General features: G+C 62.8%; 102 protein-coding genes, 1 tRNA gene and 2 riboswitches (2 of these 105 cut by a window edge). Of the genes, 72 read left to right on the forward strand and 31 right to left on the reverse strand.

Annotated elements, in window-relative coordinates:
- Together PQR08_RS13675 and mgrA are read right to left on the reverse strand one after the other, a co-directional pair.
- Nucleotides 1-730 carry the 5' portion of a ferredoxin--NADP reductase gene (locus tag PQR08_RS13675; RefSeq protein ID WP_371880410.1) on the reverse strand. Its footprint begins 41 nt before the window's first position, so the window shows 730 of its 771 coding nt (coding positions 1-730); its start codon is at nucleotides 728-730; its stop codon lies beyond the left edge, outside the window.
- Nucleotides 731-1,213: 483 nt separating this feature from the next.
- Nucleotides 1,214-2,257: an L-glyceraldehyde 3-phosphate reductase gene (mgrA, locus tag PQR08_RS13680; protein ID WP_408161466.1), complete on the reverse strand. Its 1,044-nt coding sequence runs from the start codon at nucleotides 2,255-2,257 to the stop codon at nucleotides 1,214-1,216.
- Between the two features lie 222 nt (nucleotides 2,258-2,479).
- Between mgrA and PQR08_RS13685 the strand changes: the two genes are divergently transcribed.
- Nucleotides 2,480-3,277, forward strand: coding sequence for a mechanosensitive ion channel family protein (locus PQR08_RS13685; RefSeq protein ID WP_408161468.1), 798 nt, complete (start codon nucleotides 2,480-2,482; stop codon nucleotides 3,275-3,277).
- Between the two features lie 64 nt (nucleotides 3,278-3,341).
- Entirely contained in the window at nucleotides 3,342-3,545 is a 204-nt protein-coding gene (locus tag PQR08_RS13690; RefSeq protein WP_035499468.1) for a DUF3185 family protein, read from the forward strand.
- Between the two features lie 3 nt (nucleotides 3,546-3,548).
- Here the strand turns inward: PQR08_RS13690 and PQR08_RS13695 are convergent, their stop codons facing one another.
- Nucleotides 3,549-4,325 (reverse strand): phytanoyl-CoA dioxygenase family protein, encoded by a 777-nt coding sequence (locus tag PQR08_RS13695; protein ID WP_408161470.1) that lies wholly within the window; start codon nucleotides 4,323-4,325, stop codon nucleotides 3,549-3,551.
- A 313-nt stretch (nucleotides 4,326-4,638) separates the two neighbouring features.
- Between PQR08_RS13695 and PQR08_RS13700 the strand changes: the two genes are divergently transcribed.
- Nucleotides 4,639-4,989, forward strand: coding sequence for a hypothetical protein (locus PQR08_RS13700; protein ID WP_187608136.1), 351 nt, complete (start codon nucleotides 4,639-4,641; stop codon nucleotides 4,987-4,989).
- A gap of 5 nt (nucleotides 4,990-4,994) precedes the next feature.
- Here the strand turns inward: PQR08_RS13700 and PQR08_RS13705 are convergent, their stop codons facing one another.
- The gene (locus tag PQR08_RS13705; RefSeq protein WP_408161472.1) at nucleotides 4,995-6,110 is read right to left on the reverse strand and encodes an alkene reductase; all 1,116 of its coding nucleotides are present in this window, start codon (nucleotides 6,108-6,110) and stop codon (nucleotides 4,995-4,997) included.
- A gap of 124 nt (nucleotides 6,111-6,234) precedes the next feature.
- Nucleotides 6,235-7,422 carry a methionine adenosyltransferase gene (gene metK, locus PQR08_RS13710; protein WP_106853978.1) on the reverse strand — a complete coding sequence of 396 codons (1,188 nt, stop codon included), beginning with the start codon at nucleotides 7,420-7,422 and terminating at the stop codon, nucleotides 6,235-6,237.
- Between the two features lie 276 nt (nucleotides 7,423-7,698).
- Here metK and PQR08_RS13715 point away from each other — a divergent pair, with 276 nt between their 5' ends.
- From PQR08_RS13715 to PQR08_RS13770, 12 genes are all read left to right on the forward strand, one after another.
- Complete coding sequence (locus PQR08_RS13715; RefSeq protein ID WP_187608134.1) at nucleotides 7,699-8,583, forward strand: lipid A biosynthesis lauroyl acyltransferase; 885 nt, start codon at nucleotides 7,699-7,701, stop codon at nucleotides 8,581-8,583.
- A 50-nt stretch (nucleotides 8,584-8,633) separates the two neighbouring features.
- The gene (dapF, locus tag PQR08_RS13720) at nucleotides 8,634-9,506 is read left to right on the forward strand and encodes a diaminopimelate epimerase (RefSeq protein WP_408161474.1); all 873 of its coding nucleotides are present in this window, start codon (nucleotides 8,634-8,636) and stop codon (nucleotides 9,504-9,506) included.
- A gap of 15 nt (nucleotides 9,507-9,521) precedes the next feature.
- Entirely contained in the window at nucleotides 9,522-10,241 is a 720-nt protein-coding gene (locus PQR08_RS13725; protein WP_408161476.1) for a DUF484 family protein, read from the forward strand.
- A 2-nt stretch (nucleotides 10,242-10,243) separates the two neighbouring features.
- Entirely contained in the window at nucleotides 10,244-11,203 is a 960-nt protein-coding gene (gene xerC / locus PQR08_RS13730) for a tyrosine recombinase XerC (RefSeq protein ID WP_250482820.1), read from the forward strand.
- A 37-nt stretch (nucleotides 11,204-11,240) separates the two neighbouring features.
- The gene (locus tag PQR08_RS13735; protein WP_408161478.1) at nucleotides 11,241-12,440 is read left to right on the forward strand and encodes a class I SAM-dependent rRNA methyltransferase; all 1,200 of its coding nucleotides are present in this window, start codon (nucleotides 11,241-11,243) and stop codon (nucleotides 12,438-12,440) included.
- A gap of 121 nt (nucleotides 12,441-12,561) precedes the next feature.
- Entirely contained in the window at nucleotides 12,562-13,641 is a 1,080-nt protein-coding gene (locus tag PQR08_RS13740; RefSeq protein ID WP_408161480.1) for a CobW family GTP-binding protein, read from the forward strand.
- A 565-nt stretch (nucleotides 13,642-14,206) separates the two neighbouring features.
- Nucleotides 14,207-14,623, forward strand: coding sequence for an RNA polymerase-binding protein DksA (gene dksA, locus PQR08_RS13745; protein WP_035499449.1), 417 nt, complete (start codon nucleotides 14,207-14,209; stop codon nucleotides 14,621-14,623).
- A gap of 374 nt (nucleotides 14,624-14,997) precedes the next feature.
- A complete protein-coding gene (gene hslV, locus PQR08_RS13750) occupies nucleotides 14,998-15,534 on the forward strand; it encodes an ATP-dependent protease subunit HslV (protein ID WP_187608129.1) in 537 nt (178 codons plus the stop codon).
- A 12-nt stretch (nucleotides 15,535-15,546) separates the two neighbouring features.
- Nucleotides 15,547-16,887, forward strand: coding sequence for an ATP-dependent protease ATPase subunit HslU (hslU, locus tag PQR08_RS13755; protein WP_187608128.1), 1,341 nt, complete (start codon nucleotides 15,547-15,549; stop codon nucleotides 16,885-16,887).
- A 323-nt stretch (nucleotides 16,888-17,210) separates the two neighbouring features.
- A complete protein-coding gene (gene ada / locus PQR08_RS13760) occupies nucleotides 17,211-18,284 on the forward strand; it encodes a bifunctional DNA-binding transcriptional regulator/O6-methylguanine-DNA methyltransferase Ada (RefSeq protein WP_408161483.1) in 1,074 nt (357 codons plus the stop codon).
- Nucleotides 18,285-18,509: 225 nt separating this feature from the next.
- Nucleotides 18,510-20,129 (forward strand): glutamate--cysteine ligase, encoded by a 1,620-nt coding sequence (gene gshA, locus PQR08_RS13765; protein ID WP_408161485.1) that lies wholly within the window; start codon nucleotides 18,510-18,512, stop codon nucleotides 20,127-20,129.
- A gap of 152 nt (nucleotides 20,130-20,281) precedes the next feature.
- Nucleotides 20,282-20,803, forward strand: a complete 522-nt coding sequence (locus PQR08_RS13770; RefSeq protein WP_187608125.1) for a hypothetical protein — start codon at nucleotides 20,282-20,284, stop codon at nucleotides 20,801-20,803.
- Between the two features lie 9 nt (nucleotides 20,804-20,812).
- Here the strand turns inward: PQR08_RS13770 and PQR08_RS13775 are convergent, their stop codons facing one another.
- Nucleotides 20,813-22,375: a DHA2 family efflux MFS transporter permease subunit gene (locus PQR08_RS13775; RefSeq protein WP_408161487.1), complete on the reverse strand. Its 1,563-nt coding sequence runs from the start codon at nucleotides 22,373-22,375 to the stop codon at nucleotides 20,813-20,815.
- 124 nt (nucleotides 22,376-22,499) lie between these two features.
- Nucleotides 22,500-22,994, reverse strand: a complete 495-nt coding sequence (locus PQR08_RS13780; protein WP_250482812.1) for a MarR family winged helix-turn-helix transcriptional regulator — start codon at nucleotides 22,992-22,994, stop codon at nucleotides 22,500-22,502.
- Nucleotides 22,995-23,200: 206 nt separating this feature from the next.
- Here PQR08_RS13780 and PQR08_RS13785 point away from each other — a divergent pair, with 206 nt between their 5' ends.
- Nucleotides 23,201-23,482: a hypothetical protein gene (locus PQR08_RS13785; RefSeq protein WP_408161490.1), complete on the forward strand. Its 282-nt coding sequence runs from the start codon at nucleotides 23,201-23,203 to the stop codon at nucleotides 23,480-23,482.
- A 185-nt stretch (nucleotides 23,483-23,667) separates the two neighbouring features.
- A complete protein-coding gene (locus PQR08_RS13790; RefSeq protein ID WP_408161492.1) occupies nucleotides 23,668-25,212 on the forward strand; it encodes an efflux transporter outer membrane subunit in 1,545 nt (514 codons plus the stop codon).
- A gap of 3 nt (nucleotides 25,213-25,215) precedes the next feature.
- Here PQR08_RS13790 and PQR08_RS13795 read toward each other — a convergent pair whose 3' ends face one another.
- The 12 genes from PQR08_RS13795 to gspD all read right to left on the reverse strand — a co-directional run bounded on the left by PQR08_RS13795 (nucleotide 25,216) and on the right by gspD (nucleotide 36,680).
- Nucleotides 25,216-25,995 carry a type II secretion system protein N gene (locus tag PQR08_RS13795; protein WP_187608120.1) on the reverse strand — a complete coding sequence of 260 codons (780 nt, stop codon included), beginning with the start codon at nucleotides 25,993-25,995 and terminating at the stop codon, nucleotides 25,216-25,218.
- Nucleotides 25,992-26,495: a type II secretion system protein M gene (locus PQR08_RS13800; RefSeq protein ID WP_187608119.1), complete on the reverse strand. Its 504-nt coding sequence runs from the start codon at nucleotides 26,493-26,495 to the stop codon at nucleotides 25,992-25,994. The genes PQR08_RS13795 and PQR08_RS13800 overlap by 4 nt, the downstream gene beginning before the upstream one ends.
- On the reverse strand, nucleotides 26,492-27,838 hold the full coding sequence (gspL, locus tag PQR08_RS13805; protein WP_238285964.1) for a type II secretion system protein GspL: 1,347 nt from the start codon (nucleotides 27,836-27,838) through the stop codon (nucleotides 26,492-26,494). Before gspL ends, PQR08_RS13800 begins: the two co-directional genes overlap by 4 nt.
- A gap of 36 nt (nucleotides 27,839-27,874) precedes the next feature.
- A complete protein-coding gene (gspK, locus tag PQR08_RS13810; protein ID WP_187608117.1) occupies nucleotides 27,875-28,993 on the reverse strand; it encodes a type II secretion system minor pseudopilin GspK in 1,119 nt (372 codons plus the stop codon).
- Nucleotides 28,990-29,664, reverse strand: coding sequence for a PulJ/GspJ family protein (locus PQR08_RS13815; RefSeq protein ID WP_187608116.1), 675 nt, complete (start codon nucleotides 29,662-29,664; stop codon nucleotides 28,990-28,992). Before PQR08_RS13815 ends, gspK begins: the two co-directional genes overlap by 4 nt.
- Nucleotides 29,642-30,028, reverse strand: coding sequence for a type II secretion system minor pseudopilin GspI (gspI, locus tag PQR08_RS13820; protein WP_408161495.1), 387 nt, complete (start codon nucleotides 30,026-30,028; stop codon nucleotides 29,642-29,644). Before gspI ends, PQR08_RS13815 begins: the two co-directional genes overlap by 23 nt.
- Nucleotides 30,028-30,501 (reverse strand): GspH/FimT family pseudopilin, encoded by a 474-nt coding sequence (locus PQR08_RS13825; RefSeq protein WP_408161497.1) that lies wholly within the window; start codon nucleotides 30,499-30,501, stop codon nucleotides 30,028-30,030. The genes gspI and PQR08_RS13825 overlap by 1 nt, the downstream gene beginning before the upstream one ends.
- Nucleotides 30,502-30,530: 29 nt before the next feature.
- The gene (gspG, locus tag PQR08_RS13830) at nucleotides 30,531-31,001 is read right to left on the reverse strand and encodes a type II secretion system major pseudopilin GspG (protein WP_035499417.1); all 471 of its coding nucleotides are present in this window, start codon (nucleotides 30,999-31,001) and stop codon (nucleotides 30,531-30,533) included.
- 157 nt (nucleotides 31,002-31,158) lie between these two features.
- Entirely contained in the window at nucleotides 31,159-31,572 is a 414-nt protein-coding gene (locus PQR08_RS13835) for a general secretion pathway protein GspC (protein WP_187608113.1), read from the reverse strand.
- Entirely contained in the window at nucleotides 31,572-32,789 is a 1,218-nt protein-coding gene (gspF, locus tag PQR08_RS13840) for a type II secretion system inner membrane protein GspF (RefSeq protein WP_035499414.1), read from the reverse strand. The genes PQR08_RS13835 and gspF overlap by 1 nt, the downstream gene beginning before the upstream one ends.
- Nucleotides 32,790-32,793: 4 nt before the next feature.
- Nucleotides 32,794-34,281: a type II secretion system ATPase GspE gene (gene gspE, locus PQR08_RS13845; protein WP_035499413.1), complete on the reverse strand. Its 1,488-nt coding sequence runs from the start codon at nucleotides 34,279-34,281 to the stop codon at nucleotides 32,794-32,796.
- Nucleotides 34,278-36,680: a type II secretion system secretin GspD gene (gene gspD, locus PQR08_RS13850; RefSeq protein WP_238285985.1), complete on the reverse strand. Its 2,403-nt coding sequence runs from the start codon at nucleotides 36,678-36,680 to the stop codon at nucleotides 34,278-34,280. The genes gspE and gspD overlap by 4 nt, the downstream gene beginning before the upstream one ends.
- Nucleotides 36,681-37,283: 603 nt before the next feature.
- Between gspD and PQR08_RS13855 the strand changes: the two genes are divergently transcribed.
- Together PQR08_RS13855 and PQR08_RS13860 are read left to right on the forward strand one after the other, a co-directional pair.
- Nucleotides 37,284-37,727: a lytic transglycosylase domain-containing protein gene (locus PQR08_RS13855; protein ID WP_035499410.1), complete on the forward strand. Its 444-nt coding sequence runs from the start codon at nucleotides 37,284-37,286 to the stop codon at nucleotides 37,725-37,727.
- Nucleotides 37,728-37,865: 138 nt separating this feature from the next.
- The gene (locus PQR08_RS13860; protein WP_408161501.1) at nucleotides 37,866-39,134 is read left to right on the forward strand and encodes a GTP-binding protein; all 1,269 of its coding nucleotides are present in this window, start codon (nucleotides 37,866-37,868) and stop codon (nucleotides 39,132-39,134) included.
- Nucleotides 39,135-39,244: 110 nt separating this feature from the next.
- Here PQR08_RS13860 and PQR08_RS13865 read toward each other — a convergent pair whose 3' ends face one another.
- Complete coding sequence (locus PQR08_RS13865; protein WP_008352404.1) at nucleotides 39,245-39,523, reverse strand: HU family DNA-binding protein; 279 nt, start codon at nucleotides 39,521-39,523, stop codon at nucleotides 39,245-39,247.
- Nucleotides 39,524-39,820: 297 nt separating this feature from the next.
- Here PQR08_RS13865 and PQR08_RS13870 point away from each other — a divergent pair, with 297 nt between their 5' ends.
- From PQR08_RS13870 to PQR08_RS13905, 8 genes are all read left to right on the forward strand, one after another.
- The gene (locus tag PQR08_RS13870; protein ID WP_408161503.1) at nucleotides 39,821-40,843 is read left to right on the forward strand and encodes a VTT domain-containing protein; all 1,023 of its coding nucleotides are present in this window, start codon (nucleotides 39,821-39,823) and stop codon (nucleotides 40,841-40,843) included.
- Nucleotides 40,844-40,861: 18 nt separating this feature from the next.
- Nucleotides 40,862-42,664, forward strand: coding sequence for an FAD-dependent 5-carboxymethylaminomethyl-2-thiouridine(34) oxidoreductase MnmC1 (gene mnmC1, locus PQR08_RS13875; protein WP_408161505.1), 1,803 nt, complete (start codon nucleotides 40,862-40,864; stop codon nucleotides 42,662-42,664).
- 821 nt (nucleotides 42,665-43,485) lie between these two features.
- Entirely contained in the window at nucleotides 43,486-44,688 is a 1,203-nt protein-coding gene (locus PQR08_RS13880; RefSeq protein WP_035499403.1) for a cation:proton antiporter, read from the forward strand.
- A gap of 42 nt (nucleotides 44,689-44,730) precedes the next feature.
- Entirely contained in the window at nucleotides 44,731-45,843 is a 1,113-nt protein-coding gene (locus PQR08_RS13885; protein WP_187608108.1) for a YbdK family carboxylate-amine ligase, read from the forward strand.
- 729 nt (nucleotides 45,844-46,572) lie between these two features.
- On the forward strand, nucleotides 46,573-47,217 hold the full coding sequence (locus tag PQR08_RS13890; RefSeq protein WP_035499399.1) for a MarR family winged helix-turn-helix transcriptional regulator: 645 nt from the start codon (nucleotides 46,573-46,575) through the stop codon (nucleotides 47,215-47,217).
- A gap of 134 nt (nucleotides 47,218-47,351) precedes the next feature.
- Complete coding sequence (locus PQR08_RS13895; protein WP_408161508.1) at nucleotides 47,352-48,077, forward strand: glutamine amidotransferase; 726 nt, start codon at nucleotides 47,352-47,354, stop codon at nucleotides 48,075-48,077.
- Between the two features lie 110 nt (nucleotides 48,078-48,187).
- Nucleotides 48,188-49,300, forward strand: coding sequence for an NADH:flavin oxidoreductase/NADH oxidase (locus PQR08_RS13900; RefSeq protein ID WP_250482794.1), 1,113 nt, complete (start codon nucleotides 48,188-48,190; stop codon nucleotides 49,298-49,300).
- 180 nt (nucleotides 49,301-49,480) lie between these two features.
- Nucleotides 49,481-49,945 (forward strand): SET domain-containing protein, encoded by a 465-nt coding sequence (locus tag PQR08_RS13905; protein ID WP_187608105.1) that lies wholly within the window; start codon nucleotides 49,481-49,483, stop codon nucleotides 49,943-49,945.
- Between the two features lie 54 nt (nucleotides 49,946-49,999).
- On the opposite strand, the gene PQR08_RS13910 is transcribed toward PQR08_RS13905, so the two are convergent.
- Nucleotides 50,000-51,454: a sensor histidine kinase gene (locus PQR08_RS13910; protein WP_408161594.1), complete on the reverse strand. Its 1,455-nt coding sequence runs from the start codon at nucleotides 51,452-51,454 to the stop codon at nucleotides 50,000-50,002.
- An 80-nt stretch (nucleotides 51,455-51,534) separates the two neighbouring features.
- Nucleotides 51,535-52,221 carry a response regulator transcription factor gene (locus PQR08_RS13915; RefSeq protein WP_035499390.1) on the reverse strand — a complete coding sequence of 229 codons (687 nt, stop codon included), beginning with the start codon at nucleotides 52,219-52,221 and terminating at the stop codon, nucleotides 51,535-51,537.
- Nucleotides 52,222-52,400: 179 nt separating this feature from the next.
- On the opposite strand from PQR08_RS13915, the gene PQR08_RS13920 reads away from it, so the two are divergent.
- Complete coding sequence (locus PQR08_RS13920) at nucleotides 52,401-52,631, forward strand: DUF3717 domain-containing protein (protein ID WP_187608229.1); 231 nt, start codon at nucleotides 52,401-52,403, stop codon at nucleotides 52,629-52,631.
- 249 nt (nucleotides 52,632-52,880) lie between these two features.
- Nucleotides 52,881-53,384, forward strand: a complete 504-nt coding sequence (locus PQR08_RS13925) for an Lrp/AsnC family transcriptional regulator (protein ID WP_187608104.1) — start codon at nucleotides 52,881-52,883, stop codon at nucleotides 53,382-53,384.
- Here the strand turns inward: PQR08_RS13925 and PQR08_RS13930 are convergent.
- A complete protein-coding gene (locus PQR08_RS13930; RefSeq protein WP_187608103.1) occupies nucleotides 53,342-53,872 on the reverse strand; it encodes a class IV adenylate cyclase in 531 nt (176 codons plus the stop codon). The genes PQR08_RS13925 and PQR08_RS13930 overlap by 43 nt on opposite strands.
- A gap of 116 nt (nucleotides 53,873-53,988) precedes the next feature.
- A complete protein-coding gene (locus PQR08_RS13935; protein WP_187608102.1) occupies nucleotides 53,989-54,891 on the reverse strand; it encodes a LysR family transcriptional regulator in 903 nt (300 codons plus the stop codon).
- Nucleotides 54,892-54,996: 105 nt separating this feature from the next.
- On the opposite strand from PQR08_RS13935, the gene PQR08_RS13940 reads away from it, so the two are divergent.
- From PQR08_RS13940 to PQR08_RS14075, 28 genes are all read left to right on the forward strand, one after another.
- On the forward strand, nucleotides 54,997-56,520 hold the full coding sequence (locus tag PQR08_RS13940; RefSeq protein ID WP_187608101.1) for a CoA-acylating methylmalonate-semialdehyde dehydrogenase: 1,524 nt from the start codon (nucleotides 54,997-54,999) through the stop codon (nucleotides 56,518-56,520).
- 46 nt (nucleotides 56,521-56,566) lie between these two features.
- On the forward strand, nucleotides 56,567-58,243 hold the full coding sequence (locus PQR08_RS13945; protein WP_408161512.1) for a GMC family oxidoreductase: 1,677 nt from the start codon (nucleotides 56,567-56,569) through the stop codon (nucleotides 58,241-58,243).
- Nucleotides 58,244-58,616: 373 nt separating this feature from the next.
- Nucleotides 58,617-59,396, forward strand: coding sequence for an ABC transporter ATP-binding protein (locus PQR08_RS13950; RefSeq protein ID WP_035499379.1), 780 nt, complete (start codon nucleotides 58,617-58,619; stop codon nucleotides 59,394-59,396).
- Complete coding sequence (locus tag PQR08_RS13955; protein WP_187608098.1) at nucleotides 59,393-60,154, forward strand: ABC transporter ATP-binding protein; 762 nt, start codon at nucleotides 59,393-59,395, stop codon at nucleotides 60,152-60,154. Before PQR08_RS13950 ends, PQR08_RS13955 begins: the two co-directional genes overlap by 4 nt.
- Before the next feature lie 75 nt (nucleotides 60,155-60,229).
- A complete protein-coding gene (locus PQR08_RS13960) occupies nucleotides 60,230-61,450 on the forward strand; it encodes an ABC transporter substrate-binding protein (protein WP_035499375.1) in 1,221 nt (406 codons plus the stop codon).
- 93 nt (nucleotides 61,451-61,543) lie between these two features.
- Entirely contained in the window at nucleotides 61,544-62,428 is an 885-nt protein-coding gene (locus PQR08_RS13965; RefSeq protein ID WP_035499373.1) for a branched-chain amino acid ABC transporter permease, read from the forward strand.
- A complete protein-coding gene (locus PQR08_RS13970) occupies nucleotides 62,428-63,399 on the forward strand; it encodes a branched-chain amino acid ABC transporter permease (RefSeq protein ID WP_238210491.1) in 972 nt (323 codons plus the stop codon). The genes PQR08_RS13965 and PQR08_RS13970 overlap by 1 nt, the downstream gene beginning before the upstream one ends.
- Nucleotides 63,400-63,875: 476 nt before the next feature.
- Entirely contained in the window at nucleotides 63,876-65,054 is a 1,179-nt protein-coding gene (locus tag PQR08_RS13975) for an ABC transporter substrate-binding protein (RefSeq protein WP_408161515.1), read from the forward strand.
- Between the two features lie 277 nt (nucleotides 65,055-65,331).
- Nucleotides 65,332-66,504 carry an ABC transporter substrate-binding protein gene (locus PQR08_RS13980; protein WP_408161517.1) on the forward strand — a complete coding sequence of 391 codons (1,173 nt, stop codon included), beginning with the start codon at nucleotides 65,332-65,334 and terminating at the stop codon, nucleotides 66,502-66,504.
- Nucleotides 66,505-66,650: 146 nt separating this feature from the next.
- Nucleotides 66,651-67,706, forward strand: a complete 1,056-nt coding sequence (locus tag PQR08_RS13985) for a branched-chain amino acid ABC transporter permease (protein WP_035499368.1) — start codon at nucleotides 66,651-66,653, stop codon at nucleotides 67,704-67,706.
- A 4-nt stretch (nucleotides 67,707-67,710) separates the two neighbouring features.
- Nucleotides 67,711-69,483: a branched-chain amino acid ABC transporter ATP-binding protein/permease gene (locus tag PQR08_RS13990; protein ID WP_408161519.1), complete on the forward strand. Its 1,773-nt coding sequence runs from the start codon at nucleotides 67,711-67,713 to the stop codon at nucleotides 69,481-69,483.
- Nucleotides 69,483-70,250, forward strand: a complete 768-nt coding sequence (locus tag PQR08_RS13995) for an ABC transporter ATP-binding protein (RefSeq protein WP_408161521.1) — start codon at nucleotides 69,483-69,485, stop codon at nucleotides 70,248-70,250. The genes PQR08_RS13990 and PQR08_RS13995 overlap by 1 nt, the downstream gene beginning before the upstream one ends.
- Before the next feature lie 156 nt (nucleotides 70,251-70,406).
- Nucleotides 70,407-72,371, forward strand: a complete 1,965-nt coding sequence (gene mnmG / locus PQR08_RS14000) for a tRNA uridine-5-carboxymethylaminomethyl(34) synthesis enzyme MnmG (RefSeq protein WP_408161523.1) — start codon at nucleotides 70,407-70,409, stop codon at nucleotides 72,369-72,371.
- Nucleotides 72,368-73,033, forward strand: a complete 666-nt coding sequence (rsmG, locus tag PQR08_RS14005) for a 16S rRNA (guanine(527)-N(7))-methyltransferase RsmG (protein WP_408161525.1) — start codon at nucleotides 72,368-72,370, stop codon at nucleotides 73,031-73,033. The genes mnmG and rsmG overlap by 4 nt, the downstream gene beginning before the upstream one ends.
- Nucleotides 73,034-73,113: 80 nt before the next feature.
- Entirely contained in the window at nucleotides 73,114-73,893 is a 780-nt protein-coding gene (locus PQR08_RS14010) for a ParA family protein (protein ID WP_238209372.1), read from the forward strand.
- 46 nt (nucleotides 73,894-73,939) lie between these two features.
- Nucleotides 73,940-74,842: a ParB/RepB/Spo0J family partition protein gene (locus PQR08_RS14015; protein ID WP_035499361.1), complete on the forward strand. Its 903-nt coding sequence runs from the start codon at nucleotides 73,940-73,942 to the stop codon at nucleotides 74,840-74,842.
- Nucleotides 74,843-74,854: 12 nt separating this feature from the next.
- Complete coding sequence (locus PQR08_RS14020) at nucleotides 74,855-75,991, forward strand: SLC13 family permease (protein WP_408161528.1); 1,137 nt, start codon at nucleotides 74,855-74,857, stop codon at nucleotides 75,989-75,991.
- A gap of 210 nt (nucleotides 75,992-76,201) precedes the next feature.
- A complete protein-coding gene (locus PQR08_RS14025) occupies nucleotides 76,202-76,747 on the forward strand; it encodes an ATP synthase subunit I (RefSeq protein WP_029672587.1) in 546 nt (181 codons plus the stop codon).
- A gap of 177 nt (nucleotides 76,748-76,924) precedes the next feature.
- Nucleotides 76,925-77,776 carry a F0F1 ATP synthase subunit A gene (atpB, locus tag PQR08_RS14030; protein WP_187608089.1) on the forward strand — a complete coding sequence of 284 codons (852 nt, stop codon included), beginning with the start codon at nucleotides 76,925-76,927 and terminating at the stop codon, nucleotides 77,774-77,776.
- A gap of 89 nt (nucleotides 77,777-77,865) precedes the next feature.
- A complete protein-coding gene (atpE, locus tag PQR08_RS14035; RefSeq protein ID WP_007180033.1) occupies nucleotides 77,866-78,135 on the forward strand; it encodes a F0F1 ATP synthase subunit C in 270 nt (89 codons plus the stop codon).
- A gap of 133 nt (nucleotides 78,136-78,268) precedes the next feature.
- Entirely contained in the window at nucleotides 78,269-78,739 is a 471-nt protein-coding gene (locus PQR08_RS14040; RefSeq protein ID WP_029672469.1) for a F0F1 ATP synthase subunit B, read from the forward strand.
- Between the two features lie 2 nt (nucleotides 78,740-78,741).
- A complete protein-coding gene (locus PQR08_RS14045) occupies nucleotides 78,742-79,284 on the forward strand; it encodes a F0F1 ATP synthase subunit delta (protein WP_187608088.1) in 543 nt (180 codons plus the stop codon).
- A 56-nt stretch (nucleotides 79,285-79,340) separates the two neighbouring features.
- A complete protein-coding gene (gene atpA / locus PQR08_RS14050; protein WP_035499351.1) occupies nucleotides 79,341-80,882 on the forward strand; it encodes a F0F1 ATP synthase subunit alpha in 1,542 nt (513 codons plus the stop codon).
- 64 nt (nucleotides 80,883-80,946) lie between these two features.
- Nucleotides 80,947-81,831 carry a F0F1 ATP synthase subunit gamma gene (gene atpG, locus PQR08_RS14055; RefSeq protein WP_187608087.1) on the forward strand — a complete coding sequence of 295 codons (885 nt, stop codon included), beginning with the start codon at nucleotides 80,947-80,949 and terminating at the stop codon, nucleotides 81,829-81,831.
- 44 nt (nucleotides 81,832-81,875) lie between these two features.
- Nucleotides 81,876-83,270, forward strand: a complete 1,395-nt coding sequence (gene atpD / locus PQR08_RS14060; protein ID WP_222946708.1) for a F0F1 ATP synthase subunit beta — start codon at nucleotides 81,876-81,878, stop codon at nucleotides 83,268-83,270.
- Nucleotides 83,271-83,345: 75 nt separating this feature from the next.
- A complete protein-coding gene (locus PQR08_RS14065) occupies nucleotides 83,346-83,771 on the forward strand; it encodes a F0F1 ATP synthase subunit epsilon (RefSeq protein ID WP_029672474.1) in 426 nt (141 codons plus the stop codon).
- Nucleotides 83,772-84,048: 277 nt separating this feature from the next.
- Nucleotides 84,049-85,779: an AMP-binding protein gene (locus PQR08_RS14070; RefSeq protein WP_408161532.1), complete on the forward strand. Its 1,731-nt coding sequence runs from the start codon at nucleotides 84,049-84,051 to the stop codon at nucleotides 85,777-85,779.
- 619 nt (nucleotides 85,780-86,398) lie between these two features.
- On the forward strand, nucleotides 86,399-87,346 hold the full coding sequence (locus tag PQR08_RS14075; RefSeq protein ID WP_408161534.1) for an alpha/beta hydrolase: 948 nt from the start codon (nucleotides 86,399-86,401) through the stop codon (nucleotides 87,344-87,346).
- Nucleotides 87,347-87,349: 3 nt separating this feature from the next.
- On the opposite strand, the gene PQR08_RS14080 is transcribed toward PQR08_RS14075, so the two are convergent.
- Nucleotides 87,350-88,189, reverse strand: coding sequence for a transporter substrate-binding domain-containing protein (locus PQR08_RS14080; protein ID WP_187608084.1), 840 nt, complete (start codon nucleotides 88,187-88,189; stop codon nucleotides 87,350-87,352).
- A gap of 183 nt (nucleotides 88,190-88,372) precedes the next feature.
- On the opposite strand from PQR08_RS14080, the gene hemE reads away from it, so the two are divergent.
- The 4 genes from hemE to PQR08_RS14100 all read left to right on the forward strand — a co-directional run bounded on the left by hemE (nucleotide 88,373) and on the right by PQR08_RS14100 (nucleotide 97,832).
- Nucleotides 88,373-89,470: a uroporphyrinogen decarboxylase gene (gene hemE, locus PQR08_RS14085; RefSeq protein ID WP_408161536.1), complete on the forward strand. Its 1,098-nt coding sequence runs from the start codon at nucleotides 88,373-88,375 to the stop codon at nucleotides 89,468-89,470.
- Nucleotides 89,471-89,931: 461 nt separating this feature from the next.
- Nucleotides 89,932-92,178: a primosomal protein N' gene (locus tag PQR08_RS14090; RefSeq protein ID WP_408161538.1), complete on the forward strand. Its 2,247-nt coding sequence runs from the start codon at nucleotides 89,932-89,934 to the stop codon at nucleotides 92,176-92,178.
- A 472-nt stretch (nucleotides 92,179-92,650) separates the two neighbouring features.
- Nucleotides 92,651-96,583 (forward strand): trifunctional transcriptional regulator/proline dehydrogenase/L-glutamate gamma-semialdehyde dehydrogenase, encoded by a 3,933-nt coding sequence (putA, locus tag PQR08_RS14095; protein WP_408161540.1) that lies wholly within the window; start codon nucleotides 92,651-92,653, stop codon nucleotides 96,581-96,583.
- 100 nt (nucleotides 96,584-96,683) lie between these two features.
- Nucleotides 96,684-97,832 (forward strand): branched-chain amino acid ABC transporter substrate-binding protein, encoded by a 1,149-nt coding sequence (locus PQR08_RS14100; protein ID WP_187608080.1) that lies wholly within the window; start codon nucleotides 96,684-96,686, stop codon nucleotides 97,830-97,832.
- 41 nt (nucleotides 97,833-97,873) lie between these two features.
- Here PQR08_RS14100 and PQR08_RS14105 read toward each other — a convergent pair whose 3' ends face one another.
- The 3 genes from PQR08_RS14105 to PQR08_RS14115 all read right to left on the reverse strand — a co-directional run bounded on the left by PQR08_RS14105 (nucleotide 97,874) and on the right by PQR08_RS14115 (nucleotide 100,464).
- Nucleotides 97,874-98,413: a cytochrome b/b6 domain-containing protein gene (locus PQR08_RS14105; protein WP_408161542.1), complete on the reverse strand. Its 540-nt coding sequence runs from the start codon at nucleotides 98,411-98,413 to the stop codon at nucleotides 97,874-97,876.
- 2 nt (nucleotides 98,414-98,415) lie between these two features.
- Complete coding sequence (locus tag PQR08_RS14110) at nucleotides 98,416-98,679, reverse strand: PepSY domain-containing protein (protein WP_035499328.1); 264 nt, start codon at nucleotides 98,677-98,679, stop codon at nucleotides 98,416-98,418.
- Nucleotides 98,680-98,757: 78 nt separating this feature from the next.
- On the reverse strand, nucleotides 98,758-100,464 hold the full coding sequence (locus PQR08_RS14115; RefSeq protein ID WP_408161544.1) for a thiamine pyrophosphate-binding protein: 1,707 nt from the start codon (nucleotides 100,462-100,464) through the stop codon (nucleotides 98,758-98,760).
- A 311-nt stretch (nucleotides 100,465-100,775) separates the two neighbouring features.
- Here PQR08_RS14115 and flhF point away from each other — a divergent pair, with 311 nt between their 5' ends.
- Genes flhF through PQR08_RS14130 form a run of 3 tightly spaced genes read left to right on the forward strand, consistent with a single transcriptional unit; the run spans nucleotide 100,776 to nucleotide 104,238 of the window.
- Nucleotides 100,776-102,578 (forward strand): flagellar biosynthesis GTPase FlhF, encoded by a 1,803-nt coding sequence (gene flhF, locus PQR08_RS14120; protein WP_238209361.1) that lies wholly within the window; start codon nucleotides 100,776-100,778, stop codon nucleotides 102,576-102,578.
- Nucleotides 102,571-103,488, forward strand: coding sequence for a MinD/ParA family ATP-binding protein (locus tag PQR08_RS14125; RefSeq protein ID WP_187608076.1), 918 nt, complete (start codon nucleotides 102,571-102,573; stop codon nucleotides 103,486-103,488). Before flhF ends, PQR08_RS14125 begins: the two co-directional genes overlap by 8 nt.
- Before the next feature lie 15 nt (nucleotides 103,489-103,503).
- A complete protein-coding gene (locus PQR08_RS14130; protein ID WP_187608075.1) occupies nucleotides 103,504-104,238 on the forward strand; it encodes an RNA polymerase sigma factor FliA in 735 nt (244 codons plus the stop codon).
- 1 nt (nucleotide 104,239) lies between these two features.
- Here the strand turns inward: PQR08_RS14130 and PQR08_RS14135 are convergent, their stop codons facing one another.
- The gene (locus PQR08_RS14135; protein ID WP_408161546.1) at nucleotides 104,240-105,334 is read right to left on the reverse strand and encodes a diguanylate cyclase; all 1,095 of its coding nucleotides are present in this window, start codon (nucleotides 105,332-105,334) and stop codon (nucleotides 104,240-104,242) included.
- Between the two features lie 191 nt (nucleotides 105,335-105,525).
- On the opposite strand from PQR08_RS14135, the gene PQR08_RS14140 reads away from it, so the two are divergent.
- The gene (locus PQR08_RS14140; protein ID WP_238209359.1) at nucleotides 105,526-106,527 is read left to right on the forward strand and encodes a Rieske 2Fe-2S domain-containing protein; all 1,002 of its coding nucleotides are present in this window, start codon (nucleotides 105,526-105,528) and stop codon (nucleotides 106,525-106,527) included.
- 21 nt (nucleotides 106,528-106,548) lie between these two features.
- Here PQR08_RS14140 and PQR08_RS14145 read toward each other — a convergent pair.
- Nucleotides 106,549-106,624, reverse strand: a tRNA-Arg gene (locus PQR08_RS14145).
- A 291-nt stretch (nucleotides 106,625-106,915) separates the two neighbouring features.
- Between PQR08_RS14145 and PQR08_RS14150 the strand changes: the two genes are divergently transcribed.
- On the forward strand, nucleotides 106,916-107,806 hold the full coding sequence (locus PQR08_RS14150) for a c-type cytochrome (RefSeq protein WP_408161549.1): 891 nt from the start codon (nucleotides 106,916-106,918) through the stop codon (nucleotides 107,804-107,806).
- Between the two features lie 84 nt (nucleotides 107,807-107,890).
- Here PQR08_RS14150 and PQR08_RS14155 read toward each other — a convergent pair whose 3' ends face one another.
- Nucleotides 107,891-109,978: a UvrD-helicase domain-containing protein gene (locus tag PQR08_RS14155; RefSeq protein WP_408161551.1), complete on the reverse strand. Its 2,088-nt coding sequence runs from the start codon at nucleotides 109,976-109,978 to the stop codon at nucleotides 107,891-107,893.
- A gap of 146 nt (nucleotides 109,979-110,124) precedes the next feature.
- Between PQR08_RS14155 and PQR08_RS14160 the strand changes: the two genes are divergently transcribed.
- The 6 genes from PQR08_RS14160 to gcvT all read left to right on the forward strand — a co-directional run.
- Nucleotides 110,125-111,171 (forward strand): oxidoreductase, encoded by a 1,047-nt coding sequence (locus tag PQR08_RS14160; RefSeq protein WP_408161553.1) that lies wholly within the window; start codon nucleotides 110,125-110,127, stop codon nucleotides 111,169-111,171.
- Nucleotides 111,172-111,466: 295 nt separating this feature from the next.
- Nucleotides 111,467-111,898 carry a hypothetical protein gene (locus tag PQR08_RS14165; protein WP_408161555.1) on the forward strand — a complete coding sequence of 144 codons (432 nt, stop codon included), beginning with the start codon at nucleotides 111,467-111,469 and terminating at the stop codon, nucleotides 111,896-111,898.
- Nucleotides 111,899-111,906: 8 nt separating this feature from the next.
- Nucleotides 111,907-112,533, forward strand: coding sequence for a hypothetical protein (locus tag PQR08_RS14170; protein ID WP_408161557.1), 627 nt, complete (start codon nucleotides 111,907-111,909; stop codon nucleotides 112,531-112,533).
- Nucleotides 112,534-112,536: 3 nt separating this feature from the next.
- Entirely contained in the window at nucleotides 112,537-113,067 is a 531-nt protein-coding gene (locus tag PQR08_RS14175; protein WP_408161559.1) for an OmpA/MotB family protein, read from the forward strand.
- Between the two features lie 157 nt (nucleotides 113,068-113,224).
- On the forward strand, nucleotides 113,225-114,088 hold the full coding sequence (locus tag PQR08_RS14180; RefSeq protein ID WP_408161561.1) for an HNH endonuclease: 864 nt from the start codon (nucleotides 113,225-113,227) through the stop codon (nucleotides 114,086-114,088).
- Between the two features lie 173 nt (nucleotides 114,089-114,261).
- Nucleotides 114,262-114,364: riboswitch (glycine riboswitch) on the forward strand.
- A gap of 10 nt (nucleotides 114,365-114,374) precedes the next feature.
- Nucleotides 114,375-114,504, forward strand: a riboswitch (glycine riboswitch).
- 117 nt (nucleotides 114,505-114,621) lie between these two features.
- Nucleotides 114,622-115,343 carry the 5' portion of a glycine cleavage system aminomethyltransferase GcvT gene (gcvT, locus tag PQR08_RS14185; protein ID WP_408161563.1) on the forward strand. 403 nt of this gene lie beyond the right edge of the window, so the window shows 722 of its 1,125 coding nt (coding positions 1-722); it begins with the start codon at nucleotides 114,622-114,624; the stop codon falls past the right edge of the window.

The following is a 115,343-nucleotide window of genomic DNA, read 5'->3' on the forward strand; positions in this document are numbered from 1 at the left end:
GGTTGTTACTGCCTTCCTGGAAGCCCATCGAGTCGAGCAACTCGCGGGTGTCGCGGAGCATGTGCGGGCTGCCGCAGAGCATCACGCGATCGTTTTCGATCGAGAACGGCTCGAGCGCGAGATCGGCGAACAGTTTCTTCGTCTCGATCAGATCGGTGATGCGGCCGCGGTTCGCGAATTCTTCGCGCGTGACCGTCGGGTAATACACGAGCTTCTCGGAGACGATTTCGCCGATATGCTCGTGCGCCGGAAGGTGCTCGGTGATGAAATCCTTGTACGCGAGTTCATCGACGAAACGGCAGGTGTGCGTCAGCACGATCTTTTCGTAGCGGTCGTAGACGTCCGGATCCTTGATGATCGACATGAACGGCGCGAGGCCGGTGCCGGTCGACAGCAGCCACAGCGTCCTGCCGGGGAGCAGGTTGTCGGCGACGAGCGTGCCCGTCGGCTTCTTGCCGATCAGCACCGAATCGCCCACTTTCAAATGTTGCAGGCGCGAGGTGAGCGGGCCGTCGGGAACCTTGATGCTCAGAAATTCGAGATGCTCTTCGTAGTTCGCGCTCGCGAGGCTGTAGGCGCGCAGAAGCGGTTTGCCCTCGACTTCGAGACCCACCATCGTGAACTGGCCGTTCTCAAAGCGGAACGAGCTGTCGCGGGTGCAGGTGAAACTGAAAAGCGTGTCGGTCCAGTGGTGGACGCTCAGAACGGTTTGAGAATTAAGGTTGCTCATGGCTTCTTGAACTGTGCTCTAACTGTGCGAAAGCGGTGACGCTCTGACGCTCGCGGCTGATTGCAGCCGATGCCACGCCGGGCCGGCGTCGAACATAAAGGGCGCTACGAGGGCGCTGCGCTGCCCGAACAGGACGATCGAATGGTGAAGGTTGCCGATTTGACCCGAAACCCGAGATTCGAAGACAGCGTTTCACGCCGCGCCATGCGTGAAGATCGCGCAAAAAACCAGACAGCCCGGCGCAATCGGCTATTTTAACCCGATAGTCGTTTCGCGGTCCGAACGTCGTTTCGGCGGCAAAGGCGCGCACGTGCGCCTCGTGGGCGAACGTGCGTGCTGAAGAAATGCGCTTTCGGCTGGCTGCGCGGACGGCGGCCTGAATTGGCTGCGATCGCAATCGCTGCCGACAAGCCGCCGAGCCCGCATGATAGCAACGGATGCCGTCCTATCCCGAAATACCCTTCTGCCGAAAGGCTCGGCGCGTCAGACGCGTTGATCCGTCGAAGGCTTTTCCCACAGGTTGATGCCGCCTTCCTGCGCGTGCTGGTCGATCTCCGCGAGCTCTTCCTTCGTGAACTCGAGGTTCTTCAGCGCGCCGACGTTCTCCGCGACCTGTTCCGGCCGGCTCGCACCGATCAGCACCGAGGTGACGCGTCCGCCGCGCAGCGCCCACGCGAGCGCCATCTGGGCGAGGCTCTGGCCGCGCTTCTGGGCGAGCTCGTCGAGCTTGCGCACGTGCGCGAGGTTCGCGTCACTCAGATGCTCCTGCTTGAGCGAGCCGCCGCCCGGCTTGTTCACGCGTGCGTCCTGCGGCACGCCGTTCAGGTATTTGCTCGTCAGCAGGCCTTGCGCGAGCGGCGTGAACGCGATGCTGCCGGCACCGACATCGTCGAGCGTGTCGAGCAGTTCCTCCTCGATCCACCGGTTCAGCATGTTGTACGACGGCTGATGGATCAGGAGCGGCACCTTGTGCTCGGCGAGCAGCTTGGCCATTTCACGCGTCTTCGTCGCCGAATACGACGAGATGCCGACGTAGAGCGCCTTGCCCGAATGCACGGCGGTCGCGAGGGCGCCGGCGGTTTCTTCGAGCGGCGTGTCGGCGTCGAAGCGGTGCGAGTAGAAAATATCGACGTAATCGAGGCCCATGCGCTTCAGGCTCTGGTCCAGGCTCGCGAGCACGTATTTGCGCGAACCGCCGCCCTGACCGTACGGACCGGGCCACATATCCCAGCCCGCTTTCGACGAAATCAGCAATTCGTCGCGATACGGCCGGAAGTCGTCCTTGAAAATGCGCCCGAAGTTCGCCTCTGCGCTGCCGTACGGCGGGCCGTAGTTGTTCGCGAGATCGAAATGGGTGACGCCGAGATCGAACGCGGCGCGAAGAATGTCGCGTTGCGTGGAGATCGGCGTGGTATCGCCGAAGTTATGCCACAAACCGAGCGACAACGCGGGCAACTTCAACCCGCTCTTGCCGCAGGTGCGGTATTGCATCTGCGTATATCGCTCGGACGCTGCTTCGTAGGCCATGACGGATTTCCTCTGCGGATTGCTAATTGATCGGACGGCGACCGACAGGAAACGAGCACTCGCCCGCGCCCTGCCAAGGGCGTCAATGGTAAGCCAATCGGGGCTGAGCGCGCACGGCACGCGCCGCGGCCCCTCAATTCGGCATCGGCCGGATGATCAGTAAGGGGAACGATCCAACGCAAATCCGGACCAATGCAGATTCTTTTGCAAGGAGCCTGACCCATGGATTCGATCGACCGACTGCGCCCCGCCTACGATTCCTTTACCGCCATCGCCGTGACTTACGGCATCGACATCTTGTTGGCGCTGCTGATTCTCGCGGTGGGATGGTGGATTTCGAACACGGTCGCGAACGCCATGCGTCGCGCGCTCGCCCGCACCAATGTCGACGCCACGCTCACGCCGGTGCTGGCCAGTCTGGCGATGTGGGCGATCCGCGTCGTCGCCATCGTCGCGGCGCTCGGCAAATTCGGCATCGCCGCGGCCAGCATCCTGACCGTGCTCGGCGCCGCCGGCCTCGCCATCGGCCTCGCGCTGCAAGGCACGCTGCAGAACATCGCGGCCGGTCTGATGCTTCTGCTGCTGCGACCGTTTCGCGTGGGCGATTACATCGAAGGCGTCGGCACGACGGCGGGCACGGTCAACGAGATCGGACTCTTCACGACGCGCCTCACGAAAGCCGACGGCATCGTCATGTTCGTGCCGAACAGCCTCATCTGGGCGAACGCCATCACGAACTACAGCGCGAACGATCGCCGTCGCGTCGTCATCAATTTTCAGGCGCAGCATGGGCTGAAGGTCGAGCACGTGCTCGCGGAATTGCGCAGCCTGATGAGCGAAGATTCGCGCATCGTGCAGGACGTGCCGTCGGCGCCGTGGGTCGCGGTCACCGATTACACGGACACCGGCGTCAAGTACAACCTCGGCGCGTGGACGAACAGAAGCGATCATCAGTACGTGATGGCCGATCTGCTGCGCAAGATCCAGCCATACACGCGCGAGGAAGCGCAAGCCGCCTGAGCGCAGTGGACGCGCCCGCGCAGACCCGCTAACCTGACGCGCCCTCAAGTTACGAGAACATGATATGACCCGAGCGATTTCCGTTGCGCTGCTTGTCGGCGGCGTCGTGCTGCTGTATTTCGGCGGCCAGTCGTTTCATTCGCTCTCCAACGACGTCGCACGCTTCTTCACCGGCTCGCCCACGAACAAGACCATCTGGCTGATCGCGGGCGGGATCGTCGCGTCGCTCGCGGGGCTGATCGGCCTCGCGATTCCTTCGAAGCGCTGACCTTCAGACCAGCGCCACTTCCGGTTTCGATGCCGAGCGCGTGCCGGGCAACGCCACGTTGCTCGCGCCGCGATACGTGAACACGAGCGAGAACTTCACCTGATCGGTCAGGTTCTTGCCCGCCGAGTGCAGTGTGTTGCAGTGAAAGAAGACGACATCCCCCGGTTCCAGTTCGGGCGACACCGCCGTGCGGATCAGCGCGGCGTTCTCGGGCAGATCGGAGCGGAAGAACTTGGCTTCGTCGAAACGATCGGACGTGAAAGGCAGCTTGTGCGAGGTCGGCACGAACCACAGCGCGCCGTTATCCACCGTTTCGTCGCCGAGTGCGACCCACGCTGACACCAGATCGTCGCGCTCGAACGCCCAGTAACGCACATCGCGATGCCAGCCGGTCAGACTGCCGTACGCCGGATGCTTCGTCATCATGCAGTTGTGATGCGCGCGCGACAGATACGGCGTCTCGCCGAAGTACAGCTCCATCCATCCGCGCACGTCGGGCGACGTTGCGAATTCCGCGAAGAGCGGATGCCGCACATAGGCGTCCAGAAGACGGCGCACCGTATGGCCGCCCGGCGCGTCCTTCGAATCGGGCGCACCGGGATATTTCAGATCGGCCTCGAACTCCAGCGGCGCGGCAGCCTCGGCGAGCTGCTGACGCGCCACCTCGCGCATCGCGTCGCAACGTTCTTTCGTGACGAGCCCCTTCACGATCACGTAGCCTTTTTCGCGCAACTCGCGCACTTGTTCCTTTTTCGATTTCAATGCGTTTTGTTCTGACATTTCAGTTCTTGCCTCCAACGGCTTTCGATTTTATTCATGCCGTCGACGCTATACCTAGAATTGGGGCGAATACGACGATTGTAAATCCGGCAGCGCGCGAAGGCCCGTGCGGCAATGCATCGGCTGATTTTTATCAGCAGACGCTTCATAAAACGGCAGGGAAAACGCGGACTTACCCGGGTAATAAAGGTCTTGTACATTGGGCGCGTCATTTCGGTGCAACTAAGCAAACGCCGTTGAATCGAAGCCTTGAACGCTAATTTTGAGACGACTATCGTCGAGTTTGCTTCCACGCAACCGACCTTCCGCTGACATGAACCACCGAATCGCTATTGGCCTGACTCGCGTTGCCTCGCGAGCGGCGCGCCCTGCCCGCCGCGGCATGATCCGCGCGTTGCGCCATCACTCCGCACGCACGCAGGTGCTTGCCGAGCAATTGAAAAACGTGCATCCGGTCGACGGCATCCGGTCGTGGTTCCGTGGTTTCTTTTTCAATTTGCGCGTGCGCGCTGCTTCGCGCCGGGTGTCGTTGCGTGCGCTGCTGCGCCGTCCGGTGCAGTTGCGCGCCCCATCGCCCAAACCGAAGGCCGCCGCGCTGACGAGCCGCCGTCCGCGTCGCGTGTCGGCGAGCAGCGCCGGCTGGTACGCGTTCGCTGCGCGCTGACGCGCTCAACCGGATTTGGCGTCGTCGAGTGACGGATAGTCGGTGTAGCCTTTTTCGCCGCCGCCGTAGAACGTCGCTTCGTCGGGCGTGTTGAGCGGCGCGTTTGCGGCGAAGCGCTCGACCAGATCCGGATTGGCGATATACGCGCGACCGAAAGCCACGGCATCGGCATCGCCTCGTTCGATGCGCGCGTTCGCTTCCTCCGCCGTGTACTCGCCACAGACGATGATCGCGCCGTCGTAAGCCTTGCGCAGCGCGCGGCGATAGTCTTCCGAAAGCGGCGCGCCGCCGATCCAGTCGCCTTCCGCCAGATGCAGGTACGCGATGCCGATGCGCTTCAACTCCTGCGCCAGATACAGCGATGAAGCCTCGCCTTCATCGTCCTGCAGATCGAATCCCGTGAAGTTCGGCGAAATGCGAATGCTCACGCGATTCGCGCCCATCACGCCGGCCACCGCCTCCAGCACATCGACGACCAACCGCACGCGATTTTCGATGCCGCCGCCGTAATCATCCGTGCGCCGGTTGGTGCCCGTCGCCATGAACTGATGCAGCAGATAGCCATTGGCCGCGTGCACCTCGATCATGTCGAAGCCGGCACGTTGCGCGCGATGCGCGGCATCGACGAACTGCAGCACGATGCCCGGTAGCTCGTCGGTTTCGAGCGCGCGCGGGTCGTCGGCGTCGGTCATCGCGTATGAGCCGTCATCGTTTTTCACGAACACCTGCGTATTGCGCGCGCGGATTGCGGATGGTGCGACAGGCGGCGCGCCGCCTTCCTGAAGCGATCGATGCGACACGCGCCCCACATGCCAGAACTGCGACGCGATGCGTCCGTGCCGCGCGTGAACGGCACCCACGACGGACTTCCATCCGGCTTCCTGCGCATCCGAATAGATGCCTGGCGTCGCGAAATAACCCTGACCTTGCCGCGAAACCTGCGTCGCCTCGGTGACGATGAGTCCCGCACTCGCGCGCTGCGCGTAATAGTGCGCGTTCATTTCGGACGGCACGTCGCCCGGCTGCGACGCGCGGTTGCGCGTGAGCGGCGCCATCACGACGCGATTCGGCAGCTGAAGATTGCCGATGGAGACAGGTGAGAGAAGCGTGTCGTACGGCATGGCGGTTCCATCGGCGGCGGTGATATTGCCCGAGGATCACGCAAAAATCGCGCCGCGAAGGCGCAAAAAAAACCGGCGAGCGCGATGCTCGCCGGTTCTTGTCCCGCCCGTTCAGCGAATGGCGTTACGCCACGCTTGCGACCGGTTCCGTGCCTGCCGCTTCCGCCAGGATGAGCGCTTTGTCTGCGGCTTCCCACGTGAATTCCGGCTCTTCGCGGCCGAAGTGGCCGTATGCCGCCGTCTTTTCGTAGATCGGGCGCAGCAGATCGAGCATCTGGATGATGCCCTTCGGACGCAGATCGAAATGTTCCTGAACGAGCTTCGTGATCTCGGCATCCGACACGCGGCCCGTGCCGAACGTATTCACCATCACGGAAGTCGGACGCGCGACGCCGATCGCGTACGACACCTGAATCAGCGCGCGCGATGCGAGCCCGGCCGCGACGATGTTCTTCGCGACATACCGGCCCGCATAAGCCGCCGAGCGGTCGACCTTCGACGGGTCCTTGCCCGAGAACGCGCCGCCGCCGTGCGGAGCCGCGCCGCCGTAGGTATCGACGATGATCTTGCGGCCCGTCAGACCGCAGTCGCCTTGCGGACCGCCGATGACGAAACGGCCCGTCGGGTTCACCAGGAACTTGATGTCGCCCTTGATGAGTTCCTTCGGCAGCGTCGGCTTGATGACTTCCTCGATGACCGCTTCGCGCAACTGCGAGAGATCGATGTCCGGCGAGTGCTGCGTGGAGAGCACGACGGTGTCGATGGAATGCGCCTTGCCGTCGACGTAACGCACGGTGACTTGCGACTTCGCATCCGGACGCAGCCAGGGCAGACGGCCGTCGCGGCGCAGATCGGCCTGACGCTCGACGAGGCGGTGCGAGAGGTGGATCGGCAGCGGCATCAGTTCCGGCGTTTCGTCGCACGCGTAACCGAACATCAGACCCTGGTCGCCTGCGCCCTGATCGAGGTTGTCGTCGTGCGCCTTGTTCACGCCTTGCGCGATATCCGGCGATTGCTTGTCATACGCGACGAGCACCGCGCAGCCGCGATAGTCGATACCGAAGTCGGTGTTGTCGTAACCGATGCGCTTGATGGTGTCGCGCGCGACCTGGATGTAATCGACATTGGCGCTGGTCGTGATTTCGCCCGCGAGGACGACGAGACCGGTGTTGCAGAGCGTTTCCGCCGCGACGCGCGAATACTTGTCCTGCGACAAGATGGCGTCGAGGATGGCGTCGGAGATTTGATCGGCGACCTTGTCCGGGTGGCCTTCGGAAACGGATTCGGAAGTAAAGAGATAGTCGTTTGACACGCTTCAGACTCCATTTGAGTACGGTTGATATTCACGTAGCCGTCTTCGTTTGGAGTCTGAAGCGGCGACGCTTTAGCGGATGTCTTTCCGGGCCGGCGACTTCCAGAAGTTCAGAAGTCTCCAGCCCGCTTCGCCCCGCAAGTTGTCCATTAACTCGGCGAAGGTTCTATTATACCGGTTTCCCTTGTTTTCACAGAGCCGAACGCTTTTGTCGCTACCCGCCACGCATCAATCATCCGCACGTCGCGGTCGTCCGTCCGCTCGCTGGAGCCGCTCATGCTAGGGCGTATCGGCGTGGCGCTCGCCATCGGCTTTCTCAAGTTCCTGGCGCTCATCCCTTACGGCATCACCGCGCGTTTCGGCGACGGCCTCGGCTGGCTGCTCTATCAGATTCCGAGCCGGCGCAAGCGCATCGTCCACACGAATCTGAAGCTGTGCTTTCCGGAGTGGTCCGACGAAAAACGCGAGGACATCGCGCAGAAGCACTTCCGGCACGCGATCCGCAGTTACGTCGAGCGCAGCGTGCAATGGTTCGGCTCGGCGAAAAAGCTCGAAAAGCTGATCCAGGTGGACAGCGCCGTCGATCTCACCGATCCCGATCTTCCGCCCACGCTCTTTCTCGGCCTGCATTTCGTCGGCATCGAAGCCGGGTCGATCTTTCTGAACTATTCGCTGCATCGGCGATGCGGATCGCTCTATCAGCCGTTTTCGAATCCGCAGATCGAGGAGCTCGCGAAGACGCAGCGCGCCCGCTTCGGCGCCGACATGGCGAGCCGCGCCGACAGCGCCCGCATCGTGCTGCGCTGGCTGCGCGACCGCAAGCCCGTGATGCTCGGCGCCGACATGGACTACGGCATGCGCAACTCCACGTTCGTGCCGTTCTTCGGCGTCCCGACCTGCACGCTGACGGCTGTCGGCCGGCTCGCCAAGACGGGCAAGGCGCAGGTCGTGCCGTTCATCGGCGAGGTGCTGCCGGACTACAAGGGTTATCGGCTGAAGATCTTCAAGCCGTGGGACAACTATCCGACCGGCGACGACGAAGCCGACGCGCGCCGCATGAACGCGTTCCTGGAAGAGCAGATTCCGCACATGCCCGAGCAGTATTACTGGGTGCACAAGCGCTTCAAGACGCGCCCGCCGGGCGAGCCGAGCTTTTACTGAAGCGGGCGCGGCGCGAAACGCCGCACTTGCGGGTCACATACAATAGCGCCATGAAACTGAAATTCACCAAGATGCAAGGCGCGGGTAACGACTTCGTCGTGCTCGACGGCTACACGCAGGCACTCGATCTGACCGCGCAGCAAGTGCGCGCGCTCGCGAACCGCCATTTCGGCGTGGGCGCGGATCAGTTGCTGCTCGTCGAAAAGCCGACGATCGACGGCGTCGATTTCAAATACCGCATCTTCAATTGCGATGGCGGCGAGGTCGAGCACTGCGGCAATGGCGCGCGCTGCTTCGTGAAGTTCGTGCGCGATCGCCGTCTGACCGACGCGTCCACCGTACGCGTGCAGGTGCAAAACGGCATCATCACGCTGACGATGCAGGAAAACGGCGAAGTCGTCGTCGACATGAGCACGCCGGTGTTCGATCCGCCGCACGTGCCGTTCGACGCGCAAGGGCTCGAAGGCCGGAAAGAAGGCAACGATACTCTCTGGCCACTCGACGTGAACGGTGAGACGCGCCTGATCTCCGTCGTATCGATGGGCAATCCGCACGCGGTGCAGATCGTCGACGATGTCGAGGCGTATCCGGTGCTGACCGAAGGCCCGCTCATCGAGCGTCACGCGCGCTTTCCGAGGCGCGTCAACGCGGGCTTCATGCAGATCGTCGATCGCCATTCGGTGAAACTGCGCGTCTACGAGCGCGGCGCGGGCGAAACGCTCGCGTGCGGCACGGGCGCGTGCGCGGCCGTGGCCGCCGGCATCCGCCGCGGCGTGCTCGACACGCCGGTGCGCGTCGAAACGCATGGCGGCACGCTCACGATAAGCTGGAACGGCGCGCGCGACGAATCCGCCGCGCTCTTCATGGCGGGCCCCGCAGCGACCGTTTTCGAGGGTGAAATCGAGCTCGATCGCATCGTCTAACGCACACACGTCACCATGAATCCACGCGAAGTCGCCGACTACCTGCTCGACAACCCCGATTTCTTCGCCGAGCACGCGGAACTGCTCGGCACCATCCGGCTTTCGAATCCGCACGGCAAATCCGCCGTGTCGCTTCAGGAACGCCAGATGGAAATGCTGCGCGACAAGAACAAGCAACTCGAACGGCGTCTCGCCGAGCTGCTGCGCTACGGCCACGAGAACGACAGCATCTCGACCAAGTTCAACCGCTGGACCGTGCGCGTGATTTCGCAGCGCGATCCGTACGCGTTGCCCGCGACGATCAGCAAAGGTCTGTGCGAAGTCTTCGACGTGCCGCACGCCGCGCTGCGCGTGTGGGATATTGACGAAGCGTATCGGCAGGCGGATTTCGCGCGTCAGGTCGGCGAAGAAGTGCGCATTTTCACGAGCAGTCTCGCTGCACCGTACTGCGGCGCGAACACGGGTTTCGCGGCGGCGCAGTGGCTCGGCGCGGCGAACTCGGCATCGGCGACGGTCCCGCCGAGCGACGGCCCGCCCGACACCGACCGCAAGATCGAATCCGTGTCGCTGATCGCGTTGCGCGATCCGCAAGCCGGACCGGATGCGCCGAGCTTCGGCCTGCTCGTCATGGGCTCGCCCGATCCGCGACGCTTCCACGAAGGAATGGCGACGGACTTCCTCACGCACATCGGGGCCTTGGCGAGCGCCGCGCTGTCTCGCTTGCTGCCGTACTGAACATGAACGCCGACGCCGCCGCTGACGCTCCGAAGGAAGTCCCGCTGGACGGCGCGATCGCCGACTATCTCGCGATGCTGGAGCATCAGCGGCATCTGTCCGAGCACACGCTGCGCGGCTACACGCACGAGTTGAGCGAGCTTCGCGCGCTCGCCAAAGGCCGTCCGCTGGAATCGCTGACCACCGCCGATATTCGCGGCGCGGTCGTGCGGGCGCACTCGGGCGGGCTGTCGTCTCGTTCGATCGCGCATCGGCTGTCGGCGTGGCGCGCGTTTTATCGATGGCTCGCCGAGCGCGTCGAGATGCCCGCGAATCCCGTCGCGACCGTGCGCGCCCCGAAACGCGACAAGACACTGCCGAAAGCACTTTCCGTCGATGACGCCATGAGGCTCATGGACGCGCCGCAAGCCGGCACGACCGAAGCGCTGCGCGATCACGCCATTCTCGAACTCTTCTACTCGTCGGGCTTGCGGCTCGCTGAACTCGTCGGGCTGGACGTGCGTCACGTCGATACCAAGGAACATACGTCCGAGGGCTGGATCGATCTCGAAAGCGCGGAAGTCACGGTTCTCGGCAAGGGAAAGCGCATGCGCAAAGTGCCCGTCGGCAGCAAGGCGATCGATGCATTGCGCGCTTGGATCGCCGTGCGCGGCGAGTTCGTCAAGCTCGATCCGCACGCGCTCTTTGTCTCGGTGCGCGGCAATCGCATGTCGCCCGGCGTGGTGCGCGAGCGCGTGAAGCGGCTCGCGTTGCAGGCCGGTATTCCGTCGAACGTGCATCCTCACGTGCTGCGACATTCTTTCGCCACGCATGTCCTGCAATCGAGCGGCGATCTGCGCGCGGTGCAGGAACTGCTCGGCCACGCGAGCATCACCGCCACGCAGATTTATACGTCGCTCGATTTTCAGCATCTCGCCCGCGTCTACGATGCGGCGCACCCGCGCGCAAAGAAGCGCGATTGATCCCGACAGCGCTCCGCGCGCTGCACTTGTCACTGCAATGAACACCATCACGCTCAAACCGGCGAAGGACAGATCGCTCGTCCGCCGCCATCCGTGGATCTACGCGAACGCCATCGCGCGCATCGACGGCAATCCCGCGCCCGGCGCCACCGTCACCGTGCGCGCCGCCGACGGGCGCTTTCTCGCGCGCGCGTCGTACAGCCCGCACTCGCAGATTCGCGCGCGCGTCTGGACGTTCGACGAAAGCGAGCCTGTCGATCACGCGTTCTTCAAGCGCCGCGTGCAACGCGCCGTCGGGCATCGCCAGACGATGGTGAAGGACACCGGCGCCACGCGCCTCATCTTCGGCGAAGCGGACGGCTTGCCGGGATTGATCGTCGATTACTACGTCGCGGACGTCGGTTCGCACGCGCAACTCGTCTGCCAGTTCATGGCGACGGGCGTCGAGTCGTGGAAGGAAGCGATCGTGCAGGCGCTGATCGCGGCAACCGGCTGCCCGAATGTCTACGAGCGCTCGGACGTGGCGATCCGCCAGAAGGAAGGCCTCGAACAGACGACCGGCGTGCTCGCCGGCGACGCGCCGCCCGAGACGCTCATCACGAACGAATGCGGCGTGCGCTATCACGTCGACGTGCGTAACGGGCACAAGACGGGCTTCTATGTCGATCAGCGCGACAACCGCGTGCTCGTCGCGCAGAACGCGCAAGGCCGCGAAGTGCTGAACTGCTTTTGCTATACCGGCGGCTTTTCGCTTGCCGCGCTGAAAGGCGGAGCGACGCGCGTGGTTTCCGTCGACTCGTCCGGCGAAGCGCTCGCGCTCGCACGCGCAAACGTCACGGCGAACGGCTTCGACGCGGAAAAAGCCGAATGGCTCGACGCCGACGCGTTCAAGACGCTGCGCCGTCTTTACGACGAAGGCCAGCGTTTCGACCTGATCGTGCTCGATCCGCCGAAGTTCGCGCCGTCGAAGGAAACCGTCGATCGCGCCGCGCGCGCGTACAAGGACATCAACCTGAGCGGCTTCAAGTTGCTGCGTCCGGGCGGGCTGCTCTTCACGTATTCATGCTCCGGCGCGATCGATGCGGATCTGTTCCAGAAGATCGTCGCGGGCGCGGCCGCCGACGCGCGCGTCGATGCGCGGATCCTGAAACGGCTGGGCGCGGGCGTCGATCATCCGCTGCTGACGGCGTTTCCGGAAGGCGAATACCTGAAAGGGCTGCTGTTGCAAATCGCCTGATCGGCCTAATCTGCGCGCGATGCACCGCCGCGCGGCGCACGGAAGCGTCGGCTTGACAAATATGTTTCAATAGCCGATTCAGTGCGATCTACGTATTACAGACAAGGACACAGGCGACACCATGATCCCCGTAACCATCCTGACCGGCTTTCTGGGCAGCGGCAAAACCACGCTGCTCAAACGCATCCTGAACGAGCAGCACGGCATGAAGATCGCCGTGATCGAGAACGAATTCGGCGAAGAGAATATCGACAACGAAATTCTCGTGCAGGAAACGAACGAGCAGATCATCCAGATGAGCAACGGCTGCATCTGCTGCACGATTCGCGGCGATCTGGCGCGCGCGCTCGAAGATCTCGCCAACCGCAAGAAGGCGGGCACGCTCGATTTCGACCGCGTCGTGATCGAGACCACCGGCCTCGCGAATCCGGGTCCGGTCGCGCAGACGTTCTTCATGGACAACACCGTCGCCGACGAATTCCTGCTCGACGCGATCATCACGCTCGTCGATGCGAAGCACGCGAATTCGCAGCTCGATCAGCACGAAGTGGTGCAGCGTCAGGTCGGTTTCGCCGATCGCCTGTTCGTCACGAAGTCCGATCTCGTGTCGGCGGACGAGCTCGAAGCGCTGAAGCATCGCCTGCTGCACATGAACCCGCGCGCGGCGATCAAGGTCGTGAATTTCGGCGACGCCGAGATCAAGGAAATCTTCGATCTGCGCGGCTTCAATCTGAATTCGAAGCTCGAAATCGATCCGGACTTCCTCGCGGAAGACGATCACGATCACGATCACGCGCACGACCACGCGCATGACGACGATCACGATCATTCGACCTGCGGCCACGATCACAGCCACGATCACGAACACGGGCATCATCATCACCATCACGCGCACCACGACGACAAGATCAAGTCGTTCGTGTACCGCAGCGACAAGCCGTTCGATCCGAACCGTCTCGAAGACTTCCTCGGCGGCATTCTGCAGATTTATGGCGAGCGCCTGCTGCGCTACAAGGGCGTGCTGTACATGAAGGGCGTCGATCGCAAGGTCGTGTTCCAGGGCGTGCATCAGATGATGGGCAGCGACCTCGCCGGCAAGTGGATGCCGATCGAGAAGAAGAACAGCAAGATGGTGTTCATCGGCATCGAGCTGCCGCAGGATCTGATCACCGACGGCCTCGACGCCTGTCTCGTGAAGTAATCCGGCACGTATCTCGCTTGGATCGAGCAATTCACGCGGGGCGAAAAACGGGCATCGAAATAAAACGCCGCACGCGAATGCCTCGCGTGCGGCGTTTTTCACGATTGACTTTCGATGCGCGTATGTAGTCGCGGCCACGAACCGACATCGCTTTTTGCACGTCCAGGCGTTATATTTTTGAAATTCCGTCGCGAATTGACAGGGTTTTCCTCGTTATCGTCGGAATTTGCGGTTCAGTTACAATACAGCCCCACTGGAGAAGGGCAGTTTCGCCGGATGTGCGTCTATCAAACGCTCGCTCGGCGGAAGTCAGGAGAAGGGATGTCCCGTCGGGACGATGCCTCGATTTGCCGGGGGAAGGCAAATCAAGACAAAGCACCGGGGCCGGAAATCCCGGGCCATGCGAATGCGCCCGGACATCCGGAGCATCATCCAAGATCGGTTTCCAGAGGAGTTCGGCCCCGCATCGGCGCATCGCGCAGCCCAAGCGCACTGATGCGCTGCATGCGGGCAACGCAAGTGCGGGCGTTGCGAAGACATCGCCTTACATTGAAGAAGCAAGCAGATGACAACGAAACTCTTGACCGAAGCCGAAATCCTGAAGATGAGCGAGAAGGACTACATGAACGAGGATCAACTCGCCTTCTTCAAAAACCGGCTCGAGCAGTTACAAGCGGACATTCTGAAGAATGCCGGCCAGACGACCGAAAATCTGCGGGAAACGGTGATCGTGCCGGACCCGGCGGATCGCGCGACCATCGAGGAAGAACATGCACTGGAACTGCGCACGCGTGATCGCGAACGCAAGCTTCTGAAGAAGGTGCAGCAGTCGCTCGCGCGCATCGATTCGGGCGATTACGGCTGGTGCGAAGAGACCGGCGAACCGATCGGCATTCCGCGCCTGCTCGCGCGTCCGACGGCCACGCTCTCGCTCGAAGCTCAGGAACGCCGCGAACTGCGCCAGAAGCTTTTCGGCGACTGAAATCGCCGTTGGCAGGCGAGCGTCGCGGGATCGGCCCGCCACGGGGAAGACGCCGCCGCAAAAAGCTGCACACAAGCATTCGCATCAGGAAAAGGGCACCCATCGAACGGGTGCCCTTTTTTGCTTTCCGACAGGTAAAAACGGCGAGCGCCGGCACCGTATGTCTTGATAAATCTCGCGCCGCCCTAAAATGCTTTCGACGCGCCCCGCAAAAGCATCATCGCGACGGGCGCGCGCGCGGCGCCGTCCGCCCGAGGCCTCGAGCCCGGACGGAACCCCGCGCCGTGCACTCCATCGAATTCTCGACTGCGCGGCGGCCGGTCGCTCGACGACGAAACCGCCCCGCGTCCTTCTGGTTTTCACAAGGAACGCACATGGAACAATTTCACGGCACGACCATCGTCTCCGTGCGCCGCGACGGCAAGGTCGCGCTGGGCGGCGATGGTCAGGTGACGCTCGGCAACATCGTCATGAAAGGGGGCGCGAAGAAAGTGCGCCGCATCTATGGCGGCAAGGTGCTGGTCGGCTTCGCCGGCGGCACCGCCGACGCGTTCTCGCTGCTCGATCGATTCGAAGCGAAGCTCGAGAAACATCAGGGCAATCTGACGCGCGCCGCCGTCGAACTGGCGAAGGACTGGCGCACCGACCGCATGCTGCGCCGGCTCGAAGCGATGCTGATCACGGCCGACAAGGACACGACGCTCGTCATCACCGGCAACGGCGACGTGCTCGACCCGGAACACGGCATCGCCGCGATCGGCTCGGGCGGCGCGTACGCGCAAGCCGCGGCGCAGGCGCTGGTCGAGAATACGGATCTCGCGCCGCGCGAAGTCGTCGAAAAGGCGCTCACCATCGCCGGCGACATGTGCATCTACACCAACCACAACCGCGTCATCGAGACGATCGAATAAAGGACCCAAGCGATGACCACCATGACTCCCTCCGAAATCGTCTCCGAACTCGACAAGCACATCATCGGCCAAGGACGCGCGAAGAAGGCGGTTGCCGTCGCGTTGCGCAACCGCTGGCGCCGCCAGCAGGTCGCCGAGCCGCTGCGCCAGGAAATCACGCCGAAGAACATCCTGATGATCGGACCGACGGGCGTCGGCAAGACCGAGATCGCGCGCCGTCTCGCCAAGCTCGCGGATGCGCCGTTCATCAAGATCGAAGCGACCAAGTTCACCGAAGTGGGCTACGTCGGGCGCGATGTGGACAGCATCGTGCGCGATCTGATCGAGATTTCCGTCAAGCAGACGCGTGAATCCGAGATGAAGAAGGTGCGCACCAAGGCGGAAGATCGCGCCGAAGACCGCATTCTCGACATCCTGTTGCCGAGCGCGCGTCCGGTCGGCTTCGGCGCGGCCGAGTCGTCGAGCAGCGAAGGCGACAACGCCACGCGTCAGACTTTCCGCAAGCGCCTGCGCGAAGGCGCGCTCGATGACAAGGAAATCGAGCTCGATGTGGAAATGCCGCAAGTCGGCATGGACATCATGGGGCCGCCGGGCATGGAAGACATGACCGAGCAGATCCGCTCGATGTTCGCGAACATCGGCGGCGGCAAGAAGACGCGGCGCAAGGTGAAGGTGAAGGAAGCGCTCAAGCTCCTCACGGATGAAGAAGCCGGCAAGATGCTCAACGACGAAGAGGTCAAGAGCAAGGCGGTGCAGAACGTCGAGCAGAACGGCATCGTGTTCCTCGACGAAATCGACAAGATCGCGTCGCGCAGCGAGGCGGGCGGCGCCGAGGTGTCGCGCGCGGGCGTGCAGCGCGACCTGCTGCCGCTCGTCGAAGGCACGACCATCAACACGAAGTACGGGATGATCAAGACGGATCACATCCTGTTCATCGCGAGCGGTGCGTTCCATCTGGCCAAGCCGAGCGATCTGATTCCCGAACTGCAGGGGCGTTTCCCGATTCGCGTCGAGCTGGATTCGCTCTCCGTCGGGGACTTCGAATCGATCCTGAATTCGACCGACGCGAGCCTCGTCAAGCAGTACAAGGCGCTGCTCGCAACGGAAGACGTCGAACTCGATTTCACCGACGAAGGCATCCGGCGTCTCGCGGAAATCGCGTACTCGGTGAACGAAAAGACCGAGAACATCGGCGCGCGGCGGCTTTATACCGTCATCGAAAAGCTGCTGGAGGAAGTGTCGTTCGCGGCGGGCAATCATGCGGGCCAGCCGGTGCGGATCGACGCGGCTTACGTGGACCGCGCGCTCGGCGATGTGGCGCAGGACGAGGACTTGTCCCGCTACGTGCTGTAACGGCGGCGGCGTTGTCCAGGAAAGAGCCGGGCTGAAGCGCCCGGTTTTTTTCGTCTGATGCAAATGCAACGGACGAAAAAAAGCCCGCCTAGTTGGCGGGCTGAATCCATATCAGGAGGAGACATGGAGGAGACAGTTCCAATAATACACAGGCACTTGCTGCGACGCAATAGAAATTTCGGTAAAAACCCCTATAGCTTCCATTTGTGGTATCTGCGCGTCATTTTCCGGATTCCGCCCGCCGATGACAGAGCAAGAAACGGCGCGTAACCTCATCTGCACGGCTCTACAGTGGTCCCGTACCCAAGAGCCACGAGGTCGTCATGAAAACCGTATCAGATTCTTTTTTTTCGTCCGACGAATGCCGCTGGCAGGCGGTCGTCGAGCGGGACGAGCGCGCCGACGGCGCCTTCTTCTTCGCCGTGCGCACGACCGGCGTGTTTTGCCGGCCGTCGTGCGCGTCGCGCGCGCCGCGTCGCGAAAACGTCGAATTCTTCCCGACTACAGACGCCGCCGAAGCAGCCGGATACCGCGCGTGCAAGCGCTGCCAGCCGACGAGCCTGCCGCGCGAACTGGCGATTGTCGAGCGCGCATGCAAGGTTCTCGACGCCGATCCGCAGCAGCGCGTGACGCTCGCGCAACTGAGCGACGCCGTGCACGTGAGCCCGTTCCATCTGCAGCGCCTGTTTTCGCGGATCGTCGGCATTTCGCCGCGGCAGTATCAGGCGGCGCAACGCGCGGGCGTGCTGCGCGACGCGTTGCAGCGCGGCCGCGACGTCACGCGCGCGACGCACGACGCCGGCTTCGGATCGCCATCGCGCATGTATGAAGCGGTGCCCACCGAATTGGGCATGACGCCGTCGGCGTTCAAGCGCAAGGGCGCGGGACTGACCGTGCGTTACGCGACCGCCACGACGCCGCTCGGCACGGTGCTCGTCGCCGCCACCGACAAGGGCGTCTGCAAGATCGCATTCGGCGACGATGCGAACACGCTCGCCGAACAACTCGCCGCCGACTTTGCGCAGGCCGAGCGCGTCGAGGATGCCGCGAAGATGGAGCCGTTCATCGCGCAGATTCGCGCTTATCTGCAAGGCACGCGCGAGCGTTTCGACTTGCCGCTTGACATCGGCGCGACCGCGTTTCAGCGGCGCGTGTGGGACGCGCTGCGCTCCATCCCGTACGGGCAGACGCGCAGTTACAGCGATATCGCCGAATCGCTCGGTTCGCCGCGCGCCGTGCGGGCGGTGGCGAATGCGTGCGGGTCGAATCCGGTGGCGCTCGCGATTCCGTGCCATCGCGTGATCGGCAAGGACGGGGCGATCTCGGGGTATCGCTGGGGCAAGCCGCGCAAGGAAGCGTTGCTCGAAACCGAGCGCACTCGCAACGAAACCAACTAGGTCGCATGAAGCACGGGCGCTCGCCGTCGACATGACGCGCGAGCGCTTCGATTTCTCTCGCGAACCGGCTCCGGAACGCACCCCGCGAAACGCCCGAAAACCCCGCAATCCCTTGCCTGGTCTGGGTTCAAGCACGCCTGACACCGAGATGTTAAAGTGCCCGCTACCCTAAAAATACGACCGGGCGCACGCCGCTCGCGCTCGCGCTCCTCGCAGATTGCTTCAATGACAAACAAGAATTCCGCTCACTCCAAGGCCGGTGCTTATGAGCGCAGGCTTGCCGCGCTCGCGTCCGGCCCGCATGCCGATGCGTTGCGCCAAGGCTTGCGCGGCATCGAGAAGGAAAGCCTGCGCGTGACGCCGCAAGGCAAGCTCGCGATGACGCCGCATCCGCGTGCGTTCGGCTCGGCGCTGACGCATCCGCTCATCACGACCGACTACTCCGAAGCACTCGTCGAGCTCATCACGCCCGCAGAATCCGACATCTCGATCACGCTCGATCGCCTCGACGCGCTGCATCGCTTCGCCTACGCGCACATGGGCGACGAGCTGCTGTGGAACGACTCGATGCCCAATTCACTGCCGCCCGAGGACGAGATTCCGTTCGGCTATTACGGCACGTCGAATATCGGCAGGTTGAAAACCGTCTACCGGCGCGGGCTCGCGCTGCGCTATGGCCGCACGATGCAATGCATCGCGGGCATTCACTACAACTATTCGCTCAACGAAAATGTGTGGCGCGCGTGGCAGGCGCTCGACAAGTCGAGCACGCTGTCCGCGAAAGATTTCCAGTCCGAACGCTATTTCGCGCTGATCCGCAACTTCCGCCGCACGAACTGGCTGTTGATGTATCTGTTCGGCGCATCGCCAGCGCTGAACAAGCGCTTCGTCGAAGGCAAGACGCATCATCTCGAACAATTCGATGCCGACACGTTCCATCTGCCGCACGCGACCAGCCTGCGCATGAGCGATCTCGGCTATGCGAACAATCCCGCGCAGGCGGATCTCCTGCCGAGCTACGACAACCTCGACGCCTATCTCGACGTGCTCGCCAAAGCCGTGAGTCAGCCGTATGCGCCGTACGAAGCCATCGGCACGCGGCGCGACGGCGAATGGGTGCAGATCAACGCGAACGTCCTGCAGATCGAAAACGAGTTCTACTCGACGATCCGCCCGAAGCGCGTCGCGCATTCGGGCGAACGTCCGCTGCACGCGTTGGCGCAGCGCGGCGTGCAATACATCGAAGTGCGTTGCCTCGACATCGATCCGTTCGTGCCGACCGGCATCTCGCTCGAAACCGCGCGCTTTCTCGACGCCTATCTCCTCTACTGCGCACTGGAGGACAGCCCATTGCTGCCGTTCGACGCGAACATCGAGGCGAACGGCAATTTCAGCACGGTGGCGAAGGAAGGACGCAAGCCCGGCCTCACGCTGCAACGCGACGGCGCGAACGTGCCGATGCAGCAATGGGCCGAAGAGCTGTTCGATGCGATCGAACCCGTCGCGAGGACGCTCGACGCGCTCAACGGCAATGACGAGCACACGCGCGCGCTCGTGGCACTGCGGCCGCGTATCGCCGATGCATCGCTCACGCCGTCCGCCCGCGTGCTGCAGACGATGCGCGACAAGCAGCAGACCTTCGACGAGTTCGCGCTCGAACTCAGCGCGCGTCACGCGGAAGGTTTTCGCGCGCGCCCGCTTTCCGTCGATGAAGAACGAGCGATGGAAGAATTGGCGGCGAAATCGCTGGTGGAACAGACCGTGGTGGAAAGCAGCGACACCGAATCCTTCGATGCATTCATCGCGGCATATCAGGTCTACACGTTGAATCCCGCGAGCGCGTAATCGCTCTTCGCTGCATCTGGCAGGTTTTTCCGGGCGGTCGCCTTTGGCCGCCGGCAATGTTTACCGGCTTATGCAACAGAGGGAAACGCGTCACAACGTCATCCGGTTTGGCGGGGCAAAATATGGCCGACTTTTCGACGATCGAGGGAGCAATGAAAAAGAAGTTCTTCGGCGCGCTCGCGCTGGGGGCGACGTCGCTCGCGCTCCTGGGCGGCTGCGCGGTGCAGGATCAGGTCAGCAGCACCGTCATGGAACAGGCTACCCAACCGCTCACTTGCATGAGCAAGGCCGAATGCGACGCGTGGTGGGCGCGCGCGCAAGTCTGGGTCACGAATCATTCGGAGTACAAGCTGCAGACCGTGACGGATTCGATCATTCAGACCGCCGGACCGTCGAGCGGCAAGCGCGCGCTCGCCTATCAGATCACCAAGACGCCGACCAACGAAGGCACCGCGACCATCGGTTTCGCCGCGCATTGCGACAATCCGCTCGGCTGCCAGCCGAATCCGTGGGAAGCGGGCGCGGACTTCAAGCAGTTCATCCGAAACGGTCCGGGGCTGCGGAAATCGGCGACGCCGCAGGCAGGCGCAATGCCGCCCGCCGCGCCCGGCGGAGTACAGGTCATCCCGCTGGACGAGCCGGGCCAGTCGGCGACGCCGCTCACGCCTCAGTAAGTGAGTAATCTAGTGTCCCATCGAGGCTGACGCGCCCTTCTTCGGCCGCGTCAGCCAGACCATCGCGGCCAGCACCAGAAACGCATAGAACGAGATGCGGAAAAAGTCGTTGGTCGACATCATGTACGCCTGCGCCGACACGACGCGATCCAGTTGCGCCGTCAGCGCCTGTCCCGACAAACCGAGTCCCGAAAGCAGATCCGAGTATGCCGTCGTGCCCGCCGAATACGGCGTGACCGACTCGGTGAGCCGCGCGTGATGGCGGATCATGTCGTTTTCCCAGAAGGTCGTGCTGACTGCCGTGCCGATCGCGCCCGACAAGGTCCGCAGAAAGTTCGACAAGCCTGCCGCTCCCGCTAGCCGCTCGTCGGAGACGCTGGACAGCGTGATCGTCGTCATCGGCACGAAAAAGCACGCGACGCCGATGCCTTGAATCAGTCGCGGATAGATGATCTGATGGAACGGCGTGTCGAGCGTGAAGGTCGAGTTCCAGTGCGACACGAACGCGAACGTGAGAAACGCGAAACTCGCCACCACGCGCAGATTCATTCGATGCATGTTCTGCCCGATCATCGGCGACAGCACCAGCGCGAGAATGCCGACCGGCGCGGTGGCGAGGCCCGCGAGCCACGGCGTGTAGCCGAGCACCGTCTGCAGCCACAGCGGCAACACCACGACCGAGCCGAAGAACGCAAGAAAGCCGAGCGACGTGATGAGCACGCCCATCGCGAAATTGCGGTCGCGGAACAGCGAAAGGTCGATGACCGGCTCCTTCTCGGTCAGCTCCCACGCGAACATGAACGCGAGCGACACCGCCGACACGATCGCCAGCGTCACGATGAAGCTGGAATTGAACCAGTCGCGGTCCTTGCCGAGGTCGAGCATCATCTGAAGACTCGCGACGCCGATCACGAGCAGCGCGAGCCCGACGCCGTCGATGCGCTGCTGCGTCGTCTTGGTCTCGTGGCCGCGCAGCAGGAAGTACGCGATCGCCGCCGAAAACACGCCGATCGGCACGTTGATATAGAAAATCCACGGCCAGGTGTAGTTATCGGTGATGTAACCGCCCATCACCGGGCCGAAGATCGGCGCGACGATCACGGTCATCGCCCAGAGACCGAGCGCGAGGCCGCGCTTTTCCGGCGGATAGCTGCGCATGAGGATGGTTTGCGACAGCGGGACCATCGGACCGGAGACGAGGCCTTGCAGCAGCCGGAATGCGATCAGCGATTCGAAGTTGTGCGCGAGGCCGCAAAGCGCGGACGCGATCGAAAACAGCAGCACGGAAATGGTGAACAGCTTCACCTCGCCGACGCGCCGCGCGAGCCAGCCGGTCAGCGGCACCGCGATTGCGGACGCGACGGAGTAAGACGAGATCACCCACGTGCCTTCGCTCGTCGCCACGCCGAGGTTCCCGGAGATGGTCGGCACCGCGACGTTCGCGATCGACGTGTCGAGCACTTCCATGAAGGTGCCGAGCGCGAGGCCCATCGTCAACAGGGCGAGGATGCCGCCTTTGAGCTGCATGGGCGCGGGCGGCGCGGCGGGCGTGCTGGTCGCGGATGTGGACATCGTTGGTTCTCCGGCGCGTGGACGGCGCTCAAAGCGCGCATCGCATGCAAACTATTTCTTGTCGCGGCATTCTCTGCCCAGACAGTGAAATCTGCGGAAGAAAACATCGCTTTCGTCGGATTATTCAGGGTAATGCTTCATCGAACGAGCATGGCGCGCAATCTCCCGCCGGCGTATTGCCGATGATGCGCGCGAGCATCGCGATCAAAAGATCCAGCTCCGCGCGGCTGAAACCACGCAACTGCTCGTTGAGCACCGCCGCGCCGATGACAGGCAAACGCCCCGCCGCGTCGCGTCCGCGCTCCGTCAGACTAAGCTCGACGATTCGCCGGTCCGCCTCGCTTCGCGCACGGCTCACGAAGCCCTTCTTTTCGAGCCTGTCGAGCATACGCGTCATCGAGCCGCTGTCGTAGGACATTTCCCGCGACAACTCGAGCGGCGTGCGCGCCCGCCCGGACGCCAGCAGCAGCATCACGCCGATTTGCTGCGACGTGAGGTCGAGCGGCTTCAGCGCCTGGTCGGTGCGCATGACGAGCACGTTGCGCGCCCTGGCGAGGTAATAGCCGAGGCTCGTTTCGAGTTGAATCGTTGCTGGATCGTAAAGCGGTTCGCTATTCATGCGACATCGGTCAAACGGCTGATGCGAAAGTGCGACACCACGTCGCGTCTCGATAAGGCAACAATACCGAAAAAGCAATCAGCAGTATCTTGAAAAGTAGTTGCACAGTCAATATTATTCTATGCAACGAGTTACGCGCGAGATGCGCCGCCCGAGACCATGTTCTGACCGCCTGCCGTCGTTCGCGACGCCCGAAGGACCTTCCAATGACCCGCTTTGTTCGCACCGCTCGCCGACGCTTCGGCCCCATCAGCAGCCTGATCGCCAACGCTTCCCGTCACTTCGTCCCGCCGAAGCTGAGTTCGTGGAAACTTGCGTTGTATCTGATCGTGTTCCTGCTGCCGGGCGGTTCGTTCGTCGTGCTGTGCATGGGATGGTTCGAAAATCGGAACCGGCGCAAGACGGCAGCCTCCGCACCGAAGAAGTCGCCCTCCCGACCCTTGCTCGCCGCACCCTGCCACGGCGGCGGTGGCGCCGGCGGCGCGTGACGACCCCGTAACGCGTCGTAACCGATTCCTGCTGCGGCGTAACACCCGCCTTACGGCGAACCCGTTACGCTAACGTCTGCCTGACGAGCGCGCGAAACAAGCGCCCGTCGCGTTCCGTTACCATTTCGGCTTGCCGCGTCTGTCGCTTCGGACTGCGCGGCGCCGACAGGAATCCCGACAAGCAGATGCCGCATCGACCCGCCTTTCCCGCTTTCACCGTCACGCGCCCGCTGACCGCCACGGCGCTCGCCGCCGCGCTTGCGATGTTCATCGCCGGTTGCGCGGTCGGCCCCGATTATCAGCGCCCCACGACAACGGTCCCGGCCAGCTACAAGGAAGCGCCCGAAGGCTGGAAAGTGGCGCAGCCCGCCGACCAGACCGATCGCGGCACCTGGTGGACCGTCTACAACGACGAGCGCCTCAACGAGCTCGAAACGCGCCTGAATCAATCGAATCAGAGCATCGCGCAGTTCGCGGCCGCGTACCGGCAAGCGCGTGCGCTCGTCAGCGAAGCACGCGCGGCGTATTTCCCGACGATCGGCGCGGCGGCATCGGCTGCGCGCTCCGGAACCGGCGCGGGCAACCGGTCGACCAACAGTTCCAGCTTCGGCCAGCAAGGCTCGGTGAACAACCAGTTCAGCCTTTCGCTCGACGCGTCCTGGGAACCGGACCTGTGGGGCAGCGTGTCACGCACCGTCACCGCGCAGAAAGCGGGTCAACAGGGCGCCGCCGCCGATCTCGCCAACGCGCGGCTGTCCGCGCAGGCCACGCTCGCACAGAGCTATTTCCAGTTGCGCTCGCTCGACGCGCAACAGAAGCTGCTCGACGAAACCGTCGCTGCGTACGAGCAATCGCTCAAGCTCACGCAGAATCAGTACGCGCAGGGCATCGTCGCGCGCTCCGATGTGATTCAGGCGCAGACGCAATTGCAATCCGCGCAGGCATCCGCCATCGATAACGGCGTCGCGCGCGCACAGTTCGAGCATGCGATCGCGGTGCTCGTCGGTGAGCCGGCGTCGACCTTCTCCGTTCCGCCGATTCCGCTCGACGCAACGCCGCCCACGGTGCCCGTGCAGATGCCGTCCGCGATTCTCGAACGGCGGCCGGATATCGCGTCGGCGGAGCGCAAGGCGGCCGCGGCGAACGAGCAGATCGGCATCGAAATGGCCGCCTATTTCCCGACGCTCACGCTCTCCGCGCAAGGCGGCTTCGAAAGCTCGGTGCTGTCGCAATTGCTGCGCGCGCCGTCGCGTTTCTGGACGCTCGGGCCGGACATCGCCGCGACCATTTTCGACGGCGGCCTGCGTTCCGCGCGCACCGAAGCCGCGCGCGCCGCCTACGATCAGAACGTCGCGACGTATCGGCAGACGGTGCTGACCGCGTTTCAGGACGTCGAGGACAATCTCGCGTCGCTGCGCATTCTGGAAAAGGAAATCGTCGTGCAGCAGCAGGCCGTCGAATCGGCGCAGCAGGCGCTTGCGATCATCAACAATCAGTACAAGGCGGGAACGGTCGCATTCATCAGCGTGCTGACCGCGCAGACCACCGCGTTCACCGCCCAGCAGAAGCTCGCGAATATCGCGGGGCAGCGGATGGTCTCGTCGGTGGGACTGGTGAAGGCGCTCGGCGGCGGCTGGGATGTCGCGCAGATGGATCGCGAGACGGGCGGTGTCGAAGCGCCCGCCGCGGCTGCGTCCGCTGCGAGCGCGACGCAAACCGCCAATCGCTGATTGCTAGCGCATGAAGGTCAGCGCGACCGTATCCGGATCGGTATGGCGGCCGAGCAGGTTCAACAAACCGGCGAGGTTTTCGCGCTGATCCGGCGCGGCCGTCGCGGTGCCTTGAAACGACGTCGATTCCTGCGAGATCGCGCCGTTGCCGGTCAGCATGAGCGGCCCTTTGCTCGTCGAAAGATCGATCGTCGCGGATGCGCCCTGCGCCTGCAGCGCGACGCGATACGACCCGAGCGGCTTCACACGCGAGACGCGCGAAGCCATGTCGTCGAGCGTGACGACCACTTGTCCGTAAGTGTTGCGATTCAGCAGGCGAAACTCCGTCCACGAAAGCCGCACGCTGCCATCGAAGTCCAGCGTGTTGAACGGCGCGCCCAGCCCCGCGAGCAGCGTCGCGGGCACGGCAATCTGGCCTGCCGTGACTGTCGCGCCGCGCGTGGTGGCATCGACGGTCACGGCATCGGGCATCGCGTCGGTCTGACGCATCGTCATGTGCACGCGGCCGGTAAAGAGCGGAAGGAACGCCGTCGTCCATTCGATGCGCCCCGGCAGCAGCGTCGCGCCCGCGCCGTCGGTGCCCGCGGCGAGCATCAGCGTGGCCGAGCCGCTCCACAGCGATCCCGCCGGATCGACCAGATTCACGTGGCCGCCCGTCGCTTTCGAGAACTGCGGCACGATCCACGCAGCGGGCATCATCGTGAGCAGCGTGCCGGCGACCGATATCACGATCACGAAAAGCGCCGGCAATGCGAGCCGGAAACGTCGCGTCCAGTAACTCATTTCGCGCCGGCCGGTTGCAGCGACGCGGTCAGATCCACCTGGCCATCCGGCTTGAGCGCCGTGACATGCGCCTCCGACACCTGCACCTTGAACTGCTTGCGCGCGTCGTCGAGCCACATCGTCCAGTTCGGGAACGACGCGTTCTTCAACTGGATCTGGACCGCCGCGCCGATCACCTGGACCTGCGTCGGCTGCATGCCGTTGTCGGCGAGCGACTTCGCGAGCGCGTCGCGCAACGCGCCGCCCGTCGGCATCACGCCTTCGGCGGCAGGCGCGAGCGAGCGCGCGTCGTTGGCCTGCGCGGTCATCGTCGCGAGCTGGCGCTGCATCGCGGGCAGGCTTTCGCGCAAGCGCGCGCGGCCTTCGTAGGCAGGCGCCCACAGCACGAGATACACGAGCACGAGCCCGAGCGCGAGGCCGCCCCACATCAGCAGCGTCTTCTCGCGCGGCGTGCGCACTTCCCAGAATTCCGACAGTGAACGTGCGATTTCCGCTTTCATTGGCCGCTCCTGATCGTCCATTTGCCGGTGTTGCTATCGATCGAACCGTTCAGGCCGTTCGCGGCGAGGCGCTTCGTCAGGTCGGGATCGACCTTCGTTTCCGGCTTGAAGGTCACTTCCAGACGACGGTCGCGATAGTCGAGCCCCGCGACGCCGTTCACCGGCACGGGGCCGAGCGAGCGCGCGAGCCCGTCAGCGAGCGACAGAAAGTCCGACGGCGACAGTTCGCCCGACGCCACCCGCAGCCGATCGAGATTGCGCGACATCTGATCGGGCGCATCGAGCACGACGGTCGTCTTCGGAAACGCGTTGAGCAGCAGTTCGGTCTCCTGCGCGCTGATCGCGTCGCGCTGACGCGAGAGTTGCAACCACTGCACGTTGACGCCGATGATCGACACGACGATCGACGCCGCCACGAGCGCGATCGGCACGCGCAGACGACGCATCGTCGCGCGGTCGAGGCGCCACGGCTGCGCGGCGAATTCGAACTGGCACAGGTCGAAGCGGCTCGCGACGGCGTTGCGCGCTAGCGCCTCGAACGTGAGCGGCAGCGCGCCGGCGACCGCGGCGGCGGCATTGCGCGAACCCGAGAGACGCGGCTCGTCGCCGGGAAGATCGGAGAGCGAATAGAGCGTCGCGGGATGATCGCCCGCGAGCGCCGCGAGCGTCGCGGGAATCGAATCGGCGGGCAGCGCGAGGCCTTCGCCAAGCGCCGCACGCTCGCCGCGCGCAATCGCGATTTCGATGCGCGGCGCGCCGAACGTGGCGGGCGACGGCGCGGCCAGCTCGCCGATCAGCGCGGGCGCGGTCGATACGACCTGACCGAGCAGACCCGCGATGAACGGCGTCGGCGGCGCTTCCGTTTCCTCGGCTTCCTGGCCTTCCTCGACGGGCGCCGCGGCAGGAGCCGGCAGGCAACGCATCGCGGGCACGGCCTTCACATTGCGATGCCCCGCGCCCGAAAACGCGCCCAGCACGAAGCGGAACCAGCCGCGATCGATCACGGCGACCACGCGCTTGCCATCGGCGAGTGCGACCGGATCGACCGCGATGTGGCACGTCTGCGGATCCTGAATCAGCTGATCCTCGACGACGTTCGGCAGAGCCTGCCGCAAGCGCGGGCCCTTGAGCGGCGGCAAGGAAGCTGCGAGCAGGAGCGTGTCGCGCGCGGCGACGATCAGCACCGTCGCGCTCGCACGCGGCAGAAGCCCGAGCGCCGAGCGGCCGATACGTTGCGGCTCGCCGCGCTTGTCGAGCAGCAGAAACGGCATGTCCGGCAGATGCCACTCTTCCGAGCGCACCGCGGGATCACGCGGTGGTAATAAAACGATCAGTGTGCTCAATGGCCACTTCCTCTCATCAATGACTGCGGCACGTCTTTACAGTGCGTCGCGCGTGTAGACGATGCGCGTCGTATGCGTCGTCGGATCGCGATACACGAGCGTCGTGCGCTCCAGTTGCGCGCGCTCATGTTCGACGCTTCCGCGGATCACGAAATACTTCGTGGTGACGTCCATCTCGTTCGGATCGATCGTCACCGTCTTGACGCCCGCGCCCGTCAGCGCGAGCTGCACGTTGCCGACATCGTGGAAGAACACCGTCTCCCGGCGCGCGACGAACGCCTGCGCCTGCGACAGATTCATCCCCGGCACCACGGCCGCGATCACTTCGGCGGGCGCGGTGTTCATGTTCACGGCGGTCGTCGTCGGCAGGACGGTCACGAACGGGCGCAGCTTCGCGACCGCTTCCGGCGAAAAGCCCGGCACGTCGAGCAGCGAATCGACGGTGATCATCTGCAAAGGCGCGACGGGCGCGTTGCTGTCCGCGTCCTTCAGGCCGGGATCGTCGGTGAAATTGCCGCCGCCCGTGCCGCCGCCCTGCGCGATCGCCGCGAGCGTCGTCGCTTCGTTGTTCGCGCCGGTCGCCATGGTCGCGCTCGCGCCCGTCTGCGTCTGAAAGCGCGTCGCGGAACGCGCGAGGCCCGCGCGCATCTGCAGTGCGACCGTCTTCGCGAGCGAGCCGTTGATGCCGAGCATCGTGAGCAGCCGCTGGAACGCCTGAATCTGCGCGACGTTGATGGTCAGCACGCCGGGCGTCGGCGTACTGACCAGATTGCGCAGGTTGAACTTCGCCTGCGCGTCCTCGATCGAGCCGGACAGATACGTCGATGCGCCCTGCTGCGCGCGCACTTCGCCGATCTGCCCGAGGAAATCCGACAGCTTCGTCTTCGCGATCGGCACGCCCCACACGCCGCCGAGGTACGTGACCGTCGGCGAGGTATCGGCTTCCGAGCGCAGGATGAGGCGCGTCCAGTCGAGCGCACTGCGCGAAATCCACTGCGCCTGCGCGAGCAGCCGCTGATTCTCGATGCGGCGAATCTGCACCTGCTGACGCCACAGCATGCCCGACACGAGAATCGCCGCGAGCGATACGACCAGAAGCGCGCTGATGATCGCGACGCCGCGTTGCCTTTTCGGGTTCTGGGCGCGCATGCTCATTCTCCGACCAGAAACACGCGCGTGAGCGGCGTCGCGAGCGTGCGCGCGCCGACCGCGATCTGAATGCCCGACACCGCGCGCGCGAGCGGCGCGTTGCCGAGTTGCGGCACCTTCAGGTTGTTGTCGTTCTGGTTGATCTGCGCGAGCACGTCGCTCATGCGCGTCGACCAGCCTTTTTCCGGGATATAGACACGCGTCGCGAGCGAGGCCACGCCGCCCATCAGCGGAATCGAGCTCCAGCCGTCGCCCGTATCGCCCGACGACAACGCGCGCCGCACTTCGCCGACATTCGAAAGCGGCGGCGACGCAAAGCGCACGATGCGCCCGTTCGACAGCCGGTAGCGCACCACCTGAAGCCGCGGCGGCGTGCCCGGCGCGAACACGCCGCGCACGATCTGCAGCGAGCCGTTGCCGACCTGCACGGCGGGCTGGCCGGCTTCGTCGTCGGTGGCGGCCTGGCGCGCGTCGATGCGCATCTGGTCGAACAACTGCGCGACGACGCGCTCGTCTTCCATCGCGTTCTCGATCGTCGCGCGGCCGCGGATCACCGAGTCGAGCCCGCGCCACGACAACACCGCGAGCACCGCGAGAATCGCGATGGCGATCAGCATCTCCAGCAGCGTGAAGCCGCGCTGCGTGGCGCGGCGGTCAGAGCGAGCGGTTCGTTTCATTCGCCACCACCGTGACCATTTGCGCCAGATTGCCGGAGCGGCCCGGCGTCGAGACGAACATCTCGACGCGCCGGAAAATCGGGTTCGGCGTCTGGCTCACGCGCTGCGTGCATACGAGCTTCAGATTGCCCTGCGAGCAGTCGAAGGTGCGCGAGCCGATCGGCGGAAACTGCCGTGAGAGCCGCAGTTGCGCGAGTTCGTTGTCCGCGCTCCAGCCCGCGAGCAGCCGCCGATGCAGGTCCGCTTCGCCCGTCGCGAGCGAGCCGACCGCGCGCACCGAGGCGGCGAGCGCCACCGCGATGATCGCCAGTGCGACGAGCACTTCGATCATCGTGAAGCCGCGCTGAAGTCGACGTTCACGCATCACCGCACCTGATAGCGGCCGTTGCCGCTCCCGACGATGGTCACGCGGCCCACGGCCGAAAACAGCGTGATTTCCATCGGCGCGTCGATGGCTTCGGTGCCGAACACGAGCCGGCTCACCATCTTGTCCGAGTCGAGGAACTGGATCGACACGCCGGTCACGCCGCCTTCCCAGCGGCGCTGGCGCAGGAGGTCGTCGCGCAATGGTCGCCAGCCGTCTTCCGTGCGGATGTCGAAGCGAAACCCGCCGTCGAGCGGCTGCCACGCGATCGGCCGCGCGCGCACCTGCGCCTCGTCGCCCGCCGATTCGAACAGCAGCGCGAGACGTTGCGCTTCCTCATTGAGATCGGTGCGCGGGTTGCGCGTCAGTTGCAGCGACGCGAGCGACACCAGCAAGCCCGCGATCACCAGCACGACGAGCATTTCGAGCAGCGTGAAGCCCGCGTTGCGTCGCGTATGTCGGTGCCTGTTCACGCCGCTGTCCTTCGTCTATCGTGCGATGGTCATTGCCACGAGCCGACATCGGCATCGTTGCCTTCGCCGCCCGCCTTGTTGTCCGCGCCGTAGCTGAACACGTCGACTTCGCCGTGCACGCCCGGATTCAGATATTGATACTGCGCGCCCCACGGATCCGCCGGCAGGCGTTCGAGATAGCCGCCGTCCTTCCAGTTGTTCGGCACGGGTTCGGTCGTCGGCTTTTCGACGAGCGCGCGCAAACCCTGCTCCTGCGTCGGATAGCGGCCGTTATCGAGGCGATACAGCTTCATCGCCTGCATGATGGTGCCGATGTCCTGCTTCGCGGCGACGCGGCGCGCCTCGTCCGGGCGGCTCATGATCTTCGGCACGATCAGCGCGGCGAGAATGCCGAGAATCGCGATCACGACCATGATTTCGATCAGCGTGAAACCGCGCTGACGGCGTCCTTGCGCCTGAGCCTGTTGAATTCGCATGCGGCGTTGTGTCCACAATTGCATGACTGCTACCTCTTGAATTGAAAATATCGTTTCCGGGCCTCATGCCCGGTGATGATTGGAAAAATCGTGCGGCTTCCTGTCTTTCGGAAGCCGCCGGTCATTCTATCGATCCGCTTTCGTCGCGTGCTTCATGCCCGTGCGAGGCATCGCGTCACGCTCAGCGCACCCAGATCGTCGGTCCGGGCGGATTCTGCGGCAGGAAGATCTCCGATTTCACGCCGTTGCGCTCGATGATGATCGAACGCGCGCGCACCTCCGAGAGCTTCACGCCCTGCGTGAGCGGCCCGCCCAGCGACACGGCCTTCGCCGCTTCGCCGCCGTAGCTCACGATGGCCGCCGCGCCGCCCTGCAACGCGAGAATGCCGAACAGATGCACGTCCGAATTGGCCTGACGCTCAAGCCGTCCGCCGAAAATGGTCGCGGCCTGTTCCACCGACGGCGTGCGCGTCGCGGCCGCGGCGGGCAGCGGCGCGGTCTGCCGCGCGGTCAGCGTGACGACCCAGTACGTCACCGTCACGCAAAAGAGCGCGAGCGCGGCGAGTGTCAGTAAGCGAGTTTGAAGGGCGTTCATCACTGCACCAGATTATTCAGTTCGATGATCGGCAACATTACCGCGAGCACGATCACCAGCACCACGCCGCCCATCGCGAGAATCAGCAGCGGTTCGAGCAGGCTCGTGAGGAACATCGTGCGCCGTTCGAGCTCGCGCGCTTCGCCTTCGGATGCGCGATCGAGCATCGTGGTGACGTCGCCGGTCGCTTCCCCCGAGCGGATCAGGTGAACCAGCACGGGCGGAAACGTCTTCGTGTTGCCGAGCGCGCGCGACAGCGACGAGCCTTCGCGCACGCGCACGATCGCGTCGTCGACGTTCTCGCGCATCGCCGTGTTGCTGAGCGTTTCGCCGGCAGCCTGCAGCGCGCGCAGGATCGGCACGCCGGCAGCGGTCAGGATCGCGAGCGTGCTGGCGAAGCGCACCGTGTTGTAGCCGCGCACCAGCTTGCCGATGAGCGGCGCGCCGAGCAGCCACCGGTCGAACGACATGCGCGGCCCGGGCCGCGCGAGGATGGTCTTCACGAGCCACGCGAAAATCACGACGCCGATCAGCATCGCCCACCAGTAACTCCGGACGAAGGACGAGAGCGCCATCATCATGACGGTCAGGAAAGGCAGCGCCTGCTTCGTGCTCGCGAACACGTTCACGACCTGCGGCACGACATAGCTCAGCAGGAACGTGACGATGCCGAACGCGATGAGCGTCACGATGCCCGGATACGTGAACGCCAGAATGATCTTCTGCTTCAGCGCGTTACGTTGTTCGATGTAGTCGGCGAGACGCGACAGCACGAGGCCGAGCTTGCCGGTATGCTCGCCCGCCGCAACGAGCGCGCGATAGATCTCCGGAAAGTCCTTCGGATGCTGCGCGAGCGCGTTGGCGAAGGAATGGCCGCCGAGCACTTCGGCGCGGATCGCGGCCATCAGTTCGCGGATGTAATCGCGTTCGGACTGCTCCGTCAGCACCGCGAGCGTTTCGCCGAGCGGCAGACCCGCGATCAGAAGACTCGCGAGCTGGCGCGTGAGAATCGCCTGCTCGCGCTGCGACAGACGCCGCCCGAGCGACAGCCGCTGCTGACGCTCGCCGCGCGTGCGCGTGCCCGCCGCCTCGACGACGAGCGGTGTCAGCCCCTGCGTGCGCAACTGGCTGCGCGCGGCGCGGGCGCTGTCGGCATCGAGCACGCCTTTCTGCGTCTTGCCCGCGTGGTCGATCGCTTCGAAACGAAAAGCCGGCATACCTTTACTCTCCGCCCGTCACGCGCAGCACTTCTTCCAGCGACGTCACGCCGGCAGCGAGCCAGCGCTCGCCGTCCTCGCGCAGCGTGCGCATGCCCTGCTTGCGGCCCGCTTCGAGAATCTCGGCATCCGCCGCGTTTCGATGGATGAGCGGGCGGATCGCGTCGTCGATCAGAAGCAGTTCATACACGCCGCGACGGCCGACATAACCCGACTGGCCGCATCGCTCGCAGCCGACCGGATGGTAACGCTTCGTGCCGTCTTCCTCGACGCGCTCTTCCTTGCACACCGGGCAGAGCTGGCGCAGGAGACGCTGCGCGAGCACGCCGAGCAGGGACGACGCGAGCAGATACGGCTCCACGCCCATGTCGGTGAGACGCGTGACGGCGGATGCGGCATCGTTCGTGTGCAGCGTCGCGAGCACCAGGTGACCGGTGAGCGATGCCTGCACCGCGATCTGCGCGGTTTCGAGATCGCGGATTTCACCGATCATGATGATGTCCGGATCCTGACGAAGAATCGAACGCAACGCGCGCGCGAACGTCATGCCGATGCGCTCGTTCACCTGCGTTTGCCCGATCCCCGACAAGTCGTATTCGATCGGATCTTCCACCGTCATGATGTTGGTGGTCGTGGTTTCCAGACGCGACATCGACGCATAGAGCGTGGTCGTCTTGCCGGAGCCGGTCGGACCGGTCACGAGCACGATGCCGTGCGGGCGGCCGATCAGCTTGTCGAAGTGGACGAGCGTGTCGCGCGCCATGCCGAGCGTTTCGAGATTCAGGCGCTGTGCGTCCTTTTCCAGGAGACGCAGCACCGCGCGCTCGCCGTGGCCGGTCGGCAGTGTGGAAACGCGCACATCGACCGGACGTCCGCCCACGCGCAACGTGATACGGCCGTCCTGCGGCAGGCGTTTTTCGGCGATATCGAGCTGCGCCATGATCTTGATACGCGAGATCAGCGCGCCGTGCAGCGCTTTCTTCGGGCGCACGACATCGCGCAACGTGCCATCGACGCGAAAGCGCACGACCGACGCGTTCTCGAACGGCTCGATATGAATATCCGATGCCTGCTCGCGCGCCGCCTGCGTGAGCAGCGCGTTGATCATGCGGATGATCGGCGCGTCGTCTTCCGATTCGAGCAGATCCTCGACTTCGGGAATGTCCTGCATCAGGCGAGACAGATCGACTTCGCCTTCCACTTCGCCGACCACTTGCGCCGCGCTGCCGTCGTTGCGGGCGTAGGCCGAATTGATCGCCGCGGCGAGTTCAGCGGCGGGCTTGCGCACGATCGACAGCGCGCCGAAATTGCGCGCGACTTCGGCGAGCGCCGCGTCGGTGGTGCGCTCGCTGATCCATACCTCGATGCTGTCCGCGTGCTGGTGCGCGAGCAGAATCTGCCCGCTGCGCGCGAAGCCGTAGGGCACGAGCCGGGCCGCCAGCGGCGACGCCGCGCTGCTCGCGCTCTCGACTGCACCGTTGACCGTGCTCACGGCCGGACTCCCTGTTGGCCGTTCGTCGCGGCGTTACCCGGCAGGGTGTTGGTCGCCGCGTTGCCCGGCATCGCGTTGGTCGCGCCGTTCGCGGGAAGCGGATAGCTCTGCGGCGGCATCGTCGATTGCGGCGCGGACTGCATCGGCTGCGGCGCCGGACCTGCGTCCGGATTCTGCGGCAGCGTCGTGCTCGGTCCGGGGCCGCGCGTCGTGTTGCTCCAGTCCAGCAGATTCTGGGCCGGCGCGCCGCCGCCCTCGCTCGGACCGAGCGGCTTCGGCGGCATCACCGGCACATTCTGATCCTTGATGAGACGGTTGTCCGTCGTCGAGCCGTACTGCTGCTGACGCAGATAGTCATAGCGCGTGTTGGCGATCTGCGTGGAGGTCGCCTGATCGCGCACGATCACCGGGCGCAGAAACACCATCAGGTTGGTCTTCGTGCGCGTCTTGCTTTCGCTTCTGAACAGGCTGCCGATGAACGGAATGTCGCCGAGCAGCGGAATCTTGCTGTTGTTGTTGTTGTACTGATCCTGCATCAGGCCGCCGAGCACGACGATCTCGCCGTCATCCGCGAGGATGGTCGACTGCACCGAGCGCGTGTTGATGGTCACGCCGCCCGGATCGTTCTTCGTCGTGGTATCGACGCTCGAATCTTCCTGATAGATCTGCATCTTGAGCACGCCGCCGTCGGTGATCTGCGGCTTCACGTGCAGCGTCACGCCGACATCGCGCCGGTCGAACGTGTTGAATGCGGTGACCGAGGTCGCGGCGTTCGCGGTCGGCGTCGCGTAGGAGCCCGTCACGACCGGCACGTTCTGGCCGACGACGATCTTCGCTTCCTCGTTGTCGAGCGTGATCAGGTTAGGCGTCGAGAGGATGTTCGCATCCGCCGATGTCGACAGCGCCTGCAACAGTCCGCCCAGACCGAACAGATTGCCGAAACGGTGCAGCAGCCCGATGTTCACGCCCTGCGCGAGCAGGCCCGTCGCCGATGTGAGCGCGGACGGATTCTGCGCGATCGCGTTGCCCTGCAAGGTCAGATCGACGATATTCGTGTTGCCCTGGCCGAAGCTCGTGCTCCCGTAAAGCGCGTTGTTGCCGCTGTTGGAAAGCAGCGCGCCCTGCCACTGAATGCCGAGGTTCGCGCCCGAGGTCGCGGACAATTCGACGATCAGCGCCTCGATATACACCTGCGCGCGGCGCGCGTCGAGCTGGTCGATCACGGCGCGCAGATTCCGGTAAACCGGGTCGGCCGCCGTGATGATCAGCGAGTTCGTCGCGGCATCGGCCTGGATCATGCCGCCGCCCTGGTCGTTGCCGGACTCGCTGTCCTTGTTCGACGAGAAGCTCGAGTCGCGGTTGCCGGTGCCGCCCGACATCGGATTGTTGCTGCTGCCCGTGCTGCCGCCGAGACCGCCCGGCAGAGGCGGCGTGCCGGACGTGCCGGTAGACATCGACGAACTGCCGAGTCCGCTGCCGCTCTGGCCGAACGAATTCGAGTTCGAGCCGGAACCCGATGTATTGTCCGAATTGTTGTTGCCCTTGCCCATCATCCCGCGCAGCGTCTTGGCGAGGCGCGTGGCGTCGGCATTGCGCAGCGCGACGACGTGCATGTTGCCCGGCTGCGAGGTGGGCGAATCGAGCTTCTGCGCGAGTTGCTTCGCCGCGGCGAGGCGCGAGGCGCTGGACGCGCGGAACATCAGCGAGTTGGTGCGCGCGTCCGGCGTGACCGTGACTTTGAGCGTGGCGTCCGTGCTGCCGACCGCGCCGGGATCGAGCAGCTTGTTCATCTGCTCGGCGACGTCGATGGCGTTCGCGTTCTTCAGCGTCACGACATCGACGGAGCGGCCCGCCGCCGTATCGACGCCCGCGATAATGCCCGCGATGCGGCGCACGTTGTCGGCGTAATCGGTGACGACGAGCGTGTTGTTCGCCGGATAGGCCGCGATGGTGTTGTTCGGCGAGATCAGCGGGCGCAGCACCGGCAAGAGATTGTTCGCCGATTCGTTACGCAACTGAAAGACCTGCGTGATCACCTGATCGCCGCGCGCGGCCGGCGCATTGCCGACATACGTGGGCACGCCCTGCAGCTTGGCGTCGGCTTCGGGCACGACTTTCAGGACGCCGTGATCCTGCACGAGCGCGAAGCCCTGCATGCGCAGCGACGACTGGAGCGTCTTCAGCGCCTGATCCTCGGGAACCGAATTCTCCGAGACCAGGTTGAGTTGCCCCTTCACGCGGGGATCGACGATGATCGTTTTGCCGGTAGCGGCGCCGATCGCTTTCGCGACCTGGTCGATGTCCGCATTGACGAAATTCAACGTCACTTGCGCGTGCGCGGCTTGCGCGACGATAAGTCCCGCCGCCAGCAGTGCCGTCGCGATACGACGCAGTGCCATAGGTTGTCTTCTCATGAATGTGATGTCAGAGCCGGGTCTCTGGGGAGCCGGCTAAGGCAGCACCGCTCCTCAGCCGAGAGCGCTGCTTATCGCGGCGTGGGACGAACAGTTCCGCCCCCTCGCGATCATTTTAAAAAATATGACGATAACAGCATAATGTAACGAAATTGTGCCAATTCGTTCCACATCAGGTCGCCCTTGCTGTTTCGTTCGATACCAATCCAGCGCTCTCAAGCTTTCGAATAACTTGCCGATAGACCGTACTCGGAGCGGTTCCAAAGGTCGGCCGATGCGCGCGGGAGTCGAATTGTACCCCGTCCAGAAGTCTTATTATTCATACATTTAGAACACGTCCGATTGACAGGTCGGGGGCGTTCTTGTGTATGAGGACTTCCGTCGGTCAGCGAGGCGTATGTCTGATAGCCAACTTATGGTCTGATTCGTCAGCCGGTATGATACGGTCGGTTCCGCATTCCGGGCGATTGCAAAATGGGCGGGTTTTCCCCATGCAGTCCGGCCGCGGGCGTTGATTTGTTGGCGTTGGCGCCAAGGCGCCGCAACGGCGGCATGACGTTCCGCATGGGCGGATGGAGTAGAAGGAAGATGAAGAGAACACTGCGACTACTTGCGATATGCGTGCCGCTCACAGCGGCCGCCTCCGCGCACGCAGACTGCTTCGACGAAGCAGCGAAGTACCAGAAGGTCAATCCGCTCATCCTGCGCGCGATCGCATGGCAGGAATCGCACAACAAGCCCGACGCCATCAACAAGAACGCCAATGGCTCGACCGATTACGGGCTGATGCAGATCAACTCGATCCATCTCAATACGCTGGCGCAGTACGGTATTTCGAGCGGCACGCTCATGGAGCCGTGCAAGAGCGTGTACGTCGCGGCCTGGCATCTGCGCCAGAAAATGAACAAGTACGGCAATTCGTGGCAGGCAGTCGGCGCTTACCATTCCGAAACACCTGCGCTCCGCGACAAGTACTCGGCACAGATCATCGAGATCCTGCGCCGCTGGAAACTGCTCCAGGCCACGCGCTGAGCTCAGGCGCACTCGTCGCATGCGCGCCGCGTCCCGCGCGCATTTGATGCAAAATCCCCTATTCGATCGCCCGCGCCGTTCTAACGGCAGCGCGGGCTCGCGCTCGCGCGCTCCATTTCCCGCCACGCTTCCACTGCGATGAACCAGACGCCATTGCCCATTACCGTGCTATCGGGATTCACCGGCGCGGGTAAGACCACGCTCGTCGATGCCCTGCTCGCCAACGCCGACGACATCCGCATCGGCGCCGTGACATGCGGCAAGGCCGCGTCCGCAGCGGATCGCGAAACCACCGAACTGCCCAACGGCTGCCTCGTCCTGACGCTCGGCGACCAGTCGATGGAAGCGCTCGAAAGCGCGATCACCTGGATCGCGGAACAGCAGCGCTTCGATGCGATCGTCGTCGAGTTGCCGGGCGTCGCTCATCCCATGACGATCGCCGAGCATCTCGCGTTCGGCGATGACGACGACGCGACGCTCGCAGGCCGCGCGCATCTCGACACTTTCGTCACCGTGATCGATGCCGCGAGCTTCCTGCGCGACTATGCCTCTTCGGGTTCGCTCGCCGAGCGCGGTCTTGCGCAACAAGGCCACGACGACGAAGACGATCAGACAGTCGTCGAAACGCTCATCGAACAGATCGAGTTCTGCGATGTCATCGTCATCAACAAGATCGATCTCGCCAGTGCGGACGAAGTGGAACGGATCGCGCGCATCCTGCATGGTCTCAATCCGCGCGCGCTCCAGGTGCGGGTGCAATCGGGCAAAGTGCCTTCCGGCGATGTGCTGAACACCGGCCGCTTCGATTTCGATGCGACCGCGAGCGCGCCCGGCTGGCTCGCGATTCTCAACGGCGAGCATGCTGCGAGCGACGAAGCCGATGCATCCGGCGCCGGCCATTTCGTGTATCGCGCGCGCCGGCCGTTTCATCCCGAACGCTTGTGGAACCTCCTGCATCAGGAATGGCCCGGCGTCCTGCGCGCGAAAGGCTTCTTCTGGCTCGCGACGCGCAGCGATGTCGGCGGTTCGCTATCGCAAGCGGGCGGCACGGTCCGGCATGGTCCGGCGGGACTCTGGTGGGCGGCGCAAGATCGCAGCGAATGGCCGACCGACGACCCCGAACTCGAAGCGGAGATCGTCGCGGAATGGTATGGCGATCCGGATGACAACAGCATCGGTGACCGTCGGCAGGAACTGGTGCTGATCGGCGAGCATCTCGATCGGACCGCATGGCAGGACAAGTTCGACGCATGTCTTCTGACCGACGACGAATGGACGCTCGGCCTCGATCGCTGGCAACGCTTCGCCGATCCGTTCCCCGCGTGGGAAGTCGAAGAACACGATCATGACCATGACCACGATCACGATCATGGTCCCGATTGCGATTGCGACGATCATCGGCACTGAAGGCGTGACCGGTTCGAAAGCGAAACACACAGCCGAAAAAAAACCCGCCAATGGCGGGTTATGTATATCGGGCTACTTCGATTCGAGTAGCCGCACAATCGGCAAGAAGCTTACCGCTTGTTCACTGCGTCCTTGAATGCCTTGCCAGCCGTAAACTTGACCGTCTTTGCGGCCGGAATCTTGATGGACTCGCCAGTCTTCGGATTGCGGCCGGTGCGCGCTGCGCGCTTTCCCGAGCCGAAGCTGCCGAAGCCGATCAACTGCACTGCGTCACCTTTCGAGACAGCCTTCTTGATCACTTCGAGCAACGTGTCCAGCGTTTCGCCGGTTTGAGCCTTGCTGGCGCCGGTCTGAGCGGCTACGGCGTCGATCAATTCCTGTTTGTTCATTAAGGTTCCTTTATCAGTTTAGGTTGACACGAACAGCGCGAACGCGCCGATTATACGTGCGCAAACCGTGCAGTCGAGTAGGGACGGCCTTCTGGCGCGCCCGCCCGACGAATCGGCGTTGTTACGCGCCATCTCACCGGCATTGCTCCACTTCGTCGCCTTCACGCCGCCTCTATACGCGGCGCTTGGTATGATAGCGCAGCGCAAACCCAATCAGGATAAGGGTTTCAAAGATTTACCCTTATATTTTTTGGGCTCCCGGCGGTTTTTTCAGCGCAGAACAACTGGGTCCGATCCATGCTACGCGAGCTGATCATCGAATACGGCCTGCCGTTGGTTTTTGCCAACGTTCTGCTCGAATGCCTCGGCCTGCCGCTCCCAGCCTTGCCCACATTGGTTTTGACGGGTGCGATCACGGTCTCCGCGAGCTTCGCATCGGGTGCGGTTTCGGGCTTCGCGTCGGGTGCGTGGGAGCCGCTCGCGGCGATCGTCGTCACGGCGAGCATTGCCGCGCTCATCGGCGACACGCTCTGGTTCTGGCTCGGACGGCGCTACGGCAGCCGCGTGCTCGCCTTCATGTGCAAGGTCTCGATCTCGCGCGATACCTGCGTGAACCGCAGCCTCGACTTCTTCGGGCGCTTCGGCGTGCGCATCCTCGCGTTGTCGAAATTCATTCCCGGCTTGTCGACGCTCGCGATTCCCGTCGCGGGCGCGACCGGCATCGGCCTTGGCAGCTTTCTCTTTTATGACGCGCTCGGCGCGCTGCTGTGGTCCGGCATCGGCGTCGCATTCGGCGCGATCTTCGCCGATCTCGTCGATCGCGCGCTCGCCTGGCTCGACCTGTTCGGGCGCGGCGTGATCGTGCTCGCGGTCGTCGCGCTCGCGCTCTATCTCGCCGTGCGCTGGTGGCAGCGCGTGTCGCTGTTGCGCAGGCTGCGCATGGCCCGCATCGATATCGCGATGCTGCGCGCGCTGCTCGATGGCGAACCGCCGCCGCTCGTCATCGACGTGCGCCGCCGCGAACGACGCGCGATGGACCCGTTCGCGATTCCCGGCGCGCTGCTCCTCCACGACGACGCCGCCACGCAACTCGCCGGCATCGCCCGCGACCGCAAGCTCGTGACGTACTGCGACTGTCCGAGCGAAGTGTCCGCGGCGCTCGCCGCCAAGGAGCTGGTCGCGCATGGCTTCCACGATGTCGCGCCGCTGCTCGGCGGACTCGCCGCATGGCGAGCGGCGGGCTACGCGCTCGAACCGTTGATGATCGAAGACGCGGTGAATGGCGCGGCGCGAGTCATCGCCAAGTCGTCTTCCGCCTGATTTGTCTTTCCCTATCGCATGACCGAATCCCTGCTTTTCGCGCCGCACGATCTCCCCGCGCGCTGGCGGCGCACGCGCGTCTTCACCTTTGTCGATACGACGTTCAGCGCCTTCCTTCCTCTTTGGCAACGCTGGCGCGACGACGATGAACGTTGCGACCGGCTGCACGTCGTGGCCACTGCAACGCTGACCGCGCTGGACGATCCGCCTTCGACCGATGACGCATCGCCGCTCGCAACCGAGCTCGCGCGTGCGTGGCCGATGCGCGTGCCGGGCGTGCATCGGCTGGAGTTCGACGAAGGACGCGTGGTGCTGACGCTCGCCATCGGCGATGACGCGCACGAGATGCTGTCGAAACTCTGGTTGCGCGCCGATGCATTCCATCTCGAAGCAACCGACGATCCGCGCAAGCTGTGCAAAACGCTAGCGCGTTTCGCCGGCGACGGCGCGACAGTGTCCGCGAACGCATCCGGGCCGCTTGATGTGTCGTTGCGCCGCGCGCTGGAATCGTCGGGCTTCGAGTGCCTGTCGGCGGCGACGGACACGCCGCTCATCGCACGCTTCGCGCCGCGTTGGCGCGTGCGCCGTCACGAACCGCCGCTTCCTTGCGACGCGAAGACGCGCGAGGCTATCGTCATCGGCGCGGGACTCGCGGGCTGCGCGGTGAGCGCGCGGCTCGCCGGTCGCGGCTGGCAGGTCACGCTGATCGATCGTCACGCGTTGCCCGCGCGCGATGCATCGGGCAATCCGGCCGGCGTGTTTCATCCTATCGTCTGGCGCGACGACAGCGTCGCCGCTCGCCTCACGCGCGCGGGCTTTCTCTACGCATTGCGCCGATGGCACGCGCTCGAAGATGCCAGTCACGACTTGATGCGCAGCGACGCGGGCCTGCTTCAGATCGCCGATACGCCCGAGGACGCCGATGCGCTCGCCGGCGCCATCGCGCGCTTCGCGTATCCAACCGACTACGTGCAGCCGATGACGCGCGACGAGGCATCGCGCATCGCTGGCGTCGATGTCGCACGCGGCGGCTGGTTCTTTCCGCGCGGCGGTGCGATCTCGCCCGCGGCCGTTTGCGCCGCGCAACTCGCCGACGGCGCGGCCCGGATCACGTCGCGCATGAAGACCGAAGTGACGCGCATCGCGCACGATGGCGACGTCTGGACCGCGTTCGATTCGAGCGGCGGCAAGATCGCCAGCGCGCCGGTGATGGTGCTCGCGAACGCGCACGATGCCGCGCGTCTCGCTGGTCTATACGGTGCGCCGACACGCAACGTGCGCGGTCAGCTCACCGTGCTCGATTCATCCGCGCTCGATGCCCTGCGCGCGCCGGTCGTTGGAGAAGGCTACGCGGTGCCGCTTGGCGCGGACGGCGCGCTCATCGGTGCGACCTATGACATCGACGATCCCGACCGCGACATCCGCGACGCCGGGCATCGGGAGAACATCGAGCGCGTCGCGGGCATGTTGCCGGATCTCGCGCGCGCGCCGGGAGAAATCCGCGCGGGCCGCGTCGCGTTCCGCTGCGTGACGAGCGACCGCATGCCGATGATCGGCCAGCTCGCCGATGAGAGCGCCGCGCGCCGCGATGCGCATCGGCTTTCGGGCGCGTGGCCGCTTGATCTGCCACGTATGCCGGGTCTATACGGCGCATTCGCATTCGGCTCGCGCGGGCTCGTCTGGGCGACGCTCGCGGCCGAACTGATCGCGTCGCAGGTCGAAGGAGAACCGTGGCTCATCGAACGCGAACTCGCCGACGCCATCGACCCCGCCCGATTTTTGCTCAGGGCACTTCGTCATGGAGAAATCGGCTCGACATAGTTGTTCTCGGCGCGCTGTGGATAACCCGTCGAATTGCAGGTGAAACTCTTGTGAACGCGATGTGCACGTAAACGGGACAACTGCGCCGTCACGTTTACGCGCCCAGAAGTTGTTCCGGGTTGACCGCGTAGCGCCAACATGTTTACGGCCCGCTTCTGCTTTGTCCAATTGATTGAATGAAAAGACGAAACCGATGTTATCCACAGAAGCGGCGACCTCTTGTTAACTACTACTACGTTTATATACAGTAAACCTGTAAACACCTGACGGCGGGGCCGTCGGTCGGGCGTAAACGAAAAGTCCGAACGCCATGCAAGCAGCAACCGGTCAGCCTTTCCAGCCGGGACGAGAACAGGCAGTCGCTTTTACTTCATAAGAATCATGAGCTTGGACTTTCTGTCAGGGGAACCGAGGTATGGCACAATCGCGCTTCTTCCTGCGTCGCGCCGTTCGGACGGCGACCGCTTCAATGGAACGATGGTTGCGCGCCAAGAATCTGATCAACGAAGCCGCGCCGTCGTTTGCTGTGTTCGGCCCGGCATTCGAGCAGGCGCCGCATGTGTTGCCCGTGTCACACGGATCCGAGATCTCCGGTGCGACATTGGGCGCGTGCAAGGCGCATCGCAGCCAGCCGAACGCGTCGTCTAATCCGTGCACGGCCCGACCGTGACGCCGTGTTCGTTCGCATTTCGTTTCGCCTGAATGAACCAACGCTCGCATAGCCGGGCGGATGCGCCTCGCCCGCGAGCGCGCGCCGTCGATGCGAGTCACGCAACGGAACGTGCACGCTCTGCTGCAGCTACGAAGGAGAAGCCAATACGATGAATTCGGCATTTTCATTTTTGCCCGTCTGGCCGCTCGAACCCGATGCCATTTTCTGGGCCGGTCTCGCGCTCATTACGGCGGGACTCGCCGGAGAGCTTTTATGGCGTGCGTGGCGGCTGCCGCGCATCACCGGTTTCGCGGTGATCGGGCTGATCGCGGGCAACGCGGGTCTCGGCGTGATCGACTCGAGCGCGGGCGGCCTGTCGCGGCCGCTGCTCGATGTCGCGCTCGGGCTGCTGCTCTTCGAACTGGGCGGCCGGCTCGATCTGCGCTGGATCCGCCGCAATCCGTATCTGATTCTGTCGAGCATCGCCGAGTCGACGCTCACGTTCGGCCTCGTGCTGATCGCGCTGACGCTGCTCAACGTGCCGACGATGCCATCGGTCGTGGTCGCGGCCATCGCGATGGCCACGTCGCCCGCGATGGTCATTCAGCTGAAGACCGAACTGCGCGCCGAAGGCCAGGTCACGCAACGTCTCTTGACGCTGACCGCGCTGAACAGCATGTACGCGGTGATCGTGGAGAAGCTCGCGGCCGGCGTGCTGCATCAGGAAATCTACGGCAATGCGCTCGCGACGATCCTGCAGCCGCTCTATCTTCTGATCGGCTCGCTCGTGCTCGCGTTCCTGCTCGCGCGTGCCTGCAATATGCTGGTGCGGCGTCTGCCCGCCAACGACGAGCATTCGTTCGTCGCGCTCTTCGGGCTCGTGCTGCTGGCGATCGCGGTCGCGCACATCTTCAAGCTATCGACGATTCTCGCGCTGCTCGCCGCGGGCATCATCGTGAAGAATGCTGACGAGCGGCCGCAACTCTGGCCGTCGCATTTCGGCTCCGCTGGATGGCTGCTCACCGTCATTCTTTTTGCGCTGACGCTGACGTCGTTCCACTGGCGCGATATCGCGCTCGGCGGCGTCGCGGCGCTCGGGCTGATCGTCGCGCGCTTCGTCGGCAAGCTCGTCGGCGTGCTGATTTTCGCGAAGCCGAGCGGACTCGACTGGAAGCAAGGCGCGGCGCTCGGCGTCGCGCTGACGCCGATGTCGGCGCTCGCGTACGTGCTCGTCGACGACATGTACGTGCTCTATCCGGACTACGATCCGACGCTGCGCGCGATCATCATGTGCTCTATCGTCGTGCTGCAGATCGTCTCGCCTTTCGTGGTGTACCGTAGCCTGTCGGCAGTCGGCGAGCGGCGCGAGTGATCGCGCCCGCCCTGCCCAGGCATTGATCATTCAAGAGGCGTCATGGCACTCGAACCTTTCATCAACTCCGAACCATTCACGTTCGGCGTCGAGCTGGAAATCCAGGTCGTCAACACGCACGACTATGATCTGACGCGCGCCGCGTCGGACCTCATGCGTCTCATCAAGGACGAAAAGATTCCGGGCAACATCACGCCGGAAATCACCGAAAGCATGATCGAGCTTTCGACCGGCATCTGCACGACGCACGAGCAGGCCGTCACGGACCTCCGCAAGATCCGCGATACGCTCGTCGCCGCGGCGGACCAGCTGAACGTCGGGCTCGCGGGCGGCGGCACGCACGCGTTCCAGCAATGGAGCGATCGGCAGATCTACGACGCGCCGCGCTTCCAGTACATCTCCGAACTGTACGGATACCTCGCCAAGCAGTTCACGGTGTTCGGCCAGCACGTTCACATCGGTTGTCCCGATCCGAATAGCGCCCTCTTCCTGCTGCATTCGATGTCGCGCTATATCCCGCATTTCATCGCGCTTTCAGCGTCGTCGCCGTACATCCAGGGCGTCGACACGGGCTTCCATTCGGCGCGGCTGAATTCGGTATTCGCTTTTCCGCTGTCGGGGCGCGCGCCCTTCGTGCTGACCTGGGACGGCTTCGAAGAGTACTTCTCGAAGATGGTCAATACGGGCGTCGTCAACAGCATGAAGGACTTCTACTGGGATATCCGGCCGAAGCCCGGCTTCGGAACGATCGAAGTGCGCGTGATGGACACGCCGCTTTCCGTCGACAAGGCCGCCGCGATCGCCTGCTACATCCAGACGCTGTCGCGCTATCTGCTGCTCGACAAACCGCTCACGCCGCGCGAGGACGATTATCTCGTCTACACGTTCAACCGTTTCGAGGCGTGCCGCTTCGGACTGGAAGGCACGTGCATCCATCCGCAGACGGGCGAGCGGCGGACCATCGGCGAAGACATTCTCGCGACGCTCGATGTGCTCGCGCCGCATGCCGAAGCGCTCGGATCGCAAGCCGCGCTCGCGGAAGTGGCCGATATCGCGCGCGGCGTCAATGACGCGACCTGGCTGCGAGGCGTGGTCGACAAGGAAAAATCTCTACACGAGGCCGTCAGGCAGCAATGTTTGCAATGGCGTCGATAACATCACGCTTACGCTGACACCAGCCAGCGAATCATCACGAAAGGCCGCTTCGGAAACACTGCGAAGCGGCCTTTAACTTTGGCCGGTATGAAACATGTGCTTGACGAGCAAGGGGAATAAAGCGCTCGCGGCAACGTTTGAAGAAGAACCGATTCGACGTCCCTAAGGATTTCTTCGAGAAATCCGTATACAGACGTAGTAGAAGTTAACAAGTCTTGCGCGACGCTGTGGAAAACGTCAAAAAGAGGTGCAGAGTCAACGCGCTAGCGCGATGATAACCACGCGGTATGCGCAGGCGTCGCGACAGGGAATTCCGGACAACGGAAAGGTGCTCGACTTGAGGCCAAGTGTTATCAAGAATACGCACACATAAAAGAAGACGCTTTTCCACGGGTTATCCACAGTTCTGCGTGGATAATTAAGGTGTACGTTTGTTCTATGTCGCTTAGAATGGCGACTTTGCTGGCATAGCGTTATAGTCGGCAGGAAAACAGCGCCACGAGCAGGACCATAAGACGGCGCATAGGAAGAGGGTTGCAAATGTCCCCATTCAGGCACCGCTAATTGGCTTGGCACGCCTGAATTTTGAGACGGCGGGGACCGAGGACGAAGCGTAGTTCGCAAGGTGTTCGGAGTATTTTCTGCGAGCGGCGTTTCGAACGAGGTGTTCGCGGTGGTTGGCGCGAGCGTGCCGTCAGAACACATAAGCGGAACAACAAGCGAAAGACTATGAGTGAAGGCGTTTACGGAGAGCAGGCGACGGGGCGGGTGACCCACGGCCTGCTGAGGCTGAGCACCGCGATGCGCAGCCAGGCATGGGAATGGGCGGAAGGCGCGGGGCTGACGCCAACCCAGGGTGAAATTCTCGTTCTGCTGATGCAGCGCAAGGGGCCGATGCGCCTTGGCGAGATCGCGCGTGAAACGGCGCTGACCGCCGCCACGACGAGCGATGCGGTGAGCACGCTCGAAGGCAAGGGTCTCGTCGAGAAGCGGCGCGCGATCGACGACGGCCGCGCGCTCGCGGTGCGGCTGACCGCGCGTGGCCGCACGGCTGCGAAGAAGGCGCTGCAATGGCCGGACTTCCTCGCGAAGGCGGTCGGCACGCTGCGCGAGGACGAGCAGGTGGCGTTCTATCGCACGTTGCTCAAGACGATCCGTCAGCTCGAATCGCAGCAGCAGATTCCGGCGCACCGCATGTGTCTCTCCTGCTCGCATTTCGAGGCGAGCAAGAATCCCAAGAAGGCGCCGCATCACTGCGCGCTTCTGCAGATCGACATGGCGGACACGGATCTGCGTCTCGACTGTTCGGTATACGAAGAAGCCGACGTCGCTACGCAGAAGAAAAGCTGGAAGGTCTTCGCCCAGATCGCCTGATTCGGGTCGACGGGGTAAAAAGCGTTTCTGGCGTCATCCGGCGCTGTGAGGCCGCGGCGAGTCGGTTAGACTGTGCCCGTCGCGCCTCGCCGCGAGGCGCGGCTCGTCACTACTCCGTCCCGAGAAAGCCGCCGATGAAACATGAAGTCCTGGCGATTCGCCACGTCTATTTCGAAGATCTGGGCAGCCTCGAACATGTGCTCGGCGATCGCGGCCATCTCGTGCGCTATCTGGACGTCGGGCGCGGCCGCATCGACGCGCCCAATCCGCTCGATCCTTCCTTGCTCGTCGTGCTCGGCGGCCCGATCGGCGCCTACGAGGACGCGCATTATCCGCATCTCGCGCCGCTGCTCTCGATGCTCGAAAAACGCATCGCCGCGGGCTTGCCGACGATCGGCATCTGTCTCGGCTCGCAACTGATCGCGCGGGCGCTCGGTGCGCGCGTGTATCCGTCGGACAAGCTCGAACTCGGCTGGTCGCCGCTCCAACTGACCGACGCGGGACGCGCGTCCGCGCTGCGGCATCTCGAAGCCGATGGCGCGCCCGTGCCGGTGTTCCACTGGCACGGCGATACCTTCGATCTCCCCACGGACGCGACACTGCTAGCATCCACCGATTCGTGCGCGCATCAGGCGTTTTCCTGGGGCGAGCACGTTCTCGCGCTGCAATGCCATCCGGAAGTGCTGGTCGAGCGCTTCGAGAGCTGGCTCGTCACGTATCCGGGCGATATCGCGCGGAGCGGCACGACGGTCGCCGCGCTGCGCGAGGACACCGCGCGTCACGGCGCGACACTCGAACGCGCCGCCCGCGCGATGTTCGGCGAATGGCTCGACCGCTTCGCCGTGGTGGACGCGCGCTGAACGTGTGATGGTATGAACCATCGCGCCGCGTCTCGTGCGGTGCGCGTCCCTGCACGAAAGAAATCGCGGTGCTATTCTCGATCGCTCCTTTCTAGCGACGAGTCACCGCCATGAGCGCGCTGTTCACTCCCACGACCCTCCGCAGCCTCCAGCTCCCCAACCGCATCTTCGTGTCGCCGATGTGCCAGTACTCCGCCGAGCGCGGCGAGGCCACGGCATGGCACATGATCCATCTGGGCCATCTCGCGCTGTCGGGCGCGGCCATGCTCTTCATCGAGGCGACTTCCGTCGAGCCGGACGGACGCATCACGCCGGGCGATCTCGGTCTCTGGGACGACGCCACCGAAGCCGCGCTGCGTCCGGTGCTCGCCGCGATACGCCAGTATTCGAAGATCGCGGTGACGATGCAGTTGTCGCACGCGGGCCGCAAGGCATCGAGCCGCAAGCCGTGGGAAGGCGGACAGTTGATCTCCGTCGCCGACGGCGGCTGGATGACCTACGCGCCATCGGCTATCCCGCATAAGCCGGAAGAAACGCCGCCGCTCGCGCTCGACGCCGCTGGTCTGATCCGCGTGAAGGAAGCGTTCGTCGCCTCGGCGAAACGTGCGGCTCGGCTCGGCATCGACGGCATCGAAGTGCACTGCGCGCATGGCTATCTGCTGCATCAGTTCCTGTCGCCGATCGCCAATCAGCGCACCGACGAATATGGCGGCTCGCGCGAGAATCGCATGCGCTATCCGCTCGAAATCTTCGATGCCGTGCGCGCCGCATTTCCCGCCGACAAGCCGGTCGGCGTGCGCGTTTCCGCCACCGATTGGGTCGAAGGCGGATGGGGCATCGAGGATACGATCGCGTTCGCGGCGGAGCTGAAGAAGCGCGGCGTCGACTGGATCGATGTGTCGTCGGGCGGCGTCTCGCCGTTGCAGAAGATCCCGTTGTCGTCGGGCTATCAGGTGCCGTTCGCGAAAGCCGTGAAGGAAGCGACGGGCGTGAACACCGTCGCTGTCGGGCTGATCACCGAGGCGAAGGAAGCGGAAGAGATCGTGGCGAGCGGCCAGGCCGATTACGTCGCGATGGCGCGCGCGATGCTCTACGATCCGCGCTGGCCGTGGCACGCCGCCGCCGAGCTCGGCGCGACCGTCGATGCGCCTCCCCAGTACTGGCGCTCGCAGCCGCGCGAACAGAAGAATCTCTTCGGCGAGATCACCATCGGGCAACGTTGAAAACGCTCGAACATCATCCGGACGGTTGAGCATTCGCGCGCCGGGAGTGTAGGATACCGGTGTGTTGAGCGCGAGCGTTCAACCGAGTGAACGCGGCGCCTTCGAGGCCACCGCGTTTTTTTTCATCCCGATGTTCATCCCGATCGCGCGGGAGCGAAGCGTTATTTAAGGATTCGTTCGATGAGTTCACGCAGGGTCACCGTTCGCCGCTCCGGCGTACATGGCAAGGGCGTGTTTGCCGTGAAGCGGATTGCCGCGGGCGAGCAGGTGATGGAATACAAAGGCGAGCGCATTTCATGGAAGGAAGCGCTGCGCCGCCATCCTCACAACCCCGAAGAGCCGAACCACACGTTCTACTTCGCACTCGACGACGGCCGCGTGATCGACGGCAAGATCGAAGGGAACAGCGCGAAGTACATCAACCATTCGTGCGCGCCGAATTGCGAGGCCGAGGAAGTCGAAGGGCGCGTGTTCATTCACGCGCTGCGCGATATCGAGGCGGAAGAAGAGCTGAACTACGACTACGGGCTCGTTATCGAAGGCCGCATCACGAAGAAGCTCAAAAAGGAATACGAGTGCCGATGCGGCGCAAGGAAATGCCGTGGCACGATGCTCGCGGTGAAAAAGGAGAAGAAGAAAAAGTAGGCCGCGCCTGCTTCTTCGATTCGAAAGAGCCACGCGAGAGAGCGTGGCTCTTTTTCATTCCGCGATAGGTTTTTCTTCCTTGAGCGGCATCCGCACGATAAAGCGCGCGCCACCTTCGGGCGCGTCCTCGTAATGCACGGTGCCGCCGTGCAGCGCCATGATGTCGTGAACGATCGCAAGCCCGAGTCCCGCGCCGCCTTCCACGCTCTGCCCGTCGCCGCGGAAAAAGCGCTTGAAGAGATCCGGCTGCTGATCCGGCGGCACGCCCGGGCCGTTGTCCTCCACGATGACTTCGCCGAAGCGGCGGCCATTCGCGTCGCTCCATTCCGTGACCGTCATCGTGATGCGCGCGCCTTCGACGCGGAACGGCGGAATGTACTTGAGCGCGTTGTCGATCAGATTCGCGAGCACTTCGCGCGAAAGCACGACATTGCCGCGCACGATCAGCGGATGCTCATTCTCGGGATCGTCGAGACGCTGAAAGCCGAGATCGACCTGGGCGGCGAGTGCGCGCGGCACCCACTCCGCGCCGGTTTCGAAGGCGAGCGCGGCGAGGTCGAAATCGGCGAAACGCGCCGCCTGTTCGCCCGGCTCGGCGCGCGCGAGCGAAAGCAGCTGATTCGAAAGACGCACCGCGCGATCCGCCGACGCGCGCAACTCTTTCACCGCCTCGATGGCTTTGTTCGGATCGCGCGAACTGAGCGCCTGCTCCGCGTGAAGCTTGACTGCGGTCAGTGGCGTGCGCAGTTGATGCGCGGCATCGGCGATGAACTTGCGTTGCGCATCGAGCGCGGTCTGCAGGCGCACGAGCAAGGCGTTCATCGCGCTCGTGAGCGGACGGATTTCGCCGGGAACGAAAGTCTCGTCGACGGGTTCGAGCGAGATGTGCGTTTGCTGGTTGAGCGCGTCGGCGAGATCGGTGAGCGGATTCAATTGCTGATTCACGACGCGCCACACGATCACCCAGCCGGCGAGCAGCAGCAGCGCGAGCGGCATCATGATCGCGATCAGAAACTCCACCGCGATCCGATACCGCGAGCCGACGCGCTGCGCCACCTCGACGACGATCGGATTGCCGATAGGCTGCGGCACGCGTACCTGCGCCGCGCGCACGGAGACGCCCTGAAAGTGCGTCTCGAACACATAGGCATAGTGGATGCGCCGCACGTTGGTGCCGGTGAGCGGCAGATCGGGTTCGCCGGCGATTTCGTCATCGCCCGTGCTGATGCGATAGATGAGCTGCTCGACGGGGTCCGAGAACATCGCCTGCGCGAGCGGCGGGACGGTGACGGGCGCATCGACGCCCGCGAGCTGGATCTGCTTGGAGATGGCGGTGGCGAGATCCGCGAGAGAGCGATCGACGACGTGCTGCGTGTACTGCCAGGCGAGCCAGTACGCCATGAGGCCGCTCATCAGCGCGAGCAGGGACAGCGGCGCGGCGAGGCGGCGCAGCAGGGTGCGCCGCAGACTCGGGGGCGCCGGCGTCTCGGTGGCTTTCGATCGCGCCAGATCGAGCCAGTCTTCGCGGGCGAAACGCTGATCGCCCGCGCGGCGGGTGGGAAGTCGCAAGGCGGTCTACGGCAGGCGCGTCAAGCCGCTTGCCGGATCTCCTGAAGCAGATAGCCGAAGCCCCGCACCGTCACGATCTCGACGCGCGTGTTTTCGAGTTTCTTGCGCACCCGATGCACATAGACTTCGATGGCCGTATCGCCGAGATCGCCGCCGAAGTGCGTCAGGTGATCCTGCAACTGCGCCTTGCTCACGACGCGGCCGTGTCGCAGCAGCAGCATTTCGAGCACGGCGAATTCACGCGGCGAGAGTTCGAGCGGACGTTCGTCGTTGAAGATGCGGCGATCGACGCCCGACAGACGCAGACCGCCCAGCGTCACTTCGGGGCGCGGCACGTCGCCGTGCGGGCCGCTGCGGCGCATCACCGCGCGGATACGCGCTTCGAGTTCCTGCGGCTCGAAGGGCTTCAGCATGTAGTCGTCGGCGCCGCTGTTCAGGCCTTGCACGCGGTCGTGCAGCTCGTCGCGCGCGGTGAGGATGATCACCGGCGTATGGCGGTTGCTCTGGCGAAAACGCGAGAGCAGCGTCATGCCGTCGATGCCGGGCAAGCCCAGATCGAGAATGACGAGTTCATGGCGGTTCTGCGCGAGCGCCTGCTCGGCGAAGATGCCGTCGTGCACCATGTCGACCGTGAAGCCGGATTGTTCGAGGCTGCTTTGAATGCCGCGCGCGATGGGGCGGTCGTCTTCGATCAGAAGGATTCGCATGGAGTCGCTCAAGTACAATGGGTTGAGCTCAAGCGGGCGGGGCGGTCGGTGACATGCTCACATGCACGACGGGGCGGCGCGGGCTCGAGCCGGTTTAAAACTCATATCTCATGCGGCGTTGCGCGACCGTATCCCGGAAGCCGCGAGCAGCCGTACACCGAATGTATTTCCGCCCGGACATGGCTGTCATCTCGATCAACGAACTCGAAGCCGCGATCAACTACTGGCGCGGCCGCTCCCCGTCTAGCGGCGACGAACTCAGCCTCTGCAAGGAGGCGAGCGCGCTGTCCAGGCCCTATGCGCTGCTGATTGTACAGCGTCAGTCCAGCGTGCTACCCGAGCAACTGGACGTCGACGCGCGCGCCGCGTGGGAAGCTTACGAGCGCTTCAGGAATGGTAGCCGAGACTGAAAGCTACCTGACATTCAAGCTTTCTTTTTCCTGTTCGAATGCTTCCATTTATCCCGTTTTCGCGGAAAGGCGCGCAGTTTTCGCCTTTCGCGGTGTCATGATTGGTAACACGCGCGTTACCTTGTTTGCTGCCGTAAGCAATTCGTCATAATGCGCGCGAAACGGCCTTTTTGCGCAAGGGGTTTGTGAGCAAGCCTGCGTCAATGCGATAAAGTCGCATCTATCACCGCTCTAGCGCACATCCGCCTCATGCTCGAACTCGACCATTTCGATCTCGCCCTGCTCGACGTGCTGCAACGGTTCGGGCGCGCCACGCATCAGCAACTGGGCGAGCAGGTGCCGCTTTCGCCGTCGCAGATCGGGCGGCGTCTGCAGCGGCTGGAAGCGACGGGTGTGATCGAAGGGTATCGCGTGGTCTTGCGGCCGGAGAAGCTCGGCCTGGGCGTGACGGCGTTCACGAGCCTGAAACTGAAGCATCACGGCGACTCGATCATCGAGCAGTTTCAGCAGCAGATCGAAATGCTGCCCGAAGTGCTCGAATGCCACGCGACCGTGGGCGACGCCGATTATCTGCTGCGCATCGTCGCGCCGGATTTGAACGCGCTGTCAGGTTTCGTGATGAAAAAGCTGATGCGCGTGCCGGGCGTCGACAGCGTGCGCTCGAACATCGTGCTCACGACGTTCAAGCGCAACGGCCCGCTGCCGCTCGCTCACCTGGCCGACGACGACTCGGGACTGAGCAAGTCCACATAAGCCAACGGCACCAGATCCGCTTCGCCGACACCCAGGCGCGCGAACATCGCGTGCGCTTCCTGTTCGCCGCCGGCTTCGTCGTCGTCCTGGCCGAGCAGCACTTCCAGCTCGATGAAATCGCCCAGACCGTCCACGCGGTCCAGATGGATGCGCGTGCGTCCGACGAGATATACATGCCGCTCCTTCGAGACGATGCCGCGCGTCGTCAGCGCTTGGGCGAGCAGCGCGTGCATCGCTTCCGGATTCGTCACCGGGCTGCGCGAGTAATAGGAGACTTTCGGACCGTCGCGGTCGTCGCGCTGATAGAAGATCAGTTCGGACGGCGTGCCGTCGTCGAACTGACGCAGCTTGAGGCGTCCGGTGGGCACGTCGTAGAAGAAGTCCTGCTGGCGGAAAACCAGCGGCGCGTCGGTGGCGAGCGAGGCCGCCCGCTCGCGCAGCTGGTCGAACTGATGCGCGCGCGCCTTGATTTCGATGTTGCGTGCCATGAAGGCTCCTCGAACACGGTTGGATGGATCAGCGAGGGCTCAGACTAGCAAATAATCGATGAAGCTCGCTTGAATGCACTTACGCGCGGACTCGGTATTTGCACTTAGATGTGTATTCAAACCGCCCATTGCGCGTCGATCAGCCGCAGCGCCGCGGCAATCGCCGATTCCTCACGGCGCTCCGCAAGCGCGACGAAAGACAACTGGGTCGGCACGGTCACGCCTTCGACGATCGTCAGCGCGTGCGCGTGCGCCTGCGCCAGTGCGATCGAATCCCGCGCAAGCGACAGACCGACGCCCGATTTCACGAGATCGAGCATCGAAGGCTCCTGATCCACTTCCGCGACGATCACCGGCATCGCGCCCGCCTCGCGGAAGATGCGCGACAGGAGCCGGTTGTGCGCAGACTCGGGCGGCGTCCAGATCCACGGCAACTTGGCGAGCGCCGCCCAGCTACGTTTGCCCTTGTTCACGCGGTTGTGCCAGCCCGCCGGCGCGAGCACGCGATACAGAAACGGCGTGAGCCTGACGACGTGAAAGCGATCGCCGTCGCGCGTGCCGTCGATGGCCGGATCGCCGATGTAATAGCCGACATCCAGATCGCGCGCCCTCACGCGGTCCAGAACCCAGCCCGACATGCCGTGCCGCAACGACGTTTCGATGCGCGGATGCGTCTCCACCAGTTGCCGCAGGAAGCCGCCGAGCCGCAGGAATTCGGGATCGAGAATGGTGCCGATGCGAAGCGTGCCGCTCACCTCGTGACGCAGCGCGGCAGCGGCGCGCTGCACATCGGCGGCGGCGGCGAGCGCGCGTTCGGCATGCGGCAGGAGCGCTTCGCCGTCGCGCGTCAGCAGAAGACCGTGCGACGTCCGCGAGAACAACACGACGCCCAGCATCTCCTGCAGGTTCTTGATCTGCAGGCTGACGGCCGGCTGCGTGAGATGCAGGTGCGCCGCGGCGCGCGTGAGATTGCCTTCACGGGCGACGGTGATAAAGGCGCGCAAGAGGATGTAGTCCATCGCGTGATATTAAAGCTTCTTATATCCCAGTTGAACATATCTCATTGGATTCGGGGATGCATCCGGCAGTACGCTCGGCCTATCCGCATATATAAGAGAGACATCATGGGCGAGACACATCGAAGCGAAGCGCAGGTCGCGGCGTTGACGCATTTCATCGGCGGCAAGCGGGTCGAAGGCGCGAGCGGGCGCTTCGGCGACGTGTTCAATCCGGCGACGGGCGCCCTCGCCTCGCGCGTGCCGCTCGCGAGCGCATCCGAAGTCGATGCAGCCGTGGCCGCCGCGAAAGCCGCTTTCCCAGAATGGAGCGAAACCGCGCCGATCAAGCGTGCGCGCGTGCTCTTCAAGTTCAAGCAACTGCTCGACGAACATCACGACGAGCTCGCCGAAATCATCACGCGCGAGCACGGCAAGGTGTTCAGCGACGCGAAGGGCGAAGTGATGCGCGGCATCGAGATCGTCGAGTTCGCGTGCGGCATTCCCAATCTGCTCAAGACCGACTTCACGGATCAGATCGGCGGCGGCATCGACAACTGGAACCTGCGTCAGCCGCTCGGCGTGGTCGCGGGCATCACGCCCTTCAATTTCCCGATGATGGTGCCGTGCTGGATGTTCCCCATCGCGATCGCGACGGGCAATACGTTCGTGTTGAAGCCATCGGAGCGCGATCCGTCGGCATCGGTTCGGCTCGCGGAATTGCTGACGGAAGCGGGCTTGCCCGATGGCGTGTTCAACGTCGTGCACGGCGATAAAACCGCCGTCGATGCGTTGCTCGCGCATCGGGATATCGAAGCGTTGTCGTTCGTCGGCTCGACGCCGATCGCCGAATACATCTACACCGAAGGCACGAAGCACGGCAAGCGCGTGCAGGCGCTGGGCGGCGCCAAGAATCATCTCGTCGTGATGCCCGATGCCGATCTCGATCAGGCCGTCGATGCGCTGATCGGCGCGGCGTACGGTTCGGCGGGCGAGCGCTGCATGGCGATTTCGGTTGCGGTCGCGGTGGGTCACATCGCCGATGAACTGATCGAACGCCTCACGCCGCGCGTGCAATCGCTCGTCATCAAGAACGGCATGGAAAGCGATGCCGAAATGGGTCCGCTCGTCACGGGCGCGCATCGCGCGAAGGTGGAAGGCTATATCGACGCGGGCGTGAAGTCGGGCGCGACGCTCGTCGTCGATGGACGCGGGCATCAGGTCGAAGGCCACGAGAACGGCTTTTTCCTCGGCGGCACGCTGTTCGACAACGTGAAGACCGACAGCACCATCTACAAGGAAGAGATTTTCGGGCCGGTGCTATCGGTGGTGCGCGTGCCGGATTTCGCGAGCGCGGTCGAGCTCATCAACGAGCATGAATTCGCCAACGGCGTGTCGTGCTACACGACGGATGGCGGCGTCGCGCGCGCGTTCTCGCGTCAGATCAAGGTGGGCATGGTCGGCATCAACGTGCCGATTCCGGTGCCGATGGCGTGGCATTCGTTCGGCGGCTGGAAGCGTTCGCTCTTCGGCGATCACCACGCATACGGCGAAGAAGGCGTGCGCTTCTATACGCGCTACAAGAGCGTGATGCAGCGCTGGCCCGACAGCATCGCGAAGGGCGCCGAATTCACGATGCCGGTAGCGAAGTAATCGAATCATCGAAGCCGCGCAAGACGGCATCGACTGGAGACACGTCATGAAACAGAACGCGCGCAAGCTGGAAGGCGAATTCGACTACATCATCGTCGGGGCGGGCACGGCCGGATGCGTGCTCGCGAATCGCCTCACCGAAGATCCGAACGTGAACGTGCTGCTGCTCGAAGCAGGCGGCAAGGACGACTATCACTGGATCCATATTCCGGTCGGGTATCTGTATTGCATCGGCAATCCGCGCACGGACTGGCTCTACAAGACGCAGGCGGAACCGGGCCTCGACGGCCGCAAGCTCGCGTATCCGCGCGGACGCGTGCTCGGCGGATGCTCGTCGATCAACGGCATGATCTATATGCGCGGCCAGCGCGAGGACTACGACGACTGGGCGCACATCAGCGGCGATCCGGGCTGGTCGTGGGACTCGGTGCTGCCCGTCTTCATGCGCAGCGAGGATCATCACGGCGGCGGCAATTCATGGCATGGCGCGGGCGGCGAATGGCGCGTCGAGAAGCAGCGCCTGAAATGGAAAGTTCTCGAGACTTTCGCGCAAGCCGCGCAGCAAAGCGGCATTCCCGCGACGGAGGACTTCAATCGCGGCGACAACACCGGCGTCGGATATTTCGAAGTGAACCAGCGCGGCGGCATTCGCTGGAACGCGGCGAAAGCATTCCTGCGCGAAGCGATGAAGCGTCCCAATCTCACGACGATCACCGGCGCGCATACGCAACGCCTCGTGTTCGAAGGCGCGCGCTGCGTCGGCGTGGAGTATCGCGGCGGCGATATCGATTACGTCGCGCGTGCGCGCTTCGAAGTGATTCTCAGCGCGGGCGCGGTGAACTCGCCGCAGATTCTCGAACTGTCCGGCATCGGCAACGGCGCGCGTCTGCAACGTCTCGGTATCGATGTCGTGAAGAGTCTGCGCGGTGTCGGCGAAAATCTGCAGGACCACTTGCAATTGCGCATGGCCTACAAGGTCAACGGTGTGCGCACGCTCAACACGTTGTCGGCGCATTGGTGGGGCAAGCTTTTCATCGGCATGCAATACGCGCTGATGCGAAGCGGACCGATGTCGATGGCGCCTTCGCAACTCGGCGCGTTCGCCAAGTCGAATCCCGACGATGCATCGATCAAGCGGGCCGATGTCGAATATCACGTTCAGCCTTTGTCGCTCGAACGCTTCGGCGAGCCGCTGCATTCGTTCAACGCGTTCACCGCGTCGGTGTGCAACCTGCGGCCGACATCGCGCGGCAGCGTGCATATCGAATCGCCGGATGCGCACGCGGCGCCGCTGATCGCGCCGAATTATCTGTCGACCGATCACGATCGCGAAGTGGCCGCGAATTCGGTGCGTCTCACGCGGCGCATCGTCAGCGCGCCCGCGCTGGCGCAATACCGGCCCGAGGAAATTCTTCCGGGCATCCAGTATCAGACGCAGGAGGAACTCATCGAAGCGGCAGGCAAGGTCGGCACGACGATCTTCCATCCGGTCGGCACCTGTCGCATGGGTACGGACAACGATCCGGCCGCGGTCGTCGACAGCCGTCTGCGCGTGATCGGCGTGCGCGGCTTGCGCGTGGTCGATGCATCGGTGATGCCGACGATCACATCGGGCAACACGAACTCGCCGACCCTGATGATCGCCGAGCGTGCAAGCCAGATGATCCGCGAGGACAGGCGCGGGATAGAGGCGGAAGAAGTGATCGCGACGGCGCTTGCATGACAGATCGGTGACGCGCGCGCTTCACATGTCGGGATGACGCGTGAATGGCGCGCGCATGACGTTGCACAAACGATTGCTTATATGCGCAGGGAATAAGCACTCTCCGTGCCCCTATTGCGTGCACGCGCCGAAACTCCAAGCAATTCGTTAGTAAGTGCAAATCCCAATGATTGCGCTGCATCATTGGCGCGACAATGGCCCCGGAATTAGTGATGCTCGGCATACCTCGTGCACACTTTGTGCGGGCGCAACAGCGATGCATGAAGCGAAGCAGTACCGGGATGGAGACAACGTTCGGGTGCGCGCGGAAAGAAAAAATAAGGCGCAGGCGAATACGGATTTGCCCAGCGCTTCACTTCGCATGGAAGGGGACATGATTCTCGGCGACACCATTCTTGAAACGCGAGGACTCACGAAGGAATTCAAAGGCTTCACGGCCGTGAATGGCGTGAACCTGCGCGTTCGCCGCGGTTCGATCCATGCGCTGATCGGACCGAACGGTGCAGGCAAGACGACCTGCTTCAACCTTCTCACCAAGTTCCTCGAACCCACCGCGGGACAGATCGTTTTCAACGGCGTGGACATCACGCGCGAACGTCCGGCGCACATCGCGCGACGCGGGATCATCCGCTCGTTCCAGATTTCCGCCGTGTTTCCGCATCTGACGGTGCTGCAGAACGTGCGCATCGGTTTGCAGCGGCAACTGGGCACGTCGTTTCATTTCTGGCGCAGCGAGCGTTCCCTCGATGCGCTCAACGACCGCGCGATGGACCTGCTCACGCAAGTCGGCCTCACCGATTTCGCCGATACGAAAACCGTCGAGCTCTCGTACGGCCGCAAGCGCGCGCTGGAGATCGCGACCACGTTGTCGATGGAGCCCGAACTCATGCTCCTCGACGAGCCGACGCAAGGCATGGGTCACGAGGACGTCGATCGCGTGACGGCGCTGATCAAGAAGGTGTCGGCGGGGCGCACCATCCTGATGGTCGAGCACAACATGAACGTGATCGCGGGCATCTCCGACACCATCACCGTGCTTCAGCGCGGCGAAGTGCTCGCCGAAGGCAGCTACGCGGAAGTGTCGAGGAATCCGCTCGTGATGGAAGCCTACATGGGCAGCGCCGATGCGGCGCTCACCGGAGCGCATGCATGAGTACGATCGTGGAGGAGCGCCGCTCGCGCGAGGCGAACGGCGCGGCGGGCAATGTGCCCGCGCTGGAAATATCGGGTCTGCAGGCGTGGTACGGGGAGTCGCACATCCTGCACGGCGTGGATCTCAAGGTGAATCGCGGCGAAGTGGTCACGCTGCTCGGCCGCAACGGCGCGGGCCGCACGACCACGTTGCGCGCCATCATGGGTTTGACCGGGCGCAGGACGGGTTCGATCCGCGTGAGCGGCAATGAAACCATCGGCCTCGCCACACACAAGATCGCGCATTACGGGGTCGGCTATTGTCCGGAGGAGCGCGGCATTTTTTCGAGCTTGTCCTGCGAGGAAAACCTTCTTTTGCCGCCGCTGATCGGCAACGCGAAAGACGCGATGCCGCTCGACGAGATCTACTCGATGTTCCCGAACCTGAAGGAGCGCCGCGCAAGCCAGGGCACGCGTCTTTCGGGCGGCGAGCAGCAGATGCTGGCCGTCGCGCGCATTCTGCGCACGGGCGCGAATCTGCTTCTGCTCGATGAAATCTCGGAAGGGCTCGCGCCGGTCATCGTGCAGACACTCGCGCGCATGATCCTCATGCTGAAGTCGCGCGGCTACACGATCGTCATGGTCGAACAGAATTTTCGTTTCGCGGCGCCGCTTGCGGATCGCTTTTACGTGATGGAACACGGAAACATCGTCGAGCATTTCGGCGCGGGGGAACTCGAAGCGAAGATGCCGGTGCTGCACGAATTGCTCGGGGTGTAATCGATCCCGGGCGCGGCACATCGGAAAGGGCAACACCAGTAACACCGCATCAAATCAAAACTCATGGAGACTGGAATGAAAAAGAAGACCCTCGCGCGCCTCTCTACTCTGTGCTTTGCGGCTGCGGCGGCGAGTGTGGCGGTGATGAGCACGAGCGCCAATGCCGCCGACGGCAACACGGTGAAGATCGGCTTCGTCACCGACATGTCGGGCCTCTACGCGGACATCGACGGACAAGGCGGACTCGAAGCGATTCGCATGGCGATCGCGGACTTCGGCGGCAAGGTGAACGGCAAGCCGATCGAACTGGTGTATGCGGATCACCAGAACAAGGCGGACATCGCGGCGTCGCGTGCGCGCGAGTGGATCGACCGCGACGGCGTGAACGTGATCATCGGCGGCACGAACTCGGCGACGGCGCTTTCGAGCGCGCAAGTGGCGGCGGAGAAGAAGACGCCGTACATCAACATCGGCGCGGGCGCGGACAACCTGACCAACGAGCAATGCTCGCCCTACACGGTCCACTACGCCTACGACACCATGGCGCTCGCGAAGGGCACCGGTTCCGCGGTGACGAAGCAGGGCGGCAAGTCGTGGTACTTCCTGACGGCCGACTACGCGTTCGGCAAGGCGCTGGAAAAGAACACGGCTGATGTCGTGAAGGCGAACGGCGGCCAGGTGCTCGGCGAAGTGCGCCATCCGCTGTCGGCGTCGGACTTCTCGTCGTTCCTGCTGCAGGCGCAGGGATCGAAGGCGCAGGTGCTCGGCCTCGCGAACGCGGGCGGCGACACGATCAATTCGATCAAGGCCGCGAAGGAATTCGGCATCACCAAGTCGATGAAGATCGCCGCGCTGCTGGTCTTCATCGCCGACATTCACAGCCTCGGCCTCGAAACCACGCAAGGACTGGTGGCGACGGATAGCTGGTACTGGAACAAGGACGACAAGACGCGCGCCTGGGCAAAACGCTACTTCGACAAGATGAAGAAGATGCCGGGCAGCCTGCAGGCGGCGGATTACTCGGCCGTCACGACGTACCTGAATGCAGTGAAGGCGGCCGGCACGACCGACAGCGACAAGGTCATGGCGCAGCTCAAGAAGGCGAAGATCGACGACTTCTACGCGAAGGGCTACATCCGCGAAGACGGCTCGATGATTCACGACATGTACCTGATGGAAGTGAAGAAGCCGTCGGAATCGAAGGAGCCGTGGGACTACTACAAGATCACCGCGACGATTCCGGGCGATCAGGCGTTCGGCACCAAGGCCGAATCGCGCTGCAAGCTCTGGAAGTAAGCGTTCGGTAGCGCGCAAGCGTTCGCGCGGCGGGCGGCCGAAAGGTCGCCTCGCCGTCGCAACCGCGTCAACACGTTTCTGACGGCAGGTTCAATGGAAATATTCGGCATTCCGCTCGCCGCAATGATGAGCCAGCTGCTGCTCGGGCTGGTGAACGGCTCGTTCTACGCGATCCTGAGCCTCGGGCTCGCGGTGATCTTCGGCCTGCTCAACGTCATCAATTTCGCGCACGGCGCGCTCTTCATGCTGGGCGCGATGCTCGCGTGGATGGGCTATTCCTACTTCAACATCCCGTACTGGGCGATGCTGCTGCTCGCGCCGATCGTGGTCGGCCTGTTCGGCGTGGTCATCGAACGTTCGATGCTGCGCTGGCTCTACAAGCTCGATCATCTCTACGGGCTTCTGCTCACGTTCGGCCTCACGCTCGTGATCGAAGGCGTGTTCCGCTCGGTGTACGGTTCGTCGGGGCAGCCGTACGACGTGCCTTCGCTGCTTCAGGGCGCGACCAATCTCGGCTTCATGTTCCTGCCGAACTATCGCGCGTGGGTGGTCGTCGCGTCGCTCGTCGTGTGTTTCGCGACGTGGTTCGTGATCGAAAAGACGCGCATCGGCGCTTATCTGCGCGCGGGCACGGAGAATCCGAAGCTCGTCGAGGCGTTCGGCGTCAACGTGCCGATGATGATCACGCTCACCTACGGCTTCGGTGTCGCGCTCGCGGCGTTCGCGGGCGTGCTGGCGGCGCCCGTGATCCAGGTGTCGCCGCTGATGGGCCAGTCGATGATCATCACCGTGTTCGCGGTCGTCGTGATCGGCGGGATGGGCTCGATCATGGGCTCGATCCTGACCGGCCTGCTGCTCGGCGTGATCGAGGGCTTCACGCGCGTGTTCTATCCGGAAGCGTCCGCGACGGTCGTCTTCGTCATCATGGCGATCGTGTTGATGATTCGCCCGGCAGGACTCTTCGGCAAGGAAAAATGATGCAGAGAAAAGCGCTCTATGGCCTGTTGCTGATCGGCCTGATTGCGGCGCCGTTCGTCGGCGTGTATCCGCTGTTCATGATGAAGGTGCTGTGCTTCGCGCTGTTCGCGGCGGCGTTCAATCTGCTGATCGGCTATACCGGGCTGCTGTCGTTCGGGCACGCGATGTTCCTCGCGACCGCCGGCTACGTCGCCGGGTATGCGATCCAGTCGCTGAACTTCACGCCGGAGCTCGGCGTGATCGCGGGCACGGCGGCGGCGACGCTGCTCGGGCTCGTAGCCGGTCTGCTCGCCATTCGGCGCCAGGGCATCTACTTCGCGATGGTCACGCTCGCGCTCGCGCAGATGGTGTACTTCGTGTTCCTGCAGGCGCCGTTCACGCATGGCGAAGACGGTCTGCAAGGCGTGCCGCGCGGCAAGCTCTTCAACGTGCTCGATCTGGGCAACGACATCACGCTCTACTACGTCGTGCTCGTCGTGATGCTGCTAGCGTTCGCGCTGATCGTGCGCATCGTGCATTCGCCGTTCGGGCAAGTGCTGATCGCGATCAAGGAGAACGAGCCGCGCGCGATTTCGCTCGGCTACGACACGGCGCGCTACAAGCTGCTCGCGTTCGTGCTGTCGGCGGGTCTAGCGGGTTTCGCGGGCGCGATGAAGACGGTCGTGCTCGGCTTCGAAACGCTCGGCGACGCCTACTGGACGATGTCCGGCCTCGTCGTGCTGATGACGCTCGTCGGCGGCATGAGCACGATGTTCGGGCCGTTGCTCGGTGCGGCGATCATCGTCGCGCTGGAAGACAAGCTCGGCGACATCGGCAGCGGCATTGCGCGGATCACGGGCGTGTCGTGGTTCAATTCGCTGGGCGAATCGGTGACGATCGTGACGGGGTTGATCTTCATCGCGTGCGTGCTGGCGTTCCGTCGCGGGATCGTCGGGGAGATCATCGCGCGGGTTCGGCCGCTGCAAGGCTGACGCGATTTAGTTGGAAATACGAACGAATCGGGCACTTGCGAGAAGACCGCTGTATTGCAAGAAATACGCCCTTTTGAGGTGCTTTTATGCACCACTAGGGTAAATGCTAGGTTGTCGCATACTGATGCGTTCTTTAATATGCGTCCTAGTTCTGTTGCACCCAGATTTTTTGAGGTGGAGAACGAGGAGACATGAGGCACAAAGTGCCCGACCGAAAAGCGCTGTTGGATGATTCCAACAGCGCTTTTTTTATTCCCCATCGATAATACGAACAAAATCCCGCGATTGATTTTAACGCGGGTTTTCCCGGGGTTTCCAGCGCACGCTAAACCCTTCAAAACGCTTGCTGCGCGGTGGTTTCGTCCGCTAAACTGCATTTCCCGACCCGATGGTCGGTGATTCACGGCGGGCGCGAATCAGCGGCATATTCGCAGGCAATTCTCCACGCAGAAAACTGATTTACGGGGCGCAAATCAATGAAGTTGGCTTTACGCGGCAAGGCGGTCGCAATGGCCGTCGCGGCAGTTTCCATTAGTTTCTCGGCGGCATTCAGCAATCCCGTTCTGGCGGACGTGAAAATCGGCGTGACGGTCTCGGCGACGGGCCCGGCGGCTTCGCTCGGCATTCCGGAAAAGAACACCGTCGCATTGTTGCCGAAGGAAATCGCCGGGCAGAAGGTGGAATACATCGTTCTCGACGACGCCACCGATTCCACCCAGGCCGTGAAGAACGCGCGCAGGCTGACGAGCGAAGATCACGTCGACGCGCTCGTCGGTTCGACGGTCGTCCCGAATTCGCTCGCGATGATCGACATCGCCTCCGAAACGCACACGCCGATGATTTCGATGGCTGCGGCCGCGAGCATCGTCGAACCGATGGACAGCAAGCGCGCGTGGGTCTTCAAGACGCCGCAGAACGACATTCTGATGGCCACCGCGATCGCCCAACACATGTCGAATCACGGCGTAAAGACGGTCGCGTTCATCGGCTTTTCCGACGCTTACGGTGAGAGCTGGTTCAAGGAATTCTCGAAGGCCGCCGATCTGGCGAAGCTGAAGATCGTCGCGAACGAGCGCTTTGCGCGCAATGATGCATCGGTGACGGGTCAGGTGCTCAAGATGATGTCGCAAAACGCGGACGCGGTGCTGATCGCGGGCGCTGGCACGCCGGCCGCGCTGCCGCAGAAGACGCTCAAGGAGCGCGGCTACAAGGGCAAGATCTATCAGACGCACGGCGTTGCCAATAACGATTTCCTGCGCGTGTGCGGCAAGGATTGCGAAGGCACGTTCCTGCCCGCGGGCCCGTTGCTCGTCGCGGAGCAGTTGCCCGACAGCAATCCCGTGAAGCAGGCCGCGCTCACGTACAAGAAAGCCTATGAAGGCGCATACGGCGCGGGTTCCGTGTCGACGTTCGGCGGTCACGCGTGGGACGCGGGCCTCATTCTGCAGCGCGCGATTCCCGTCGCGTTGAAGAAGGGCGAGCCGGGCACGCCGGCGTTCCGCGATGCGTTGCGCGCGGCTATCGAAGAGACGAAGAATCTGCCTGCATCGCACGGCATCTTCAACATGAGCTCCAACGATCACTCCGGACTGGACCAGCGCGCGCGCGTGATGGTGGAGATCGTCGGCGGCAAGTGGAAGCTCTCGGGCAACTGACGCATTCGCATGTGAACGATTCGGAGAACAAAGGCGCGTTAGCAACACAACGCGCCTTTTTTTCTGTGCGGTGCAGCAAGAACCCGAAGCGAAGAAGAGGGCGCGAAGCCTCGATCGCAACGGCGCAACGGTCAGGGAAAACCAGCCTTGGCACGCAGTAACGCGGTAAATAGATTGGGGCGGCTCTTTGGTTAGCCCAGGGAAGCAGCATCGATAACAACTCGCAGCAGCGCACCGCAGGGGTGCGTGAACCGCAAGTCGCGTTTGGAGACAAGCAATGAAAACGAAGAAGGCATGGATCAGGACGGGCATCGCGCTCGCCATCGCGGGCAGCGTGCTCGCAGGATCGGGCGCGGCGTTCGCTCAGGTGAAGATCGGCGTGACGCTCTCGGCGACGGGACCGGCCGCATCGCTCGGGATTCCCGAGAAAAATACCGTCGCGCTGCTGCCGAAGGAAATCGGCGGGAAATCGGTCGAATACATCGTGCTCGATGACGGTTCCGACACGAGCCGCGCCGTGCAGAACACGCGCAAGCTGATCGATGAAGATCACGTCGATGCGATCGTCGGCTCGACTGTGACGCCGAACTCGCTCGCGATGATCGATGCGGCCTCCGCCGGCAAAACGCCGATGATCTCGATGGCCGCGTCCGCAGCGATCATCGCGCCGATGGACGCGAAGAAGTCGTGGGTCTTCAAGACGCCGCAAAACGACGCGCTGATGGCCGATGCAATCGCGAGCTACATGGAGAAGCACGGCGTGAAGACGGTGGGTTTCATCGGCTTCGCGGATGCCTACGGCGACGGCTGGTACAACGTGTTCAACACGGCGGCGGCGGCGCACAAGCTGAAGATCGTCACGAACGAGCGCTATAACCGCACGGACACGTCCGTGACCGGCCAGGTCCTGAAGACGATGGGCGCGAACCCGGACGCGGTGCTGATCGCGGGCGCGGGCACGCCGTCCGCGCTGCCGGCGAAGGCGCTGAAGGAGCGCGGCTACAAGGGCAAGGTCTATCAGACGCACGGCGTCGCCAACAACGACTTCCTGCGCGTCTGCGGCAAGGACTGCGAGGGCGAGATTCTGCCCGCGGGCCCGGTGCTCGTGACCGAGCAGTTGCCGGACAACAACCCGGTGAAGAAGTCGTCGGCCGCCTACAAGGAAGCGTATGAGAAGGCGTATGGGGCGGGTTCGCTGTCGACCTTCGGCGGGCATGCATGGGATGCGGGCCAGATGCTCCAGCGCGCGATTCCCGAGGCGCTGAAGAAGGGCCAGCCGGGCACGCCGGAATTCCGCGAAGCGCTGCGCGCGGCGCTGGAAAACCTGAAGGATCTGCCGGTGTCGCACGGCATCATGAACATGACGCCGACCGATCACAACGGCTTCGACAATCGCGCGCGCGTGATGGTGCAGATCGTCGACGGCAAGTGGAAATTGCTGAACGACTAAGCGTCAGGGGACGCGCTTCATCGCGCGTTCTTGTTTCATGATTTCGAGATGAACGAGCGGCGCACCGGAAACGGCGCGCCGCTTTGAACATTTTCCGGCGGCTGTTATTGAGGCGCCTGTTTCAAAAGAAGCTTTGAAGAGGAAGTATGGACTTATCGATTGCGGCGATCCTCGCGCAGGACGGGATCACCACGGGCGCGATCTACGCCTTGCTCGCGCTCGCTCTGGTGCTCGTGTTCTCAGTGACACGCGTCATTTTCATTCCGCAGGGCGAGTTCGTCGCGTATGGCGCGCTCACGCTGGCCGCGCTGCAAACGCAGAAGCTGCCCGCGACCTGCTATCTGCTCATCGCGATGGGCGTCGGCTGCTTTGTCGCGGAACTCGCTGGTATCGTTCGGCATCCTGCACGATATCACCAGATCGGACGCTTGCTCGCCGTGCTGGCGGGCAAGTATCTGCTGTTTCCCGTCGCGGTCTGGGGAATCACGCAGGCGGCCTTCGCACAGCCTCTGCCGATGATCGTGCAGATCGCGCTGACGCTTCTGATCGTCGTGCCGATGGGACCGTTCGTCTATCGCCTCGCGTATGAGCCGATCGCGGAGGCGAGCACGCTGTTGCTGCTGATCGTGGCGGTGGCGGTGCACTTCGCGATGGTCGGCCTCGGGCTCGTGATGTTCGGCGCGGAAGGCTCGCGCACGACGGCGTTTTCGGACGCCACGTTCAATCTCGGCAGCGTGTCGATTTCCGGACAGAGCTTGTGGGTCGTCGGCACGGCGGTGGTGTTGATCGCTGCGTTGTACTTCTACTTCGATCGGTCGATTTCCGGGAAGGCCTTGCGCGCGACGTCGGTGAACCGGCTGGGCGCGCGGCTCGTGGGCATCGGCACGACGCAGGCAGGCCGCCTCGCGTTCACCCTCGCGGCGGGCCTGGGCGCGCTGTGCGGCGTGCTCGTGGCGCCGATCACGACCATTTACTACGACTCCGGCTTTCTGATCGGCCTGAAGGGCTTCGTCGGCGCCATCGTCGGCGGTCTGGTGAGCTATCCGCTCGCGGCTGCGGGCTCGCTGCTGGTGGGTCTGCTCGAATCGTATTCGTCGTTCTGGGCGAGCGCGTACAAGGAGGTGATCGTCTTCACCTTGATTATTCCGGTCTTGCTGTGGCGCAGCCTGGCAAGCCCGCATTCGGATGAAGACGAGGAGTAAGCCGATGAAATTCCGTTCTTTTTGGATCTTTTTGTTGATCGTCTTCGCTCTGCCGATCCTGCCTCGGCCGGTCGCCGTGCCCGAGTACTGGATCACGCTGCTGAACTACATCGGCCTGTATTCGATCGTCGCGATCGGACTCGTGCTGCTGACCGGCATCGGCGGAATGACGAGCTTCGGGCAGGCTGCGTTCGTCGGCGTAGGCGCGTATGCGACGGCCTTCCTGACGACGCGATACGGTGTCTCGCCGTGGCTCGCGCTGATCGCGGGCGTCGTGCTGACGGCGTTCATCGCGCTGTTGCTCGGCCTCATCACGATGCGCCTCTCCGGGCACTTCCTGCCGCTCGGGACGATCGCGTGGGGGCTGTCGTTGTTTTATCTGTTCGGCAACATGGAACTGCTGGGCAAGTACGACGGCATCAACGGCATTCCCGTGCTCAATGTGTTCGGCTGGGAGCTCGAATCGGGCCGCAGCATCTATTACCTGATCTGGGTCGTGGTATTGCTCGCGGTGATTTCTGTTCAGAATCTGCTTAATAGCCGTCCTGGGCGTGCGATCCGCGCGCTGCGGGGCGGTGGCACGATGGCCGAAGCGATGGGCATCAACACCGCGTGGATGCGCGTCGTCATCTTCGTCTATGCAGCGGTTCTCGCGGCCATTTCCGGGTTCCTGTACGCCCACTTGCAGCGTGCGGTGAATCCGACGCCGTTCGGACTGAATCACGGTATCGAGTTCCTGTTCATGGCGGTGGTCGGCGGCGTCTCGCATGTCTGGGGTGCGATTCTCGGCGCGACGATCCTCACCGTTCTGCAGGACTATCTTCAGACGCTGCTGCCCAAGCTGCTCGGCGCGAACGGCAATTTTGAGATCATCGTTTTCGGTGTCTTGATGGTGTTGTTGCTGCAATACGCGCGACAGGGCGTCTGGCCGTTCGTGGCTCGCCTTTTCCCGCGCGGGCCGCGTGCGCACGTCCCGGATCACGGCGATGTTTTGCCGCAGCGCAGCAAGCCGAACGCGGGCGAGCGCTTGCTGGTGGTGGAAAAAGCGCGCAAGCAGTTCGGCGGGCTCGTCGCGGTCAACGATGTGAGTTTCGAAGTAAAGGCGGGCGAAATCATCGGGCTGATCGGCCCAAATGGCGCGGGAAAATCCACGACCTTCAATCTCGTGACGGGCGTGCTTCAGGCCACGAGCGGGGCCATCAGTTTTCACGGGGAGCGCATCGAAAAGCTCACTTCACGTGAAATCGTCAAACGTGGCATCGGTCGGACGTTTCAGCACGTCAAGATGCTTCCGGGGATGACGGTGCTGGAGAACGTCGCAATCGGTGCGCATTTGCGCGGCAACACTGGCGTCTGGCGCAGTGTCGTGCGATTGAATGCTGCCGAGGAAGCGCGCTTGATGTCCGAAGCTGCGAAGCAGATCAAGCGTGTGGGTCTAGAGAAGCATATCTATAGCGAGGCCGGCAGTCTGGCACTTGGCCAACAGCGGATTCTAGAAATCGCCCGGGCGTTGTGCTGCGACCCGACTCTTCTCTTGCTCGACGAACCCGCGGCGGGTCTGCGTTATCAAGAAAAGTTGCAATTGGCCGAGTTGCTGCGGAAGCTGCGCGCTGAAGGGATGAGCATTCTGCTGGTCGAACACGACATGGATTTCGTAATGAATTTGACCGATCGGCTCGTCGTAATGGAGTTCGGGACGAAGATCGCGGAGGGCTTGCCAACCGAAGTCCAAAAAGATCCGGCGGTTCTCGAAGCGTATCTGGGCGGGGTGGAGTGATGGCAAAGGAATCGAATACGGCCGAGAATCCGATTTTGCAGGTCGACGGCTTGTCGGTGCGCTATGGCAAGGTCGAAGCGTTGCACGATGGCAAGCTTACCGTCGGGCCAGGGCAAATCGTTTCGGTCATCGGGCCGAACGGCGCAGGTAAATCGACGCTCCTCAACGCGATCATGGGCGCGTTGCCGCAAACGGGGCATGCCAAGGGCGTCGTGCGATATCTCGCTGAAGATGTGTCCGCGCTGGCGATTGAACGTCGCGTTTCACGTGGAATGTGTCTGGTGCCGGAAAAGCGTGAATTGTTCGCGACGATGACGGTTGAAGACAATCTGGTGCTCGGTGCATATCGACGCAAGCTGGCGGGCGAGCGTAACTTCCTCGACCAACTCGATCACGTGTTCGAGCTTTTCCCGCGGCTGAAGGAGCGGCGGAAACAGGCGGCCGGGACGTTGTCGGGCGGGGAGAGGCAAATGCTGGCGGTGGGCCGTGCGTTGATGGGCAAGCCGCAGCTACTCATGCTCGATGAGCCGAGCCTCGGACTTGCGCCGCTGATTGTTAAGGAAATTTTTCACATCATCAGCGCGCTTCGTCAGACGGGCGTTGCGACGCTGCTGATCGAGCAAAACGCACGCGCTGCCTTGCAGATTTCTGACTATGGCTATGTGCTTGAGACGGGCGAGTTCGCGCTGGAAGGAAACGCAGACGCGCTCCAACACAATCCGCAAGTCATCGAAACCTATCTCGGTTTGACGAAGAAAGTCGCGTAAGCACGCGGCTGAAGTGCCATCAGAAGGCGTGTTTCACGTGGAACACGCCTTTTTTTCGTCCTCGGCCGATCGGTCGAATTCGAGGCAGAGAAGAAGCCGTTATAATCCAAAGTTATTCTCTCTCCCAGGTTCGTGTCGTTCGCACACGAGATCCCAATGCTTTATCCCACAGAATTTGATGTGATCGTCGTTGGCGGCGGTCACGCAGGCACAGAGGCGGCGCTCGCCTCTGCACGTATGGGCTGTAAGACCCTTCTTTTGACCCACAATATCGAGACGTTGGGTCAGATGAGCTGCAATCCGTCGATCGGCGGGATCGGTAAGGGCCATCTTGTCAAGGAAGTCGACGCGCTCGGCGGGGCAATGGCAGCGGCGACGGACGAATCGGGGATTCAGTTCCGCATTCTCAACTCGTCGAAGGGGCCGGCTGTGCGGGCAACGCGCGCGCAGGCCGATCGTCTGCTGTACAAGCAGGCAATCCGACATCGACTCGAAAATCAGCCCAATTTGTGGCTGTTTCAGCAGGCCGTCGACGATTTGATGGTCGAAGGCGATCGAGTTGTCGGCGCGGTGACGCAGGTTGGGCTTCGTTTTCGAGGCCGCGCGGTCGTGCTGACTGCTGGCACCTTCCTCGACGGGAAAATTCACGTCGGACTGAATAACTACGTCGGTGGCCGGGCGGGCGATCCTGCCGCAGTATCGCTTTCGGCGCGGCTCAAGGAGCTAAAGCTGCCCCAAGGCCGTCTCAAGACGGGCACGCCTCCGCGAATCGATGGCCGGACGATCGATTTTTCCAAGCTCGAAGAGCAGCCGGGCGATCTTGATCCGATCCCTGTGTTCTCGTTCCTTGGGCGCGTGGAGCAGCATCCGCGTCAACTGCCTTGCTGGGTGACTCACACGAACGCCCAGACGCACGACATCATCCGCTCCGGGCTCGATCGGTCGCCGATGTATACAGGCGTGATCGAAGGCGTCGGACCGCGATATTGCCCGTCTATCGAAGACAAGATTCATCGTTTTGCTTCGAAGGACGCGCACCAGATCTTTCTGGAGCCGGAAGGGTTGACCACGAATGAATTCTATCCGAACGGCATTTCCACCAGTCTGCCTTTTGACGTCCAGCTCGAACTCGTTCGCTCGATGCGCGGCCTTGAGCATGCGCACATCCTGCGACCTGGCTACGCGATCGAATATGACTATTTCGATCCGCGCGCGTTGAAGGCTTCGCTCGAAACGAAGGCGATCAACGGACTGTTTTTTGCAGGGCAGATCAATGGTACGACTGGCTACGAAGAGGCTGCTGCTCAGGGCTTGCTGGCGGGTATCAACGCGGGTTTGCAGGTTCAAGGGAAAGAAGCCTGGTCGCCGCGCCGCGATCAAGCGTACCTAGGCGTCCTTGTCGATGATCTCGTCACGCGTGGTGTGTCAGAGCCGTATCGGATGTTCACGAGTCGCGCCGAGTACCGCCTGTCGCTGCGCGAAGACAACGCGGATATGCGTCTGACGGAGATCGGGCGCGAGTTGGGTGTCGTCAATGACGTCCGCTGGGACGCCTTCAGCCGCAAGCGCGATGCTGTTTCACGTGAAACACAACGCCTTCGTTCTACGTGGGTCAATCCGAAGACGCTTCCGGCGGAAGAGGCGACAGTGTTACTGGGTAAGCCGATCGATCACGAATATAGTCTTGCCGATCTTCTGCGACGGCCCGGCGTTTCTTACGACGGAATCTGTTCGCTCCGTGATGGCGCTTGCGGTCCCGAGACATCACTCGCTGATGATCCGATCCTGCTCGCTCAGATCAAGGAGCAGATCGAAATTGGTGTGAAATATCAGGGCTACATCGATCGTCAGGCGGACGAAATCGTGCGGAATGGAGCGCAGGAAAATACGCGCCTGCCGGAAGCTCTCGACTATAACGAAGTCCGAGGTTTGTCCTTTGAGGCCCGCCAGAAACTCATTCAGCATCGCCCGGAGACGATCGGGCAGGCTTCGCGTATCTCGGGCATCACGCCGGCCGCGATCTCGCTTCTCATGGTTCATCTGAAGCGCGGCGCTGGCCGCCGTGGTCGCAATGCGGCTGGCGACGATTCGATTGCCGATAACCCGACGGCGGTTCAATGACGGAGCGCAATCCATCCTTGGCGACGACGCTCGAGAAGGGCGTCGCCGAACTCGATATTGCGCTGTCGCCCTCGCAAATTCAGAAGCTTCTCGATTACGTCGCGCTGCTCGGCAAGTGGAATTCCGTCTACAACCTGACGGCGATCCGCGATCCGCAGCAGATGCTGATTCAGCACATCCTGGATTCGCTCGCGATCGTTCCGGCAGTCTCCGCGCGCAAGCCTGCCACAGCGCTGGATGTCGGCTCCGGAGGCGGCCTACCTGGCATCGTACTGGCGATCGCGCTGCCGGAACTGCGCGTCACGCTCAATGACATCGTTCACAAGAAAACCGCGTTTCAGTCGCAGGCTAAGGTGCAATTGGGTCTGAACAATCTGTCGGTTGTGACTGGTCGCGTCGAAAGTTTACGTCCGGGAGTCGAAGTCCCGGGAAAATTCGATTTAATCGTGTCGCGCGCATTCGCAGAGCTCTCCGATTTCGTTACACTTGCGCGTCACCTGGTTGCCGACGATGGGCGAATTCTGGCGATGAAGGGCGTCAGGCCCGAAGCCGAAGCCGCGCGTGTGCCGGCGGGCGCAACAGTGCTCGGCATCGGGCGACTGAACGTTCCGATGCTCGACGCGGAACGACACATCGTTGAGATTGCCGTCGAGCCAGCTTGACGGTCCGTCGTACAGGTTCCATCCAGCATTCCAGCCAGGCACGCTGATCTTCTGACAGCGAAAAACGAGGACACTAAACGATGGCAAAAATCTTCTGCGTCGCAAATCAGAAGGGCGGCGTTGGAAAGACCACGACAGCGGTCAATCTCGCGGCCAGCCTCGCAGGGCTCGACCAGCGCGTGTTGCTGATCGACCTCGACCCGCAGGGCAACGCGACCATGGGCAGCGGCATCAACAAGGCCGCGTGCGAGAACACTGTCTATGAAGTGCTCGTCGATGGCGTCACGCTGCGCGAGGCGCGTACGCGCCCGGAAGCCGTCGGCTACGACGTACTGCCCGCAAACCGCGAGCTGGCGGGCGCCGAAGTAGAACTCGTGCAGATGGAAAATCGCGAGGGCATCCTTCGGGCGGCGATCGCCGAGGTAGTCGATGACTATGACTTTGTACTGATCGATTGCCCCCCGGCACTCTCGTTGCTGACGCTCAACGCGCTGTGCGCAGCCCACGGTGTCGTGATTCCCATGCAGTGTGAATATTTCGCACTGGAGGGATTGTCGGACCTCGTGAACACCATCAAGCAAGTGCATGCGAATCTGAATCGCGATCTCAAGGTCATCGGCCTGCTGCGTGTGATGTTCGATCCCCGAATTACGCTGCAGCAACAAGTGTCGGACCAATTGAAGGAACACTTTGGCAGCAAGTTGTTCGACGTTGTGATCCCGCGCAATGTGCGCCTTGCCGAAGCGCCGAGCTACGGACTGCCTGGCGTCGTTTTCGACAAGTCGTCGCGCGGCGCGCAGGCGTATATCCAGTTCGGCACGGAAATGATCGAGCGTGTGCGTGCGCTCAACGTCAACTAAGCAAAACCCATTCGATGCGACAGAGAACGCTGACGGAGGAACCGAAATGAGCGCTGTGATGAAGAAGAAAGGTCTAGGCCGAGGCCTGGATGCATTGCTCGGCGGCAGCGTCGATATTACGGAAGCCGTGCGCGGCGAGGGCGCGCCCTCGGTGTTGTCGCTCGATAAGATGCAGGCCGGCAAGTACCAGCCGCGCACGCGGATGGACGAGGGCGCGCTCCAGGAACTCGCGGCGAGCATTCGCGCGCAGGGCCTGATGCAGCCGATTCTCGTGCGCTCCATCGGCGACGATCGCTATGAAATCATCGCGGGCGAGCGACGTTTCCGTGCCGCGCGCCTTGCGGGACTCGACGAAGTTCCGGTGCTCGTGAAAAACGTGCCAGATCAGGCCGCCGCCGCGATGGCGCTGATCGAGAACATTCAGCGTGAGGATCTCAACCCGCTGGAAGAGGCGCAGGGCATCCAGCGTCTGCTCGACGAATTCCGCTTTACTCACGAACAGGCGGCCGAAGCGGTCGGGCGTTCGCGCAGCGCCGTATCGAATCTGTTGCGTTTGCTGAACCTCGCATCGCCCGTTCAGACCATGCTTCTCGCCGGCGATCTCGACATGGGCCACGCGCGCGCGCTACTCGCGGTCGATGCGGCGACGCAAATCCAGCTTGCCAATCACGTCGTCAATCGCCGTTTGTCGGTTCGTGAAACCGAACGCTTGGTGGCGGCGACGACCAAGGAAGCGCCTGCGACAAAAGCACGCGCCGCAAACGACGGCGGACGTGATACGCGTCGTCTGGAAGAAGAGCTGTCGGATCTACTTTCCGCGAACGTGAAGATCAAATTGGGCGGAAGAGGGCGGGGCAAAGTCACGATCGATTTCGGCAATCTGGACTCGCTCGAAGGCATCCTCACCAAGTTGCGCGGCAGTATCGAAGCCCCGACTCCCGCCAACTGATTCGCACGGATCTTGTCCGAATTCAACGCGAAGCGCACGCGTTCCGACTTCCTCGCGCTTATCTGGAGGACCGTCTCGAAAGAGCCGGTTCTCGCGATTCTCATCTTCGCGCTGCTCGCGCTGCAGATCGCGCATCCGCGTCCGTGGATGTCGCTGCCCGGTCTCGTCGACTGGCAGACGGTGCTCACGCTAGCCGGCCTCCTGATTCTGACGAAGGCGATCGAATTATCAGGATTCCTGATGTGGGCGGCGCATCGGCTCGTGCATCACATTCATGGCGAGCGGACCCTGGCGCTGCTGCTCGTGGCGCTTGCTGCGGGGCTTTCGACCGTGCTGACCAACGACGTCGCGCTCTTTGCCGTCGTGCCGCTCACATTGTCGCTGCACAAGCTCGCACCGCTGCCGATCAAGCGGCTCGTCATCGTGATCGCGCTCTCGGTCAACGCGGGTTCGATTCTCACGCCCCTTGGCAACCCGCAGAACCTCTTTCTATGGCAAACGGGCGGCGTCGGTTTCCCCGCGTTCGTGTGGGCGATGCTGCCGCTATGCGCCGCGTTGATGGCGCTGCTTGGCATCGTCACGTTCGCGATGTTCCGCGCGAAACCGCTCGATCTATCCGGCGATGTCGAAGAGCACCGCGTCGATCGCATGTTGTGCGGCGTGAGTGTGCTTGCATTCGCTATATTCGTGGCGCTCGCCGATGCGCATCATGTCGGCCCGGCGCTTGCCGCGCTCGCGATCGTCTTCCTGCTGTGGCGTCGCGAGATCGTGTTCAGGATCGACTGGCTGCTGCTGCTCATCTTCGTGATGATGTTCATCGTGCTGCGTAGCGCGGCCGCGTTGCCATCGATTCACGCAGCCATCGCCCAAGTTGGAATCGGCACGCCAGCGCGCGCGTATGCGGCCGGCGCCGTGCTCTCGCAAGCGATCAGCAACGTGCCCGCGGCCATCGTGCTCGCGGAATTCACGAAGGACTGGCGCGCGCTCGCATTCGGTGTCAGCGTCGGTGGATTCGGCGTGGCGATCGGCTCGCTGGCCAATCTCATCGCCGTGCGATTGTCCGGTGAAAAGGGTATGTGGATGCCGTTTCACATGGTGTCGATACCATTCTGGATCGTGGCAATGGTCATCGGTTGGGCGCTCGTTTGACGCTCACCGAAGGCTCTGCCATCGAATGAGAATCTCCTTGCAATTGCAAGAAAAGTCTCGCTTTTGAGATTGATTTCTAAGCTTCGTCCGCTTGGCTTTTGACACACCTAAACTATTGAATCCGCGACAACAATCGCTTACAATCGCCCGGATTTATCAGCTAGGCCACCTCGAAAGCGCAGCGAAAGCGCAGGGTGATTTTCCGGACTCTTGGTTGAAGGTTTGAAGACGGTGCGAGAGGAAAATCGAGCGCCGAACGCTCACGCAACCGGCGATGCGAACGCCTCCGGAAATCAGCCGCGCAGTTCGTCTGCCGACGCGTGGGATGCCGAAGCGCAAGATAACAATATCGTTCCGCTCACGCGGGATCAGGCACAGAAGCTGTTTGGGCCCGAGGTGAGTCGTCCATCGCGTGTCACGCCGTTTAAGGTCGTGGCAGCGCAAATGGTTTTGTCCCTGGGTGCGACGCTGCTTTGGTGGCTGTTCTACAAGCCGCCGGGTGATGCTGCGCTGTCCGCATTTCTGGGGGGAGCAATCTGCTGGGTGCCGAGCGCTTTGTTCGCCGCGCGCCTGAGGGCGAAGAGCGGCGCGGAGACGATCATGAGCTGGATGATCGGCGAGGCGCTCAAGATGGGAGCGACGATCGCCATGTTCGTGGCGGTCGCGTACTGGTACAAGAGCGCGTTGTGGTTGCCGCTGCTCGTCACGTACATCGTCGCCCTGAAGACTTACTGGGTTGCAATGGCGCTACGGTGACGATTCTTGACGTCCCAGGTAAGTGCCTGCAGCACAGGTTGCAAGTAGCATCACATATGAAGACGTGCGGACCCTGTTCCGCACTCAGGCCTCTCGACCCGGAGCCGCTCAGCGAAGCGGCGGCTCGGAAGCGACAGGCGGCGAAAGATTTTTGACAATTTGGGTGGCTTTAACGATATGGCAGCTAGCGAAGGAACGCACGCTCTGGATCCGTCCGAGTACATTGCGCACCACTTGCAGAACCTTTCCACGCACGCACAGACGTCGATTTTCGACATCCACGTCTGGAATCTCGACACGCTTTTCTGGTCGATCGTGTGCGGTCTCGTAACCATCCTCATCCTCGGTCTTGCCGCACGCAAGGCGACCTCCGGTGTTCCCGGGCGGTTCCAGTGCGCCATCGAGATGCTGGTCGAAATGGTCGAAGATCAGTCGAAGTCGATGATTCACGGCAGCCGCCGTTTCATCGCTCCGCTCGCGCTGACCGTGTTCGTCTGGGTCGCCCTGATGAACTCGCTGGACTTCATCCCCGTTGATTTGCCGGGCCGTGTCATCGGCTGGCTGGGTCTGTCGGAAGCGCTGCCGCATCATCGCATCGTGCCGACGGCCGATCTGAACGGCACCATCGGCATCGCGCTCGGCGTGTTCGTGCTGATGATCTACTACAACTTCAAGATCAAGGGCGCCGGCGGCTTCGTGCATGAGCTGCTGTCCGCTCCGTTCGGCGCGCATCCGCTTCTGTGGATTCCGAACCTCGCGCTGAACATCATCGAGTTCGTCGCCAAGACGGTTTCGCTCGGCATGCGGCTTTTCGGCAACATGTACGCCGGCGAGCTGCTGTTCCTGCTGATCGCCCTTCTGGGCAGCATGTGGACGTTCGGTGCGGACGCTTCTGTGCTCGGCTTCATCGGCCACGTGGTCGCGGGCACGGTTTGGGCGATCTTCCACATTCTGATCGTGCTGTTGCAGGCGTTCATTTTCATGATGCTGACGCTGGTGTATATCGGCCAGGCGCATGACTCACACTGACGCGTTGCGGCACGTTCCGGAATCGTTCAGGTTTTAGGTTTTCGTTTTTTATAAATCCAGTTCCAAAGTCTTTAATCAAAGGAGTGATCATGCAAGCTTTCATCGCCAACATCCAGGGTCTGACCGCCATCGGTATCGGCATCATCATCGGCCTGGGTGCAATCGGCGCCTGTATCGGTATCGGTCTGATGGGCGGCAAGTACATTGAAGCGTGCGCTCGCCAGCCGGAACTGATGAACCCGCTGCAGACCAAGATGTTCCTGCTGGCTGGTCTGATCGACGCGGCGTTCCTGATCGGCGTTGGTGTGGCAATGCTGTTTGCGTTCGCGAACCCGCTGCTCTCGAAGCTCGCAGGCTGAGGTTCCTCGGAACTGTGCGTCTGATTTGCAAAGACGCCTGAACGGAACGGATGAGGCGCTGATCGAGCTCAACAAGCCGATGAGCGCCTTTTAACCGTTTCACCTCCGATCAAGCAACGTTTAAGGAAACACCGTGAATCTCAACGCAACCCTGTTTGCGCAAATGGTCGTGTTTCTGATCCTCGCGTGGTTCACGATGAAGTTCGTGTGGCCGCCGTTGATCAACGCCCTCGACGAGCGCTCGAAAAAGATTGCCGACGGCCTCGCCGCCGCCGACAAGGGCAAAGCGGAACTCGAAGCGGCGCACAAGCGCGTCGACCAGGAACTCGCGCAAGCGCGTAACGACGGCCAGCAGCGCATCGCCGACGCCGAAAAGCGCGCCGCAGCAGTCGCAGAAGAAATCAAGGCCAACGCTCAGGCCGAAGCCGCGCGCATCGTCGCGCAAGCCAAGGCTGACGCCGACCAGCAAGTCGTGAAGGCGCGCGAAACGCTGCGTGCCGAAGTCGCGGCCCTTGCCGTCAGGGGCGCCGAGCAAATTCTGAAGCGCGAAGTCGATCAGAAAGCTCACGCCGATCTGCTGAATCAACTCAAAACCGAGCTCTGATCATGGCCGAACTTGCAACCATCGCTCGTCCTTACGCAGAAGCGCTGTTCCGCGTAGCCGAAACCGGCGATCTCGCGGGCTGGTCCACCTTCGTCGAGGAGCTGGCACAGGTTGCGCGTCTGCCCGAAGTGGAATCGGTCGCTTCGAGCCCGAAGGTAAACCGACAGCAGATCGTCGATCTCCTGCTCGCCGCAGTGAAGTCGCCGCTGGCACAAAGCAATGCTCAGGCGAAGAACTTCGTCGGCATGCTGGTCGAGAACCATCGCCTGTCGCTGCTGCCGGAAATCTCCGTCCAGTTCGACGAGCTGAAGAACGCCCGTGAAGGTGCTGCCGATGCTCACATCGTGAGCGCGTTCCCCCTCGAAGGCGAACAGTTGAACGACCTCGTTGCAAGCCTCGAACGCAAGTTCCAGCGCAAGCTGAAGCCGATCGTCGAAATCGATCAGTCGCTGATCGGCGGCGTTCGCGTGACGGTTGGCGACGAAGTGCTCGATACCTCGGTCCGCGCGCGCCTCGCCAGCATGCAGACGGCTCTGACCGCTTAAGCGATCGACCGTGTCTGAAGCTGGCACGCAACAGAATTGACTATCAGGAGCGAATAATGCAACTCAATCCCTCTGAGATCAGCGAGCTGATCAAGAGCCGGATCCAGGGCCTTGAAGCGAGCGCGGATGTTCGCAACCAGGGCACCGTGATCTCCGTGACCGACGGTATCGTGCGTATCCACGGCCTGTCGGACGTGATGCAGGGCGAAATGCTCGAATTCCCGGGCAACACCTTCGGCCTCGCGCTGAACCTCGAACGTGACTCGGTCGGCGCCGTTATTCTCGGTGAATACGAGCACATCTCGGAAGGCGACATCGTCAAGACGACGGGCCGCATTCTCGAAGTGCCGGTCGGTCCGGAACTCATCGGCCGTGTGGTCGATGCGCTCGGCAACCCGATCGACGGCAAGGGCCCGATCAACGCGAAAGCTACGGACGCAATCGAAAAGATCGCTCCGGGCGTGATCTGGCGTAAGTCGGTGTCGCAGCCGGTGCAAACGGGTCTGAAGTCGATCGACTCGATGGTGCCGATCGGCCGTGGCCAGCGTGAGCTGATCATCGGCGACCGTCAGTGCGGCAAGACCGCGGTGGCCGTCGACGCGATCATCAACCAAAAGGGCAAGGACCTCATCTGTATCTACGTCGCGATCGGCCAGAAGGCTTCGTCGATCATGAACGTGGTGCGCAAGCTCGAAGAAACCGGCGCGATGGCGTACACCATCGTCGTCGCGGCTTCGGCTTCGGAATCGGCCGCGATGCAATACCTCGCGCCGTACGCCGGCTGCACGATGGGCGAATACTTCCGCGATCGCGGTCAAGATGCGCTGATCGTCTATGACGATTTGACCAAGCAGGCTTGGGCGTATCGCCAGATTTCGCTGCTGCTGCGCCGTCCGCCGGGCCGTGAAGCGTATCCTGGCGACGTGTTCTATCTGCACTCGCGTCTGCTCGAGCGTGCGGCGCGCGTCTCGGAAGAGTACGTCGAAAAGTTCACCAACGGCGAAGTCAAGGGCAAGAGCGGCTCGCTGACGGCATTGCCGGTCATCGAAACGCAAGCCGGCGACGTGACCGCGTTCGTTCCGACGAACGTGATCTCGATCACCGACGGCCAGATCTTCCTCGAAACCGACCTGTTCAACGCCGGTATCCGCCCCGCAATCAACGCGGGCGTGTCGGTGTCGCGCGTCGGTGGTGCGGCTCAGACCAAGGTCATCAAGAAGCTGTCGGGCGGTATCCGTACCGACCTCGCGCAGTATCGTGAGCTGGCTGCGTTCGCGCAGTTCGCATCGGACCTCGACGAAGCCACCCGCAAGCAGCTCGAACGCGGCCGCCGCGTGACGGAACTGCTGAAGCAGCCGCAGTATCAGCCGCTGCAGGTGTGGGAACTGGCTGTCGCGCTGTTCGCTGCCAACAATGGCTATCTGGACGATCTCGAAGTCTCGCAAGTTCTGCCGTTCGAAAAGGGCATGCGCGAATTCCTGAAGACCAGCCACGCCGATCTGATTAAGCGCATCGAAGACAACAAAGACTTGTCGAAGGACGACGAAGGCGCACTGCATGCCGCGCTGAAGGACTTCAAGAAGTCGGGCGCTTATTGATCGGGACTGAGGAGCAACGCGCGATGTCGTTGAACGTCGCGCGGCTTCGATCAAGGAGTAAGCAATGGCTGGAATGAAGGAAATTCGCGGCAAGATCAAGAGCGTGCAAAACACGCGCAAGATCACGAAAGCGATGGAAATGGTCGCCGCATCCAAGATGCGCCGCGCCCAGGAGCGTATGCGTTCCGCCCGTCCGTATGCCGACAAGGTCCGCGCAATCGCATCGCACATGAGCAAGGCGAACCCTGAGTATCGCCACCCGTTCATGGTCGAGAACAAGGGCGTGAAGACGGCCGGCCTGATCCTCGTCACGACCGACAAGGGTCTGTGCGGCGGCATGAACACGAACGTCCTGCGTGCGTCGCTGAGCAAGATCAAGGAACTCGATCAGAGCGGTGTCAAGATCGAGGCGTCGGCGATCGGCAGCAAGGGTCTCGGGTTCCTGAATCGCCTGAAGGCCAGTGTCGTGTCGCAAGTCACGCAACTGGGCGACACGCCGCATCTGGAAAAGCTGATCGGCGCGATCAAGGTGCAGCTCGACCTGTATTCGGAAGGCAAGATCAACGCGGTGTACCTGGCGTACACGCGCTTCATCAACACGATGAAGCAGGAAGCGGTGATCGAGCAGCTGCTGCCGTTGTCGGTGGATGATCTCGACGCGAAGGACGAAGACGGCGTCACGCCGAAGACCTCGTGGGATTACATCTACGAGCCGGACGCGCAGACCGTGGTGGACGAGTTGCTCGTGCGCTACGTCGAAGCGCTCGTGTACCAGGCGGTCGCGGAAAACATGGCGTCGGAGCAATCGGCGCGCATGGTCGCGATGAAGGCCGCGTCGGACAACGCGAAGACCGTGATCAACGAACTGCAGCTCGTCTACAACAAGAGCCGCCAGGCCGCGATTACGAAAGAATTGTCGGAAATCGTCGGCGGCGCCGCAGCGGTCTGATTTTGCTGACCGCTTGAAAGAACACAGTATCTAAAGGAAATGCGATGAGTACTACTGCTTTGGTAGAAGGCAAGATCGTACAGTGCATCGGCGCCGTTATCGACGTGGAATTCCCGCGTGAGCACATGCCGAAGATCTACGACGCGCTCATTCTGGAAGGCACCGAACTGACGCTCGAAGTCCAGCAGCAGCTGGGCGACGGCGTGGTGCGCACCATCTGTCTGGGTGCCTCCGACGGTCTGCGCCGCGGCACGATGGTCAAGAATACGGGCAAGCCCATCAGCGTGCCGGTCGGCAAGCCGACGCTCGGCCGCATCATGGACGTTCTCGGCCGTCCTATCGACGAAGCCGGTCCGATCGAATCGGAAACGATGCGCTCGATCCACCAGAAGGCGCCGGCGTTCGAAGACCTGTCGCCGTCGACCGAACTGCTCGAAACGGGCATCAAGGTTATCGACCTGATCTGCCCGTTCGCGAAGGGCGGCAAGGTGGGTCTGTTCGGCGGTGCAGGCGTGGGCAAGACCGTGAACATGATGGAACTCATCAACAACATCGCGAAGGAACACGGCGGTTATTCCGTGTTCGCCGGTGTGGGTGAGCGTACCCGTGAAGGGAACGACTTCTATCACGAAATGAAGGACTCGAACGTTCTCGACAAGGTGGCGCTGGTTTACGGCCAGATGAACGAGCCGCCGGGCAACCGTCTGCGCGTCGCGCTGACCGGTCTGACGATGGCCGAGCACTTCCGTGACGAAGGCCTCGACGTGCTGTTCTTCGTCGACAACATCTATCGTTTCACGCTGGCGGGTACGGAAGTGTCCGCACTGCTCGGCCGTATGCCTTCGGCAGTGGGTTATCAGCCGACGCTGGCTGAAGAAATGGGCAAGCTGCAAGAGCGTATTACGTCGACCAAGACCGGCTCGATCACGTCGGTTCAGGCCGTGTACGTCCCTGCGGATGACTTGACCGACCCGTCGCCGGCTACGACCTTCGGCCACTTGGACGCAACCGTCGTGTTGTCGCGTGACATCGCTTCGCTGGGTATTTATCCGGCAGTGGACCCGCTCGATTCGACCTCGCGTCAGATCGACCCGCACGTGATCGGCGAAGAACACTACGCGATCACCCGTGGTGTTCAGCAAACGCTGCAGCGCTACAAGGAATTGCGCGACATCATCGCGATTCTGGGTATGGACGAACTGTCGCCGGAAGACAAGCTGTCGGTCTCGCGCGCGCGCAAGATCCAGCGTTTCCTGTCGCAGCCGTTTCACGTTGCAGAAGTGTTCACGGGCTCGCCGGGCAAGTACGTGCCGCTGAAGGAAACCATCCGCGGCTTCAAGATGATCGTCGAAGGTGAATGCGATCATCTGCCGGAGCAAGCGTTCTACATGGTCGGCACGATCGACGAAGCCTTCGAAAAGGCCAAGAAGATCCAGTAAAGGTTGGGTGTCTCTAAGGGCGTCAGTCTGACGGTTGACGCCCGCGAACTACACTCAATCCAGGAGTCGACATAAATGGCAACCATCAAGGTAGACGTCGTCAGCGCGGAAGAGCAGATCTTCTCGGGCCAGGCGAAGTTCGTCGCGCTGCCGGGCGAAGCAGGTGAACTGGGCATTCTGCCCGGCCACACGCCGCTCATCACGCGCATTCGTCCGGGCGCAGTGCGCATCGAGGCGGAAGACGGCTCGGAAGAGTTCGTGTTCGTTGCAGGCGGGATTCTCGAAATCCAGCCGGGCATCGTGACCGTGCTCGCCGATACCGCCATCCGTGGCGCCGATCTCGACGAGGCGAAGGCGGAGCAGGCGAAAAAGCGTGCCGAGGAAGCGATTCAAAACAACACCTCGGAACTCGAGTACGCGACCGCGCAAGCGGAACTCGCGTACGCGACGGCTCAGCTCGCGGCGATCCAGCGTCTGCGCAAGGCGCACGCAAAGCACTAAGTGTGACGCGTCAAGCGACGTTCAGCAGTTCAAAGAAAGCAGCCTTCGGGCTGCTTTTTTTATGCTCCAAATCGGCAAATCGCGCAGGCATTAGTGCATATCGGTTATGTGTATCGATGGCAGAGTCTGCGTAACGCATTGATTCGGCGAGGTTTTACTCGCCTTCCCCAGGACGGCGTTGCGGGGAAACACTCAATGCCCGCGCGCGTCTTTGCGATGCACAATAGCCTCCAATTAGCCTTCATCGGGCGGCGACTCATATTGGCGGAGACCATCGATGGCAACTGAACCGACGCAGACCGGCGCGCAGATCAAACCGCGTGACGGCATTTCCCATGTTCGCGGCGCGACCGACATCGCTCTGAGCGACGCAACCGTCTCGCGTTTTCTTCTCGAAACCGCGAATCGCTTTCCTGAACGACCTGCCGTGGTCTTCCGCGAGCAGAACATTCGATGGACCTGGCGCGAGTTCGCGAACCAGGTCGACGTGCTTGCAAGCGGGCTGCTCGCGCTTGGCATTCAGGCGGGTGATCGCGTCGGCATCTGGTCGCCGAATCGCGCCGAGTGGCTGCTTACGCAATTCGCCACTGCGCGCATGGGCGCGGTGCTGGTCAACATCAATCCGGCGTACCGGCTGGCCGAGCTCGAATATGCGCTGAACAAGGTCGGCTGCAAGGCGATCATCGCGGCTGAGCAGTTCAAGTCATCGAAGTATCTGGAGATGTTGCAGACGCTCGCGCCCGAACTCGCCCACGCCGCGCCGAACGCGCTCGATGCCGCGAAGCTGCCGGAACTGCGCGCCGTCATCCGCATGGGCGATGGCAAGACGCCCGGGATGCTCAACTTCGACGATGTGATGCGCACGGGCGCCACCCAACTCGACGCAGCGAAGCTCGACGCGCTCGAAGCGAAGCTGGGTCCGGACGACGCGATTAACGTCCAGTTCACGAGCGGCACGACGGGCAATCCGAAGGGCGCGACGCTCACGCATCGAAACATCGTCAACAACGCGCGCTATATCGCGATGGCGATGCGCCTCACCGAGCAGGATTCGCTCTGCATCCCGGTGCCGCTCTACCACTGCTTCGGCATGGTGCTGGCGGTGCTCGCGTGCGTGTCGACCGGCTGCACGATGGTATTTCCGGGCGAAGCGTTCGACCCCGGCGCGACGCTCGCCGCTGTCCACGACGAAAAATGCACCGCGCTTCACGGCGTGCCGACGATGTTCATCGCCGAACTCGATCACCCCGATTTCGCGAAGTACGATCTGAGCCGTCTGCGCACGGGCATCATGGCAGGCTCGCCGTGCCCGATCGAAACGATGAAACGCGTGGTTTCGACGATGCACCTGAGCGAGATCACCATCGCGTACGGCATGACCGAGACGAGCCCGGTGTCGTTCCAGAGTTCGACCACCGATCCGCTCGACAAGCGCACGACGACCGTCGGACGCATTCAGCCGCATCTCGAGGTGAAGATCGTCGATCCATCGGGCAACATCGTGCCCGTCGGCGAGACTGGCGAACTCTGCACGCGCGGATACTCGGTGATGAAGGGCTACTGGGGCGACGAATCCAAGACGGACGAGGCGATCGTCGACGGCTGGATGCACACCGGCGACCTCGCGACGCTCGACGACGAAGGCTATTGCAACATCGTCGGACGCCTCAAGGACATGCTGATTCGCGGCGGCGAGAACGTCTATCCGCGCGAAATCGAGGAGTTTTTGTTCCGCCATCCGAAGGTCCAGTCGGTGCAGGTGTTCGGCGTGCCGGATCAGAAGTACGGCGAGGAAGTGTGCGCGTGGATCGTCGTGCGTCCCGGCGAACAAGCGAGCGAGGACGAGATTCGTGACTTCTGCAAAGGGCAGATCGCGCATTACAAGATTCCGCGCTATATCCGCTTTGTCGACGAATTGCCGATGACCGTCACCGGCAAGGCGCAAAAGTTCGTGATGCGCGCGCGCATGATCGATGAACTGAAGCTCGCCGAAACCAAGACGGCCTGAGCCTCACGGCATTCGAAATCACGAAACGACGAAGGGAGCGCCGCGGCGCTCCCTTCTGTCATTGGATGAAACGTTCGAGTTCTGAATCTCTCAAGAAACGCAAACGTTTGTCCGGGCGAAAAAAAAGCGGGCCTGGAGCCCGCTAAAAACCACACGCTACGGGGTTAGCGCGAGGAGACCACACGTGGGATTTCGAACGGATTACATTCGAATAACGATCCCAACACCGATGCCCCAAAAATCTGAGCGCTTAGGCCACAGCCAGCTATCGGACCACGCGACTTTCGCACAGCGCAGCCCAATACATCCGTGTTGAAACCGTTTCACAGATTGTGGGCGAATTGATTCAGAGTCGCCGTAACAAAGTGTTTCAGGTTGTAACCCGCGTCGGATAAGGCGGAGGGGAAATTTTGTCGCGCGAATCATCCGATTTTCACGGATATATTGTCTGTTATTCGGATCATTTATTCGATCGGCCTGACCTCGCCGCCAAATGCCGATTTTCGGACCAGAGCGATATTTTTGGATTTCCGCGAAAATCGAACGTGCGGACGCATGAAATCGATGCGCAAGTTGCCCGCAAATGATCATTTAACGAGAAAACGCTATGGAGACACGCATGACGATCGACGCAGCCTTGCTCCGTTACTACCGCGCCGTCGACGAAGCCTTCCCGGCTTTGGCGCCCGATGCGGATGCGCGGACGGTGCGAGACCGCTTCAGCAACATTGCAAAAGCTTACGCCCGAAAGCCTGACGATGCCGTGATTGCGCAAAACATCGATATCGCTCTCGAAGGACGCACGCTCGCCGCGCGGGTCTACAGGCCGACGGGCGCGCAGGGGCCGCTGCCGCTCATCGTGTACTTTCACGGCGGCGGCTGGGTGGTCGGTGACCTGGACACGCACGATGGGCTCGTCGCACGGCTCGCACAGGATTCGCAATGCGCCGTGGCGAGCGTCGATTACCGCCTCGCGCCGGAGCATCCGTTTCCTGCGCCGTGCGAGGACGCGCTCGACGCGCTGATCTGGCTCGCGGAGCATCGATCGCGGCTCGGTTTCGCGGTCGACAGGCTGGCCGTCGGCGGTGACAGCGCGGGCGCGCATCTGGCGGTCGTCGCGGCGCGCGCGGCGAACGAGCGCGTGGCTGGCCTCGTCGGCTTGCAATTGCTGTTCTATCCGGTGATGCGCCGCCAGTTCGAAAGCCCCAGTTGCATCGCGAATGCAAACGGTCCGGGGCTCACGAACGATGAAATGAAGTGGTACTGGACGCAATTTCTATCGGGCGATGCGCCAGAAGAGCACGACGTGCGCGCGTTCCCGCTGTCCGAGCCGTTCGAGCGCACGCCGGCGCCTGCGCTCGTCGTCGCGGCGGCCTACGATCCGCTCTACGACGACGCCTTCGAACTCAAGCGTTTCCTGGAAGCCAACGGCGGCCGCGTCGAGATGATCGAAGCGCACGCCATGACGCACGGATTCGGGCGCATGCACTCGCAGTCGGAAGCGGCGCTCGGCTGGCTGCGCAAGATCGGCACGCGCGCAGGCGAACTCGTGCGCGCCGCGCGCTGAGCGTTACTTCAACCATTTGTCATAGACGGCCTGGAACTCGCCCGACGACCGGGCGAGATGCAGCCACTGATCGACATACTGCTGAAACGGTACATCGCCGCGCGGCAACAGATACGCCTTTTCGCCGAACTGGAACGGCTTGTCCGGATGCACCGAGCACAGCCCGGGATTGAGCTTCTGCTGGAGCAGCGTTTCGGATGCGTCCGTGACCATCACGTCCGCTTTGCCTTCGAGGATTTGCTTGAAGATCGTCACGTTGTCCGGGTACTCGATCAACTGCGAGTGCGGGAAAAACTGCTTCGCGAAGCGCTCGTTCGTACCGCCCGGATTGACGATCGTGCGCACGTTCGGCTGATCGATCTGCGCGACGGTCTGGTACTTGTCGACATCGTCGCAACGGACAATCGGCGTTTTGCCGTCTTCCATGTACGGCGCCGTGAAGAAGGCGCGCTTCTGCCGCTCTAGCGTGGTCGAGACGCCGCCCACGGCGATATCGCACTTGGCGACGAAATCGTTCATCAGGTTCGACCACGACGTCTTCACGTACTCCGCCTTCGCGCCGAGCGACTTCGCGAGACTCTCCGCGAGATCGATGTCGATCCCCTCGAACTGGCCGTCCGGACGCAGGAAGGAGTACGGCTTGTAGTCGCCCGTCGTGCAGACGCGCAGCGTGTGGCGCGCGAGGATATCGTCGAGCCGCGAGGGTGCTGCAACTGGCGCGGGCGCGGCGGGTTTCGCGCCGGCTACGGTGCCCGCCTGAACCGTTTGAGCGTGCGCGACGCCGGGGAGCGCGAGCGACATGACAAGGGCCGAGGCGGCGAGACTGACAGACGTGCGTTGCATCTATTCTCCTGGTTCTAGTTGTAGGGTTCCGTCGATGATACCGAGGCGTTCGCGTCGCCGGATACTCGTCCGAAACGCATAGGCCGCGCTGCATGAGACTTCCCGAATTGCCGGGCTCAGTCAACGAAAACGCCCGGCCGGTCCGGTAGAATGAATGATTCTTTGCCTTCAGCATCGAGCGACGTGCCACACACTCTTCTGAACGACACCTTCCTGCGCGCGCTCCTGCGCCAGCCGACCGACTACACGCCGATCTGGCTGATGCGCCAGGCGGGGCGCTATCTCCCGGAGTACAACGCGACGCGCACCCGTGCGGGGAGTTTTCTCGGGCTCGCGAAGAATCCCGACTACGCGACCGAAGTGACGCTTCAGCCGCTCGAACGCTTTCCGCTCGACGCCGCGATTCTCTTCTCCGACATTCTTACCGTCCCCGACGCGATGGGCCTCGGCCTGAATTTCGTGCAGGGCGAAGGTCCGCGTTTCGAGCGCACCGTGCGCACCGAGGACGACGTGAAGCGCCTCGCCGTGCCGGACATCGGCGCGACGCTCTCCTATGTCACCGACGCCGTGCGCCAGATCCGCCGCGCGCTCACCGACGCACAAGGCCGTCAAAAGGTCCCGCTGATCGGTTTCTCCGGCAGCCCGTGGACGCTCGCGTGCTACATGGTCGAAGGCGGCGGTTCGGACGATCACCGCACGGTCAAATCGATGGCTTATGCGCGTCCGGACCTGATGCACCGCATCCTCGATGTGAACGCGCAAGCCGTGACGGCGTACCTGAATGCGCAGATCGAAGCGGGCGCGCAGGCCGTCATGATCTTCGACACGTGGGGCGGTGCGCTCGCCGATGGCGCGTATCAACGCTTCTCGCTCGAATACATCGCGAAGGTGGTCGCGGGTCTGAAGCGCGAGCACGGCGGCGTGCGCGTGCCCGTCATCACCTTTACGAAGGGCGGCGGATTGTGGATCGAGGAAATCGCCGCGACGGGCGTCGATGCGGTCGGTCTCGACTGGACCATGAATCTGGGCAAGGCGCGAGAAAAGGTGGGCGCACGCGTGGCGCTGCAGGGGAACATCGATCCGAACGTGCTCTTCGCGCCGCCCGCGGCGATCCGTACAGAAGCGCGCACTGTGCTCGAGAGTTTCGGGAATTTTCCGGGCCACGTCTTCAATCTGGGCCACGGAATCTCGCAGTTCACGCCGCCGGAGAGCGTCGCGGAGCTCGTCGACGAAGTCCATCGTCATAGCCGTGCGATGCGCGCGAAACAAGCCACGCGGTAGCTCATATACAAGAGCCGGCGTTGCGAGTGCATGTTGCAGCGCAATGTCGGCGCTTCGGAATCGGCAATCGAGGGCTGGAACATTTCGTCCGCATCGCCCATCTCAGGCGGCGTTCCTCGATGTCAAGACTGAACTTATGCACATTTCGTTCGCTGCGGCGCGCCATCAGACGTATGGCCTCCAGCAACCAATAACGTGTCTCTATGTATGCTTCAACCCTATGATTTTTAAGAAATTTCGAGAGCTTTGCCCGAAATGTGGGCCAGCGCACATAAGGGTTTCGTGACATTGTTTGCGGCGACGTCGAACGCACTTCTCAACAAAGTTATCCACAGGCCTGTGGAAAGCATCGGAAATCCAAAAATAATCGGCGGTTTACAGACGATTCTGATGTTTCACTTTAACTTCGCCCCGTTCAAGCAGATTCCAGTGTCGGACCGTTGTACGCGGGGTCGTGCGCGGTGACTGGCCTTTTCGTGCGCGTCGCCGTCGATCAGCCGATGCCCGTGCTGTTCGACTACCGCTATGCGCTGCCGGACGCGCCTGCGGTCGGCATGCTGGTGCAGGTGCCGTTCGGGCGACGCGAGGTCGTCGGGCTGATCTGCGAAATCGCCCATTCAAGCGACGTGCCCGCCGAAAAACTGCGCGCCGTTAGCGCAATCTGCGACGGCTGCGCGCCGCTGTCCGACGCCTGGATCGCGCTTGCGGCTTTCGCTGCCGATTACTACCAGCGTGGACTCGGCGAAGTCGCGCTGCCCGCGCTGCCTCAGGCGTTGCGCGACGCCTCGCGCTGGAATCGACTTTTCGCCGTGGAGCCGCGCTACCGGCTTTTGCCGGAGGGACGCGCGCAACTTCCCGACGCGTTGCCCGTGCGCGCCAGCGCCCTGCGCCGTCTGGCCGAAGCGCTCGCGGAGCAGCCGTTCCTCGCTCTTTCCGATGCCCGCGCGCTGCATCCCAAAGCGAGCGTGACTTTCGATGACTGGCTCGCGCGCGGCTGGATCGAGACGGCGACGACACAAACCGTCGAGTCGGATGCGACTGCGCAAGTGCTCCCGACCGGCGCCGCGCCGCTGCCGGTGCTGACTGACGAACAACGCGATGCCGTCGATGCGATTTCCGGCGCGCAAGGCTTCGCGCCGTTCTTGCTCCACGGCGTCACGGGCAGCGGCAAAACCGAGGTCTATCTGCATGCGCTCGCCGTTTTGCTCGCCGCCCGGCCGGACGCGCAAGCGCTCGTTCTCGTTCCCGAAATCAACCTGACGCCGCAGTTCGAAGCCGCGTTCCGCGCGCGTTTTTCGGCGCTCGCTGACGGTTCCATCGTCACGATGCACAGCGGTCTCGCCGAAGGCGAGCGCGCGCGCAACTGGCTGGCGGCGCACACGGGCAGCGCGCGCATCGTGCTCGGCACGCGTCTCGCGATTCTCGCGTCGATGCCGCAACTGGCGATGATCGTCGTCGATGAAGAGCACGATCCTGCCTACAAGCAGCAGGAGGGTCTGCGCTACTCGGCGCGCGATCTGGCGATCTATCGTGCAAAACAGCTCGATATTCCCGTCGTGCTCGGCTCGGCGACGCCGTCGCTCGAAACCTGGTGGCAGGCGGAGCAGGGCCGCTACACGCGATTGACGCTTACGCGCCGGGCCGTCGCCGAAGCGGCGTTGCCGACCGTGAAGCTCATCGATCTGGAAGAGGAAAGACGACGCGGCCGCGCATCGGTCGAAGGGCTCGCGGGTCCGCTCATCGCCGCGCTGAAAACGCGCGTCGAGCGTGGCGAACAGAGTCTCGTCTTTCTGAATCGGCGCGGCTATGCGCCAATTCTCTCTTGCGACGCCTGTGGATGGGTCGCGGGCTGTCCGCGCTGCAGCGCCTACGCCGTGCTGCACAAGCCCGAGCGGGCGCTGCGCTGCCATCACTGCGGTTGGGAATCGCGCATTCCGAAGTCGTGCCCTGACTGCGGCAACATCGATATCGCGCCGATGGGCCGCGGCACGCAGCGCGTCGAGGAAACGCTAGCGAGCGTGGTGCCGGGCGCGCGCGTGCTGCGCATCGACGCCGACAGCACGCGCCGCAAGGGTAGTGCGCAAGCGCTCTTCTCCGATGTTCACGCGGGCGAGGTCGATATTCTCGTCGGTACGCAGATGATCGCGAAGGGCCACGACTTCCGGCGTGTGACGCTCGTCGGCGTGCTCAACGCCGACACCGCGCTCTTCTCGCACGACTTTCGCGCGAGCGAGCGGCTCTTCGCTCAATTGACGCAGGTGAGCGGCCGCGCGGGACGGGCGGGCTTGCCAGGCGAAGTGATGATTCAGACACGCTATCCGCGTCACGCGCTGTATCAGGCGCTTTCTCGGCAAGACTATGTGGGTTTCGCCAACTCGACGCTCGCCGAGCGGCGCGACGCGCGCCTGCCGCCGTTCGTCTATCAGGCGATGTTGCGTGCCGAAGGCCGCACGCTCGAAGCCGCGCTCAAGTTTCTGGAGGATGCGGCGGCGGCGTTCGCACCTTTACCCGGCGCGGATCGCGTGACCGTCTACGATGCGGTGCCGCTTACCATCGTCAAAGTGTTCAATGTCCATCGGGCGCAACTGCTGCTCGAAAGTGCGTCGCGAGCGGCGTTGCAGGCGTCGTTGCGCGCGTGGCAACCGGCGCTGCGCTCGCTCAAGGGCGTACTGCGATGGAACGTCGAAGTCGATCCGCTGGACGTTTGAGTCGATAAAAGGCGCGTCAGACTACGTCGCGCGCGGCCCGGCCACCCCGGTCGGAAGCGTCATCGGATCGGCGAACGTGCGGCGACGCGCCCCGAACGAACAGCACGACGCAGACTGCGACCATCGCCCAAACGCCGGTTACCACCATCCAAGTGCTCATGCTCGTGCTCTCCCCGAAGTCGCCGTGCGCTGACGGCGAAGGCAGCGCCGTGGGCGGCGCATTGCGTTTATATCGGCGGCGTTAAAGGATTTACGTAGGGCGTGTCTCGAAAATTCCCGACTAGGGAAACTACTAGGCGACAGGCGCCAACCGATAGCCGGCGGTGCGCTGCTCAAAGCCTTGTTCCATAAGGGTTTCATTGTGGTGCAACCCTAGCGAAAATCTCGGTTGCACCTTTTAAATCAGCGGAGTACGATTCGCCAACTTTTTAGTCATGGGCCGGGTTGGGCACGACCGGCAAACGAAGGAAATATGGCGAGCACAACCCTAGGCGTCAAAGTCGACGATCTGCTGCGTTCCCGGCTCAAAGATGCCGCGACGCGCCTCGAGCGCACTCCACACTGGCTGATCAAGCAGGCGATCTTCGCTTATCTGGAGCGCATCGAACACGGTCAGCTCCCGCCTGAGCTGTCGGGCGCGAACGGCTCGTCCGAATTGGCCGATACCACGCCCGTCGATGGCGACGAAGACGGCGCGCCGCATCCTTTCCTCGATTTCGCGCAGAACGTGCAGCCGCAATCCGTGCTGCGCGCGGCGATCACGGCTGCGTATCGCCGGCCGGAGCCGGAGTGCGTGCCGTTCCTGATCGGCCAGGCGCGCCTGCCCGCGACCGTCGCCGCCGAAACCGAAAAGCTCGCGACGAAGCTCGTCGAAGCGCTGCGGGCGAAAAGCTCGGGCGGCGGCGTCGAAGGGCTGATCCACGAGTTCTCGCTGTCGAGCCAGGAAGGCGTCGCGCTGATGTGCCTCGCCGAAGCGCTCCTGCGCATTCCGGACCGCGCCACGCGCGACGCGCTGATCCGCGACAAGATCAGCAAGGGCGACTGGAAATCGCACATGGGCCAGGCGCCGTCGCTGTTCGTGAACGCGGCGACGTGGGGCCTGATGATCACCGGCAAGCTCGTGACGACCAACAGCGAAGCGGGCCTGTCCTCCGCGCTCACGCGTCTGATCGGCCGCGGCGGCGAACCGCTGATCCGCAAGGGCGTCGACATGGCGATGCGCCTGATGGGCGAGCAGTTCGTCACCGGCGAGACGATTTCCGAAGCGCTCGCGAACAGCCGCAAGTACGAGGCGCGCGGTTTCCGCTATTCCTACGACATGCTCGGCGAAGCCGCGACGACGGAAGAAGACGCGCAGCGCTACTACGCGTCCTACGAGCAGGCGATCCACGCGATCGGCAAGGCAGCGGGCGGGCGCGGCATCTACGAAGGCCCGGGCATCTCGATCAAGCTTTCCGCGCTGCATCCGCGTTACTCGCGCTCGCAGCAGGAACGCACGATGACCGAGTTGCTGCCGCGCGTGCGCTCGCTCGCGCAACTGGCGCGGCGCTATGACATCGGCTTGAACATCGACGCCGAGGAAGCCGATCGCCTCGAAATCTCGCTCGACCTGCTCGAAGCGCTGTGCTTCGATCCGGAACTGGCGGGCTGGAACGGCATCGGTTTCGTAGTGCAGGGTTATCAGAAGCGCTGCCCGTTCGTGATCGACTATCTGATCGATCTCGCGCGCCGCAGCCGCCATCGCTTGATGATTCGCCTCGTGAAGGGCGCGTACTGGGATACGGAAATCAAGCGCGCGCAAGTCGATGGCCTCGAAGGCTATCCGGTCTACACGCGCAAGATCTACACGGACATCTCGTATCTCGCGTGCGCGAAGAAGCTGCTCGGCGCGCCGGATGCCGTCTATCCGCAATTCGCGACGCACAACGCGTTCACGCTGTCCGCGATCTATCACCTCGCGGGACAGAACTACTATCCCGGCCAGTACGAATTCCAGTGCCTGCACGGCATGGGCGAGCCGCTCTACGAAGAAGTGACCGGCCGCGACAAGCTGAATCGTCCGTGCCGCGTGTATGCGCCGGTCGGCACGCACGAGACGCTGCTCGCGTATCTCGTGCGCCGCCTGCTGGAGAACGGCGCGAACACGTCGTTCGTGAACCGCATCGCCGATGAATCCATTCCGGTGAAGGAGCTCGTGCGCGATCCGATCGACGAAGCGCAGGAGATCACGCCGCTCGGCGCGCCGCACGCGAAGATTCCGCTGCCGCGTCAGTTGTACGGCAACGAGCGCTTCAACTCGATGGGCCTCGATCTGTCGAACGAGCATCGGCTGGCGTCGCTGTCGTCGGCGTTGCTCGCGAGCGCGCATCATCCTTGGCGCGCCGAACCGATGCTGGAAGGCGGCACGATCATCGAGAACGGCAAGCCGGCGCGTGACGTGCGCAATCCGTCGGACCTGCGCGATATCGTCGGCACGGTCGTGGAAGCATCGCCGGAACAGGTGAGCGCAGCGATCGCCAACGCCGTGGCCGCCGCGCCGATCTGGCAGGCGACGCCCGTCGAAGACCGCGCCGATTGCCTCGCGCGCGCCGCTGATCTGCTCGAAGCGCAGATGCACACGCTGATGGGCCTCGTCGTGCGCGAAGCGGGCAAGTCCTTGCCGAACGCGATCGCGGAGATTCGCGAGGCCATCGATTTTCTGCGTTACTACGCGTCGCAGATACGCGCCGAATTTTCGAACGATACACATCGTCCGCTCGGTCCGGTCGTGTGTATCAGCCCGTGGAACTTCCCGCTCGCGATCTTCATGGGTCAGGTCGCCGCTGCGCTCGCGGCCGGCAATCCGGTGCTCGCGAAGCCCGCCGAACAAACGCCGCTGATCGCCGCGCAAGCCGTGCGCATTCTGCGCGAATCGGGCGTGCCCGCGGGCGCGGTGCAACTGCTGCCGGGTAACGGCGAAACGGTCGGCGCGGCTTTGGTCGCCGATCCGCGCACGCGCGCCGTCATGTTCACCGGCTCGACGGAAGTCGCCCGCCTCATCAACAAGACGCTGTCCGAGCGCCTCGACCCGGACGGCCGTCCGATTCCGCTGATCGCCGAAACCGGCGGCCAGAACGCGATGATCGTCGATTCGTCGGCGCTCGCGGAGCAGGTCGTCGCGGACGTGCTGCAATCGTCGTTCGACTCGGCCGGCCAGCGCTGCTCGGCGCTGCGCGTGTTGTGCCTGCAGGACGACGTCGCCGATCGCACGCTCGAAATGCTGACCGGCGCAATGAAGCAGCTTGCGGTGGGCAATCCGGATCGTCTCTCGGCGGACGTCGGCCCGGTGATCGATGCGGACGCGAAGCGCGGCATCGACGCGCATATCGCCGGGATGCGCGACAAGGGCCGCAACGTCACGCAACTGCCGCTGCCGGACGCGTGCGCGCAAGGCACGTTCGTGCCGCCGACGCTCATCGAACTCGACAGCATCGACGAGCTCAAGCGCGAAGTGTTCGGCCCGGTGCTGCATGTGGTGCGTTATCGCCGATCGAACCTTGATAAACTCCTCGACCAAATTCGCTCGACGGGTTATGGCCTTACGCTCGGCATCCATACGCGTATCGACGAAACCATCGCGCATGTGATCGCGCGGGCGCATGTGGGCAACATCTACGTGAACCGTAACGTGATCGGCGCGGTGGTCGGCGTGCAGCCGTTCGGCGGCGAAGGTTTGTCGGGCACGGGTCCGAAGGCGGGCGGCGCGCTGTACTTGCAGCGCCTGCTGGCGAAACGCCCGACCGGTCTGCCGAAGTCGCTCGCGAGCACGCTCGTGGTCGATCAAACCGCGTCGAAGGACACGCCCACAGCGGCGCTCACCGCGTTGCGCGACTGGGCGATCGGCGAACGCGATCCGCAGACGGCCGCGCGCTGCGATGGCTATCTGCAGCATGTGATGGCAGGCGCGACGGCAGTTCTGAACGGCCCGACGGGCGAGCGCAACACGTACACGCTCGGCGCGCGCGGCACGGTGCTGTGCGTGGCGGCGACATCGAGCGGCGCGCGCGCGCAACTGGCCGCCGCGCTCGCGACGGGCAACCGCGCGTTGTTCAGCGGATCGGCGGGCGAGCAACTGGCGGCGTCGCTACCGGCATCGCTGAAGCCATATGTCCAGGTGCGCCGAGCGGCGGAGGACTTCGACGCCGTTCTGTTCGAAGGCGACAGCGATGAACTGCTGTCGCTCGTGAAGGAAGTCGGGAAGCGCGCGGGACCGATCGTATCGGTGCAGGGCGTGGCTGCGGGAGCGTTCGCCGACGCTGGCCACGATGGCGAAGACTACGCGCTCGAACGTCTGCTGACGGAACGCTCGGTGAGCGTGAACACGGCGGCGGCGGGCGGCAATGCGAATTTGATGACGATCGGTTGAGACACCCCTCGAGCGCTCGATTCAAACGAATTCAAACAAGCGGCAGCAGGCACGGCGATCCCGGCACAAGCTGCCATCCACACTGGAACCAGGAGAAGCTATGAAGCAAACGATGACCAAGCTGGCAGCAGCCATGACGCTCGCCGGCCTGTCGCTCGCGGGGACCGCATTCGCACAGCAAGCCGAGGACGTGAAGGTCGGTTACGCCGGACCGCTGACCGGTGCGCAGGCGCACTACGGCAAGGACATGCAGAACGGCATCACGCTCGCTGTCGAAGATTTCAACGCCACGAAGCCGACGATCGGCGGCAAGCCGGTTCGCATCGTGCTGAACTCGGCCGACGACCAGGCCGACCCGCGCACGGGCACGACCGTCGCGCAGCGCCTCGTCGATGACGGTATCAAGGGCATGCTCGGCCACTTCAATTCGGGCACGACGATCCCGGCATCGCGCATCTACGCGAACGCGGGCATCCCCGAAATCGCGATGGCGACGGCGCCCGAATACACCACCCAAGGCTTCAAGACGGCCTTCCGCATGATGACCTCCGACACGCAGCAAGGCTCGGTCGCGGGCGAGTTCGCGGTGAAGAACCTGAAGGTCAAGAAGATCGCGATCGTCGATGACCGCACGGCATACGGCCAGGGTCTCGCCGACCAGTTCGAGAAGGCGGCGAAGGCGGCGGGCGGCACGATCGTCGACCGTGAATTCACGAACGACAAGGCTGTCGACTTCAAGGCGATTCTGACCAAGATCAAGTCGATGAACCCGGACCTCGTGTACTACGGCGGCGCGGATTCGCAAGCCGGCCCGATGGTCAAGCAGATGAAGACGCTCGGCTTCCGCGCGCCGCTGATGGCGGGCGAAATGGTGAAGACGGACACCTTCGTCAAGATCGCGGGTGACGCGGCCGAAGGCACGGTGGCATCGCTCGCCGGCCTGCCGATGAACGAAATGCCGGGCGGCGCGGACTACGAAGCGAAGTACAAGAAGCGCTTCAACGAAGACGTGCAGACCTACTCGCCGTACGCCTACGATGGCGCGATGGCGATGTTCAACGCGATGAAGGCGGCCAATTCGACGGACCCGGCGAAGTACCTGCCGTTCCTCGCGAAAACCGACATGCAGGGCGTGACGGCTAAGCACCTGTCGTACGACTCGAAGGGCGATCTGAAGAACGGCGGCATCACGCTGTACAAGGTCGTCGGCGGGAAGTGGACGACGTTGCAGAGCGTGGGCGGGAAGTAAGAGCTGCGGGTTGAGCTAAAAAGAAAGCCTCGTGATTCAGGTCACGAGGCTTTTTTGTTTTCGGCGTCGCGTTTGTGGCCCGTCACCATCGCGCGAATAAGATTCTCCCGCGTCCACACGCTCATCAGCACCGCCGCCGCGACATGCACGCATACGCAAACCTCGACCGCAATCGACAGCCACGTATGAACCTCCTGCGGCCAGTCCTCACCCCAGAACGCATCGAGCCTCATGATCCAGCCTGACACCGCGAGCGCGAGTATCAGAAACCAGAGAAACAGCGCCATCAATCCGCCGAGCGGATTGTGCGAAACGTGATGCATCGGCTTGCCGTTCGCAAGCGATTTCAGATAGTCGGAGAGATGCGAACGCGTCGGCCACCACGCGGAAAATCGCGCGTGACGCGAGCCGATGAAACCCCACAAGATACGCGCGACAACGAGCGCCGCCGCGACATATCCAAGCAAACGATGCGTGGAATCCGTCGGCCCGAACAGATTCCACAAGACGATGCCCGACACGGCCCAATGCGTGAGCCGCACCCACGCGTCCCAGACTTTCACGCGGGCAAAGTCCGTCACGCTTACTCGACTTCCGACTTCACGACAGCCAGCGTCTTCGTGTCGTAATAGATCTCGACCTTCTTGCCGTTCTTGTCGTGGCCGTAGATCTCATAGCAGTTGCCATCGACCTTGAACTTGCGAATCTTGTAGCCTTGCGACTCGAGTTGAGCCTTGGCATCCGATTCCTTCATCCACTCGCTCTTCGGATGCGCGGTGCAGTCGGCCTTCGCGAAAGCCGCGCCCGAAAAGCCCAACGCCAATGACAACGCCAGAATCTTAAGCATCGCTAACTCCCTGTGTTTTCGAACTGGCTACTCTACTGCCACCGGGAGCGGTCTGCAAGAAGATTGAAAGTTTGTCTCTTAGCGCTGTCCTTGCCGGCGAATTTGTTCGAGTGTCGCGCCCGGCGTGCTCTGATCCTGCGGAATGCGGATCTCGATCAACGCGGGCAGGCCGGAATTCCGGGCGCGTTCGAATGCAGGCATGAACTGATCCGTCGTTTCGACGAGTTCGCCGTGCGCGCCGAACGCGCGCGCAAACGCGACGAAATCCGGATTCGTCAGCCCCGTCCCATGCACGCGATTCGGGTAATGCCGCTCCTGGTGCATGCGGATCGTTCCGTACTGCGCGTTGTTCACGACGATGAAAATCACCGGCAATTCATATTGCATCGCCGTGGCGAGTTCCTGACTCGACATCATGAAGCAGCCGTCGCCCGCGAAGGCGATCACCGTGCGGTCCGGATAAAGCGACTTCGCGGCGATCGCGGCGGGCACGCCGTAACCCATCGCCCCGCTCGTCGGCGCGCACTGCGACCGGAAATGCCGATACGAATAGTGCCGATGCAGCCAGGTCGCGTAATTCCCCGCGCCGTTCGTGAGGATCGAATCGGCGGGAATCGTTTCCGCGAGCTGGCGCATGATTTCGCCGAGCTGGACATCGCCGAGCATCGGGCGCGGCGTGCGCCATTCGAGATACGCGGCGTGCGCGGCCTCGGCCTCGCCATTCCACGCGATATTCGCGGGCGGCGTCAGCGCCGCGAGCATCGACGCGATTTCCGGCATGCCCGAGACGATCGGCAGATCGGCGCTGTACACGCGCCCGAGCTCCTCCGCGCCCTGATGCACGTGGATGAGCGTCTGCTTCGTCTTCGGAATGTCGAGCAGCGTGTAGCCGCCCGTCGTCGATTCGCCCATGCGCGGGCCGAGCACGAAGAGCACGTCGGCATCGCGCACGCGCGCGGCGAGCGCCGGATTGATGCCGAGGCCGACATCGCCCGCATAGTTCGGATGCTCGTTCGACAGCGTGTCCTGATAGCGGAATGCGCAGCCCACCGGCAACCGCCATTGCTCGACGAAGCGCGCGAAGTCCTGCGTCGCCTCGAGCGTCCAGCCGCTGCCGCCCGCGATCACGAACGGCTTCTTCGCGCTGGCGAGCAGTTCGCGCAACCGGTCGATCTGCGCCGCCGACGGCGATGCCGCCACGCGCTGATAACGCGGCGCGGGCGGCGCTGCGGCGACCGCTTCGGTCAGCATGTCTTCGGGCAGCGCGAGCACGACCGGACCCGGACGGCCCGAGGTCGCTGTGTGAAACGCGTGGCTCATGTACTCCGGCACGCGGCGCGGATCGTCGATCTGCGCGACCCATTTCGCCATCTGCCCGAACATGCGCCGATAGTCGATTTCCTGAAACGCCTCGCGGTCCATGTGATCCCGCGCGCATTGGCCGATGAGCAGGATCATCGGCGTCGAATCCTGAAACGCGGTGTGCACGCCGATCGACGCGTGCGTCGCGCCCGGCCCGCGCGTGACGATCGCGACGCCCGGTTTGCCCGTCAGCTTGCCGACCGCTTCGGCCATGTTCGCCGCGCCCGCCTCGTGGCGGCAGACGATCGTCTGAATCTGCGAGGTTTCGTCGTGCAGGGAATCGAGCACGGCGAGAAAGCTCTCGCCGGGCACGCAGAACACGCGCTCGACGCCGTGATGCACGAGCGCATCGACGAGAAGACGCGCGCCGGTAGTTTGATTGTCGGGAGAAGCGGATTGCGCGGAGGGGACAGCGGACGCCATGCGAAGAACTCTCCTGTGAGTGTCCGGACCGTCGTGGATGCGGGCCGGACCGTGAGCGAATTGCCCTAAAGCTTACGCCGTCGGGCGAGCACGCGGCCAGAAGCAAAGCGGAATTTTTTCCCGGCGCGCGCGACCTGTTCGCGCCGCCCGCGGCATTTCCATCAGCCGAAATACCCCTTTTTCTCGCCCCTTATCCAGCGATGGAGAAAGGGTGGAGTTCGCAATAATGGCTTCACTGAAAAGCGGACACGGCAACGAGCCAAGCGGGTCCGCCTCGCAAAGATCGCAGTTTCACCTCATCGGGGGCAAGTTTGAACATTCGTAAATTCATCGGCGCGAACAGCCGCGACGCATTGCGCCAGGTTCGTGAAGCGCTCGGCCCCGATGCCGTGGTGCTGTCCAATCGCACGCTGGATGATGGTTCCGTGGAGATCGTCGGCGTCGCGGACAGCGATATCGCGTCGATCTCGCCGGCCGCGAAGGAACAGGCCGTGCGCTCGGCGGGCTCGTCGCGCGCCGCGCTGGCTGCCGCGGCCGCCGCGCTGCCGGCTAAGCAATCCGCCGCGAATCCCTACGCGAGCGGCGACGTGTTTTCGTCGGTCTTCGGCGCAAACACCGACGCCGACGATGAAGACGATTTCGCGCACGAACACGAAGCCGCATCCGACGAAGAAGCGCCGCGCACGATGGCCGACTCGAATCCGTGGCTGATCGAGCACGCGAAGCGCATCGCGCAGCAGGCGACGATGCCGTCGAACCGACCGCTGACGGCGTCCGCCGCGATCGCTCGCGGTATGGGCGTGCCGGTTCCTGTCGCCGCGCAAGAGACGCGCGCCGACAGAACGCCGGAAGCAGGCAAGTACGCGATTCGCCAGCAAGCGCATGCGCAAGCGAACCGCGCGGAAGCCATCGCTCAGGCGCGCGTTCAATCGAAGGTCGAAACGCCCGACTGGGCACGCGAAGCCGCGCAGGTCGCCGCACGCCGCGCCGCGCAGAAGATCAACGCGAGCGCGCCGCACGCCGAAGCACCGGCGGCGAGCACCGCGCCGGCTGCGCAGGAAGGCGCCTTCGAAGGTCTGCCGGCGAACGCGGCGGCGGTCGTGACGGAAGCGATCCGCGCACGCATGGAGCAGGTCGTCAACGAAACGGTGATGAACGAGCTTTCGTCGATGCGCTCGATGATGGAAGAGCACTTCTCCGGTCTGCTCTGGGGCGAGCGCCAGCGCCGCAACCCGACGGGCGGCGCGCTGACCAAGCGTCTCTTCGCCGCCGGTTTCTCCGCGCAACTCGTCCGCATGATGGTGGACAACATGCCGGAGATGGAAAGCGTGGAAGGCGCGCTCGAATGGGTGCAGGAAGTGCTCGAATCGAACATCCCGGTGATGGATAGCGAAGATGCGCTGATGGAACGCGGCGGCGTGTTCGCGCTGATGGGCCCGACGGGCGTCGGCAAGACGACGACCACCGCGAAGCTCGCGGCGCGCTGCGTGATGCGCTTCGGCGCGAGCAAGGTCGCGCTGCTTACGACCGACAGCTACCGGATCGGCGCGCACGAGCAACTGCGCATCTTCGGCAAGATTCTCGGCGTGTCGGTTCACGCGGTGAAGGACGCCGCCGACCTGCAGCTCGCGCTTTCCGAGCTGCGCAACAAACATATCGTGCTGATCGACACGATCGGCATGAGCCAGCGCGACCGCATGGTCTCGGATCAGATCGCGATGCTGTGCGGCGCGGGTCATCCGGTGCAGCGCATCCTGCTGCTCAACGCGACGAGCCACGGCGACACGCTCAACGAAGTCGTGCAGGCATACAAGAGCGCCGCGGATCAGCCGCCGCTCGCGGGCTGCATCCTGACCAAGCTCGACGAAGCGACGAATCTCGGCGGCGTGCTCGATACGGTCATCCGCTACAAGCTGCCGGTGCATTACGTGTCGACCGGCCAGAAGGTGCCGGAGAACCTGTACGTCGCGACCAAGCGTTTTCTCATCAAGAGCGCATTCTGCATTCCCCGCGACGGCTCGCCGTTCGTGCCGCAGGACGAAGAAGTGCCGGCGCTGCTCTCCGCATTGTCCGCGCGCGCCACGACCGAACTGCATGGGGTGCACTTTGGATAAGTTCGTGCTCGACCAGGCGGAAGGTCTGCGACGGCTGCTCACGCGTGCCGGTTCGCGCGTGGTGGCGGTTGCGGGCGGGCCGGCGGGCATCGGGTGCACGTCGGCGGTGGTGAATCTCGGCGCGGCGCTGTCCGTGCACGGCAAGGATGTGCTCGTGATCGACGAGCATCAGGACGCGGGATCGGTGAGCCGCATGCTGGGTTTGTCCGATGCAGGCACGCTCGCCGCGGTGATGTCCGGCCGCCGCGCGCTCGCCGATGTCGTCGAGCGCACGCCGTTCGGCTTCTCGCAGATCGCCGCACCGCGCGACGAGCGCATCAGCCACGACGCCGCGCAGTGCCGCGCATTGCTCGATGGTCCGGCCGACATCGTTTTGATCGATGCGCAACTGGACCGTCACGGCGCGCTGTCGACGCTCGCGGCACAGGCGCATGACTTTCTCATCGTGACGCGGGTGGCCGCGTCGGCGATCACCGAGGCGTATGCGTGCATGAAGCGCCTGCACTACGCCCATGCGATCGGCCAGTTCCGCGTGCTCATCAATCACGTGCAGAACCCGGCTGACGCGGCGGTCGCGTTCGACAACCTGTCGGGCGTCGCGAGCCGGTATCTGGCCGTGTCGCTCGTGCAGGCAGGGTATGTGTCCGAGGATGCGCGCGTCGCTCGGGCAAAGGAACTCTCACGCTGCGCAGTCGAAGCGTTCCCGGCCACGGCCGCGGCACGCGACTACCGCGCGATCGCGGCGGAGCTCCTCCACTGGCCGATGCGCCCCGCGCCGTACATGCGCGCGGCGAACGGCCAGCCAGACGCGCGAATTCCGGTTGGCGACTCTGAACAGGGCGGGCGGGAGGCGGCGCATCGTGTGGCCGCGCTTCACGACTTTGCAATGAGCAGCACGGCGTCGATGTGATCAAGATAGGTGACCATGATGTATAACGCCCAAGGCAAACTCTCACAGTCGGACGTCCTGACGAAATATGCGCCGCTCGTTCGTCGGCTGGGGCTTCAGCTCGTCGCCAAGATGCCGGCGAGCGTCGATCTCGACGATCTCATCCAGGCCGGCATGATCGGTCTGCTGGACGCGGCGAGCCGCTACAAGGAAGATCAAGGCGCGCAATTCGAAACCTACGCGAGCCAGCGCATTCGCGGCGCGATGCTCGACGAGCTGCGCGCCAACGACTGGCTGCCGCGCAGCATGCGCAAGACGTCGCGCGAAGTGGAATCGGCGGTGCATAAGGTCGAGCAGAACCTCGGCCGCTCCGCGAGCGAGACGGAGATCGCCGAGCACATGAAGATGCCGCTCGACGAGTATCAGTCGATGCTCCAGGATCTGCACGGCAGCCAGCTGATCTACTACGAAGACTTCGACCGCTCCGCCGACGACGAGCCGTTCCTCGACCGCTATTGCGTCGATCGCTCGGATCCGCTTTCGGCGCTGCTCGACGACAGCCTGCGCGGCGCGCTGATCGAAGCGATCGACAAGCTGCCCGAGCGCGAGAAGCTGCTGATGAGCCTCTACTACGAACGCGGCCTGAACCTGCGCGAAATCGGCGCGGTAATGGAAGTGAGCGAATCGCGCGTGTGCCAGCTGCACAGCCAGGCGGTCGCACGTCTGCGCACGAAGCTGCGCGAGCAGGCGTGGACGAGCGTCGAGGCCTGATTCAGCTCGTTTCGAAGTCGCGCGTTTCGGCGAAGACCGTTTTCCCTTCGCCGAGACTTTTCGCGCGATACATCGCACGATCGGCGGCGCGCAGCACGGCGGTGATGCCGGACTGCTGCGCGCTCGTCGCGCTCGAAAGCAGACACGCGCCGATGCTCGCCGATACCGACACCGGCCGCTCCTGCACCGATGTCATCGCGTCGAGAATCGAGTGAATGCTGTCGGCCACCGATAGCACCGCCGCGCGGTCGCGCACCTGATGCGCGAGCACGACGAACTCGTCGCCGCCCAGACGCGCGATGGTGTCGGACTTGCGCATGCGCTTCGCGAGCGATTGCGCGAAGGCTTGCAGCAGCATGTCGCCGACCGCGTGACCGTAGGTATCGTTCACTTCCTTGAAGCCGTCGAGATCGATGAGAAGGAGCGCGGTGGCATCGTCGCCATCGGTTTCGCGCGCGGTCATCGCACGATCGACGATCCGTTCGAGCGCGTATCGGTTGGACAGGCCCGTGAGCGGATCGGTCGATGCCTGACGCGCGAGATCGCGATTCGCATTGCCGAGGCGATCGACGAGTACGCTCAAATACACCGATGCGCCCAGCACGCTCAAACCGAGCCCGATCGCGGCGGGAAGATTGGCGCGCCACCACGGCTGCCAGACGCCGAGCGCCATCACGACGATAAGCGCCGTCGCGCACGACACCGCGAGCGTGCGCTTGCCGTAACGGCATCCCGAGCCGATCAGAAACCAGAACATCACCCAGATGAGCGGCAGCGCAATCGCGCCGCCCGCTGCAAGCGCGAGCCCGAGCAGCGTTTGATCGACGATGGTCGTGACCGTGAGACGCTTCTCCGACGGCGTGCTCATGCGGCTGACGATCAGCAGCGTGGCCGCACCGTAAGACACGTAGAGCGCGATGAGACGCGCGACCGCGAGTGCATCGTAGGAAGGCCGGAGCCACGCGAAGATGCCGTAGGCCAGAAGAACTGCCGCTCCCATCCAGACCCGCAGCGTGGCCTGCTCGCGCTCGGGATTCCGGTGCTCGGACCATGCGAAGGCATAAGGCCGGCGTGCCGGTTGATGCGCCTGCTCCATACTGAACCCCTGGATGGTGATTTCTTTCTTTTATCTTGCTGTCGTGTACTGCGGCCCCGTCGCGTGGCATCGGCTTTATGGCGTGGTATCGAATTGCGCCGAGCGAGCGATCCGCTATTTTGCAACGTTTTGCGAAGACGCTGTGTTTCGTGTAATAACGGCTTTCGCACTTCTATTTCCGATTCACCGTGATGCGCGACGAATCCATTTCTCTGGCCGGCGAATGGCTGCCGGTCTGCAATAGCGAAGACGTTCCCGAAGGCGGCGCGCGCGGGTTCGTCGTGGCCGATGAGCGGATTGTCGTGTGGCGCGACAGTATCGGCGCGGCGCATGTGTGGCGCGATTACTGTCCGCATCGGGGCGCGCAGTTGTCGCTCGGGCACGTGATGCGCGATCAGATCGTGTGCCCGTATCACGGCTGGCGTTACGACATCGAAGGGCAGTGTTTGCGGATTCCATCGAATCCATCTTTGCGTCCTCCGAAACGTGCCTGCGCGACGACGTTCGTCAGCGAGGAGAAGTACGGCGTCGTGTGGATGTGCTTCGGCGAGCCGGCCTACGCGCTCGACTTCTTTCCCGAAGCCGCGATTCCCGGTGGCCGGCGCATCAATCTCGCGCCGCAGACGGTGAGGTCATCGGCGCCGCGCGTCGTCGAAAATTTTCTCGATATGGCGCACTTTTCGTTCGTGCATGTGGGGATTCTGGGCGAGGACGCGCATACGGAAGTGCCGGATTATGAAGTCGTGCAGACTTCCGATGGCGGACTGGAGGCGCGGCAGTGCCGGTACTGGCAACCCGCGGGGATTCCTGGACAGGGCGGCGGCGCGATGATCGATTATGTGTATCGCGTGAAGCGGCCGTTGATCGCGAGTCTCACGAAGATGGCGTCGGGCGGACAGGGTGCGCTGCATATCATGCTGGCGGCGTCGCCGGTGACGCAGACGGAAACGCGCGCGTGGCTTGTGTCGATTCATGAGGACGACGCGACGCATTCGGATCAGGCGCTTTACGACTTCAATATGGAAATACTGATGCAGGACACGCCGATCGTCGAGTCGCAATGGCCTCGGCGTCTGCCGCTCGATCTCGATGCGGAGTTGCATCAGCGGTGTGATCGGATGGCGGTGGCTTACCGGAGGTGGCTGGCGGGGATGGGGTTCGGGTGGGGGACGATTCTCGCGGAAGCCGAATGATCGCGCGTCGCGGAGAAGGATTGGCGCGCCCGGCTGGGATCGAACCAGCAACCCCTGCCTTCGGAGGGCAGTACTCTATCCATTGAGCTACGGGCGCATCGGGGAGAGGCCTTGCGTGAGGGAAGCGCCAAAAGACAAACGGCTGCTGCAAGGCCCAACGAATCCGAGAGAATACCTGTTTTCCGTGACTTCGTCCATCGCCCGGGGTTGGACGCATCACACGATTCGGGTAAACGCCCGCACTGCCGCCACAGCCACCTCGCGCCGACAGTTAAGCGTTCCGTCTATAATCGACCGTGCCTTTCCCCAGGCGCGCCCAAGCGCAATGCGGTAGCTGTCACGCTGTCACTGAACCGACTCACACCAAAAAACGGGAGACGAGACAAGCATGAGCGAAGCACCCCACGGAGCCCCGATCAAGACGCCCGGACAACTCATCGCCGCGATCATCGCGGGATTCGGCATCCCGGTCGCCATCATCATCCTGCTCGCGGTTTATGTGAACAACTCGACGCGTACCGGCGCGGGCACGGACATCGAGCAGTCGGTGAACGAGCGCATCGCGCCCGCCGCGCAGGTCGATATCCGCGACGCCAACGCGCCGCGCGTCTACAAGTCCGGCGAGGAAGTCTTCAAGGCCGTGTGCTCCGCCTGTCACGCAGCGGGCACCGCTGGCGCACCCAAGTTCGGCGATGCCGGCGCATGGGCGCCGCGTATCGGTGAAGGCTACGACACGCTCCTGCACAACGCGCTCAACGGCAAGGGCGCGATGCCCGCACGCGGCGGCACCAGTCCCGACGATTACAGCGACTTCGAAATCGCGCGCGCGGTCGTCTATATGGCCAACGGCAGCGGCGGCAAACTGGCGGAACCAGCGCAACCCGCATCGGGTGCGGCGGCGAGCGCGGGCGCATCGGGGGCTGCGGCACCGGCCGGCGCGAGCGCGAATGAAAACGCCCAGGCGGCAGCAGCCGTCGCGGCGCTGGCATCGGTGCCGCAGGCTGCTGCACCGGCAGCGGGCGGCCAAAGCGCGGATGCGGCTCAAGCCGGCAAGGCGCTATACGAGCAAGTTTGCCAGGCATGTCACGCGGCCGGCGTGCTCAACGCGCCGAAGTTCGGCGACAAGGCCGCATGGGCGCCGCGCCTGAAAGAGCCGATGGACACCGTCTACAACTACGCATTGCACGGCAAAGGCGCGATGCCGCCGAAGGGCGGATCGAACGCACCGGATGCGGATGTGAAGGCCGCGGTCGATTACATGGTGAACGCGGCGAAGTAACGTTCCCGCGTGCAATGAAAAAACCCTGCGTCGGTTCAAGCGGCGCAGGGTTTTTCATTTTGAAGCGCGAAGAAAGCGAAAGCATCAGGTCTTCTGCAACATCGCCTTGAGCATCGCCATCCGGTCTTTTGGCGACAACGGCTTCTCCTCGGCCGTCGGTGGCGGTGCGTCGTCGAGCAGCATCTCGGGGATGAAGCGCGACGGCTCGCACACCACGGTCTCACGCGCGCGCTTTCTCTTCTTGCACCAGTTCAGATGCAGACTGCGCTGCGCCCGCGTGATCGCGACATACATCAGCCGGCGTTCTTCCTCGATGCGCGAATCGTCGACGGGCGCGTCATCGTCCGAGCTGCCGCGATGCGGCATGATCCCTTCTTCCACGCCCACCAGAAACACGTGCGGATACTCCAGTCCCTTCGACGCATGCACCGTCGACAGCCGCACCGCATCCGGATCTTCTTCCTTGCCTTCGAGCATCGACATCAGCGCGACGGTCTGGATCAGGCCGAGCAGGTTCTTGCCTTCATCGGCGAAACCGTCGGCGGTGTCGTAGCCTGTCTGCTCCGCGCCCGGCGCGGCTTCCGGCTTCGTGCCCTTGCGCTTCAACCATTCGAGAAACTCGAGCACGTTCTGCCACTTCGACTGCGCCTGCCGCTCGTCGTAGGCATCGTAGAGATACGACTCGTAGTGGATGGCTTCCATCATGTCGTCGAGCACTTCGGTCGCCGGATCGCGCGCCGCGCGGTCCGACAGCCGGCGAATCCATTCGCAGAACGTGCGTAGCGGCTCGACCTGCCGCGCCGACAGACGCGCCTCGATGCCGCCCATGAACACCGCTTCGAACAGCGACACCTTCGCCGCGCCCGCGAACGCGCCGAGCGCTTCGAGCGTCGTGTTGCCGACGCCGCGCCGCGGAGTCGTGATCGCGCGGATGAACGCGGGATCGTCGTCGGGATTGGCGATCAGACGCAGATACGCGATGAGATCCTTGATCTCCGCCTTGTCGAAGAACGACTGCCCGCCCGACAGCACATAAGGAATGCGCTCGCGGCGCAACACCTGCTCGAAGATGCGCGCCTGAAAGTTGCCGCGATAAAGAATGGCGTAATCGCGAAACTGCGTGCGCCGCTCGAACTTGTGCGCCGACAGCCGGAACACCACGGACTCGGCCTCGTGCTCTTCGTCGTTGCAGCCGGTGACGGTGATCGTGTCGCCCATGCCGTGCTCGGACCACAGCTTCTTCTCGAACAGCTTCGGATTGTTCGCGACGACGTTGTTCGCCGCCGTCAAAATGCGCACCGTCGAGCGATAGTTTTGCTCCAGCTTGACGACGTGCAGCTTCGGAAAATCCTTGCCGAGCTGCGCGAGGTTTTCGAGCGTCGCGCCGCGCCAGCCGTAGATGGCCTGATCGTCGTCGCCGACGGCCGTGAACGCCGCGCGCGGGCCGGCGAGCTGCTTCAGCAATTCGTACTGACAGGCGTTGGTGTCCTGATATTCGTCGATCAGCAGATAACGCAGGCGGTTCTGCCACTTGTCGCGCACCTGCTCGTTCTCGGCGAAAAGTTGTGCGGGACGCAGGATCAGATCGTCGAAATCAAGCGCCTGATACGCGTGCAGCGTCGCCGCGTAGCTGCGAAAGACGATCGCCGCCTGATGCTCGTCCTCGTTGTTCGCGAGCACGGACGCCTGATCCGGCGACACCATCGCGTTCTTCCATAGCGAGATGATCGACTGGATCTTGCGGATCAAGCCTTTGTCGGTCGTGCCGAGCTGTTCCTGCACCATGCCGAAGCAGTCGTCCGAATCCATGATCGAGAACTGTGGCTTCAGTCCGACATGTTCCGCTTCCTGCCGCATGATCTGCACGCCGAGCGAGTGGAAGGTGCAGATCGTCAATTGATTGACGGGAATCTTGCGGCCTTCCTTGCCGGGCGTGGTGAGCGTCTTGCCTTCGAGCAGCTTCGCGGTGCGCTCGCGCATTTCGAGCGCGGCCTTGTTCGTGAAAGTGAGCGCGGCGATGTGCTTCGGCTCGAAGCCGCGTCCTTCGATCAGATGCGCGATCTTCTGCGTGATCACGCGTGTCTTGCCGCTGCCCGCGCCGGCGAGCACGAGACAGGGACCATCGAGATAGCGCACGGCTTCGCTTTGCGCGGCGTTCAGACCAGCGGACATCGTTTTGGGCTTCTGGAGTTCGGGCGCGCTTAGCTGAAAACCTGCGCGCGGAGGAGAGCGCGATGTTAACACGATAGCGGCGGCGCGGTTCCGGCCCCTGTTCGTGCCACAATATCCGATCGAATTCACGACAGGACGATGCCCGCATGAGCACAGCACTGAAAGTCGGCGTGATGGGCTACGGCCTCGCCGGCGCGACGTTTCACGCGCCCGTCATCGAGCACTGCGGACGGGCGGAAGTCACGGCCATCGCGACGAGCCAGGCCGAACGCGCGGCCGCGGATTATCCGAACGCGCAGATCGTCGCGGACTTCGATGCGCTGCTCGCCATCGACGGCCTCGAATGCGTCGTCGTGGCGACGCCGAACGACACACACTTCGATCTCGCGCACCGCGCGTTGTCGGCGGGCAAGCATGTGGTCGTCGACAAGCCGGTCACGCTTTCCGCACGCGATGCCCGCACGCTAGCCGATCTCGCGCAGCAGAAAGGGCTCGTGTTCGCGCCGTTCCACAATCGCCGCTGGGACGGCGATTTTATGACGGTGCGCGCGCTCGTCGAAAGCGGGCGGCTCGGGCGCGTCACGCATTACGAATCGCATTTCGACCGTTTTCGTCCGAAAGTGCCGCAGCGCTGGCGTGAGGAAGCGGAGCGCGGCGGCGGCCTGCTGTTTGATCTGGGGCCGCATCTGATCGATCAGGCGCTGACGCTCTTCGGCGCGCCGCAGACGGTGACGGGGTTCGTGAAGGCGCATCGCGATCACGCGCACGCGCCGGATTACGTGCATCTTGTGCTCGGTTACGAGGACAAGGAAGTGATCCTGCACGCAAGCGCGCTCGCGGCGCTGGAGCCGCCGCGTTTCGCGATCCACGGTACGCGCGGCAGCTATGTGAAGAACGGGCTCGATACGCAGGAAGATCAGTTGCGTTCCGGCATGCGGCCGGGCAATCCGGAGTTTGCGAAGAATCCGCCGGGCGTGCTGCGCGAAGTCGATGGCGATCACGATCTGCGTCATGAATTCGCCACGAAAGATGGCGCGTATGTCGAGTTTTATCGCGCGCTGGCGGCGTCGATTCAGGACGGCAAGCCTTTTCCGGTTTCGCCGCAGGACGCGGTCGATACGATGACGATTATCGAGCTGGCGATTCAGAGTGATAGGGAAGGGCGGAGTGTGCCGTTCCAGCGGAACGGCTAAATACCGGCTGACCATGGCAGCGGAGAAGACTAAGAACCTGTGCGCAGAGGAAATGACTGAAATCTCGCCCCTCTCGCGAATCCGTCGACATTTGATTGAGAAAAATCCTAAACGGCTGATTCTTTAGACCTGCCGATGATTTAAAGCTATTATGCTGGTCGCAAGGACTCAGTGTTCTCAAATAGCGGCTATCGTCTGGCACTCTTTGACGAATTTGCTCGAACACTTCGAATGAGCGATATTTAAACTGAATAGTTTTAACTCAACGATGCGATCTAAGATAGCACTTATCATCTTGGGCGTGACGGCAGCTTCGAATGCCCATGCCGGCAATTGGTATGTGGCTTTGTTTTCAGACAAGGTCACAATCGCCTTCATGTTGGCGATTATACTTCTGACCCTCTTCTTTGCCTGTATAAAATTCGACAATTTTGCGATTGCGTACGGCCCTGAGATATTAACAACGGTTGGCATTTCCGGCTGCTTCTTGGGCATCGCGATGGCTCTGCTGAAATTCGATCCGACGAATGTCTCGGATAGCGTGCCTCAATTGCTTGATGGAGTAAAAACCGCGTTTTGGGCGTCCGTCTGCGGTGTACTCGGTTCGTTGATTTTACGCGCTCGGCACTTTTTTCAGAAGAAGCCCATTCCCCAATCGGGCGATACGCCGAAATTGGCCACGATTGACAGATCAATGATCAATTTGGAGAAAATTTCAAGCACTTAAACGCAGCAGTGGAAAAGCTTGTCGTGTGGCAGCAGCAATATAAGGATGAGCTCGACGACTTACAAGTTCAGCAAAAAAGAGCAGCCGAAGAGTTGGGAGGCGTGGCGCGCTCGCTCGGGGTATTTGTTGACAAAGCTTCGAAATTCACCTCTACGGCGGACGCATTGGAAAGTACGTTGATCAGGCTTTCGTCGCAGCATAAAGCGATTGACGAGTCTCAGCGATCCCTAGCTGAAGTGTTGATACAAATGAAGGATGTCACGCCTCAGTTCGCTCAGACGATCGATGAAATGTCCGAAGCGATGAAACAGAGTGCTGCAAAAGTGCACTCTGTGGTTGCCGATATCCTGGATAATTTCGGCGTCCAATTTGCAGCTGCGTCGACGGAGATGAAGCAGCTGCTCAGCGAAACGCTACGCAAGTCTCAGACCGAACTCAACGATAGTCTCAGCCGCTCAACCGAAGCAATTCGACAAAGCGTTGTCGCGCTCGATAAAGCCCTGCACGAGGAATTATCGAAGAGCTTGCAATCATTAGGTCGGCAGCTTGGGTCACTGTCCGAAAAATTTGTTGCAGACTACACGCCTCTTACCGAGCGTCTGCAGGAACTCGTTCGCTTAGGCAGGGGTTCGTGAAGAATGAAAGAAGAGCGCGGCAACCAAACTTACTGGATTCCGATGGCCGATCTAATGACCGGCTTAATGATGGTATTTTTGCTTTTGACGGCGGCGTTCATGCTTCGAGTCGAGCGGACAACTACTTTGGTCGTAAAGGAATATGAGAAGACCAAGCGCGATATGGAGTTAGCCCTTCAAAGTGAATTCGCAAAAGATCTGAAGCAATGGAATGCCGAAATCTTGGGAGATATGACCATTCGATTCAAAGATCCCGCTGTTCTTTTTACCACGGGATCTGCAGAATTGCGACCTCAATTCAAAGTCGTATTGGCCAAATTTTTCCCTCGCTATCTCGCGCTGCTTACTTCAAGGCAGTATGTCGATGCGGTTAAGGAAGTTCGCATCGAAGGCCATACCAGTGCAGTATGGAGCGGAACCACTGATGAGACAATGGCCTACTTCAAAAATATGGAGCTTTCTCAAGCGCGCACGCGCAGCACGCTGGAATTTTTGTTATCGCTGTCGGCGAGCTCGTCGGAAAAAAATGGTTGATTCAGCATGTGACGGCAAACGGCTTGTCTTCATCGCGTCCGTTGTTATCCGCGGGAAAATTCGTTAATGCCCAACTCAACGATCAACGAGTTGAGTTTCGTATCGTAACGAATGCCAGCGAGAAAATGGATTCGATTGCTAAAGAGCTTCAGCCAAGATGAATCGAGAATTACCAGATTTTTTAAAGTGGGAGTCGTTCAATTCCCTTCGTGAACGCATGGAGGCGACACTCATCGGTCCGTTTGGCCCGAAGTGGCAAGCCGCTCGAATCAAGATTCCTTTGTTCGATCAACTCCAGAATGGTGGCGTAGATGTAGGAGCAGATCAATTTAGCGAACTACGCGATGGTACGCTGGAGTACAGTGGGTACCGAGTTTTGATCTATATTCGAGACATCTCCGTCATTAACGGAGAAGAGACGTTACCCCGCTATCATCTCGCATATTGTCGAACGCTCGAGAATATGAAAAGGGCGAATCGATTCGGAAGATACGTGGTATCAAATGCGGAAACCGGGATGTTTCATGTGAACATCATCAACGGGGATGGCTGTTCCACGCGTCGGGAGATGGTTCCATTGAAGGTGTGTCAGAACTGCCTTGACCGAATTGGCTGGAACGGCTTCAAAATAAACATGCGGCACGATGACAGACGTGAATCGGTGAACGGTTTCAAATTGTCTGATTTTTTCAAGCAATATCCTCGTGATCTGTTGAGCAAAGATTCGGCTCAACCAGCCGCAACAGCGCCCTTGAATACGTATCCCTTTGATTGGCAGCGGATCTCAGAAGAAATCAGGCGAAAGCGAAAATATAAGTGCGAGCGATGCAACCGTGAACTCGATCAGTCAGCTTCACGGTTCCTTCATGTTCACCATCGCAATGGACTTAAACATGACAATCGCGAGGAAAATCTTGAAGTTCTTTGTGTTCGTTGTCACGCGGAGGAACCGATGCACGGCCAAGTCAGGCGCTTGCCCGAGTATCAGGATTTCGATAGGGAATACGGCGATCGATACTGATGAGTCACGAGGTGGGCCTTTTTTTTCGGGCAAGTGGGCAAGTTAGCAGCGGGCCTCGTTGAGGTGCATTCACAGTCTCGGACCGAACAAGGTAGCAACAGTAACGCAGTTTTTAATGCAATCAGACGCGCCCGAATCCGTTTGACAACCCCAATTCGGTCGCGTAAATTCTGCCGCACGCGTCGGGAGAGCGCGTGGTTTCGTTCATGCAGCGAAGACCGCGCCGCCGAAGGGGCACACCCGCAAACTCTCAGGCAAATGGACCGACTGCGTCGAGGAATTCGTTTCCTCGCACTCTGGAGAGCGGCAGCGGCTTCAGCATGAAGCCAGTTGCCCACCGAAGGGGCGCGCGATGAACCATCAGTCACGCCGATGGTTCGCGCAATCTCTCAGGTACCGAGGACAGAGGGGTCACGCATCGCAACCGCTTCGCGGCATGCGCCTTGCGCGCTGCATCAGGCAGCACGAAGGCGCATCCGGCCAGGCGAAATGTGCGCTGCGTGGCCTTTTTTGTTTCGCGAACCGAGGCCCCGATGACCGAACTCCAACACACGCCCCTGCACGCCGCCCACCTCGCGCTCAACGCGCGCATGGTCGATTTCGGCGGCTGGGACATGCCCGTCAACTACGGTTCGCAGATCGACGAGCATCGCGCGGTGCGCACCGACGCCGGCATGTTCGACGTGTCGCATATGCGCGTCGTCGATTTCGAGGGCGACGCCGTCCGCGAATTCTTCAAGCACGCAATCGCCAATAACGTCGACAAGCTCACGACGCCGGGCAAGGCGCTCTACTCGTGCCTGCTCAACGACAACGGCGGCGTGATCGACGATCTGATCGTCTACTACTTCTCCGAAACGAATATCCGCGTCGTCGTGAACGCTGGCACGGCGGAGAAGGACATCGCCTGGTTCGGGCAGTTGAATGCCGAAGGCAAATTCAATCTTTCGATCACACCGCGCCGCGATCTCGCGATCATCGCCGTTCAAGGCCCGAACGCGCGCGAAAAGACCTGGCAAGTGCTGCCGGACACGCGCGCGCAAACCGAATCGATCAAGCCGTTCAACGCGGCCGTTTTCCCGTCGACGCAATATGGCGAGCTGATGCTTGCGCGCACCGGCTACACCGGCGAGGACGGTTTCGAGATCGTCGTTCCGGCGACGCAGGTCGAGGCGTTGTGGAACGCGCTCGCCGCCGCGGGCGTGAAGCCCGCAGGCCTCGGCGCGCGCGATACGCTGCGCCTCGAAGCCGGCAT

This window comes from Caballeronia jiangsuensis (genome assembly GCF_046030135.1).
In the GTDB taxonomy this organism is placed as follows: Bacteria; Pseudomonadota; Gammaproteobacteria; order Burkholderiales; family Burkholderiaceae; genus Caballeronia; species Caballeronia jiangsuensis.

Coding starts and splice junctions, on each gene's coding strand:
- PQR08_RS13695 (WP_408161470.1), bottom strand. CDS start 4,325: ATGTCAGAACAAAACGCATTGAAATCGAAAAAGGAACAAGTGCGCGAG.
- PQR08_RS14100 (WP_187608080.1), top strand. CDS start 96,684: ATGAAGCAAACGATGACCAAGCTGGCAGCAGCCATGACGCTCGCCGGC.
- atpB (WP_187608089.1), top strand. CDS start 76,925: ATGGCAGCTAGCGAAGGAACGCACGCTCTGGATCCGTCCGAGTACATT.
- PQR08_RS14135 (WP_408161546.1), bottom strand. CDS start 105,334: ATGGAGCAGGCGCATCAACCGGCACGCCGGCCTTATGCCTTCGCATGG.
- ada (WP_408161483.1), top strand. CDS start 17,211: ATGAAAACCGTATCAGATTCTTTTTTTTCGTCCGACGAATGCCGCTGG.
- gspF (WP_035499414.1), bottom strand. CDS start 32,789: ATGCCGGCTTTTCGTTTCGAAGCGATCGACCACGCGGGCAAGACGCAG.
- PQR08_RS13780 (WP_250482812.1), bottom strand. CDS start 22,994: ATGAATAGCGAACCGCTTTACGATCCAGCAACGATTCAACTCGAAACG.
- PQR08_RS13980 (WP_408161517.1), top strand. CDS start 65,332: ATGAAAACGAAGAAGGCATGGATCAGGACGGGCATCGCGCTCGCCATC.
- PQR08_RS13690 (WP_035499468.1), top strand. CDS start 3,342: ATGACCCGAGCGATTTCCGTTGCGCTGCTTGTCGGCGGCGTCGTGCTG.
- gspI (WP_408161495.1), bottom strand. CDS start 30,028: ATGCGTGAACGTCGACTTCAGCGCGGCTTCACGATGATCGAAGTGCTC.
- PQR08_RS13715 (WP_187608134.1), top strand. CDS start 7,699: ATGCTAGGGCGTATCGGCGTGGCGCTCGCCATCGGCTTTCTCAAGTTC.
- PQR08_RS14080 (WP_187608084.1), bottom strand. CDS start 88,189: ATGCAACGCACGTCTGTCAGTCTCGCCGCCTCGGCCCTTGTCATGTCG.
- gspK (WP_187608117.1), bottom strand. CDS start 28,993: ATGAGCATGCGCGCCCAGAACCCGAAAAGGCAACGCGGCGTCGCGATC.
- gshA (WP_408161485.1), top strand. CDS start 18,510: ATGACAAACAAGAATTCCGCTCACTCCAAGGCCGGTGCTTATGAGCGC.
- PQR08_RS13965 (WP_035499373.1), top strand. CDS start 61,544: ATGGAAATATTCGGCATTCCGCTCGCCGCAATGATGAGCCAGCTGCTG.
- PQR08_RS13735 (WP_408161478.1), top strand. CDS start 11,241: ATGAACACCATCACGCTCAAACCGGCGAAGGACAGATCGCTCGTCCGC.
- PQR08_RS13995 (WP_408161521.1), top strand. CDS start 69,483: ATGGCAAAGGAATCGAATACGGCCGAGAATCCGATTTTGCAGGTCGAC.
- PQR08_RS13790 (WP_408161492.1), top strand. CDS start 23,668: ATGCCGCATCGACCCGCCTTTCCCGCTTTCACCGTCACGCGCCCGCTG.
- PQR08_RS13905 (WP_187608105.1), top strand. CDS start 49,481: ATGAGTTCACGCAGGGTCACCGTTCGCCGCTCCGGCGTACATGGCAAG.
- PQR08_RS13945 (WP_408161512.1), top strand. CDS start 56,567: ATGAAACAGAACGCGCGCAAGCTGGAAGGCGAATTCGACTACATCATC.
- PQR08_RS13975 (WP_408161515.1), top strand. CDS start 63,876: ATGAAGTTGGCTTTACGCGGCAAGGCGGTCGCAATGGCCGTCGCGGCA.
- xerC (WP_250482820.1), top strand. CDS start 10,244: ATGAACGCCGACGCCGCCGCTGACGCTCCGAAGGAAGTCCCGCTGGAC.
- gspD (WP_238285985.1), bottom strand. CDS start 36,680: ATGGCACTGCGTCGTATCGCGACGGCACTGCTGGCGGCGGGACTTATC.
- PQR08_RS14115 (WP_408161544.1), bottom strand. CDS start 100,464: ATGGCGTCCGCTGTCCCCTCCGCGCAATCCGCTTCTCCCGACAATCAA.
- PQR08_RS13870 (WP_408161503.1), top strand. CDS start 39,821: ATGCTACGCGAGCTGATCATCGAATACGGCCTGCCGTTGGTTTTTGCC.
- PQR08_RS13835 (WP_187608113.1), bottom strand. CDS start 31,572: ATGAACGCCCTTCAAACTCGCTTACTGACACTCGCCGCGCTCGCGCTC.
- rsmG (WP_408161525.1), top strand. CDS start 72,368: ATGACGGAGCGCAATCCATCCTTGGCGACGACGCTCGAGAAGGGCGTC.
- PQR08_RS13880 (WP_035499403.1), top strand. CDS start 43,486: ATGAATTCGGCATTTTCATTTTTGCCCGTCTGGCCGCTCGAACCCGAT.
- PQR08_RS14160 (WP_408161553.1), top strand. CDS start 110,125: ATGAGCACAGCACTGAAAGTCGGCGTGATGGGCTACGGCCTCGCCGGC.
- PQR08_RS13900 (WP_250482794.1), top strand. CDS start 48,188: ATGAGCGCGCTGTTCACTCCCACGACCCTCCGCAGCCTCCAGCTCCCC.
- PQR08_RS14010 (WP_238209372.1), top strand. CDS start 73,114: ATGGCAAAAATCTTCTGCGTCGCAAATCAGAAGGGCGGCGTTGGAAAG.
- dapF (WP_408161474.1), top strand. CDS start 8,634: ATGAAACTGAAATTCACCAAGATGCAAGGCGCGGGTAACGACTTCGTC.
- PQR08_RS13860 (WP_408161501.1), top strand. CDS start 37,866: ATGAACCAGACGCCATTGCCCATTACCGTGCTATCGGGATTCACCGGC.
- putA (WP_408161540.1), top strand. CDS start 92,651: ATGGCGAGCACAACCCTAGGCGTCAAAGTCGACGATCTGCTGCGTTCC.
- PQR08_RS13865 (WP_008352404.1), bottom strand. CDS start 39,523: ATGAACAAACAGGAATTGATCGACGCCGTAGCCGCTCAGACCGGCGCC.
- PQR08_RS13775 (WP_408161487.1), bottom strand. CDS start 22,375: ATGTCCACATCCGCGACCAGCACGCCCGCCGCGCCGCCCGCGCCCATG.
- PQR08_RS13895 (WP_408161508.1), top strand. CDS start 47,352: ATGAAACATGAAGTCCTGGCGATTCGCCACGTCTATTTCGAAGATCTG.
- PQR08_RS13855 (WP_035499410.1), top strand. CDS start 37,284: ATGAAGAGAACACTGCGACTACTTGCGATATGCGTGCCGCTCACAGCG.
- dksA (WP_035499449.1), top strand. CDS start 14,207: ATGACAACGAAACTCTTGACCGAAGCCGAAATCCTGAAGATGAGCGAG.
- PQR08_RS14130 (WP_187608075.1), top strand. CDS start 103,504: ATGATGTATAACGCCCAAGGCAAACTCTCACAGTCGGACGTCCTGACG.
- PQR08_RS13930 (WP_187608103.1), bottom strand. CDS start 53,872: ATGGCACGCAACATCGAAATCAAGGCGCGCGCGCATCAGTTCGACCAG.
- PQR08_RS13885 (WP_187608108.1), top strand. CDS start 44,731: ATGGCACTCGAACCTTTCATCAACTCCGAACCATTCACGTTCGGCGTC.
- atpD (WP_222946708.1), top strand. CDS start 81,876: ATGAGTACTACTGCTTTGGTAGAAGGCAAGATCGTACAGTGCATCGGC.
- PQR08_RS13725 (WP_408161476.1), top strand. CDS start 9,522: ATGAATCCACGCGAAGTCGCCGACTACCTGCTCGACAACCCCGATTTC.
- PQR08_RS13985 (WP_035499368.1), top strand. CDS start 66,651: ATGGACTTATCGATTGCGGCGATCCTCGCGCAGGACGGGATCACCACG.
- PQR08_RS13685 (WP_408161468.1), top strand. CDS start 2,480: ATGGATTCGATCGACCGACTGCGCCCCGCCTACGATTCCTTTACCGCC.
- atpG (WP_187608087.1), top strand. CDS start 80,947: ATGGCTGGAATGAAGGAAATTCGCGGCAAGATCAAGAGCGTGCAAAAC.
- PQR08_RS14180 (WP_408161561.1), top strand. CDS start 113,225: ATGAATCGAGAATTACCAGATTTTTTAAAGTGGGAGTCGTTCAATTCC.
- PQR08_RS13960 (WP_035499375.1), top strand. CDS start 60,230: ATGAAAAAGAAGACCCTCGCGCGCCTCTCTACTCTGTGCTTTGCGGCT.
- atpE (WP_007180033.1), top strand. CDS start 77,866: ATGCAAGCTTTCATCGCCAACATCCAGGGTCTGACCGCCATCGGTATC.
- PQR08_RS13955 (WP_187608098.1), top strand. CDS start 59,393: ATGAGTACGATCGTGGAGGAGCGCCGCTCGCGCGAGGCGAACGGCGCG.
- PQR08_RS14155 (WP_408161551.1), bottom strand. CDS start 109,978: ATGTCCGCTGGTCTGAACGCCGCGCAAAGCGAAGCCGTGCGCTATCTC.
- PQR08_RS13935 (WP_187608102.1), bottom strand. CDS start 54,891: ATGGACTACATCCTCTTGCGCGCCTTTATCACCGTCGCCCGTGAAGGC.
- PQR08_RS13915 (WP_035499390.1), bottom strand. CDS start 52,221: ATGCGAATCCTTCTGATCGAAGACGACCGCCCCATCGCGCGCGGCATT.
- PQR08_RS13795 (WP_187608120.1), bottom strand. CDS start 25,995: ATGAGTTACTGGACGCGACGTTTCCGGCTCGCATTGCCGGCGCTTTTC.
- mgrA (WP_408161466.1), bottom strand. CDS start 2,257: ATGGCCTACGAAGCAGCGTCCGAGCGATATACGCAGATGCAATACCGC.
- PQR08_RS14175 (WP_408161559.1), top strand. CDS start 112,537: ATGAAAGAAGAGCGCGGCAACCAAACTTACTGGATTCCGATGGCCGAT.
- mnmG (WP_408161523.1), top strand. CDS start 70,407: ATGCTTTATCCCACAGAATTTGATGTGATCGTCGTTGGCGGCGGTCAC.
- PQR08_RS13770 (WP_187608125.1), top strand. CDS start 20,282: ATGAAAAAGAAGTTCTTCGGCGCGCTCGCGCTGGGGGCGACGTCGCTC.
- PQR08_RS14140 (WP_238209359.1), top strand. CDS start 105,526: ATGCGCGACGAATCCATTTCTCTGGCCGGCGAATGGCTGCCGGTCTGC.
- PQR08_RS13700 (WP_187608136.1), top strand. CDS start 4,639: ATGAACCACCGAATCGCTATTGGCCTGACTCGCGTTGCCTCGCGAGCG.
- PQR08_RS13970 (WP_238210491.1), top strand. CDS start 62,428: ATGCAGAGAAAAGCGCTCTATGGCCTGTTGCTGATCGGCCTGATTGCG.
- mnmC1 (WP_408161505.1), top strand. CDS start 40,862: ATGACCGAATCCCTGCTTTTCGCGCCGCACGATCTCCCCGCGCGCTGG.
- PQR08_RS13740 (WP_408161480.1), top strand. CDS start 12,562: ATGATCCCCGTAACCATCCTGACCGGCTTTCTGGGCAGCGGCAAAACC.
- PQR08_RS14075 (WP_408161534.1), top strand. CDS start 86,399: ATGACGATCGACGCAGCCTTGCTCCGTTACTACCGCGCCGTCGACGAA.
- gspG (WP_035499417.1), bottom strand. CDS start 31,001: ATGCAATTGTGGACACAACGCCGCATGCGAATTCAACAGGCTCAGGCG.
- atpA (WP_035499351.1), top strand. CDS start 79,341: ATGCAACTCAATCCCTCTGAGATCAGCGAGCTGATCAAGAGCCGGATC.
- hslV (WP_187608129.1), top strand. CDS start 14,998: ATGGAACAATTTCACGGCACGACCATCGTCTCCGTGCGCCGCGACGGC.
- PQR08_RS13940 (WP_187608101.1), top strand. CDS start 54,997: ATGGGCGAGACACATCGAAGCGAAGCGCAGGTCGCGGCGTTGACGCAT.
- PQR08_RS14070 (WP_408161532.1), top strand. CDS start 84,049: ATGGCAACTGAACCGACGCAGACCGGCGCGCAGATCAAACCGCGTGAC.
- PQR08_RS13800 (WP_187608119.1), bottom strand. CDS start 26,495: ATGAAAGCGGAAATCGCACGTTCACTGTCGGAATTCTGGGAAGTGCGC.
- PQR08_RS13785 (WP_408161490.1), top strand. CDS start 23,201: ATGACCCGCTTTGTTCGCACCGCTCGCCGACGCTTCGGCCCCATCAGC.
- PQR08_RS14150 (WP_408161549.1), top strand. CDS start 106,916: ATGAGCGAAGCACCCCACGGAGCCCCGATCAAGACGCCCGGACAACTC.
- hslU (WP_187608128.1), top strand. CDS start 15,547: ATGACCACCATGACTCCCTCCGAAATCGTCTCCGAACTCGACAAGCAC.
- PQR08_RS13890 (WP_035499399.1), top strand. CDS start 46,573: ATGAGTGAAGGCGTTTACGGAGAGCAGGCGACGGGGCGGGTGACCCAC.
- PQR08_RS13990 (WP_408161519.1), top strand. CDS start 67,711: ATGAAATTCCGTTCTTTTTGGATCTTTTTGTTGATCGTCTTCGCTCTG.
- PQR08_RS14015 (WP_035499361.1), top strand. CDS start 73,940: ATGAGCGCTGTGATGAAGAAGAAAGGTCTAGGCCGAGGCCTGGATGCA.
- PQR08_RS13925 (WP_187608104.1), top strand. CDS start 52,881: ATGCTCGAACTCGACCATTTCGATCTCGCCCTGCTCGACGTGCTGCAA.
- PQR08_RS13920 (WP_187608229.1), top strand. CDS start 52,401: ATGGCTGTCATCTCGATCAACGAACTCGAAGCCGCGATCAACTACTGG.
- PQR08_RS13815 (WP_187608116.1), bottom strand. CDS start 29,664: ATGAAACGAACCGCTCGCTCTGACCGCCGCGCCACGCAGCGCGGCTTC.
- PQR08_RS13705 (WP_408161472.1), bottom strand. CDS start 6,110: ATGCCGTACGACACGCTTCTCTCACCTGTCTCCATCGGCAATCTTCAG.
- PQR08_RS13950 (WP_035499379.1), top strand. CDS start 58,617: ATGATTCTCGGCGACACCATTCTTGAAACGCGAGGACTCACGAAGGAA.
- PQR08_RS14065 (WP_029672474.1), top strand. CDS start 83,346: ATGGCAACCATCAAGGTAGACGTCGTCAGCGCGGAAGAGCAGATCTTC.
- PQR08_RS14110 (WP_035499328.1), bottom strand. CDS start 98,679: ATGCTTAAGATTCTGGCGTTGTCATTGGCGTTGGGCTTTTCGGGCGCG.
- PQR08_RS14045 (WP_187608088.1), top strand. CDS start 78,742: ATGGCCGAACTTGCAACCATCGCTCGTCCTTACGCAGAAGCGCTGTTC.